111 protein-coding genes, 1 tRNA gene, 2 pseudogenes and 2 riboswitches (2 of these 116 only partly in view) are annotated in these 113,040 nt (G+C 62.9%); of the genes and pseudogenes, 56 read left to right on the top strand and 58 right to left on the bottom strand.

What is annotated here, in order from left to right; all coding sequences use genetic code 11:
- The 3 genes from alaS to IB267_RS02270 form a co-directional block, all read left to right on the top strand.
- Positions 1-1,157 carry the final stretch of an alanine--tRNA ligase gene (alaS, locus tag IB267_RS02280; protein WP_192446228.1) on the top strand. Its footprint begins 1,507 nt before the window's first position, so the window shows 1,157 of its 2,664 coding nt (coding positions 1,508-2,664); the start codon falls outside the window, past its left edge; its stop codon occupies positions 1,155-1,157.
- 198 nt (positions 1,158-1,355) lie between these two features.
- Positions 1,356-2,207, top strand: coding sequence for a GyrI-like domain-containing protein (locus tag IB267_RS02275; protein WP_192446227.1), 852 nt, complete (start codon positions 1,356-1,358; stop codon positions 2,205-2,207).
- A gap of 208 nt (positions 2,208-2,415) precedes the next feature.
- A complete protein-coding gene (locus tag IB267_RS02270) occupies positions 2,416-3,411 on the top strand; it encodes a carbon-nitrogen hydrolase family protein (protein ID WP_192446226.1) in 996 nt (331 codons plus the stop codon).
- Positions 3,412-3,444: 33 nt separating this feature from the next.
- On the opposite strand, the gene IB267_RS02265 is transcribed toward IB267_RS02270, so the two are convergent.
- Complete coding sequence (locus IB267_RS02265) at positions 3,445-4,041, bottom strand: demethoxyubiquinone hydroxylase family protein (RefSeq protein WP_192446225.1); 597 nt, start codon at positions 4,039-4,041, stop codon at positions 3,445-3,447.
- 23 nt (positions 4,042-4,064) lie between these two features.
- Positions 4,065-5,279, bottom strand: a complete 1,215-nt coding sequence (locus tag IB267_RS02260) for an NADP-dependent isocitrate dehydrogenase (RefSeq protein WP_043614565.1) — start codon at positions 5,277-5,279, stop codon at positions 4,065-4,067.
- Between the two features lie 278 nt (positions 5,280-5,557).
- On the opposite strand from IB267_RS02260, the gene IB267_RS02255 reads away from it, so the two are divergent.
- The 3 genes from IB267_RS02255 to murI all read left to right on the top strand — a co-directional run bounded on the left by IB267_RS02255 (position 5,558) and on the right by murI (position 9,264).
- Positions 5,558-7,534, top strand: coding sequence for an FUSC family protein (locus tag IB267_RS02255; RefSeq protein ID WP_192446224.1), 1,977 nt, complete (start codon positions 5,558-5,560; stop codon positions 7,532-7,534).
- Positions 7,535-7,598: 64 nt separating this feature from the next.
- Positions 7,599-8,429 (top strand): RNA methyltransferase, encoded by an 831-nt coding sequence (locus IB267_RS02250; RefSeq protein WP_043614559.1) that lies wholly within the window; start codon positions 7,599-7,601, stop codon positions 8,427-8,429.
- The gene (murI, locus tag IB267_RS02245; protein ID WP_192446223.1) at positions 8,416-9,264 is read left to right on the top strand and encodes a glutamate racemase; all 849 of its coding nucleotides are present in this window, start codon (positions 8,416-8,418) and stop codon (positions 9,262-9,264) included. The genes IB267_RS02250 and murI overlap by 14 nt, the downstream gene beginning before the upstream one ends.
- Here murI and IB267_RS02240 read toward each other — a convergent pair.
- A complete protein-coding gene (locus tag IB267_RS02240) occupies positions 9,254-9,442 on the bottom strand; it encodes a hypothetical protein (RefSeq protein WP_192446222.1) in 189 nt (62 codons plus the stop codon). The genes murI and IB267_RS02240 overlap by 11 nt on opposite strands.
- Positions 9,443-9,781: 339 nt before the next feature.
- Here IB267_RS02240 and IB267_RS02235 point away from each other — a divergent pair, with 339 nt between their 5' ends.
- The gene (locus IB267_RS02235) at positions 9,782-11,299 is read left to right on the top strand and encodes an ATP-binding protein (RefSeq protein ID WP_043614551.1); all 1,518 of its coding nucleotides are present in this window, start codon (positions 9,782-9,784) and stop codon (positions 11,297-11,299) included.
- 72 nt (positions 11,300-11,371) lie between these two features.
- On the opposite strand, the gene IB267_RS02230 is transcribed toward IB267_RS02235, so the two are convergent.
- Entirely contained in the window at positions 11,372-11,707 is a 336-nt protein-coding gene (locus tag IB267_RS02230) for a cupin domain-containing protein (protein WP_192447155.1), read from the bottom strand.
- 109 nt (positions 11,708-11,816) lie between these two features.
- Between IB267_RS02230 and IB267_RS02225 the strand changes: the two genes are divergently transcribed.
- The 5 genes from IB267_RS02225 (at position 11,817) to IB267_RS02205 (ending at position 16,124) form a co-directional block, all read left to right on the top strand.
- On the top strand, positions 11,817-12,344 hold the full coding sequence (locus tag IB267_RS02225; RefSeq protein ID WP_192446221.1) for a MarR family winged helix-turn-helix transcriptional regulator: 528 nt from the start codon (positions 11,817-11,819) through the stop codon (positions 12,342-12,344).
- A 227-nt stretch (positions 12,345-12,571) separates the two neighbouring features.
- Positions 12,572-13,189 (top strand): 30S ribosomal protein S4, encoded by a 618-nt coding sequence (gene rpsD / locus IB267_RS02220; protein ID WP_034794529.1) that lies wholly within the window; start codon positions 12,572-12,574, stop codon positions 13,187-13,189.
- 153 nt (positions 13,190-13,342) lie between these two features.
- Complete coding sequence (locus IB267_RS02215; protein ID WP_192446220.1) at positions 13,343-14,290, top strand: glutaminase; 948 nt, start codon at positions 13,343-13,345, stop codon at positions 14,288-14,290.
- Positions 14,291-14,418: 128 nt separating this feature from the next.
- Positions 14,419-15,303 (top strand): tRNA 2-thiocytidine(32) synthetase TtcA, encoded by an 885-nt coding sequence (gene ttcA / locus IB267_RS02210; RefSeq protein WP_192446219.1) that lies wholly within the window; start codon positions 14,419-14,421, stop codon positions 15,301-15,303.
- Positions 15,300-16,124, top strand: coding sequence for an inositol monophosphatase family protein (locus IB267_RS02205; protein ID WP_043614542.1), 825 nt, complete (start codon positions 15,300-15,302; stop codon positions 16,122-16,124). Before ttcA ends, IB267_RS02205 begins: the two co-directional genes overlap by 4 nt.
- A gap of 79 nt (positions 16,125-16,203) precedes the next feature.
- On the opposite strand, the gene IB267_RS02200 is transcribed toward IB267_RS02205, so the two are convergent.
- The 8 genes from IB267_RS02200 to IB267_RS02165 form a co-directional block, all read right to left on the bottom strand.
- Entirely contained in the window at positions 16,204-17,496 is a 1,293-nt protein-coding gene (locus IB267_RS02200; protein WP_192446218.1) for a multidrug effflux MFS transporter, read from the bottom strand.
- Positions 17,497-17,597: 101 nt separating this feature from the next.
- Positions 17,598-18,836 carry a multidrug effflux MFS transporter gene (locus IB267_RS02195; RefSeq protein ID WP_192446217.1) on the bottom strand — a complete coding sequence of 413 codons (1,239 nt, stop codon included), beginning with the start codon at positions 18,834-18,836 and terminating at the stop codon, positions 17,598-17,600.
- Positions 18,837-19,308: 472 nt separating this feature from the next.
- Entirely contained in the window at positions 19,309-19,647 is a 339-nt protein-coding gene (gene grxD / locus IB267_RS02190; RefSeq protein ID WP_043614534.1) for a Grx4 family monothiol glutaredoxin, read from the bottom strand.
- Positions 19,648-19,778: 131 nt separating this feature from the next.
- The gene (locus tag IB267_RS02185) at positions 19,779-20,027 is read right to left on the bottom strand and encodes a hypothetical protein (protein ID WP_192446216.1); all 249 of its coding nucleotides are present in this window, start codon (positions 20,025-20,027) and stop codon (positions 19,779-19,781) included.
- 6 nt (positions 20,028-20,033) lie between these two features.
- Positions 20,034-20,267: a BolA family protein gene (locus IB267_RS02180; protein ID WP_034794447.1), complete on the bottom strand. Its 234-nt coding sequence runs from the start codon at positions 20,265-20,267 to the stop codon at positions 20,034-20,036.
- 225 nt (positions 20,268-20,492) lie between these two features.
- Positions 20,493-22,724, bottom strand: coding sequence for a phosphoribosylformylglycinamidine synthase subunit PurL (purL, locus tag IB267_RS02175; protein ID WP_192446215.1), 2,232 nt, complete (start codon positions 22,722-22,724; stop codon positions 20,493-20,495).
- Between the two features lie 196 nt (positions 22,725-22,920).
- Positions 22,921-23,502, bottom strand: coding sequence for an acyloxyacyl hydrolase (locus tag IB267_RS02170; RefSeq protein WP_043614521.1), 582 nt, complete (start codon positions 23,500-23,502; stop codon positions 22,921-22,923).
- A 94-nt stretch (positions 23,503-23,596) separates the two neighbouring features.
- Complete coding sequence (locus IB267_RS02165) at positions 23,597-25,015, bottom strand: PLP-dependent aminotransferase family protein (RefSeq protein ID WP_192446214.1); 1,419 nt, start codon at positions 25,013-25,015, stop codon at positions 23,597-23,599.
- Between the two features lie 82 nt (positions 25,016-25,097).
- On the opposite strand from IB267_RS02165, the gene IB267_RS33195 reads away from it, so the two are divergent.
- A complete protein-coding gene (locus IB267_RS33195; RefSeq protein ID WP_246810533.1) occupies positions 25,098-25,352 on the top strand; it encodes a DUF1127 domain-containing protein in 255 nt (84 codons plus the stop codon).
- Positions 25,353-25,445: 93 nt separating this feature from the next.
- Here the strand turns inward: IB267_RS33195 and IB267_RS02155 are convergent, their stop codons facing one another.
- The 4 genes from IB267_RS02155 to purC form a co-directional block, all read right to left on the bottom strand.
- Complete coding sequence (locus tag IB267_RS02155) at positions 25,446-25,853, bottom strand: hypothetical protein (RefSeq protein WP_192446213.1); 408 nt, start codon at positions 25,851-25,853, stop codon at positions 25,446-25,448.
- 55 nt (positions 25,854-25,908) lie between these two features.
- A complete protein-coding gene (purQ, locus tag IB267_RS02150; RefSeq protein ID WP_043614510.1) occupies positions 25,909-26,580 on the bottom strand; it encodes a phosphoribosylformylglycinamidine synthase subunit PurQ in 672 nt (223 codons plus the stop codon).
- A gap of 169 nt (positions 26,581-26,749) precedes the next feature.
- Entirely contained in the window at positions 26,750-26,992 is a 243-nt protein-coding gene (purS, locus tag IB267_RS02145) for a phosphoribosylformylglycinamidine synthase subunit PurS (protein WP_192446212.1), read from the bottom strand.
- 17 nt (positions 26,993-27,009) lie between these two features.
- Positions 27,010-27,774, bottom strand: a complete 765-nt coding sequence (gene purC / locus IB267_RS02140; RefSeq protein WP_043614507.1) for a phosphoribosylaminoimidazolesuccinocarboxamide synthase — start codon at positions 27,772-27,774, stop codon at positions 27,010-27,012.
- Positions 27,775-28,106: 332 nt separating this feature from the next.
- Between purC and IB267_RS02135 the strand changes: the two genes are divergently transcribed.
- Positions 28,107-28,421 (top strand): ATPase inhibitor subunit zeta, encoded by a 315-nt coding sequence (locus tag IB267_RS02135; RefSeq protein WP_043614504.1) that lies wholly within the window; start codon positions 28,107-28,109, stop codon positions 28,419-28,421.
- 59 nt (positions 28,422-28,480) lie between these two features.
- Here IB267_RS02135 and IB267_RS02130 read toward each other — a convergent pair whose 3' ends face one another.
- Entirely contained in the window at positions 28,481-31,003 is a 2,523-nt protein-coding gene (locus IB267_RS02130; protein ID WP_192446211.1) for an EAL domain-containing protein, read from the bottom strand.
- A gap of 178 nt (positions 31,004-31,181) precedes the next feature.
- Complete coding sequence (locus IB267_RS02125) at positions 31,182-31,736, bottom strand: alpha/beta hydrolase (protein WP_043614501.1); 555 nt, start codon at positions 31,734-31,736, stop codon at positions 31,182-31,184.
- Between the two features lie 261 nt (positions 31,737-31,997).
- Here IB267_RS02125 and IB267_RS02120 point away from each other — a divergent pair, with 261 nt between their 5' ends.
- Positions 31,998-32,813, top strand: a complete 816-nt coding sequence (locus tag IB267_RS02120) for a DUF2189 domain-containing protein (protein WP_192446210.1) — start codon at positions 31,998-32,000, stop codon at positions 32,811-32,813.
- 97 nt (positions 32,814-32,910) lie between these two features.
- On the opposite strand, the gene IB267_RS02115 is transcribed toward IB267_RS02120, so the two are convergent.
- The 7 genes from IB267_RS02115 to IB267_RS02085 all read right to left on the bottom strand — a co-directional run bounded on the left by IB267_RS02115 (position 32,911) and on the right by IB267_RS02085 (position 38,881).
- Entirely contained in the window at positions 32,911-33,216 is a 306-nt protein-coding gene (locus IB267_RS02115) for a PilZ domain-containing protein (RefSeq protein ID WP_034794416.1), read from the bottom strand.
- 153 nt (positions 33,217-33,369) lie between these two features.
- Positions 33,370-34,671, bottom strand: coding sequence for an adenylosuccinate lyase (purB, locus tag IB267_RS02110; RefSeq protein ID WP_060585098.1), 1,302 nt, complete (start codon positions 34,669-34,671; stop codon positions 33,370-33,372).
- Between the two features lie 63 nt (positions 34,672-34,734).
- Complete coding sequence (locus IB267_RS02105) at positions 34,735-35,295, bottom strand: hypothetical protein (protein ID WP_192446209.1); 561 nt, start codon at positions 35,293-35,295, stop codon at positions 34,735-34,737.
- Positions 35,292-36,035 (bottom strand): DUF2259 domain-containing protein, encoded by a 744-nt coding sequence (locus tag IB267_RS02100; protein WP_192446208.1) that lies wholly within the window; start codon positions 36,033-36,035, stop codon positions 35,292-35,294. The genes IB267_RS02105 and IB267_RS02100 overlap by 4 nt, the downstream gene beginning before the upstream one ends.
- Positions 36,032-36,709, bottom strand: a complete 678-nt coding sequence (rpe, locus tag IB267_RS02095) for a ribulose-phosphate 3-epimerase (protein ID WP_043614490.1) — start codon at positions 36,707-36,709, stop codon at positions 36,032-36,034. The genes IB267_RS02100 and rpe overlap by 4 nt, the downstream gene beginning before the upstream one ends.
- A gap of 76 nt (positions 36,710-36,785) precedes the next feature.
- Positions 36,786-37,793: a P1 family peptidase gene (locus IB267_RS02090; protein ID WP_192446207.1), complete on the bottom strand. Its 1,008-nt coding sequence runs from the start codon at positions 37,791-37,793 to the stop codon at positions 36,786-36,788.
- Positions 37,790-38,881 (bottom strand): branched-chain amino acid ABC transporter substrate-binding protein, encoded by a 1,092-nt coding sequence (locus IB267_RS02085; RefSeq protein WP_192446206.1) that lies wholly within the window; start codon positions 38,879-38,881, stop codon positions 37,790-37,792. The genes IB267_RS02090 and IB267_RS02085 overlap by 4 nt, the downstream gene beginning before the upstream one ends.
- Positions 38,882-39,142: 261 nt before the next feature.
- On the opposite strand from IB267_RS02085, the pseudogene IB267_RS02080 reads away from it, so the two are divergent.
- The 8 genes and pseudogenes from IB267_RS02080 (at position 39,143) to IB267_RS02045 (ending at position 45,882) form a co-directional block, all read left to right on the top strand.
- A pseudogene (locus IB267_RS02080) lies at positions 39,143-39,669 on the top strand (flavin reductase family protein).
- Between the two features lie 124 nt (positions 39,670-39,793).
- Positions 39,794-40,723, top strand: a complete 930-nt coding sequence (locus IB267_RS02075; RefSeq protein WP_192446205.1) for a MoxR family ATPase — start codon at positions 39,794-39,796, stop codon at positions 40,721-40,723.
- Positions 40,723-41,979, top strand: a complete 1,257-nt coding sequence (locus tag IB267_RS02070) for a VWA domain-containing protein (protein ID WP_192446204.1) — start codon at positions 40,723-40,725, stop codon at positions 41,977-41,979. Before IB267_RS02075 ends, IB267_RS02070 begins: the two co-directional genes overlap by 1 nt.
- Before the next feature lie 25 nt (positions 41,980-42,004).
- Positions 42,005-42,337 (top strand): XdhC family protein, encoded by a 333-nt coding sequence (locus IB267_RS02065; protein WP_192446203.1) that lies wholly within the window; start codon positions 42,005-42,007, stop codon positions 42,335-42,337.
- A gap of 2 nt (positions 42,338-42,339) precedes the next feature.
- Positions 42,340-43,041, top strand: a complete 702-nt coding sequence (locus IB267_RS02060; protein WP_192446202.1) for an XdhC family protein — start codon at positions 42,340-42,342, stop codon at positions 43,039-43,041.
- Entirely contained in the window at positions 43,038-44,666 is a 1,629-nt protein-coding gene (locus tag IB267_RS02055; protein ID WP_192446201.1) for an NTP transferase domain-containing protein, read from the top strand. Before IB267_RS02060 ends, IB267_RS02055 begins: the two co-directional genes overlap by 4 nt.
- On the top strand, positions 44,659-44,976 hold the full coding sequence (locus tag IB267_RS02050) for a TfoX/Sxy family protein (RefSeq protein ID WP_192446200.1): 318 nt from the start codon (positions 44,659-44,661) through the stop codon (positions 44,974-44,976). Before IB267_RS02055 ends, IB267_RS02050 begins: the two co-directional genes overlap by 8 nt.
- A 90-nt stretch (positions 44,977-45,066) precedes the next feature.
- Positions 45,067-45,882, top strand: a complete 816-nt coding sequence (locus tag IB267_RS02045) for a S9 family peptidase (protein ID WP_192447153.1) — start codon at positions 45,067-45,069, stop codon at positions 45,880-45,882.
- A 47-nt stretch (positions 45,883-45,929) separates the two neighbouring features.
- Here the strand turns inward: IB267_RS02045 and IB267_RS02040 are convergent, their stop codons facing one another.
- The 3 genes from IB267_RS02040 to IB267_RS02030 all read right to left on the bottom strand — a co-directional run bounded on the left by IB267_RS02040 (position 45,930) and on the right by IB267_RS02030 (position 49,399).
- The gene (locus IB267_RS02040) at positions 45,930-46,361 is read right to left on the bottom strand and encodes an NUDIX domain-containing protein (RefSeq protein WP_192446199.1); all 432 of its coding nucleotides are present in this window, start codon (positions 46,359-46,361) and stop codon (positions 45,930-45,932) included.
- A 9-nt stretch (positions 46,362-46,370) separates the two neighbouring features.
- The gene (locus tag IB267_RS02035; RefSeq protein WP_192446198.1) at positions 46,371-47,879 is read right to left on the bottom strand and encodes a DEAD/DEAH box helicase; all 1,509 of its coding nucleotides are present in this window, start codon (positions 47,877-47,879) and stop codon (positions 46,371-46,373) included.
- Positions 47,880-48,064: 185 nt separating this feature from the next.
- The gene (locus IB267_RS02030) at positions 48,065-49,399 is read right to left on the bottom strand and encodes a M23 family metallopeptidase (protein ID WP_371742483.1); all 1,335 of its coding nucleotides are present in this window, start codon (positions 49,397-49,399) and stop codon (positions 48,065-48,067) included.
- A gap of 240 nt (positions 49,400-49,639) precedes the next feature.
- On the opposite strand from IB267_RS02030, the gene IB267_RS02025 reads away from it, so the two are divergent.
- Positions 49,640-50,005 carry a hypothetical protein gene (locus IB267_RS02025; protein ID WP_192446197.1) on the top strand — a complete coding sequence of 122 codons (366 nt, stop codon included), beginning with the start codon at positions 49,640-49,642 and terminating at the stop codon, positions 50,003-50,005.
- Between the two features lie 55 nt (positions 50,006-50,060).
- Here IB267_RS02025 and IB267_RS02020 read toward each other — a convergent pair whose 3' ends face one another.
- The 3 genes from IB267_RS02020 to IB267_RS02010 are packed head-to-tail and all read right to left on the bottom strand — an operon-like array spanning position 50,061 to position 51,647.
- The gene (locus tag IB267_RS02020; protein ID WP_043614454.1) at positions 50,061-50,888 is read right to left on the bottom strand and encodes a ferritin-like domain-containing protein; all 828 of its coding nucleotides are present in this window, start codon (positions 50,886-50,888) and stop codon (positions 50,061-50,063) included.
- A gap of 8 nt (positions 50,889-50,896) precedes the next feature.
- On the bottom strand, positions 50,897-51,364 hold the full coding sequence (locus IB267_RS02015) for a peroxiredoxin (protein WP_192446196.1): 468 nt from the start codon (positions 51,362-51,364) through the stop codon (positions 50,897-50,899).
- 55 nt (positions 51,365-51,419) lie between these two features.
- Positions 51,420-51,647: a hypothetical protein gene (locus IB267_RS02010; RefSeq protein WP_192446195.1), complete on the bottom strand. Its 228-nt coding sequence runs from the start codon at positions 51,645-51,647 to the stop codon at positions 51,420-51,422.
- 127 nt (positions 51,648-51,774) lie between these two features.
- Between IB267_RS02010 and IB267_RS02005 the strand changes: the two genes are divergently transcribed.
- Positions 51,775-55,167: a DUF3971 domain-containing protein gene (locus IB267_RS02005; RefSeq protein WP_192446194.1), complete on the top strand. Its 3,393-nt coding sequence runs from the start codon at positions 51,775-51,777 to the stop codon at positions 55,165-55,167.
- Between the two features lie 150 nt (positions 55,168-55,317).
- On the opposite strand, the gene tyrS is transcribed toward IB267_RS02005, so the two are convergent.
- Positions 55,318-56,571 (bottom strand): tyrosine--tRNA ligase, encoded by a 1,254-nt coding sequence (gene tyrS, locus IB267_RS02000; protein WP_192446193.1) that lies wholly within the window; start codon positions 56,569-56,571, stop codon positions 55,318-55,320.
- Positions 56,572-56,671: 100 nt separating this feature from the next.
- Between tyrS and IB267_RS01995 the strand changes: the two genes are divergently transcribed.
- Both IB267_RS01995 and IB267_RS01990 read left to right on the top strand, forming a co-directional pair.
- A complete protein-coding gene (locus IB267_RS01995) occupies positions 56,672-57,793 on the top strand; it encodes an anhydro-N-acetylmuramic acid kinase (RefSeq protein ID WP_192446192.1) in 1,122 nt (373 codons plus the stop codon).
- Positions 57,794-57,933: 140 nt separating this feature from the next.
- Positions 57,934-59,133 (top strand): diguanylate cyclase, encoded by a 1,200-nt coding sequence (locus IB267_RS01990; RefSeq protein WP_192446191.1) that lies wholly within the window; start codon positions 57,934-57,936, stop codon positions 59,131-59,133.
- An 11-nt stretch (positions 59,134-59,144) separates the two neighbouring features.
- On the opposite strand, the gene IB267_RS01985 is transcribed toward IB267_RS01990, so the two are convergent.
- Positions 59,145-59,963 carry an alpha/beta fold hydrolase gene (locus IB267_RS01985; RefSeq protein WP_192446190.1) on the bottom strand — a complete coding sequence of 273 codons (819 nt, stop codon included), beginning with the start codon at positions 59,961-59,963 and terminating at the stop codon, positions 59,145-59,147.
- A gap of 207 nt (positions 59,964-60,170) precedes the next feature.
- A complete protein-coding gene (locus IB267_RS01980; RefSeq protein ID WP_043614433.1) occupies positions 60,171-60,848 on the bottom strand; it encodes an alpha/beta hydrolase in 678 nt (225 codons plus the stop codon).
- Positions 60,849-61,072: 224 nt separating this feature from the next.
- Here IB267_RS01980 and IB267_RS01975 point away from each other — a divergent pair, with 224 nt between their 5' ends.
- The 9 genes from IB267_RS01975 (at position 61,073) to IB267_RS01935 (ending at position 70,349) form a co-directional block, all read left to right on the top strand.
- Positions 61,073-62,239 carry a cysteine desulfurase family protein gene (locus tag IB267_RS01975; protein ID WP_192446189.1) on the top strand — a complete coding sequence of 389 codons (1,167 nt, stop codon included), beginning with the start codon at positions 61,073-61,075 and terminating at the stop codon, positions 62,237-62,239.
- A gap of 151 nt (positions 62,240-62,390) precedes the next feature.
- Positions 62,391-63,860, top strand: coding sequence for a Fe-S cluster assembly protein SufB (gene sufB / locus IB267_RS01970; RefSeq protein WP_192446188.1), 1,470 nt, complete (start codon positions 62,391-62,393; stop codon positions 63,858-63,860).
- Between the two features lie 79 nt (positions 63,861-63,939).
- Positions 63,940-64,695 (top strand): Fe-S cluster assembly ATPase SufC, encoded by a 756-nt coding sequence (gene sufC, locus IB267_RS01965; protein ID WP_043614649.1) that lies wholly within the window; start codon positions 63,940-63,942, stop codon positions 64,693-64,695.
- A gap of 22 nt (positions 64,696-64,717) precedes the next feature.
- Positions 64,718-65,998: a Fe-S cluster assembly protein SufD gene (gene sufD, locus IB267_RS01960; RefSeq protein ID WP_192446187.1), complete on the top strand. Its 1,281-nt coding sequence runs from the start codon at positions 64,718-64,720 to the stop codon at positions 65,996-65,998.
- Between the two features lie 130 nt (positions 65,999-66,128).
- On the top strand, positions 66,129-67,370 hold the full coding sequence (locus IB267_RS01955; protein ID WP_192446186.1) for a cysteine desulfurase: 1,242 nt from the start codon (positions 66,129-66,131) through the stop codon (positions 67,368-67,370).
- A 73-nt stretch (positions 67,371-67,443) separates the two neighbouring features.
- Positions 67,444-67,824, top strand: a complete 381-nt coding sequence (locus tag IB267_RS01950) for an SUF system Fe-S cluster assembly protein (protein WP_043614418.1) — start codon at positions 67,444-67,446, stop codon at positions 67,822-67,824.
- 94 nt (positions 67,825-67,918) lie between these two features.
- Entirely contained in the window at positions 67,919-68,311 is a 393-nt protein-coding gene (gene sufA / locus IB267_RS01945) for a Fe-S cluster assembly scaffold SufA (RefSeq protein WP_034794319.1), read from the top strand.
- Between the two features lie 92 nt (positions 68,312-68,403).
- Positions 68,404-69,909, top strand: a complete 1,506-nt coding sequence (locus IB267_RS01940) for an ATP-binding protein (RefSeq protein ID WP_192446185.1) — start codon at positions 68,404-68,406, stop codon at positions 69,907-69,909.
- Between the two features lie 11 nt (positions 69,910-69,920).
- Positions 69,921-70,349 (top strand): response regulator, encoded by a 429-nt coding sequence (locus IB267_RS01935; RefSeq protein WP_192446184.1) that lies wholly within the window; start codon positions 69,921-69,923, stop codon positions 70,347-70,349.
- A gap of 139 nt (positions 70,350-70,488) precedes the next feature.
- Here IB267_RS01935 and gcvP read toward each other — a convergent pair whose 3' ends face one another.
- Genes gcvP through gcvT form a run of 3 tightly spaced genes read right to left on the bottom strand, consistent with a single transcriptional unit; the run spans position 70,489 to position 74,871 of the window.
- Entirely contained in the window at positions 70,489-73,353 is a 2,865-nt protein-coding gene (gene gcvP / locus IB267_RS01930) for an aminomethyl-transferring glycine dehydrogenase (protein ID WP_192446183.1), read from the bottom strand.
- On the bottom strand, positions 73,353-73,715 hold the full coding sequence (gcvH, locus tag IB267_RS01925) for a glycine cleavage system protein GcvH (RefSeq protein WP_025427112.1): 363 nt from the start codon (positions 73,713-73,715) through the stop codon (positions 73,353-73,355). The genes gcvP and gcvH overlap by 1 nt, the downstream gene beginning before the upstream one ends.
- A gap of 16 nt (positions 73,716-73,731) precedes the next feature.
- A complete protein-coding gene (gcvT, locus tag IB267_RS01920; protein ID WP_192446182.1) occupies positions 73,732-74,871 on the bottom strand; it encodes a glycine cleavage system aminomethyltransferase GcvT in 1,140 nt (379 codons plus the stop codon).
- A gap of 64 nt (positions 74,872-74,935) precedes the next feature.
- A riboswitch (glycine riboswitch) is annotated at positions 74,936-75,013 on the bottom strand.
- Positions 75,014-75,016: 3 nt separating this feature from the next.
- A riboswitch (glycine riboswitch) is annotated at positions 75,017-75,100 on the bottom strand.
- A 162-nt stretch (positions 75,101-75,262) separates the two neighbouring features.
- Here gcvT and IB267_RS01915 point away from each other — a divergent pair.
- Positions 75,263-75,652 carry a hypothetical protein gene (locus IB267_RS01915; protein ID WP_192446181.1) on the top strand — a complete coding sequence of 130 codons (390 nt, stop codon included), beginning with the start codon at positions 75,263-75,265 and terminating at the stop codon, positions 75,650-75,652.
- A 95-nt stretch (positions 75,653-75,747) separates the two neighbouring features.
- A complete protein-coding gene (locus tag IB267_RS01910) occupies positions 75,748-76,734 on the top strand; it encodes a copper chaperone PCu(A)C (protein ID WP_192446180.1) in 987 nt (328 codons plus the stop codon).
- 21 nt (positions 76,735-76,755) lie between these two features.
- On the opposite strand, the gene IB267_RS01905 is transcribed toward IB267_RS01910, so the two are convergent.
- Positions 76,756-77,112, bottom strand: a complete 357-nt coding sequence (locus IB267_RS01905; RefSeq protein ID WP_192446179.1) for a hypothetical protein — start codon at positions 77,110-77,112, stop codon at positions 76,756-76,758.
- 199 nt (positions 77,113-77,311) lie between these two features.
- On the opposite strand from IB267_RS01905, the gene IB267_RS01900 reads away from it, so the two are divergent.
- Entirely contained in the window at positions 77,312-77,740 is a 429-nt protein-coding gene (locus tag IB267_RS01900; protein WP_192446178.1) for a nuclear transport factor 2 family protein, read from the top strand.
- On the opposite strand, the gene IB267_RS01895 is transcribed toward IB267_RS01900, so the two are convergent.
- On the bottom strand, positions 77,737-78,051 hold the full coding sequence (locus IB267_RS01895) for a chaperone modulator CbpM (protein ID WP_043614393.1): 315 nt from the start codon (positions 78,049-78,051) through the stop codon (positions 77,737-77,739). The genes IB267_RS01900 and IB267_RS01895 overlap by 4 nt on opposite strands.
- A 3-nt stretch (positions 78,052-78,054) precedes the next feature.
- Positions 78,055-78,969 (bottom strand): DnaJ C-terminal domain-containing protein, encoded by a 915-nt coding sequence (locus tag IB267_RS01890; RefSeq protein WP_192446177.1) that lies wholly within the window; start codon positions 78,967-78,969, stop codon positions 78,055-78,057.
- A 227-nt stretch (positions 78,970-79,196) separates the two neighbouring features.
- Here IB267_RS01890 and IB267_RS01885 point away from each other — a divergent pair, with 227 nt between their 5' ends.
- A complete protein-coding gene (locus IB267_RS01885) occupies positions 79,197-79,439 on the top strand; it encodes a hypothetical protein (protein WP_043614390.1) in 243 nt (80 codons plus the stop codon).
- Positions 79,440-79,635: 196 nt separating this feature from the next.
- Positions 79,636-79,761, top strand: coding sequence for a hypothetical protein (locus tag IB267_RS33655; RefSeq protein WP_256364280.1), 126 nt, complete (start codon positions 79,636-79,638; stop codon positions 79,759-79,761).
- 284 nt (positions 79,762-80,045) lie between these two features.
- Here the strand turns inward: IB267_RS33655 and IB267_RS01880 are convergent.
- From IB267_RS01880 to IB267_RS01860, 5 genes and pseudogenes are all read right to left on the bottom strand, one after another.
- A pseudogene (locus IB267_RS01880) lies at positions 80,046-80,629 on the bottom strand (ABC transporter ATP-binding protein/permease); the annotation flags it as partial.
- A 25-nt stretch (positions 80,630-80,654) separates the two neighbouring features.
- Positions 80,655-81,974, bottom strand: coding sequence for a glucoamylase family protein (locus IB267_RS01875; RefSeq protein ID WP_192446176.1), 1,320 nt, complete (start codon positions 81,972-81,974; stop codon positions 80,655-80,657).
- 124 nt (positions 81,975-82,098) lie between these two features.
- Complete coding sequence (locus IB267_RS01870) at positions 82,099-84,555, bottom strand: phosphoketolase (protein WP_192446175.1); 2,457 nt, start codon at positions 84,553-84,555, stop codon at positions 82,099-82,101.
- A 203-nt stretch (positions 84,556-84,758) separates the two neighbouring features.
- Positions 84,759-85,424 (bottom strand): CBS domain-containing protein, encoded by a 666-nt coding sequence (locus IB267_RS01865; RefSeq protein ID WP_192446174.1) that lies wholly within the window; start codon positions 85,422-85,424, stop codon positions 84,759-84,761.
- Between the two features lie 99 nt (positions 85,425-85,523).
- A tRNA-Ser gene (locus IB267_RS01860) sits at positions 85,524-85,613 on the bottom strand.
- Positions 85,614-85,924: 311 nt separating this feature from the next.
- On the opposite strand from IB267_RS01860, the gene IB267_RS01855 reads away from it, so the two are divergent.
- From IB267_RS01855 to IB267_RS01840, 4 genes are all read left to right on the top strand, one after another.
- Positions 85,925-86,959, top strand: a complete 1,035-nt coding sequence (locus IB267_RS01855) for a septal ring lytic transglycosylase RlpA family protein (RefSeq protein WP_192446173.1) — start codon at positions 85,925-85,927, stop codon at positions 86,957-86,959.
- Positions 86,960-87,022: 63 nt separating this feature from the next.
- Positions 87,023-88,183: a D-alanyl-D-alanine carboxypeptidase family protein gene (locus IB267_RS01850; protein WP_192446172.1), complete on the top strand. Its 1,161-nt coding sequence runs from the start codon at positions 87,023-87,025 to the stop codon at positions 88,181-88,183.
- 116 nt (positions 88,184-88,299) lie between these two features.
- Entirely contained in the window at positions 88,300-88,980 is a 681-nt protein-coding gene (gene tmk, locus IB267_RS01845; protein ID WP_371742512.1) for a dTMP kinase, read from the top strand.
- Positions 88,977-90,005, top strand: a complete 1,029-nt coding sequence (locus IB267_RS01840; protein ID WP_192446170.1) for a DNA polymerase III subunit delta' — start codon at positions 88,977-88,979, stop codon at positions 90,003-90,005. The genes tmk and IB267_RS01840 overlap by 4 nt, the downstream gene beginning before the upstream one ends.
- Here the strand turns inward: IB267_RS01840 and IB267_RS01835 are convergent.
- Complete coding sequence (locus tag IB267_RS01835) at positions 90,000-90,305, bottom strand: pyrophosphatase (RefSeq protein WP_192446169.1); 306 nt, start codon at positions 90,303-90,305, stop codon at positions 90,000-90,002. The genes IB267_RS01840 and IB267_RS01835 overlap by 6 nt on opposite strands.
- Before the next feature lie 178 nt (positions 90,306-90,483).
- Between IB267_RS01835 and metG the strand changes: the two genes are divergently transcribed.
- The 3 genes from metG to IB267_RS01820 are packed head-to-tail and all read left to right on the top strand — an operon-like array spanning position 90,484 to position 93,664.
- Positions 90,484-92,037 carry a methionine--tRNA ligase gene (gene metG, locus IB267_RS01830; RefSeq protein ID WP_192446168.1) on the top strand — a complete coding sequence of 518 codons (1,554 nt, stop codon included), beginning with the start codon at positions 90,484-90,486 and terminating at the stop codon, positions 92,035-92,037.
- A gap of 12 nt (positions 92,038-92,049) precedes the next feature.
- Positions 92,050-92,829: a TatD family hydrolase gene (locus IB267_RS01825; RefSeq protein WP_192446167.1), complete on the top strand. Its 780-nt coding sequence runs from the start codon at positions 92,050-92,052 to the stop codon at positions 92,827-92,829.
- Position 92,830: 1 nt separating this feature from the next.
- Positions 92,831-93,664: an MBL fold metallo-hydrolase gene (locus IB267_RS01820; RefSeq protein WP_192446166.1), complete on the top strand. Its 834-nt coding sequence runs from the start codon at positions 92,831-92,833 to the stop codon at positions 93,662-93,664.
- A gap of 32 nt (positions 93,665-93,696) precedes the next feature.
- On the opposite strand, the gene IB267_RS01815 is transcribed toward IB267_RS01820, so the two are convergent.
- The 3 genes from IB267_RS01815 to IB267_RS01805 form a co-directional block, all read right to left on the bottom strand.
- Complete coding sequence (locus IB267_RS01815; RefSeq protein WP_192447151.1) at positions 93,697-94,644, bottom strand: phosphoribosylaminoimidazolesuccinocarboxamide synthase; 948 nt, start codon at positions 94,642-94,644, stop codon at positions 93,697-93,699.
- Between the two features lie 139 nt (positions 94,645-94,783).
- A complete protein-coding gene (locus IB267_RS01810; protein ID WP_192447222.1) occupies positions 94,784-95,254 on the bottom strand; it encodes a hypothetical protein in 471 nt (156 codons plus the stop codon).
- A gap of 126 nt (positions 95,255-95,380) precedes the next feature.
- Positions 95,381-95,842 (bottom strand): GNAT family N-acetyltransferase, encoded by a 462-nt coding sequence (locus tag IB267_RS01805; RefSeq protein WP_192446165.1) that lies wholly within the window; start codon positions 95,840-95,842, stop codon positions 95,381-95,383.
- Between the two features lie 149 nt (positions 95,843-95,991).
- Here IB267_RS01805 and IB267_RS01800 point away from each other — a divergent pair, with 149 nt between their 5' ends.
- The 3 genes from IB267_RS01800 (at position 95,992) to IB267_RS01790 (ending at position 98,108) form a co-directional block, all read left to right on the top strand.
- On the top strand, positions 95,992-96,612 hold the full coding sequence (locus tag IB267_RS01800) for a helix-turn-helix domain-containing protein (protein WP_192446164.1): 621 nt from the start codon (positions 95,992-95,994) through the stop codon (positions 96,610-96,612).
- An 11-nt stretch (positions 96,613-96,623) separates the two neighbouring features.
- A complete protein-coding gene (locus IB267_RS01795) occupies positions 96,624-97,421 on the top strand; it encodes an SRPBCC domain-containing protein (RefSeq protein ID WP_192446163.1) in 798 nt (265 codons plus the stop codon).
- Between the two features lie 264 nt (positions 97,422-97,685).
- Positions 97,686-98,108, top strand: coding sequence for a DUF4864 domain-containing protein (locus IB267_RS01790; RefSeq protein WP_192446162.1), 423 nt, complete (start codon positions 97,686-97,688; stop codon positions 98,106-98,108).
- Positions 98,109-98,130: 22 nt separating this feature from the next.
- Here the strand turns inward: IB267_RS01790 and tgt are convergent, their stop codons facing one another.
- From tgt to coaD, 5 genes are all read right to left on the bottom strand, one after another.
- The gene (gene tgt / locus IB267_RS01785) at positions 98,131-99,261 is read right to left on the bottom strand and encodes a tRNA guanosine(34) transglycosylase Tgt (protein ID WP_043614346.1); all 1,131 of its coding nucleotides are present in this window, start codon (positions 99,259-99,261) and stop codon (positions 98,131-98,133) included.
- Positions 99,262-100,344 carry a tRNA preQ1(34) S-adenosylmethionine ribosyltransferase-isomerase QueA gene (gene queA, locus IB267_RS01780; protein ID WP_192446161.1) on the bottom strand — a complete coding sequence of 361 codons (1,083 nt, stop codon included), beginning with the start codon at positions 100,342-100,344 and terminating at the stop codon, positions 99,262-99,264. It abuts the gene before it with no gap.
- A gap of 73 nt (positions 100,345-100,417) precedes the next feature.
- A complete protein-coding gene (locus tag IB267_RS01775; RefSeq protein ID WP_192446160.1) occupies positions 100,418-100,927 on the bottom strand; it encodes a peptidylprolyl isomerase in 510 nt (169 codons plus the stop codon).
- Positions 100,928-100,949: 22 nt separating this feature from the next.
- Positions 100,950-101,522, bottom strand: a complete 573-nt coding sequence (locus IB267_RS01770) for a peptidylprolyl isomerase (RefSeq protein WP_192446159.1) — start codon at positions 101,520-101,522, stop codon at positions 100,950-100,952.
- Positions 101,523-101,556: 34 nt separating this feature from the next.
- Complete coding sequence (gene coaD / locus IB267_RS01765; protein ID WP_192446158.1) at positions 101,557-102,051, bottom strand: pantetheine-phosphate adenylyltransferase; 495 nt, start codon at positions 102,049-102,051, stop codon at positions 101,557-101,559.
- Positions 102,052-102,277: 226 nt separating this feature from the next.
- Here coaD and IB267_RS33650 point away from each other — a divergent pair, with 226 nt between their 5' ends.
- Positions 102,278-102,400, top strand: a complete 123-nt coding sequence (locus IB267_RS33650; RefSeq protein WP_255380879.1) for a hypothetical protein — start codon at positions 102,278-102,280, stop codon at positions 102,398-102,400.
- Between the two features lie 11 nt (positions 102,401-102,411).
- Positions 102,412-102,540 carry a hypothetical protein gene (locus IB267_RS33645; protein WP_256364279.1) on the top strand — a complete coding sequence of 43 codons (129 nt, stop codon included), beginning with the start codon at positions 102,412-102,414 and terminating at the stop codon, positions 102,538-102,540.
- A 139-nt stretch (positions 102,541-102,679) separates the two neighbouring features.
- On the opposite strand, the gene IB267_RS01760 is transcribed toward IB267_RS33645, so the two are convergent.
- The 3 genes from IB267_RS01760 to IB267_RS01750 all read right to left on the bottom strand — a co-directional run bounded on the left by IB267_RS01760 (position 102,680) and on the right by IB267_RS01750 (position 106,626).
- On the bottom strand, positions 102,680-104,095 hold the full coding sequence (locus tag IB267_RS01760) for an MATE family efflux transporter (RefSeq protein WP_192446157.1): 1,416 nt from the start codon (positions 104,093-104,095) through the stop codon (positions 102,680-102,682).
- 142 nt (positions 104,096-104,237) lie between these two features.
- Positions 104,238-105,551, bottom strand: a complete 1,314-nt coding sequence (locus IB267_RS01755; protein WP_192446156.1) for a TCR/Tet family MFS transporter — start codon at positions 105,549-105,551, stop codon at positions 104,238-104,240.
- Between the two features lie 166 nt (positions 105,552-105,717).
- On the bottom strand, positions 105,718-106,626 hold the full coding sequence (locus IB267_RS01750) for a LysR family transcriptional regulator (RefSeq protein WP_192446155.1): 909 nt from the start codon (positions 106,624-106,626) through the stop codon (positions 105,718-105,720).
- Positions 106,627-106,747: 121 nt separating this feature from the next.
- On the opposite strand from IB267_RS01750, the gene IB267_RS01745 reads away from it, so the two are divergent.
- Positions 106,748-107,740 carry an aldo/keto reductase gene (locus IB267_RS01745; RefSeq protein WP_192446154.1) on the top strand — a complete coding sequence of 331 codons (993 nt, stop codon included), beginning with the start codon at positions 106,748-106,750 and terminating at the stop codon, positions 107,738-107,740.
- Between the two features lie 60 nt (positions 107,741-107,800).
- On the opposite strand, the gene IB267_RS01740 is transcribed toward IB267_RS01745, so the two are convergent.
- Positions 107,801-108,739: a neutral zinc metallopeptidase gene (locus tag IB267_RS01740; RefSeq protein WP_043614325.1), complete on the bottom strand. Its 939-nt coding sequence runs from the start codon at positions 108,737-108,739 to the stop codon at positions 107,801-107,803.
- A gap of 262 nt (positions 108,740-109,001) precedes the next feature.
- On the opposite strand from IB267_RS01740, the gene IB267_RS01735 reads away from it, so the two are divergent.
- Positions 109,002-110,030: a zinc-dependent alcohol dehydrogenase family protein gene (locus IB267_RS01735; RefSeq protein WP_192446153.1), complete on the top strand. Its 1,029-nt coding sequence runs from the start codon at positions 109,002-109,004 to the stop codon at positions 110,028-110,030.
- Positions 110,031-110,248: 218 nt separating this feature from the next.
- Positions 110,249-113,040: the 5' portion of a carbamoyl-phosphate synthase large subunit gene (gene carB, locus IB267_RS01730; protein ID WP_192446152.1), read on the top strand. The gene runs 700 nt beyond the window's last position; only the first 2,792 of its 3,492 coding nucleotides appear in the window; its start codon is at positions 110,249-110,251; the stop codon falls past the right edge of the window.

Here is a 113,040-nt window from a genome sequence, read left to right as displayed (position 1 = left end):
GCCAGATGGGCGATACCGGCACGATCACCGTCGAGGGCGGCAAGCTCACCGTGACCGATACGCAGAAGCGCGGCGAGGGGCTCTTTGTCCACTTCGCGACCGTCGCCGAAGGCACGGTCAAGACCGGCGACGCCGCCCAGCTCGACGTCGATCATGCGCGCCGCTCGCGCCTGCGCGCCAACCATTCGGCAACGCACCTCCTGCACGAGGCGCTGCGCGAAGTGCTCGGCACCCATGTGGCCCAGAAGGGCTCGCTGGTGGCGCCCGAGCGCCTGCGCTTCGACGTTTCCCACCCGAAGCCGATGACGGCCGACGAGCTGAAGATCGTCGAAGAAATGGCCAACGAGATCATCGTGCAGAACTCGCCGGTGACCACGCGCCTGATGAGCGTCGATGATGCGATTGCCGAAGGTGCTATGGCACTCTTCGGCGAGAAGTACGGCGATGAGGTTCGCGTTGTCTCGATGGGCCGCGGCATCCACGGCTCCAAGGCCAACCGCGCTTACTCCGTCGAACTCTGCGGCGGCACGCACGTGTCTGCCACCGGTGACATCGGCCTGGTGCGCGTCGTCTCGGAAAGCGCCGTCGGCGCCGGCGTTCGTCGCCTCGAGGCGCTGACCGGTGAAGCGGCACGCGCTTATCTGAACGAGCAGGACGAGCGTGTGAAGACGCTCGCCAACACGCTGAAGGTTCAGCCGGGCGACGTGCTCGGCCGCGTCGAAGCGCTGCTCGACGAACGCCGCAAGCTGGAACGCGAGCTGACCGAAGCCAAGAAGAAGCTGGCGCTTGGTGGCGGCGGCGAGGCAGGCTCTGCCGACGCGGCCCGCGACATTGCCGGCATCCGCTTCCTCGGCAAGGTCGTCTCGGGCGTCGAGCCCAAGGACCTGAAGAGCCTGGCCGACGACGGCAAGAAGAGCCTCGGCTCCGGCATCGTCGCTTTCGTCGGCGTTTCCGACGATGGCAAGGCCAGCGCCGTCGTTGCCGTGACCGACGACCTGACGTCGAAGCATAGCGCCGTCGACCTCGTCCGCATCGCGTCTGCTGCTCTCGGCGGCAAGGGCGGCGGCGGCCGTCCCGACATGGCCCAGGCCGGCGGCCCGGATGGTGACAAGGCCGCCGAAGCGATCGAAGCGGTGGCCGTCGCGCTCGCCGGCTGATTGCGGTCAAGCAAAGAATAGGTACAGGGCGTCCGTTGTGGCGCCCTTTTTCGTTTAGGGCGAGGACAGCACCCCGGTCTTCCTAAACCCGTCGTCAGAGCGCACAAATCCGCTGCGAAAGCTGCCGGACAACTCCGCAGGATTTGTCAAATTGATTTATGGTCTACCGATCCGTGAGCAAAGCGCGAAAGGGTGGACATGGAAGAGCGGGTAACGTGGGCGACCTATGAACGACGCCTGCACCGGGTCAGCGACTATATCTACGGCCATCTCGACGGCGATCTCGACCTCGATCGTCTCTCGGAGATTGCCTGCCTGTCGCCGCACCATTGGCATCGGATCTACCGGGCCGTTCACGGCGAGACGCTGGCCGGAACGGTCAAGCGGCTGAGGTTGCAGCGGGCCGCGGCCGATCTCGCCCAGACCGAACTTCGCATTGAGACGATCGCGCAGCGCTCTGGCTATCCCAATCTGCAATCCTTCAACCGCACGTTCAAGGCCGCCTACGGGCTGCCGCCGGCGCGATACCGCAAGGAGGGAAGCCATGTCGCCTTTGAAACCGCTTCAACGGAAGGAATTCCAGACATGTACGAAGTCACCCTCAAGGAGGTCGAAGCCTTCGACGTCGTCGGCGTCGCTCACACCGGCTCCTATATGGAGATCGGCAAGGCATTCGAGACGCTCTATGGCACTCTCTTTTCGCGGCAACTGTTCCGGCCGGACATGGAGATGATCGGCATTTATCTCGACGACCCGGAGCTGGTGCCGACCGAAAAGCTGCGCTCTTTCGCCTGCGTCAGCGCGCGCGAGGCAATGCCGGTGGAGGCGCCGTTGGCGCCACAGCATCTCGACGGCGGCCGGTATGCGGTGCTTCGCCACAAGGGCCCCTATGCGGACATGCCGAAAGCCTATCAATGGCTCTACGGAACCTGGCTGCCGCAGTCCGGCCGCGAGATCCGCGACAGCCTGATGTTCGAGAAATATCTCAACAATCCGCGGGAGGTCGCACCGACCGAGCTTCTGAGCGAGATCTACCTGCCTTTGAAGTGAAGGACACCTGAGCACTGCGCCACAATTGACGAATCAGCGGCCGGGCGGCACCTTTTGGTTCGGCGTGGCCTGCGCCGAACCTCCAAAGATCGTCCCCAGCACGATCCTTTCATGGAGGCAAAGGGACTTCAGTCTCGGGTCGCAATCCTGGTCCCACCGTTTCGGGTCCGGTTGCTGGGGAACTTGCCCGAGACGCGAAAGGCCCGTCATGACTGAAAACCGGAATTTCAAACGCCGCGTGCGCGCCCGTGCCGCCAAGACCGGCGAATCCTACACAACCGCCCGCATGCACCTTTGCGACGCGGAGGCGACCGGCGCGCTGCGGCAAGACAAATCGCTGCGCCTGGCCGTGGTGCAATCTGCCTATTTGGATGATCCCCGCGACACGGCAGCCCTTCGTCATGCCGGTGAAGGGATCCGCCACCTCATGAGGCAGGCGCATCGGGCAGGGGCACGCTTGGTGCATTTCCCGGAGGGAGCGACATGTTTTCCGAACAAACGGATCATGTCCTCAATCGGTCCCCGCGACATCGGCCCGTCCGATTGGCACCGGTTCGAATGGGCGGTTCTGCGCGAGGAGCTTCACGCAATACGAATGCTGGCGCGTGAGCTCGGCCTATGGACGGTACTCGGCTCCGTGCACAAGCTCACTGAACCGCACCGCCCGCACAACAGCCTCTATGTGATCTCGGACAAGGGAACGATTGCGACGCGCTATGACGAGCGCATGCTGTCCAACACCAAGATCTCTTTCATGTATACGCCCGGAACGATCCCGCTGACATTCGAGGTCGATGGCATCCGTTTCGGCTGCGCGCTCGGCATCGAGTGCCATTTTCCGGAGATTTTCCTCGAATACGAGCGGCTGAATGTCGATTGCGTCCTGTTTTCGACCTCCGGCGGCGCTCTGGCGAACGACCTTGCCTTTGCCGCCGAAGTACAGGGGCATGCGTCGAGCAACCGCTACTGGGCAAGTTTTGCCGTTCTCGCACAACCGGGCCTCATAGCCCCCTCAGGGATCGTGGCACCTGACGGACAATGGGCGACGCGATGTGTCGGAAACGTGCCTTCGCTGGCGATAGCCGATATCGGCAACGATCCCGACGATCCGGCCCGACCCTGGCGCCGACAGGCGAGAGGCGGGATCTACGACCCGCATGTCGTCAGCGACGACCCGCGCAGCAGCAGTCGCGATATGTTCTAGGCGTAGACAGCACCTCGGCCGAAGCGATCGCACCTAAAGTGAAGCAGCCTGCGGCGAGGCCTTCCGCAGGGCTGCCGCCATGCGCGTGGAATCGCCCCAGGTCGAAAGCCAGATCAGGACGGTGGTGGCAAGGGAGATGACGGCGCGCAGGGCGTCAGCGAGCCGGTGTTCGCTCGAAAGCTGCGCCTCCGCGTGATTGAGATGCGCCAGCTCCTCCTCGCGGATCGACAGGAGGAGGGCATGAAGCTCCGGATCCTTGTCGGCGAGGAAATGCAGTTGATCGTCGAGATGGTGATGCACGGCGGCTTCCACGGCGGCCGTGCAGGCCCATATGCCGCGACGCCCAAAGAGCGCGGTCACGAACCCGAGCAACCACCCGCCCAGGCTCCAGAACTGCATGATGCGGCAGGGTCGAGATTTTCGTGCAGGCATCGCCGCGCGAAACAGCGCGCAGTGCTCGATCTCGTGACCAAGCATTTCCGAGAGCATCGGCACGCAATCCGGATAGAGCCTGCGGGCGACCACGATCTGGGCTCCATAAATGCGGATCGCGCCGAATTCCCCGGCGTGATTGACCCTGACGATGCGAGCGATCGTCAGGGCGTTGCGCGGGGAAATCGGCGCGATCACTTTTCCAAGCTCGGTCGAGCCTATCAGGCAGCCATGGCCTTCTGCAGGTTCTCGTCGATCTTGTCGAGGAAGCCGGTGGTCGAGAGCCACGGCTGGTCGGGACCGATGAGGAGCGCCAGGTCCTTGGTCATGAAGCCGGCTTCGACGGTGTCGACGCAAACCTTCTCGAGGGTTTCGGAGAACTTTGCGAGTTCGGCATTGCCGTCGAGCTTGGCGCGGTGGGCAAGGCCACGGGTCCAGGCGAAGATCGAGGCGATCGAGTTGGTCGAGGTTTCCTCGCCCTTCTGGTGCTGGCGGTAGTGGCGGGTCACCGTGCCGTGGGCGGCTTCGGCTTCAACCGTCTTGCCGTCCGGCGTCATCAGAACCGAGGTCATCAGGCCGAGCGAGCCGAAGCCCTGGGCAACGATGTCGGACTGAACGTCACCGTCGTAGTTCTTGCACGCCCAGACGTAGCCGCCGGACCACTTCAGAGCCGAGGCGACCATGTCGTCGATCAGGCGGTGTTCGTACCAGATCTTCAGTTCCTTGAACTTGTCGGCGAATTCGGCGTCGAAGACCTGCTGGAAGATATCCTTGAAGCGGCCGTCATAGACCTTGAGGATCGTGTTCTTGGTCGACAGGTAGACCGGAACCTTGCGCTGGATACCGTAGTTGAACGACGCGCGCGCGAATTCGGTGATCGAATCGTCGAGGTTGTACATGCCCATGGCAACGCCGGCCGACGGTGCGTCGAACACGTCGTATTCGATTTCCTTGCCGTCTTCGCCGACGAACTTCATCGTCAGCTTGCCCTTGCCCGGGAACTTGAAGTCGGTGGCGCGGTACTGGTCGCCGAAAGCGTGACGGCCGACGATGATCGGCTTGGTCCAGCCTGGAACCAGGCGCGGAACGTTCTTGCAGATGATCGGCTCGCGGAAGATGACGCCGCCGAGGATGTTGCGGATCGTGCCGTTCGGCGACTTCCACATCTTCTTCAGCTTGAATTCCTCGACACGGGCTTCATCCGGCGTGATCGTGGCGCACTTGACGCCGACGCCGTGCTTCTTGATCGCGTTGGCGGCGTCGATCGTTACCTGGTCTTCGGTCGCATCGCGGTTTTCGACGCTGAGGTCGTAATATTCCAGATCGACGTCGAGGTAGGGATGGATCAGCTTGTCCTTGATGAACTGCCAGATGATGCGGGTCATCTCATCGCCGTCGAGTTCGACGACCGGATTGGCGACCTTAATCTTTGCCATGAATATGCCTCGTAGCTTATGCGGGACAGCGGGAGCGATGTCCCTTCCTCTCTGAAAAATCCTGTGCCCTATAGCACTCAGAACCGACAAGGCAAAGCATGCTTGGCTGAAACTTTGGATGGGGGTGGAGACGGACCTCGGACGGCTCTTCGCCACCGCTTTTCGACGCCTGCTTTCGTCACGCCGGCCTTGCAAAGATCGCGTCTGCCGCTATGCAGGAAGAACCGGCGAGAGCGGCGCGCCTCGACAGGCGGCCGCGGGACAGGCAAAGGCGACCGATGGCACTTCGTTCCCGTATGCGCGATTGGCTTCTTGCCAATGATCCGGCCTTCTCCCGCCTGCGGCAGGCCTCGCGCATCACCGCGACGATCGTCGTTTCCATCCTTTTGCTGATGGCGTTTCATTACCTGGTCGCACCGTTGCCGCCGGCCGCATTCGGGCTTGCGGCGTCGCTGTCCATCGAAGGGGGGCTGGCAGTGCGCGATCGCACCATCGCCGGCCAGCGGCTCACCCGCATCATCGCCGTCCTCGTCGGCGTTTCGATGGTCGGGCTTGCGTCGGTGCTCGAGAATCACCGCTACGTTTCCGACGTCGTCTTCCTGTTGATCATCTTCCTCGCGGTCTATGGCCGCTCCTTCGGCCCGCGCGGTTTTGCCGTCGGCATGTTCGCCTTCATGTCCTATTTCACCGGTGCCTATCTGAGGCCAACGCTCGACCAGCTGCCGGCGCTGTTCTTCGGGGCGGCCGTTTCGGCCACGGTCGCGCACCTCGTCCGCACGCGGCTGCTGCCGGACGATCGCTATCGCGACCTCCTGCGCGCCACGGCAAGCGTGCAGCGCCGCGTCGACCAGATGCTGCTGCAACTGGCCGAGATCGCCCGCAAGCCCGTCCTGTCGCCGGCCGATCGTCGTCAGTTGCATGCGGCCGAGGAGCGGCTGAAGGAAGCGGTGCTAATGGCCGAGAGCTTCATTCCGACGGAAAACCGGCGCCCGGAACCGCAGCCCGGCCTCACGACCTCCGACCTCGTCATCAACCTCTTCGACCTGCATCTTGCGGCCGAAAGCGTGATGGTTGTCAGCTTTCAGTCGATGCCGCCGCCGGCACTGGTGGAGGCGATGGTGGCGCGCGACGGCGGGCGGATCGACGCGGAGATCGCGCGGCTCGGCGATGCGGCTCCGCGCCGCGAAGAAACGGTGAAGGCGCTGCTGTGGCTGCGCAACGTCCGGCAAAGGCTCGCCCGCAGCCTTGCAAAGCTGACGCCGGCCGATCTGGAAGAACCGCCGCTGGACTTGAGTGGCGTTTCCACCCGCTGGAAGCCGTCGCTGGACGATCCCGCCTTGAAGGCGGCGATCCAGATCACGCTCGCTTCGGGTATCGCCATGGTTTTCGGGCTGATGCTGTCACGCGAGCGCTGGTTCTGGGCGGTGCTTGCGGCGTTTCTCGTCTTCACCAACACGCGCTCGCGCGGCGACACTGCGGTCAAGGCGCTGCAGCGCTCGGCCGGGACACTCTTTGGCATCGTGGTCGGCATCGTCGTCGGCACGCTGGTCGCCGGCAATATCTATCTGGTGCTGCCGCTCAGCGCCCTTTGCGTCTTTCTGGCGTTCTATTTCCTCGCCGTTTCCTATGCGACGATGACCTTCTTCATCTCCGTCGTGCTGTCGCTGGTCTACAGCCTGATGGGCGTGCTGAGCCCGCATCTGCTGCAACTGCGCCTGGAGGAAACCCTGATCGGTTCGATCGCCGGTGCTGCGGTCGCCTTCGTCGTCTTTCCGACGCGCACCCGCACGACGCTCGATGCCGCCGTCGCAACCTGGTGCGACGAGCTCAAGGGCCTGCTGCAGGCGGCGCGCGACGGGGCCTCGGGGCTGGTGCTCATCGCCCGGTCGCAGGCGCTCGACCGCGCCTATCGTGACCTGGCGGCGGCAGCAAAGCCGCTCGGGCTTCCCTGGCAGCTGGTGACGCGTCCCGGTCACGTGCGTCAGGCGCTGGCGATCTTCATGGCTTGCACCTATTGGGCCCGGGTCTTCGCCCGGCGTGTCGGGACGGATGCGGAGCTGGAAGGAAGCGATTTCAAGGCGGATATCGACGCCAATCTCGCGCTCGTCCAGACGGTGCGCGACAAGGCGTCCGCCTATTTCTACCAGGTCGGCCGGATCGGCGCGCCGGTCGATCGCCATCTGCCGATTTCGAAGGACGATGCCGAGCTTGGCCTGGAGATGATCGGGGTGTCTCTCAACCGGCTTCATTTGTAGTGGACTTTAATTTCGCCGGCATTTGTGCAAGGGAAACGCCGAACGAAAGGCGAAGGCACGGAAAATGGCAGGTACGAACAGCGAGCGCGAACTTCTTGCGGAAGGGCCGGCGATCATCCTCGCCTATCCGCAGCTCGGCGAAAACATCGGCATGGTCGCCCGCGCGATGGCCAATTTCGGCCTGGCGGAGCTTCGGCTCGTCAATCCGCGCGACGGCTGGCCGAGCGAAAAGGCACGATCGGCCGCAAGCCGCGCCGACCACGTGATCGACGCCGCCAAGCTCTATGGTTCGGTCGAAGAGGCGATTGCCGATCTCAACTTCGTCTATGCGACGACCGCCCGCGACCGCGACGGCTACAAGCCGGTGCGTTCGCCGATCGTCGCGGCGCGCACGCTACGCCAGCGCTTCCAGGGCGGTGAGAAGACGGGCATCCTGTTCGGGCGTGAGCGCACCGGCCTTACCAACGAGGAAGTGGCGCTTGCCGACGAGATCGTGACCTTTCCGGTCAACCCGGCCTTCGCCTCGCTCAATCTCGCCCAGGCCGTGCTTCTGATGTCCTACGAGTGGCTGAAGACCGGCATGGAGTCTGAGGACCAGACCTCGTTCCAGGCGATCGAGCAGCGGCCGGCGACCAAGGAACACCTGCAGGGTCTGTTCGAGCACGTGGAGGAAGCGCTTGAGGCGCGGAACTATTTCCGTTCGGCCGACAAAAAGCCGAAATTGGTCGAGAACCTGCGCGCGGTTCTGACCAGGCCGTCCTTTACCGAATCCGAAATCCAGGTGCTGCGCGGCGTCATTTCTTCGCTCGACCGGTTCACGCGGGAAAATCCGCGCGGCTCCGGCGCTCCGGGCGAACACAGCAGGAAAGCGCGAGACAAAGGTGACAGCGAGTGAACTGAAACCCATCCTCGTCTTCGACAGCGGCATCGGCGGCTTGACCGTGCTGCGCGAGGCGAGGGTGCTGATGCCCGAGCGGCACTTCATCTATGTCGCCGATGACGCCGGCTTTCCCTATGGCGGCTGGGAAGAGGCGGCGCTGAAAGAGCGGGTGATCGCGCTCTTCGGCCAGCTGCTTTCCGAGCATGATCCGGAAATCTGCGTCATCGCCTGCAACACCGCCTTCACGCTTGTCGGCGCCGATCTTCGCGCGGCCTTCCCTCAGATGACCTTCGTCGGCACGGTGCCGGCGATCAAGCCGGCGGCCGAGCGCACGCGCTCCGGGCTGGTTTCCGTGTTGGCGACGCCCGGCACGGTCAAGCGCGCCTATACCCGTGATCTCATCCAGTCCTTCGCCACGCAGTGTCACGTGCGCCTTGTCGGCTCGGAGAACCTTGCCAAGATGGCCGAGGCCTATATCCGCGGCGAAAAGCTTGACGATGCGGAGGTTCTGGCCGAGATCGCGCCGTGCTTTGTCGAGATGGACGGCCGGAAGACCGATATCGTCGTGCTTGCCTGCACGCACTATCCCTTCATGGCCAATGTCTTTCGCAGGCTCGCGCCCTGGCCGGTCGACTGGCTGGATCCGGCCGAAGCGATCGCCCGGCGGGCGCGCTCGCTGGTGCCGCTGCCGAACGGTTTTGAGCCGCTGAACGGCCAGGACCCGGCGATTTTCACGTCGGGAAAGCCGGATTTTGCGACACGTCGACTGATGCAGGGGTTTGGCTTGACGGTCGCGGCAAACACCATCGCCGGCGAACGGGCAGAGAAGGCTGACGCGATCAGCTCGTGAGGATCGCCAGCAGTATGGCGATCAAGGAGACCAGCGCGCAGGCAATCAGGAAGGTCTTGTGTCGGGCGGAGGCCGCCTGAGCCTTTGATATGACGGGTTGGCCGTCTTTATAGGCGTCACGTATCCGCTGATCGAGGTGGTTCATCTCGAAGTGGCGTTTCGTCTCGTTCTGCGTCATCGCTGCTCCCGCGAAAGCCGGATGTGTTCGATCGATATGGGGGCGCGCGATTGCTCGCAAAAGTCCGCAGGCCGAAAAATCTCAACTTTATCTTGCGACAGGCTGCGTGCGGCTTAAGCGTTCGTCGCTGTTGCGGCGCGTATTCCCTGTGGGTTTTCTTCGGCGATGGCAGGCTTTCCGGGAAATCCGTGTTAGGTGTCGCCCGATTGGCGGTCTCCGCATGATCGCGAATCATCTAAAGCATTCCGGAAATATGCGCCGCCGTCTGCGCGCGGAATTGCATGAAACCAACACATTGAGCGGTTCGACAAGCGGAACGCTCTCGCGCGAGAGGTGGACATGAAGGTCGGCATCGACATGGGAGCGACGTCCGAAGGGACATCGGCCTCGCTCGATATCGAGGAGCTTCTGGCCACCCGTCTCTTGGTGCAGGGCAATTCGGGTTCGGGCAAGTCGCATCTCCTGCGCCGCCTGCTGGAGCAATCCGCACCCTGGGTGCAGCAGTGCATCATCGACCCCGAGGGCGATTTCGTCACGCTTGCGGACAAGTTCGGCCATGTGGTCGTCGAGGGTGAGCGCACCGATGCCGAACTGATCGGCATTGCCAACCGCATTCGCCAGCATCGGGTTTCCTGCGTGCTCTCGCTCGAAGGGCTCGATATCGAGCAGCAGATGCGCAATGCCGGCGTGTTCCTGAACGCCATGTTCGATGCGGATCGCGAGTTCTGGTATCCGGTGCTGGTCGTCGTCGACGAGGCGCAGATGTTTGCGCCGTCGGTTGCAGGCGACGTCACCGAAGAGGTGCGCAAGATTTCGCTCGGCGCCATGACCAACCTCATGTGCCGCGGCCGTAAGCGCGGGCTTGCCGGTGTCATCGCGACGCAGCGCCTGGCGAAGCTCGCCAAGAACGTCGCGGCGGAAGCCTCGAACTTCCTGATGGGCCGCACCTTCCTCGACATCGACATGCTGCGCGCGGCTGATCTGCTTGGCATGGACCGGCGCACGGCGGAAATGTTCCGGGACCTGAAGCGCGGTTCGTTCGTCGCACTCGGTCCGGCCCTGTCGCGCCGCCCGCTCAAGGTAACGATCGGCACGGTGGAGACCTCGGCCCGGTCGACGAGCCCGAAGCTGATGCCGCTGCCGGAGGCGCCGCAGGACGTCGAGGACCTCATCTTCACGCCGGATCCGGACGAGTTGACCCGGCCGATCATGCGCCGCGCCGTTGCGCCGCCGCGCCCGACGACCGACATACTGGCCGAGCTTTCGCGCCCACGGCCCGAGCCGGTCGCGCCGATCGAGGCAAGGCCGACGCAGCCGGAGATGACCGCTGACGAGAAAGAGACCTTGCTCGACAGCGTCTTTGCGGAAATCCTCGCCAATCCGGAGGCAGCCTTCCGGCCGGACGCGGAACTGTTTCAGGACTTCCTGGTGCGCTGCCGCATTCGCCGCATGCCGTCCGGTACGGCCCTGTCACTTGGCGCGTTCCGCCGCAAGATGGCGGTCGCGCGCTCAGGCGTCGATCCGGAGACTGCTGCGAGCGAGACCTGGGCCCAGGCCCTGCAGCTTGCCGATCGCGTCACCGAAGATCTGCAGGCCGTGTTCCTGATGATGGCGCAGGCGGCCGTCCGTGGCCTGCCGTGTCCCTCCGACGCGATGATCGCGCGTGCCTACGGCACCCATTCCGCGAGGCGGGCCCGCCGTCTGCTCGGCTACTTCGAGGAGCATGGGCTGATCGTCATCCATGCGGATTTCGCCGGAAAGCGCATCGTTGCCTTCCCGGACCTCGGCAGCGAGACCGCTCCAGGCGACGCCAACGGGCCGGATGTTACCGGCGCGGCCGCCGCTGCGGCGGAGTGAGTCCGGTTACAGATCAAGCCTTCGTTTCTCGCGGGAACTCAAGGCGAGAGATGCCGACCGTGTCGGCATGGCTCAGATAAATTCTTGTATGACCCGGTCGGACGCGTGGATGCAGGTCATCTCGAGCCGCGCCGTACCATTGTTGACGAAACGGTGGGGCGTGCCGGCCTCGACAACGATGATGTCACCGGTCTTACCGATCAGCGTCTCATCTCCAACCGTGAACTCTGCCTCGCCGGAATGAATGAGCCAGGTCTCGGGATAGGGATGCACATGCAGCGCCGGCCCTTGGCCTGGCTCAGCATCCATCAGGAAGAGCGAAATCGGCGTGCCATATTGCCCACCTTCAAACAGGATGGTCCGCTTGGGGCTCGGTTTTTGCTCTGAGCGCGGAATGACATGAAACATGCTGGCCTTCATCGGGTTGGCTTGTCGGTTGCAATGAACTATCTTCTCGAGAAGATATTATTCGAAACTATCTTCTCGTCAAGATAGTTTCGAAGACCTGGAGCAAGCGATGCAAAACGAAAAGACCGAGAGCGATCACGTCGACCGGTTGCGGGCGCAATGGGACCGCGAACTGCCGGACCTCGACACGGAGCCGATGACCATCCTCGGTCGCGCCTACCGGCTTTCCAATCTGGTGCGCCCCTCGATCGAAGAGACCTTCGCATCCTTCGGCATCGACCGCGGCGAGTTCGACGTGATCTCGACGCTTCGGCGATCCGGCCCGCCTTACCGGCTGACGCCGACGGATCTCTATACGCTGCTGATGATTTCGTCGGGCGGACTGACGCATCGGCTCGACCGGCTGCAGAAAGGGGGATTGATCCTGAGGGAACGCTCGGCGTCCGATGGCCGCAGCAGCGTCGTCGGACTGACGGAAAAGGGAATAGCGCTTGCGGAAAACGCCTTTCGTGCCGACATGGCGAGCGAAGCGCGCTACCTCGACGCGCTGAGCAAGGAAGACCGCGTAGCGCTCTCGGCGCTCCTCAGGAAGCTGCTGATTTCGTTGGAGCAAGCGCCGTCGGGTGATCCGGCGTGATCAACGGCTGTTTGTCACGATTTCGTTTGACAATAGGGGCCGGACCCACTAAAGCCGCCCCAACGCCGGGCAGAAATGTCCGGTGTTTCATTTGACATGTCCCGTGGCTTCTCCGTCAGCTTGATCGTGAGAAACCTGTCAGAACCCCGAAAATGGGTTCAGAGGAGGGCGTGTTTCCTTGATCCGGTTTGGAAACAGGCCGGTGTAACCGTTTGAAAGGAAATGCGATGAGCAAGCGCGAATCGTCCAAGTACAAAATTGACCGCCGTATGGGCGAAAACATCTGGGGCCGTCCGAAGTCCCCGGTAAACCGTCGCGAATACGGCCCGGGCCAGCACGGCCAGCGCCGCAAGTCCAAGCTTTCGGACTTCGGTGTACAGCTGCGCGCCAAGCAGAAGCTCAAGGGCTACTACGGCGACATCCGCGAGAAGCAGTTCCGCGCGATCTTCGCTGAAGCTGACCGCCGCAAGGGTGACACCCCGGAAAACCTGATCGGCCTGCTCGAATCGCGCCTCGACGCGATCGTCTACCGCGCCAAGTTCGTTCCGACGGTCTTTGCTGCCCGTCAGTTCGTCAACCACGGCCACGTCAAGGTCAACGGCGTCCGCGTCAACATCGGTTCCTACCGTTGCAAGCCGGGCGACGTCATCGAAGTCAAGGAAAAGTCGAAGCAGCTCGTAACCGTTCTCGAATCGGTTTCGCTCGCTGAACGCGACGTTCCGGACTACATCGAAGCCGATCACAACAAGATGGTCGCGACCTTCGTCCGCGTTCCGGTTCTCTCCGACGTGCCTTACGCCGTCGTCATGGAACCGCACCTGGTCGTCGAATTCTACTCGCGTTAATCCGAGGCTCACGCCTTGTGACGTTTCGAAAGCCGCCCGGAAACGGGCGGCTTTTTTGTCAGTGCCGATCAGCATCCGCGCAACCGCGGACCCCAGCGAACAAGCGCCTTATCGTCGCCTCGATCCGAAGGCGATGACCAAGAGGGAAGCCCTGTGCCCGAAGAGCAAAAGCCGCAGGATCTGCAGGCGATCATCGACGACATTCATCGGGAGCTGAGCCCGCGGTTCGGCCAGGGCAAAGTCGCCGACTATATTCCGCAGCTCGCGCGCGTCGATGCCAAGCATTTCGGCATGGCGATCGTGACCACAGGCGGCCAGATCTACCGCGTCGGCGATGCCGAGGTACCGTTCTCGATCCAGAGCGTTTCCAAGGTCTTCACGCTGACGCTGGCGCTCGGCAAGCACGGCGAGAACATCTGGCACCGTGTCGGCCGCGAGCCGTCGGGCTCGGCCTTCAACTCGATCGTCCAGCTCGAGCAAGAGGGCGGCAAGCCGCGCAACCCTTTCATCAATGCCGGCGCGATCACCATCAGCGACCTGATCCTTGCCGGCCACACGCCGCGGGAGCTGATCGGCGAAATCGTGCAGTTCGTCCGCTACCTCGCCGACGACGACCAGATCGTTATCGACCATGAGGTCGCGCGCTCGGAGACGGCCACCGGCTACCGAAACTTTGCGCTTGCCAATTTCATGCGCTCCTTCGGCAAGCTCGACCATCCCGTCGACCACGTGCTCGGCGTCTATTTCCACCATTGCGCGCTTTCGATGACCTGCAGCCAGCTCGCCAAGGCCGGGCTGTTTCTGGCCGCCGGCGGCAGCAACCCGCTGAGCGGTCACAACGTCGTTTCGCGCCAGCGGGCGCGGCGCATCAACGCGCTGATGCTGACCTGCGGCCACTATGACGGTTCGGGCGACTTCGCCTATCGTGTCGGCTTGCCGGGAAAGAGCGGCGTCGGCGGCGGCATTCTGGCGGTGGCGCCCGGCAAGGCGTCGGTCGCCGTCTGGTCGCCGGGCCTCAACGAAAACGGCAATTCGCTGCTCGGATCTCTGGCGCTCGAAATGCTGGCGGCGCGCACCGGCTGGTCGGTCTTCGGCCCTTGAACCGCTCCGACGCGGGCGATCTACGCCTTCAGGCCGATTTCCCTTGATCTTGACGGCCGGAGCGGGCAAGTGCTGCCCAAGATGAGCCGGGCGCCGGTTGCGCCCGCCTGCCGCACAGGATCCCCGCCATGGACCTTTCATTGAGCCAGCCCCAAGATCCGGTTGAAGCCGCGTTCGATGACGCCGCTATCGACGCTGGCGCGCATCCGCTGTTCAGCCGCATGCCGTCCTCCGTCTCGTTCAACAAGCTGCGCAAGCGTCTGCTTCGACAGACCCGCCAGGCCCTCGACGACTTCGGCATGCTGAAGGGATCGAAGCGCTGGCTGATCGGCCTTTCCGGCGGCAAGGACAGCTATAGCCTGCTGGCGCTGCTCATGGACCTGCAATGGCGCGGGCTGCTGCCGGTGGAGCTCATTGCCTGCAACCTCGACCAGGGGCAGCCGAACTTCCCCAAGCACATCCTGCCGGAATACCTGGCATCGATCGGCGTCAAGCATCGCATCGAGTATCGCGACACCTATTCGATCGTGAAGGAAAAGGTTCCGACGGGGGCGACCTACTGTTCGCTCTGTTCGCGGCTGCGGCGCGGCAACCTCTATCGCATCGCGCGCGAAGAGGGCTGCGACGCGCTGGTGCTCGGCCACCACCGCGAGGATATCCTCGAAACCTTCTTCATGAACTTCTTCCATGGCGGCCGGCTGGCCTCGATGCCGGCAAAGCTCTTGAACGACGAAGGCGACCTGATGCTGCTTCGGCCGCTCGCCTATGCGGCCGAGGACGATCTCGCCAAGTTCGCCGCGGCCATGGAGTTTCCGATCATCCCCTGTGACCTCTGCGGCTCGCAGGACGGCCTGGAGCGCAATGCGATGAAGGCGATGCTTGCCGATATCGAGCGGCGCATGCCGGGCCGCAAGGACACGATGCTGCGTGCGCTCGGCCACGTGAACCCCTCGCACCTGCTCGATCCCAAGCTGTTCGATTTCCAGTCCCTCACACCGGAGCCCAAAGAATGAGCCATCCCGTCGACATTGCCGGCCTTGCCAACCTCCTGCAGGAAGCGGCGGTCAAAGAGATCCTGCCGCGGTTCCGCAATCTTGAAGCCGGCGACGTCAGGGTGAAATCGGAAGCCATCGACCTCGTGACCGAAGGCGACGAAGCGGCCGAACGGCTGATCAAGGCGCGCATCGAGGACGTCGCGCCAGGCGCACTGTTCGTCGGTGAAGAATCGGTTGCCGCCGACCCGGCGCTGCTCGAAAAGCTCGCCGATGCCGACCTCGCCGTCGTCGTCGACCCGATCGACGGCACCTTCAATTTCGCTGCCGGCGTGCCGCTCTTCGGCGTCATGGCAAGCGTCGTCGCCAAGGGCGAAACGGTTGCCGGCATCATCTACGATCCGCTCGGCAACGATTGGGTGATCGCCGAGAAGGGCTCCGGCGCCTGGATGTGCCGCGCCAACGGATCGCAGGAGCGCCTGTCGGTGACCGCCGGCGTGCCGCTCGAGGCCATGGTCGGCGGCGCTTCGACCGGTTTCTACCAGCAGGAAGCGCGCCGCGAAGTCATGGCCAACATGGCCAAGGTGCGCATCGCCACCAGCTACCGCTGCGCCGCGCATGAATATCGCATGCTTGCCGGCGGCCACATCCACTTCCTGATGTACCAGAAGCTGATGCCCTGGGACCACCTGGCCGGCACGTTGATTTCGCAGGAAGCCGGCGCCTATGCCGCCCGCTTCGACGGCTCGCCCTACCTGCCGTCCCATCTCAATGGCGGCCTGCTGCTGGCGACCGACAAGGAAAGCTGGGAGACGCTGCGCCGCGAGGTCTTCACGGTCTGAGCCGTTCGAAGCGGCCCGAAAATGCGAAAGCCCGCCCGGAGCGATCCGGGCGGGCTTTTTGTTTCCCTTATGGCGGCCGTTACATATGGCCGCCGCCGTGATCCATGGAGACGTCCTTGTCGCCGGGATGGGTGAAGAGCTTGCCCTTTTCAGCCCAGAGCGTTGCAAGGATCGTCACCGCGCCGAAGAGCGCGAAACCACCGAACAGCGGCTGCAACGTGCCATTGAAGAGCTGGCCGACAGCGCCGCCGATGAGTGCGCCACCGGTCGTCGAAACGAAGCCGGTGATCGCCGTTGCGGTACCGGCCAGGTGCCCCATCGGCTCCAAGCTGATCGCGGTGAAGTTCGTTGCGATCACCGCGAAGAACATCAAGAGCACCGAGAACATCAGGTAGCTGACGACGAAGGCCGGCGTGCCGGAGAGCGACATCACGAAGCCTGCGACCGAAATCAACGTGAACAGGATCATCGAGACGTGCGAGATGCGGCGCATGCCGAAGCTCCGGACGAAGAAGCCGTTGGCGAAGTTCGCAACCGCGATGCCGCCGGCCGTGCCGGCAAAGGCGATCGGCAGCCACTCGCCGAGGCCGTAGACCTCGCCGAAGATCTGCTGGACGGTAACGATATAGGCGCAGATGACGGCGGTGAACATCGTCATGCCGATCATGTAGCCGCAGGTGATGCGGTTGGTGAGCACGGTCTTGAAACCCGACGCCACCGCGCCGACGGAGAGCGGCATGCGCTCCTCTTGCGGCAGGGACTCCTTCATGCGGGAAAAGGCCCAGACGAAGAGGACCGCGCCGATGATGCCGATCAGGATGAAGATCCAGTGCCAATTGGCATAGAGGATCACGAGTTGGCCGATCGAAGGTGCGACGATCGGCACGATCATGAAGACGATCATCACATAGGACATGACGCGCGCCATTTCGCGGCCGCCGAAGCAGTCACGCACGATCGCCATGGTGGTGATGCGGATCGCCGCAGCCCCGATGCCCTGGATGAAGCGCAGGATCAGCAGCGTCTCGAAGCTCTGGGTGAGGGCGGCGGCAAACATCGACACGGTGAAGAAGGCGAGCCCGCCGAGCAGCACGCGGCGACGGCCGAAGGCGTCGGACAGGCTGCCGAAGAAGATTTGCGAGATGCCGAAGCCGAGGAAGAAGACGCCGATGACCAGCTGGCTGTCGTTGGTGTTGGCGACGTTCAGCGACTGGCCGATCGCCGGCAGCGCCGGCAACATGCTGTCGATGGCGATGGCGACGCTCGCCGTCATGACGGCGATGGTGATGATGAATTCGACGATGCCCATGTTCAGGCGCTCGGCCCCCGAGACCCCGTCGACATGTTCGGATTGATTGGTGATGGTGGACATTGGGATAACCCGTAAATTCAATCTTTGGAAAAAGCTGGCCAGCGGTTTGGAGCGCTACAGCGACCTTTACGCGTCTCCAGAGACGCGTGGCGCGGTAGAGATCAGCCGGCCGGCTGATGGTGCGGTTTGAACAGCTTGCCGCGTTCGGCAATCAGCACGAAAACGAGGCCGATCGCAGCGACAGTGAAGTAACCGGTGGCAAGCGGAGTGGCCGTTCCGTCGAAGGACTGGCCGATGAAGGCTCCGATCACGCTCCCGCCGATCGTCTGCATGAAGCCGAGGACCGAGGACGCCGTGCCGGCGACGTGGCCGAGCGGCTCCATGGCCATGGCGTTGAAGTTTGGCGCGATCAGCCCGAACTGGAACATCGTGGCGCAATAGAGGACCACGAAGACCGGGAAGGGCAGCGGCGCATAGAGGGAGGCCGACATCCAGATGAAGCTAGCGAGCGTAAAGCCGCAGAGTGCCGCATGGGACAACGGCCGCATGCCGAAGCGGCGGACGAGGCGGGAGTTGGTAAAGGAAGCGACCGCCATCATACTCGCGAAAGCCGCAAAGACAAGCGGAAACCACACGCCCAGATCGTAGACGCCGACGAGCACCTGCTGCGCCGAGTTGATGAAGCCGAACAGCGCGCCAAGGATGACCGAGGTGGCGAGCGTGTAGAGCAGCGACAGCCGGTTGGTCAGCACGATGCGGAAACCGCTGAGGATCACCGACGGCGTGAAGGCGCGGCGGTGCGCCGGATCAAGTGTTTCGCCGAGCTTCGTCAGCACGATCGCAATGTTCATCACCGCATAAAGCGCGACGATGACGAAGATCATGTGCCATTCGGCAAAGCTGATGATGAGCTGGCCGATCGACGGGGCGATCACCGGGACGATCATGAACACCATCATGACCAGCGACATCACCTCGGCCATCTGCCGGCCGCCATAGACGTCACGGACGATCGAGATGGTGATGACGCGCGTCGCGGCCGCACCGGCGCCCTGTATGAAGCGCAGGGCGAGCATGAGGCCGAAGGTCGGCACGACGGCGATTGCGACCGCGCAGACGGCATAAAGCGCAAGGCCGGCCAGAAGCGGCGGCTTGCGCCCGAAGCGGTCGGACAACGGACCGAAGAACAGCTGCGCCACGCCCATGCCGAGCAGGTAGGCGGTGATGATGTATTGCCGCTCGTTTTCCGACGCCACGCCGAGGCTCGCGCCGATTTCCTGAAGACCCGGCAGCATGATGTCGATCGAAATCGCGTTCGTCGCCATCAGGGTGGCCATCAGCGCGATGAACTGGAATTTCGTGAGGCCGGGCAGGGCGTCGTCGTTGGTCGTGCTTGTCATTTCAAAAGTCCTAGCGGCGCGGTCAGCGCCAAGCGAAACGGGTCTGGGTCCGGGAGGTGCCGGAAAAAAGGATGTCGGCTGGCTTAATGCCGGTCGGCACAGAGATGTCAGGCGGGGGCGACCGGGCAGCCGCACCAATTGGACCGGGCCTGCATGAAACGGCGGGAGCATCGATCGGCAGCGACGGGGTCTTTTCCGTGCCGGGAGGCCGGAGCGGGAACCGTTGCTGCTTATGCCGAACGATCGCGACTGCTTCATGACAGGCCGAAACTCGGCCCAGGCCTCGCTTCAGAACGCCGGAAACGTTACAGGAAGGAAGCCCGCTTTCACAAACATTCAAACGGTCATCGCGCGAACCAAGCGCGCAAAGCCTTTGGGAAAACAACGAAAATCGAAATCCGGACAGCGAGGTCCGAATCAAAAAAGGCGGTTACCCGCCTTCTCCGATGGATCGGGACAAGGCGTCCTTAGATCAGGCGGCAGCGCCCTTGACGGCGATACCCTGCTCGGAAAGGTGGGACTGAAGTTCGCCGGCCTGGAACATCTCGCGCACGATGTCGCAACCGCCGACGAATTCGCCCTTGACGTAGAGCTGCGGGATCGTCGGCCAGCTGGAATAGTCCTTGATGCCCTGGCGCAGGTCCGCGTCGGCGAGCACGTTGATGCCCTTGTAGTCGACGCCGATGTAGTCGAGAATCTGGACCACCTGACCGGAGAAGCCACACTGCGGGAACTGCGGCGTACCCTTCATGAAGAGCACCACATCGTTCGTCTTGACTTCGTTGTCGATGAATTCGTGAATTCCGCTCATCCTGTCATCCTTCCTGCGCCGGCTTCAAGGGCCGGATATCGATTGGGTCTTAGATAGCATGCATATTGGTGATTTTCACCACCCAATCGCAACAAATATTGATGGTCCTCAAGATGTGGTTTTAATACCACTCAGGCCGTGCGGCGCCGCGTCTTGCTGCGCGCCGCCGACGTTTTCCGCCGACTGACCTGCTTCTTTGCCGGCTTGCGGAGGGCCGCCTCTAGAATGTCGCCAAGAAGACCGCCGCCACCGGAAGAGGTCGGCCGTGTCCGGCGCTTGGTCCGCTTGGTGGTGGTTCGCTTGACGCCGGTCTTCTTGAGGATTTCCTTCAGCGCACTGTCAACGACGCCGCTGACGAGTTCCTTGATCAGGTCAGCCACGCCAGCTTACTCCGGCGCGCTCGTCTGAAGTGCAAGGGCATGCAGCACGCCGCCCATATTGCCCTTCAGTGCATTGTAGACCATCTGGTGCTGCTGCACGCGGCTCTTGCCACGAAACGCCTCCGCCACGACTTCGGCGGCATAGTGGTCGCCGTCACCGGCCAGATCGCGGATCGTGACCTTGGCTCCGGGAATCCCTGCCTTGATCATGTCTTCGATGTCGCCTGGTGTCATGGGCATGATACGCCAACTCCCTTTTTATTCTGCAACGTCAGCAACCTGCCGACGTTGTCCATGAAACAAGGGAACCACGATTCAGGGGCGGAACGCAATTGCTGAATTGGGTGAGGCAGGGCTGTTGCCAGCGTGAACACGATCAAATGGTCGCTCCCGGCAGCGCCTGCAAGCAGGCACCGCAAAAGAGATATGGGAGCCGCAGAAACCGCAGCTCCCGTCCTCGATCTCTTAGTTTTCAGGCGCGACGTCGCCCTGCATGAAGTCCGGGAACCAGCCTTCATGGGCGGCGCGGAGATCCGCGACCGACACGGCCTTGGCATCGCCAAGCTTGACGGCGTCGCCGCCGGTCTTGCCGATGACGGGGAGCGAGACGCCGGCAGCCTTCGCACGGGCGGCAACCGCATCGAGCGCACCGGCGGCAACCGTCACGACGTAGCGACCCTGGTCTTCGCCGTAGAAGGTGGCGATCGGATCATGGCCGGCCACGGCGTCGACCGAGGCGCCGATGCCCGAAGCCATCGCCATTTCGGCAACGGCAAGCGCCAGGCCGCCCGACGAGCAATCGTGCACGGCGGTGACAAGACCGTCGACGATCAGGCCGCGGACGAAGTCGCCAACCTTGCGCTCGTGCGCGAGGTCGACATGCGGTGCCGGGCCGTCGGTGCGGCCGTGAACGTCGCGCATGTAGACAGACTGAGCGATGTGCGAGCCGAGACCGGCAGGGGCGCCGGCGACGAGGATCGTTTCGCCTTCAGCGGCAAAGCGGATGCGCGCCATCTTCGACCAGTCCTTGATCAGGCCAACGCCGCCGATCGTCGGGGTCGGCAGGATCGCCTGGCCGTTGGTCTCGTTGTAGAGCGAGACGTTGCCGGACACGATCGGGAAGTCGAGCGCGGTGCAGGCCTCGCCGATACCCTTGATGGCATGAACCAGCTGGCTCATGATCTCAGGGCGTTCCGGGTTGCCGAAGTTGAGGTTGTCGGTGGCTGCCAGCGGCAGCGATCCGGTTGCCGTCAGGTTGCGCCAGCATTCGGCGACCGCCTGCTTGCCGCCTTCGTAAGGGTCGGCTTCGACATAGCGCGGCGTCACGTCGGACGAGAAAGCGAGCGCCTTGGAGGCGTGGCCTTCGACGCGCACGACGCCGGCGTCGCCGCCCGGCAGTTGCAGCGAGTTGCCCTGGATCAGCGTGTCATACTGTTCGTAGACCCAACGGCGCGACGAGTTGTTGGCCGAGCCGACGAGCTTGACGAGCGCGTCTGCGACATCGGCCTGCGGGATATCGTTGGATGCGAGCGGCGCAGCGGACTTTGCGGGGGTCCAGGGACGATCATATTCCGGGGCTTCGTCGCCCAGTTCCTTGATCGGCAGGTTCGCGACTTCTTCGCCCTGGTGCAGGATGCGGAAGCGCAGGTCGTCAGTGGTCTTGCCGACGATCGCAAAATCGAGGCCCCACTTGACGAAGATCGCCTTGGCGACTTCTTCCTTTGCCGGTTCAAGAACCATGAGCATGCGCTCCTGGCTCTCCGACAGCATCATTTCGTAAGCGGTCATGCGCTCTTCGCGCACCGGAACGGTGTCGAGGTCGAGCTCGATGCCGAGGTCGCCCTTGGCGCCCATTTCGACGGCAGAGCAGGTGAGGCCGGCTGCACCCATGTCCTGGATGGCGATGACGGCGCCCGTCGTCATCAGCTCGAGGCAGGCTTCGAGCAGGCACTTTTCGGTGAAGGGGTCGCCGACCTGAACGGTCGGGCGCTTCTCTTCGATCGACTCGTCGAATTCGGCGGACGCCATGGTGGCGCCACCGACGCCGTCACGGCCGGTCTTGGCACCGAGATAGACGACCGGGAGGCCCACACCTTCTGCCTTGGAGTAGAAGATGGCGTCGCTCTTGGCGAGGCCGGCAGCAAAGGCGTTGACCAGAATGTTGCCGTTGTAGCGGGCGTCGAACTCGACTTCGCCGCCGACGGTCGGAACACCGAAGGAGTTGCCATAGCCGCCGACGCCGGCAACGACGCCGGAAACGAGGTGGCGGGTCTTCGGATGATCAGGCGAACCGAAGCGCAGCGCGTTCATCGCCGCGACGGGACGGGCGCCCATGGTGAAGACGTCGCGCAGGATGCCGCCGACGCCGGTCGCCGCCCCCTGGTAGGGCTCGATATAGGACGGGTGGTTGTGGCTCTCCATCTTGAAGACGACGCAGTCGCCATCGTCGATGTCAACGACGCCGGCGTTTTCACCCGGGCCCTGAATGACGCGCGGCCCCTTGGTCGGCAGCGTGCGCAGCCACTTCTTGGAGGACTTGTAGGAGCAGTGCTCGTTCCACATGGCCGAGAAGATGCCGAGCTCGGTAAAGGTGGGCTCGCGCCCGATCAGGCCAAGGATGCGCTCGTATTCGTCAGGCTTCAGCCCGTGCGATGCGATGAGGTCCGGGGTGATGGGGCGGGTGTTGGAAATCGTCATCGTCGACCGTCAAATCCTTCGGGCGGCGCGCAATCCACTAGCGAGGAATATGGCGCGTGCGAACCGCAACAGAAACAGGGGGCGCTTTGCGGCTTCTTTAACCTATGCTGCGACGCGGCGCGACAGAAAAATACGGGCGATCAACAGCGGTTGACGGCCGTACAAGGCATTGCAGAGGCCAATACGGCGGTCAGCGTCAGAACTTGTAGCCGAGCGCAAGGCCGGCGCGTGTCAGGCCGTTGTTGGGACCGTCGCAGAGATTGGCATGCGACGCATGCTCCACGGTCGCCGAGACGTTCCAGTGTTCGTCGAGGCGCACGCCGGCGGCGGCGTATTCGCGGAAGAGGAAGCGGCAGCCGAGTTGCGGACCGGAACCGTTGGGATCGTCGAGATCGCCGTCGTGAACCGTGCCGCCCGCGCCGAACTCCACGAAGAGCCGCTGCGTCATGTCGAAGGTCCAGCTCAAGCCGGCATAGGCCTGGTTGACGCCGTTCGACGCGGTGGCCACGGCTGCACCGGTATAGACACGCGGCCGCAACAGCTTCTCGCCGAAATCTGCCGCGCCATCCGCATTGAACGGATCGAAGTAGAGCGTGAACGACGGAAACACGCCGTCTTCCTGCTTGCCGCCGCTGGCGATCGATGTCGTCACGCCGAAGCGCATTTCGTCGAAGACGCCGTCCTGAGCCAGCGCCGGCGCGGCGATGACGGAGGTGGTCGTGACGAAAAGGAGGGGTGCGATCAGCCGGGACGAGACCGGGCGAAACGGTAGCGGCATGCGAAATCCTTAGGGGGGCGAATCATCTACGCGATACTGCTAAAATAGTATCTTGCGTAAGCTTGCGCGAAAGTCACGCCGTGGATTTCGATCGTCACTCGAAACTGTCGTAGCCGGCTCGGCCGCTGTCGAGCAGCCGCTTCAGTGTCTGGAAGCCAGCCCTGACTTCGGCGCGCTGGGGTGGCGAGGAGAAGCCGATGCGGATCCGATGGAAGACGCGATCGGTGCGACCGGCCTTGAACTCGTCCTCGTCGTCGACGAGCACCCCTTCCTGCAGCGCCGCTTGCTTGAAGGTGCCGGACAGCCAGGGGTCCGGCAGCTTCATCCAGAGGAACGGAATGCAGGGATGCGAGGCGAACTCGATGCCCTCGAAGACTTCGCGCGCCATGGCCTCACGGGCACGAACCTCCTCGATGCCCTGGCTGCGCAAGGCCGCAGCCGAGCCGGAGAGCACCAGGCGCGCGCACAGTTCCGCAAGGATGAACGGCAGGCCGCCGCTAACCATCTTGTGGGCGATGCGGATGCGCTGGCCGAAATGCGGAGGGCAGGCGACCCAACCACCGCGAACACCCGCGGCAACGGACTTCGAAAGACCGCCGACGAGGAAGGTGCGTTCGGGCGCAAGCTCGGCGAGCAGCGGCGTCTGGTCGCCGGTCATGGCGCCATAGAGATCATCCTCGACCAGCCAGACACCGTATTTGCGGGCGATATCGGCGATCGCCTGGCGGCGGGCGAGCGGCATGACGGCCACCGTCGGGTTCTGCGCGCTCGGCATCAGGAAGGCGAGCTTGGGATGCTGCTGCGCACAGACGCGCTCGAAGTCGTCGGGGATCATGCCGAAGGCGTCGGATTCGACCAGCGTCGTGCGGCGACCGATCAGGCCGGCGCTGCGGCTGACCTGCGAATAGGTGAGGGTCTCGAAGGCGATGCGATCGCCGGGGGCGGTCACCGCCGCGATCACCGCCACGACGGCCGCATGGGCGCCGAGCGTCGGCACGATGTTTTCAGGCTTGGGACGAAAACTGCCGCGCGCCAGCCATTGGCACCCGGCTTCGAACCAATGATCCGGGAAGTTCCGCGCGTAGCTGGCGATGTCGGCGTGATGCTCGTGGCTGATCTCACCCAACACTTCGCTCAGCACCGTTCCCTGGCCGATGTCCGGCGCCGCTGTGCTGTCGAACCTGAGCTTGCCGACGGGCGCGACCAGGGGGCGGGTGCCGGCAAGCGACGTCGTCAGCGGATCCGATTGCTCCGGCGGCCGGCTTTCGGGATGGTCGAGCACATAGGTGCCGCGTCCGACCTCGCCACTCACCAGCCCGCGCTCGCGGACGATATTGTAAGCGCGCCCGATCGTGCCGATTGTCACCCCGATGTCGTAGGCGAGGTTGCGTTGCGGTGGCAATTTGGCGCCGACGGGCAGGGCGCCATTGCCAATTGCCTGTTCGATCTGGTCGGCGATCCGCGCGTAGAGCGGGCCATGACCTTGCTGAATGTCCGGGAGCCAATTTGTCATAGTGACAATTCTTTAGATTACAGCGCGAAATATGTCAATTATCACCGACACAACGATAGCAATCGCTGCATTGGGGTTATCAATGAGTACAATCGATACAATTTGTTTGTCCCGCTCGGAGGCGAAGTCCGCAGGCTGCACCGGCGCATTGCTGGGTGGCGACTATTCGGAAGAGCGCGAAAGCCTGCTGACGCGTCTTTGGAGACTCTATTGCACGCTGGCTGCAAAGCGGCGCGGCCGGCTGGCGCTCGGGGAATTGAGTGAGTGGCAGCTCAAGGATATCGGCGTTTGCGAGAAAGACGCGCGCCAGGAATCGTCTGTCCCGTTCTGGCGCTAGCCGATCGGGTCGGAACGACCGTCCGAAATGCAAAGGGACCGGCAACCTTGAGGTCAACCGGCCCTTGGATCAATTCGACACGTTCAGCTTGGGCTATTTGCAGCCCTGTCCGCCAGCAGCCCAGCGCTTGATGTCGGCGGCCATGCGCGTTCCCGTCGGTTCGCTCATCAGCGGCCCGAAGGCCTGCAGGCGGGCCGGATTGCCCTCGGCCTGAACGACGGCGAGGGGGCGTGCCTCGGGCGACTTGCGCGGGACAATCAGGATGCGCGGACGGCCGGAGAAGGAGTTGAGCTCGGGCGCCAGGCGATAGGACTTGAATTCGGCGTCACCCGACTTGAACCAGCAGCTGCTGGCACCGAGCGCCACGCGTTCCATGGTCGGCAGCGCCGCCGTGTTCGGGCTTGGTGCCGGCGGCTTCGGCGACTGGCACGAAGCCAGAAGCACAAGACCGAAGGCCGTGCAGGCAAGGCCGGTCAGGCGTGCAGGGGCAAATGAAGGCATCGACGGTCTCGCTCGCAAATGGGGATGGGTCGAATGCCTTCTACCAGCCGGATGGTTAAGCGGCGATTACTTCGAGGGCAGACGCAAACAGGCCGCGACCGTCGGAACCGCCGTGGGCTGCTTCGATCAGGTTTTCCGGATGCGGCATCATGCCGAGCACGTTACCTTCAGCGTTCATGACGCCGGCGATATCGTTCATCGAACCGTTCGGGTTGGTGCCTTCAGCATAACGGAACACCACCTGGCCATTGCCTTCGATCGTCTTCAACGTCTCGGCATCGGCGAAGTAGTTGCCGTCGTGGTGGGCGACCGGCGAACGGATGATCTGGCCCTTGGAGTAGGCGCGGGTGAAGTCGGTATCGGCGTTGACAACTTCGAGCTTGATCTCGCGGCAGACGAATTTCAGCGAGGCATTGCGCATCAGCGCGCCGGGCAGGAGCCCCGCCTCGACGAGGATCTGGAAGCCGTTGCAGACGCCGAGAACCTTGACGCCCTTTTCCGCCTTGGCCTTGATCGCCTGCATGACCGGCATGCGCGCAGCGATCGCGCCGCAGCGCAGGTAATCGCCATAGGAGAAGCCGCCGGGAATGACGATCAGATCGACATCCGGAATATCGGTTTCGGTCTGCCAGACGGTGACAGGCGCCTTGCCGGAGATCTTGGTGAGGGCCGCGATCATGTCGCGGTCGCGGTTGAGGCCCGGAAGCTGGACGACGGCTGACTTCATATCTCTGTCTCCGATACGGCAAGATCAATCTTGATGCCGCACTCCGACGAGCCAGGCATCTGCTGCGACGATGGCAGCGGCGTTTCCCATGGGACCAGCGGCTGCTCCGGCATTTCGTAACGTCTGGTTCCGCGCCCGAAGGCGCGGAACGCCCCCTTCGCCTGTAGGATCAGCCGAAGGAGATGCTGTAGTTCTCGATCACCGTGTTGGCGAGCAGCTTTTCGCACATGGCCTTGAGGTCTTCCTCGGCCTTGGCCTTGTCTGCGGATTCGATCTGCAGGTCGAAGACCTTGCCCTGGCGAACCTGGCCGATGCCGTCGAAGCCGAGCGCACCGAGCGCGCCTTCGATTGCCTTGCCCTGCGGATCGAGAACGCCGTTCTTCAGCGTCACGGTTACACGTGCCTTGATCACTTTGATTTTCCCCGAAGTTACTTCACGAGAACCGGACCGGTGCCGCGCACGGGTTCGTTCTCATTCATGATGCCGAGACGGCGGGCGACTTCCTGATAGGCCTCGACGAGGCCGCCGAGGTCGCGGCGGAAACGGTCCTTGTCGAGCTTCTCGCGGGTCTCGATGTCCCAGAGACGGCAGCTGTCCGGCGAGATCTCGTCAGCAAGCACGATGCGCATCATGTCGCCTTCGAACAGGCGGCCGCACTCGATCTTGAAATCGACGAGCTGGATGCCGACGCCGAGGAACAGGCCCGTGAGGAAGTCGTTGATGCGGATGGCGAGCGCCATGACGTCGTCGAGTTCCTGCGGGCTTGCCCAGCCGAACGCGGTGATGTGCTCTTCGGAGACCATCGGGTCTTCGAGCGCATCGGCCTTGTAGTAGAACTCGATGATCGAGCGGGGGAGGACCGTGCCTTCCTCGATGCCCAGACGCTTGGCCAGCGAGCCGGCGGCGACGTTGCGCACGACGATCTCAAGCGGGATGATCTCGACTTCCTTGATCAACTGCTCGCGCATGTTGAGGCGGCGGATGAAGTGCGTGGGGATGCCGATCTTGTTGAGGTGCGTGAAGATGTACTCGGAAATCCGGTTGTTCAGCACACCCTTGCCGTCAATGACGTCGTGCTTTTTCTTGTTGAAGGCGGTCGCGTCGTCCTTGAAGAACTGGATGAGCGTGCCCGGCTCTGGACCCTCATAGAGGATCTTGGCCTTGCCCTCGTAGATACGGCGGCGACGATTCATGGATTTTGTCTCTGTAGTTGTTGGCGCTCTCGGGACGCGCGTGGAACATCTCTCGGGGTCCATAGCCGAAAAGAACCGATTTCACAATCGGCGTATCTGCCCGTTCCCCTGATTTGCATGGGGCGCCGCGCGCCTTCTCAAAGTGCGCCAAGGTTGCTGCCGCCTCACGAAGCGGCGATGTCCTGATCCTTGATCAAATGCGATCTGAGGAACCGCACAAAGGGTAACATGAAAGTCATCAAACCGGAAAAGTTCACATTGCAGTTTGACCCGCGTTTTGATTTATGGCGATAAACTGATTTCAGACATGGAATTCTCAGGGAGATTGAGTGATGACGTCGATGCAGGATCGCGAAAAGGCCTTCGAAGCAAAGTTTGCGATGGACGAAGAGCTGAGGTTCAAGGCTGAAGCGCGTCGCAACAAGCTGCTCGGCCTGTGGGCCGCCGGCCTGCTCGGCAAGGCCGACGCCGACGCCTATGCCAGCGAAGTGGTGGCTGCCGATTTCGAAGAAGCCGGCCATGAAGACGTCGTTCGCAAGATCAAGGCGGATTTCGACGCGGCAGGCGTTGCCCAGAGCGAGGAGCAGATCCGCGTGCGGATGCTCGAACTGCTCGGCGAAGCTGTCCAGCAGCTGCAGAGCAAGTAAGCCGAAAGGCTGTTGCCAGATCGATTGAAGCGCCGCCCGTCCTTCTGGCCGGGCGGTTTTTATTTGTCCGGACCGCCGAACACCGGCTTCCACCCGCGGCGCAAACGCTGCTCCAGCTCCAGCCGGTCCATCGGCCGCGCAAGCGCGTAGCCCTGCAGCACGTCGCAGCCGAGATCCCGCAGCATCGCCGCATGCTCCCAGGTCTCCACGCCTTCACCGACGACCGCGATGTTGAGCGAGTGGCCGATGTCGATGATCGCCCGCACCAGCTTTGCCTGCTTGGCGCTTTCGGTCATCGGGCCGACGAGCGCCCTGTCGATCTTGAGCCGGGCCGGATTGAGGTTGAGCAGGCCGATGATCGAAGCATGGCCGGTGCCGAAATCGTCGATTTCGATTTCGATGCCGAGGTCGCCGAGCGCCGAAATGGTTTCGGCGATTTCGTCTTCCGGATCATCGAGGAAGATGGACTCGAGCAGCTCGAAAGAAAGGATACCTGGCGGGATCCGCATGTCGCGCAGATCAGCGATCAACCCCGGATCGCGCAGCCGCGGCGACGACATGTTGACCGAGATCTTGGGAACCCCGAGCCCTTCCTTCTGCCAGGACTGAAAGTCGCGAAAGGCGAGCTCGACCACCTTCCTGTCGATCGCCGGCAGGACGTTGATCTCCTCGGCCACCTTCAGGAAATGGAAGGGGGCGAGAATGCCTCGCTCCGGGTGGTTCCACCGCACCAGTGCCTCGACGCCGGATATCTCCAGCGAGCGCGCATGGAACTGGGGTTGGTAGTAAACCGTGAACTGCCCTTCCTCGATCGCCTGGCGAATGTCGTCACCGATGCGCTTGGCATTGAGGATCTGGGTTTGAATGAGTTCGGAAAACACCTCGACGCGATCACGTCCGACGCTCTTTGCCCGATAGAGGGCGATGTCGGCATTCATCAGCAGCTGTTTGGCTTCGAAGTCTTCGCCGCCTCTAAAAGCGATGCCGATGCTTGCACCCAGGCGGCAGAGTTGACCGTCATAGGGGATGGGGCGGCGGAAGGCATGGACGATGCGCTCGGCAAGCTCGGTCAGTTGCGGCAGGTCGCGGTCGCGGCGGCAGAGGATGACGAACTCGTCACCGCCGATGCGGGCGATGAAATCGTCGTGGCGGGCGTGCGCGCGCAGGATCGCGGCCGCATGCGTCAGCATGGCGTCGCCGGCCTGGTGGCCGAGCGTGTCGTTGATCTGCTTGAAGCGGTCGAGATCGATATGCAGGATCGCGTTGACGGCGACATTCTCCGTCAGCATCTGATCCAGGTAACGACGGTTGGGCAGGTCGGTCAGGTAGTCGTGCAGCGCGTTGTACTCGATCCGGATCCGGGCCTGCTCGAGTTCACGGTTGCGCGCTTCGGCCGATGCCTTCGCCTGGCGCAACTCTTCCTGCAGCGCAATGTCTTCCGTGACGTCCCAGTTGGCGCCGATAAGCTTGCGTGTGCCGAGATGATCGACATAGGTCGCCGCATTCGAACGGATGTGGCGGACCGCCCCATCCGGACGCATGATGCGGAAGGCGTTGGCGTAGGGCTTTCCCGAGGCGATGCCTTCATTGGTTCTGGCAATGACGGCGTCGCGGTCGTCAGGGTGCAGGCAGTTTTCCCAGGCCTCCGAGGTCGGCGCGCCATCAGCGGGGTCGAGACCATAGATCTCGAACATGCGCTCGTCCCAGTCGTCGCGCAGCACATCGAGATTGAAATCGAACACGCCGATCTTCGACACGCCGAGCGCCAGCCTCAGGCGGCGGGAGACTTCCTCTAGCCGCGCCTCGGCCTCCTTGCGGGCGGTGATGTCGGTATCCGTCCCGATGATGCGGCTCGGCCTGCCGTCCGGCCAGTAGGCAACGGAGGCGCCGCGGCTTTCGATCCAGATCCAGTGACCGTCGGCGTGGCGCTCCCGATACTCGAAGGTGTTGAAGATCGCTTCGCCGGAATCCTGCCGCTCGATGGCCGCACGCACATGCGCATGGTCGTCGGGGTGAACGTTCTGGATCCAGTTTTCGAGCGTACCGTCGACCTGGGCATCTTCGGGCAGGCCGCGAAGCCGCCTCCAGGTGGCCGAATAAAACAGGTCTCCGGTTTCGAAGTCGTGATCCCATACGCCCTCAAGCGCGCCGTCGAGGGCATATTTCCAGCGGGTCTCGTCGTTGCGCAACCCGGCGATCTCGTTGACGAAATCGTCGGCCGGCAACATCAGCAGCAGCGAGGCGGCTTCATCGCCAAACAGCACCGGCGAACAGGCAACGAGCATCGGCGCGGAGCGGCTGGAGCCGAGGAAATGGATCGTCTCGGCGACCGCCGACGTTGCGCGCGGCGGCACACGCGGCCGATCCTCGTCCGCCACGAAGTCGCTCAGAAAGGCGTGTCGCAACTGTGAAAGCGTGCGGCCGAACACGTCGCAGGCGCGGGCGTTGGCAGCCAGTATCCGTCCGTGCGCATCGACAATGACGGCGCCTGCCGGCAACCGTTCCAGGGTGGCCTGCGTCAGAGCATCCGGATGCGCCGGTGCGTTTTGCGCACCTTTGGTGAGACGTTCGTCTACGGCCACTTCCCATGTCCAGTATCTGCGGCCGGGCAACCAAACGGAAGGATCCGGTCAATGCGGGCACAGATCAAGGTTCGACAGCGCTCGGCTCCATCATGAGACGAGTCGCATCATGCCGGCGATGATGACCGCGGACAATGAACGTCGGATTAATATGGCCGCAATAGGCCGCCGCGGCGCGTCAGGGTTTAAGCCGGCTCAGGAACTGGGCAAACACCATCGTGCCCTCCGGCCACGGCCCATGGCCGGACTCGGTGTTGATGTGGCCGGATTCTCCGGCATCGACGAGCAGCGAACCCCAGGCGTTGGCGATGTCGTCCGCATGCTCGTAGGAACCGAAGGGATCGTTGCGGCTGGCGACCATCAACGACGGGAAGGGAAGCGGATCGCGCGGATAGGGGCCGAAGGTCATCAGATGCTTCGGACGGATCGCCGGGTTGGCAACATCGGGCGGGGCCACCAGGAAAGCCCCGGCAATCGGCTTCTTGAAATGGGGCAGGGCATGGATGGCCGTCGCAACGCCCAGCGAATGGGCGACGATGACAACAGGCTTTTCCGAAGCATTGACCTCGTCGACCATGCGCGCCACCCAATCGTCGCGGACAGGCTTTGCCCACTCCGCCTGTTCGACGCGGCGTGCGGTCGACATCTTGCGCTCCCAGCGCGTCTGCCAGTGCTCCGGTCCGGAGTTGGTGTAGCCTGGAACGATGAGGATATGGGCGTCGGAAACTTTCATGGTGGCCGCGATGTGGCGCTGAAAGGCGCGGAAGTCAAGGCCTGCGGCCCAACCCGTTCGTCACGGCCTGGACGTCGCCCTTGGGAGCCTGGCTGACAGGCTCGATGTTTCGCGCTCCTGACGACCGCTTAACGTGGCGAGAGGCGGCAGGCGACAGCCGTCGCATTTTCTGTATAATCGAACGGACGGTCGCGGATGGTGCGGCTTGGTTCGCCGTATCTCTGTTCCGTGGCCGCTCTGGTTCGTTGAGGAGTGTGAGCCATGACAACATTCCATGTCCTGTCGGGAGCGGACGCGAGTGTCGCCCATCCCGGAATAAAAAAGATCGGCGTCGCGGATGTATTCGACGCCTTACGCTTGGGCTTTGACGATTTTCGCGAGAAACCATCGCACTACGTCTTTCTTTGCCTGATCTATCCGATAGCCGGTGTCGTTCTGATCACCTGGAGCGCCGGCGCCAACATGCTGCCGCTGCTTTATCCTCTTGTCTCCGGCTTCGCGCTGATCGGCCCGGTCGCCGCGATCGGCCTTTACGAGATCAGCCGACGGCGAGAACTCGGCATGGACTACTCTTGGCCACACGCGCTTCGCCTGCACCGCTCTCCGGCGCTGCCGTCGATCATGGCCGTCGCCGCCATGCTGTTCGTTGTCTTCATCATCTGGCTGCTGGTCGCCCAGGCGCTCTATGTGCAGATCTTCGGGGCAGAACCACCGGTTTCGATCGCGGCCTTCTGGAACGGTATCGTCGGCACTGACCAGGGCTGGAACCTGATCCTCGTCGGCAACGCCGTCGGCTTCGTCTTCGCCGTCATCGTTCTGTCAACATCCGTCGTGTCGTTCCCGTTGCTGATCGATCGTGACGTCGGCGCCGTGTCGGCGGTCGAGACGTCCATCCGCGCAACGCTCGTCAACCCGGTGCCCGTCGCCGTCTGGGGTTTCATCATCGCTGCCGGTCTGGTCATCGGCTCGATCCCGGTCTTCGTCGGCCTCGCCGTCATCATGCCGATCTTCGGACACGCCACCTGGCACCTCTATCGCAAGATGGTGGAACCCGGTCCGCGCGCGCGGTCACACTGATCGCTGACAACCGAAGGCAGGATAACCGCTCAACGGAAAAAGCGCCGCATGTCGATCGACTTGCGGCGCCTTTGGCGTGCTTGCCGAGATGCCCGGCCTAGCGAAAGTGCTTGTAATAGGATGAGATCTGCGCCGCCGTGTTGGACGACAGGTTGAGCTTGATGCCGATCTTGTCACCGCGATACCAGCGGACCATGCCGGTCAGGAAGCCGAGCTCCTCGCTTCTGATCGTCACTTCCTGTCCCGTCTTGGCGCCGATGTCGAAGAGCAGCTGAAAGCAGATGCCCTCGGCTGAGAGGTCCTTGACGATGCCGCTGCTGGAGCCGGACTTGACGGTCACCGTACCTGTAATTTTCGTTTGCGTGCGCTGCGTCGCCCGCTCGACACTGTCCTTGTAGGCCATGCGATCCTCAGAACCTGGATTGACAGACCCTGAGCTTTGCACGCAATGCGTGAATTTCCTGCTAACGCAAATGCCCGCATTCGAGCGATGTGCTCCAAATGCGGGCATGGCAACAAAACCAAAGGCCTACCGCCGTCCGCTCAGCGCGGACCCTTAGCCGAAGACGCGCTTGAAGATCGTGTCGACGTGCTTGGTGTGGTAGCCGAGATCAAACTTCTCGCGGATGTCCTCTTCGGAAAGCGCCGCGCGGACTTCCGCATCGGCCAGCAGTTCCTCAAGGAAGTCCTTGCCCTGTTCCCAGACCTTCATGGCGTTGCGCTGCACGAGGCGATAGGCATCCTCACGCGACACACCCGCCTGCGTCAGCGCCAAAAGCACGCGCTGCGAATGCACGAGCCCGCGGAACTTGTTCATGTTGTTGATCATGTTCTCGGGGTAGACGAGCAGCTTGTCGATCACGCTGGTCAGACGAGCGAGCGCGAAGTCGAGCGTCACCGTCGCATCCGGGCCGATCATGCGCTCGACCGAGGAGTGCGAGATGTCGCGCTCATGCCAGAGCGCAACGTTTTCCATCGCCGGGATCGAGAAGGCGCGAACCATGCGGGCAAGGCCCGTGAGGTTTTCGGTCAGGACCGGGTTACGCTTGTGCGGCATTGCCGACGAGCCCTTCTGGCCCGGCGAGAAATACTCCTCCGCTTCAAGCACTTCGGTGCGCTGCAGGTGACGGACTTCCGTCGCCAGGCGCTCGATCGACGAAGCGATGACGCCGAGGGTTGCGAAGTACATGGCGTGGCGGTCGCGCGGGATGACCTGGGTCGAAACCGGTTCCGGCTTCAGGCCAAGCGCCTCGGCGACGTGTTCTTCAACGCGCGGGTCGATGTTGGCGAAGGTGCCGACGGCGCCCGAGATCGCGCAGGTGGCGACCTCTTCGCGTGCGGCCAGCAGGCGCTGCTTGCAACGGTCGAACTCGGCATAGGCGAGCGCCAGCTTGACACCGAAGGTGGTCGGCTCGGCGTGGATGCCGTGCGAACGGCCGATCGTCACCGTGTCCTTGTGCTCGAAGGCGCGGCGCTTCAAGGCTTCGAGCAGCTTGTCGAGATCGGCGAGAAGCAGGTCGGTTGCGCGCACCAGCTGGACGTTGAAGCAGGTGTCCAGCACGTCGGACGAGGTCATGCCCTGATGGATGAAGCGACTGTCGGGGCCGACGAATTCGGCGAGATGCGTCAGGAACGCAATCACGTCATGCTTGGTGACGGCCTCGATCTCGTCGATGCGAGCGACGTCGAAAGTGGCAGCGCCGCCCTTTTCCCAGATCGTGCGCGCGGCATCCTTCGGGATCACGCCGATTTCGGCAAGCGCATCGCAGGCGTGAGCCTCGATCTCGAACCAGATGCGGAATTTCGTTTCCGGCGACCAGATGGCCACCATTTCCGGTCGGGAGTAACGGGGGATCATGGGCTTAAGCTTTCGTCGTCAGTGGAGGGATGGCCGTGGCTCTAGCAAAGATAGCCGCGAAGCTCAACGCCGTTGCTCATGGCGTGCGCTTGCCAGCCACAGGCAGACGGCGAACAGTATAACACCGCCGACGGGCAAATAGAGGCGAAGGCCCATGACCAGAAACTGGTAGAAGGCGATCAGCGTCGTAAAGGCGAACTGGAAGAGCCACGTCGTGGTTCCGATCGGGGCGTGCCACTGCGCATAGAATTCGCGGTAGTCGAGCGCGAAAAGCAGTGCCGTCATCCCGATCGTGCCGAGCGAGAGGAAGAAGAGATAGGCAGCGAAGCGCGTTTCCACGCGGCGTCCGATCGCCGCGAAGCGGGCGAGAAACAGCGCCGGCGGCCAGGCAAACAGAGCGCCGGCCCCGAAGACCCAGAGCAGTTCGGCCAGATGGAAGGTCGCGTCCCGTTCCCGCAGCCACAGCGCAAACCACGCCGACAGCGTCATCGACGCGCTCCACAAGGGCGCGCCGAAGAGCAATAGCGGAAGGCTCGGCACGGACCGGGCGAGGCGGGCCCGTTTCCGGGCACCGGCCGCCGCACGCCCCGCTTTCGCTTCGACGCTGGCGGCCGCCTCGTTCATTTGGCGATCCGCGTCGGGATCGCGATCCAGCGCCCGTCCGTCGTGCCTTCAAAGCCGAGCGACTTGACGAGCACCATGATCACATGCGTTTCCGAACCGTCGTCGTTGCGGTGGGTGATGGCGCCGCCGACCTGATAGCCGGTGGGGCAACGGCGGCTTTCCGGTATGCGACTGTCATCCTGAAGCACGTCGCTTGCCGGCGCGCCCGCCTTCATCGTCATCGACAGACGGAAACCTTTGGTTTCCTTCAGGAAGTCCTTGCAGATTCCGTCCGGCTCGAAGGTCTTTTCCTCGAGCGTAACCGTATAGGTCTCGCGGAAGGCTTGATCGGCTGCAAAGGCATCGTAGGTCAGCGAGAGCGGCTTGGCGTTGGCTTCCGTGATCGGGTTGAAGGCCGCGAGCAGCCCGGGCGCATCGGCCAGGCGATAGGCATCGATCAAGGGTGCTGCCCGACGCCGGGCTTCATGGCGCGCCTTCGACAGCGGGCTGCCGTCTTCGCGGCTGACGGCGCGCACCGGCGCGCCCGGCAGGAAGCTGTCATTGCGCGTGTCGATCACATAGATGGTCGAATAGGGAAAGCCGGAGCCGTCCTGGACGCCATACTCCTCGAAGGCAAAGACATTGCCGTCGGCCGAGAAGCCGATCGGCTGCAGTGCGGCATAGTCGCCAGCAAGGGCCGGCGATGCAGCGGCGGCCGCAGCCAGGCAACAAAGACCGGAAATTGCCGCGCGTGCTGTCATCGATAGGCCTTCTCGGCCGGCGCACGGATCGCTTCGATCGCCGAGCGATAGGCCTCGACCGAGCCGCCCTTGAAGATCGCCGAGCCGGCAACGAGAACATTGGCACCGGCGCCGGTGGCAATGGCTGCCGTTTCAGGCGCAATGCCGCCATCGACTTCGATCTCGATCGGACGATCGCCGATCATCGCCTTGATACGACGGATCTTTTCCGCGGTGGCGTCGATGAACTTCTGCCCGCCGAAGCCCGGATTGACGGTCATGACGAGGATCAGGTCAAGCTCATCGAGCACGTATTCGATGGCGCTTTCGGGCGTTGCCGGATTGAGCGACACGCCCGCCTTCTTGCCGAGCGAACGGACCGTCTGCAGCGAGCGATGCAGGTGCGGACCGGCTTCGGCGTGCACCGTCAGGATATCGCAGCCGGCCTTGGCGAAGGCTTCAAGAAACGGGTCGGCGGGCGAAATCATCAGGTGGCAGTCGAACGTCGCATCGGTATAGCGGCGCAGCGACTTGATGACATCGGGGCCGAAGGTGATGTTCGGCACGAAATGACCGTCCATGACATCGAGATGGATCCAGTCTGCGCCGGCATCGACGACATCGCGAACCTCCTGGCCGAGCTTGGAGAAATCGGCCGCCAGGATCGACGGGGCAATGCGGATAGGGTGGGTCATGGCGCACTCCAGCGTGTTTTCCGCGGGAATAGCACCGCCGAGCCCCGCAAACAACATGCCTGCGATCAAAGCTGCGTCAGCGACGCTCTGACCAGCAGGGCATGAGATCGTTTTCCGCCGGCGTCGCGTCGTGGACCCCGCGGGCGATCGCGCGCGCCATGGTCGAGGCGGCAACCGCGCCGAGATCGATGAAATCCTCTGTTGTCGGCGTCTTACCGCTGGCGCCGGTCGCAAGCGCGAAGATCAGGTCGCCGTCGAGCGGCGTGTGCGCCGGCCAGAGCCCGCGGGCAAAGCCGTCATGGGCGGCAATCGCCAGGCGCTTCGCTTCGGCCTTCGTCAGCACCGCATCCGTCGCGATCACCGCGATCGTCGTGTTGGCGACGGCCGCCTGGCGGTCGCGGAACTTAATGCGGATGTCGGCCGCGTCGGCCGGCATCGGGTGGGGCAGGCCAAGCCCACCGAACTCGTCATCCAGTTCGAAGGGCGCGGACCAGAAATGCCCGGTGTCGCCGACTGTAGCGGATCCGAGCGCATTGACGGCGACAAGCGCGCCGATGGTGACGCCGTTCGGCAGAACCGTGGACGCTGAACCGAGCCCACCCTTCAGGCCCGCGGTCAGCGCACCGGTGCCGGCGCCTGCCGAACCGGTCGAAAATGTCGCGCCAGCCCGCCCGACGGCCTCGAAGCCGAGTTCGCGGTAGGGCGGAAAGCGGCCCCAATCCTTGTCGCCACCATTGATGAGGTCGAAGAGGATCGCCGTCGGGACAATCGGGATCCGGTGCGGGCCGACGGCGAAGCCGCGGCCCATTTCCCTGAGGGCGGCCTGCGCACCGGACGCAGCGTCAAGCCCGAAGGCCGAACCGCCGGAAAGAACGAGCGCATCGACCGTCTGTACCGTGTTGTGCGGGTCGAGAAGGTCGGTTTCCCGGGTACCTGGCGCACCGCCCAGAACCTGGACAGCGGCCGTTGCCGGCGGGTCGCAGACAATCGCGGTGACGCCCGATTTCAGGCGATGGTCCTCGGCGTTGCCGACCGTCAGACCTTTGACATCGGTGATCAGGTTCAGCGGCCCGGGACGCATCATGGCGTGGCTCCTTCAGCGGCCGCAGGCACGAAATGGCCGCCTTGCCACTGCATTAAACGGTAGGGATTGTCGGCGCGCTCGTGCGCAGCGTTGAAGGCGGTGAGGCCGAGAACGGTCGGGTAGGGCCCCTTGCCTGCGATCGCTTCGATCAGTGACTTGTCGTCCTGTGCTGCTCTATCCTTGGCTTCCTCCAGCAACGCCATCACCGCGAAGGCCGGCATCACATAACCTTCCGGCTCGATGCCGGCGGCGCGCATTTCGTCGGCAAAGGGCTTGCCTTCCGGCGATTGCGCCGCATCCGGCAGCGTTACTGCAAGCACGCCATCGGCAAGCGGAACCGTGAGATCGGCCGCGTTCAAGGCATCGCCGCCAAGCAAGGTGAGGTTCGCGCCTTCGCCAAGGGCATCGCGGGCGATAACGGCGGTATCCTGCCGGTCGCCGCCGGTGAAGACGTGGGTTGCGCCGCTTTTCACCAGGCGTCGCACCAGGTTGATCTGCTGCTCCTGCGCCGGTCGGTAGGTGTCGCTGAAGACCGGTGTCATGCCGATTTCGGCAAGCGCTGCGCGCACCGCCTCGACCAGCTCCCGGCTGTGGATCGTACCGTCGTCGACGAGCGCGATGGGCTTGTCCTTCCAGCGGTTGACGATGGCATCGACGATGGCCACGGCCTCGGCATTGCCGCTCGGCGCGAGGCGGAAGAGCGGCCATTTGTTCTTGAGCGCGTCTTCCATCAGGATATCGGAGCGCACGCTCAGGGTGATTGCCGGCAAGCCCGCTTCTGTCAGGGCCGGAAGCGTCGCATCCAGGCTTTCGGTGCAGAGAAAGCCGACGGCGGCCTCGGCACCCGCCGCAAGCAATGCCTTGGTCAGCGCCTCGTTGCCGGCGGTATCGCAGGTCTCGGGAATGACGACGATCTCGCTGCCGCGATCACCGGCCTTGAAGCCTGCGCCGTCTATAATCTGCTTGCCGAGCGGCGCGAACGGGCCTTCCACCGGCGCCACGACCGCCACCTTGATACCGGCCGCCCAAGCCGGCGTTGCCTGCACCAGTCCGGCAAGGATGAGGCTGGTGACAATGGATCGACGCATTCACTTACTCCGCCGCCGCAAGCTTCCCCGTCCGAACCGATCCGGGGCAAAATCCTACGGCGAGCCACCACAGCTTCCTCTTCCGTTGCCGCTCGCGTCTGACGCGAGGCACGGTCGTTGCTGCATGTTTTAAGGAAGTGCCCCGCGGCGTCAAAGGAAAAGATGTCGCTCCTGGTGAAGAAGGTTCAATCTGCGTCACGGCCACGTCGCAGATGTGCAAGAATCTCCTTCCCGCGGGTTTCATATTTTCTGACAGCGTCTATGTATGTGCCTGACATCGCCCGGAGAAAGATGTGTTGGAGAAGACCCGGCTGGACCCTATCAGTTATCGCGACGCGATGAGCCGCCTGGCCGGTCACGTGCAGATCATTACCGCCGCTGACGGCAGCGAGCGGCGCGGCGTCACCGTGACTGCGGCCTGCTCGGTTTCCGATAGCCCGCCGACGGTTCTCGTCTGCCTGAATGGTGCCAATCCGCGCAACGAGATCTTCACCCGCAGCGACAGCTTTGCGCTCAACCTGCTCGGCGACGAGCACCGGGCGCTGGCCCATGGTTTCTCCGGCCGCGACCAGCTCGACATGGATCTGCGCTTTGCGCTCGGACAGTGGACGCGGCTTACGACCGGTGCGCCGATCCTCGTCAACGCCACCGCCGCTTTCGATTGCCGTCTGGTCGAGGTGAAGACGATCGCCACGCATCTGGTGCTCTTTGGCGAGGTCGTCGACGTCTCGATCGGGTCGTCCCGCCCGCCGCTCATTTATGTGGACCGCGGATACCACTCGCTATAAGTTTTTATTCAGCGATCGACTGCTCATCGCAACATGAGAAGATCGCTCTAAGTCGTTGAGCTCGCCGGTGGATCTTGTCCCCTTCCAGCTTCCAGCGATCGATTCGGGCCGTGGTGGAGGAGACATGGCGATAAAGGCGGCAACGGGCCTGCCACAGTCCATCGAAGAGACGATGGCATTGCTGGAGGCGCATGATTATCTCGCCGGCACGGCGCTGGCGACGGTGCTGTTTCTTGCGCTCAGGATGAAGCGCCCGCTTTTTCTCGAAGGCGAAGCCGGCGTCGGCAAGACCGAGATCGCCAAGGTACTGGCCAAGGCGCTCGACCGGCCATTGATCCGGCTGCAATGCTATGAAGGTCTCGACGTCGCCTCGGCCGTCTACGAATGGAACTATCCAGCGCAGATGCTCGAAATCCGCCTGTCGGAAGCATCCGGCAAGGTCGATCGCAAGCGAGTCGAAAGCGACATATTCTCCGAACGTTTCCTGATCCGCCGCCCGGTCTTGCAGGCGATTTCGTCGAACGGAGGACGTGCGCCCGTTTTCCTGATCGACGAGCTTGACCGGACAGATGAAGCCTTCGAGGCGTTCCTGCTGGAAGTTTTGTCCGATTTCCAGGTGACGATTCCGGAACTTGGTACGATCCGGGCGGACGAACCGCCTGTCGTCATCATCACCACCAATCGCACCCGCGAGATCCATGACGCGCTGAAGCGGCGCTGCCTCTATCATTGGGTCGATTATCCCAAGGCGGCGCAGGAGCTGGAGATCATTCGCCGCAAGGTTCCCGGCTGCAACGCCACCCTGTCACGCGAAGTCATCGCCTACGTGCAGCGGCTGCGCACGATCGACCTCTTCAAGAACCCGGGCGTTGCCGAAACCATCGACTGGGCAACGGCGCTGACGGAGCTTGACCGGCTGGCGCTCGATCCGGAGACGATTGCCGACACGCTCGGAACGCTGCTGAAATACCAGGACGACATCGCCAGGATAGAGGGAGCAGAGGGGCGAAAGCTGCTCTCCGAGGTCAAGGCGGAATTGCTGGCGGCAAACTGATGACGGAGGCGCGGGAGCAGTACAGGAACGATGTTCCCCCGCCAATCGCGGTAGGCGACGGACGGCTTGCCGACAATATCGTCTTCTTCGCGCGCGCGCTCCGGCGCGCCGGCATCAAGATCGGGCCAGGCGCCATCGCCGACGCCATCGATGCAGTGGCGTTGATCGGGATCGGCGGACGGGACGCGTTCTACGCCGCGCTGCAATGCGTCTTCGTCAAGCGTCACGAGGACCAGCCGGTCTTCGACGAGGCGTTTCGCCTATTCTGGCGGTCGCGCGGTCTCGTCGAAAAGATGATCGCGATGATGTCGCCGCTGGCGCCGGAACGCGAGAGCGAACGGCAACAGCGCCGGGCAGGCGAAACCCGCGTCAGCGACGCGCTGCTTTCCGGGCACGAGGCTGATCGACCGCCACGCGACGAGCCGGAGATCGAGGTCGATGCCCGTTTCACGGTCTCCGGTCGCGAGCTTCTGCGCCGTGCCGATTTCGCGCAGATGAACGCTGCCGAGCTTGCCGAAGCCAAGCGTGCGCTCTCGGCCCTGACGCTGCCGATGGACCGCGTCGTCACGCGGCGCTTCCGCGCCTCGAAGCGTCAGATCCGCATCGACCCGCGCGCAACCATGCGCGATGCCATGCGCTTTGGCGGCCAACTGATCCTTCCGCGGTTTCGGGAGCGGCGCGTCGTCCATCCGCCGCTCGTCGTGCTCGCCGACATCTCCGGCTCGATGAGCCAGTACACCCGCATCTTTCTGCACTTTCTGCATGCGCTGACCGAGGAGCGGCGGCGTGTGCATACCTTCCTCTTCGGAACCCGGCTGACCAATGTCTCGCGCCAATTGCGCAATCGCGATCCGGACGCGGCGATCGATGACTGCGTCGCTGCGGTCAAGGACTGGTCCGGCGGCACGCGCATCGGCGAGACCTTGCACGAGTTCAACCGGCGCTGGTCGCGGCGCGTGCTCGGGCAGGGTGCGATCGTGCTTCTGATTACCGACGGTCTGGAGCGCGACGACGTGGCCGATCTCGAAATCGAGATCGATCGCCTGCACCGATCCTGCCGGCGGCTGATCTGGCTCAACCCGCTGCTGCGCTTCGACGGCTTCGAAGCGCGCGCGCGCGGTGTGCGGGCGATGCTGCCGCATGTTGACGAATTCCGGGCCGTGCACAATCTTGAATCGATTGGCGAACTGGTGAAGGCGCTTTCCGGGCAGGGCTCCCGCCAGGCGGATCCGAGGCGGTTCATCGAACCAAGATGAACGGCACTGATGGGAGGTGGCAAGCATGGGGCAGGCAGTCAATGTTCTCGATCCGCTCGACATCGCCGAGGCCTGGCTGAAGGAGGGACGCCGGGTGGCGATCGCAACGGTGATCGAGACCTGGGGCTCGGCACCACGGCCGGTCGGCAGCCATCTGGTGATCGATGGCGACGGCAATTTTCAGGGCTCGGTTTCGGGTGGGTGCGTCGAGGGCGCCGTCATCACCGAGGCAACCGACGTAATCGTCTCGGGTGCTGCGAAAATACTCGAATTCGGCGTCGCGGATGAGACCGCCTGGCGCGTCGGTCTTTCCTGCGGCGGCAGGATCCGGATCCTGCTGGAGCGAGTAAACGGCTGACAATGGAACGGGCGATCCTGGAAAAACTCAACCTTGCGCGCGCGGCCCGCCGCGCCGCCGTCACCGTCAGCGACCTTGCCGGCGACGTCCGCGTCCACCTCGAAGGCGACGACTGTCCCGAACCCTGGCGCGAGGCCGTTGCCCGTGCCTTGCGATCCGGCCGGGCCGGCATCGTCGAGACCGGGCAGGGTGCCTTCTTCCTCAATGCCTATCTGCCGCCGCCGCGCATCCTCGTCATCGGCGCAGTGCACATTTCACAGGCCCTGGCGCAGCTTGCGCCCGTTGCCGGTTTCGACATGACCATCATCGATCCGCGCACGGCTTTCGCCACGCCGGAACGTTTTGCCGGTGTCGACCTCATCGCCGAATGGCCAGAGGACGCCCTGAAACTCAGACCGCTCGACCGCTTCACAGCCCTTGTCGCCGTGACGCACGACCCGAAGATCGACGACGGACCGATCCGGGCGGCATTGTCGGCCGGTTGCTTCTATGTCGGCGCGCTCGGCAGCCGCAAGACCCACGCCACGCGGATCGAAAGGCTGCGGCATGCGGGGGTCGCCGATGCCGACCTGGCCCGCATCAGTGCACCGATCGGCCTCGATATCGGCGCGGCAAGTCCGGCCGAAATCGCGGTTGCGATCCTCGCCGAAATCATCGAGGCGCTGCGACGGCGTGACGTTGGCGCCGCGGGGAGTGGAGCATGAGGTTCGGGCCGCTCAAGGTCGCGGAAGCAGAGGGCGCCATGCTCGCGCATGCGGTGAAGGCCGGCGACCTCAGGCTTCCGAAGGGGCATCGGCTCACGGCCGCCGACATCGCCGCTTTGATCGCCGCCGGCGTCGATGCGGTTGTGGTTGCGCGGCTTGATGCCGGCGATTTCCCGGAAGACGAGGCGGCCACGCGCATTGCCACGGCCATCGCCCCCGACCATCTCCGGTTCTCGCGGGCTGCGACCGGCCGCGTCAATGTCTATTCCGAGGTCGCCGGTCTCTTCGTTGCGAGCCGCGAAATCGTCGATCGGTTGAACCGCATAGATCCGTCCATCACTTTCGCCTGTCTCGCCGACCATGTGCCGGTGCAGCCCGGCGATATGGTCGCGACGATCAAGATCATCCCGCTTGCGGTCGCCGGGGCCTTCGTCGAGCAGGCGGAAAGGCTGCTGCGCGACCATCGCCCCTTCGAGCTCAAGCCGTTTGCGGCGCGGCGCACGGCATTGATAGCAACGGAGTTGCCAAACCTCAAGCCGCAGGTGATGGACAAGACACATGCCATCCTGGCGGCGCGGTTGCGACAGGCCGGAAGCGAACTCCTCACAGAACGGCGCGTCGCGCACAGAGAGTACGCCGTTGCGACGGCGATCGCCGAAATGCGAGAAACGCACGACCTGATTGTCGTCTTCGGCGCGTCAGCGGTTGCCGATCCCGACGACGTCGTTCCCGCGGCAATCCGGCGAGCCGGCGGCGTGGTCGATCACGTCGGAATGCCTGTTGATCCCGGCAATCTTCTCGTTCTCGGCCGGGTCGGCGAGACACCGGTGATCGGTGCGCCCGGCTGCGCCCGCAGTCCGCGCGAGAACGGCTTCGACTGGATCCTCGACCGTATCCTTGCCGGCGAGTGGCCGAGCTTCGATGACATTACCGGCCTTGGGGTCGGCGGTCTCCTGAGCGAAATCCCGACGCGGCCGCAGCCGCGCGATACTGCAACGGAGTTGTCTTTGCCCTTGGTTTCTGTCGTCGTTCTGGCCGCCGGCCGGGCCAGCCGGATGGGCGCGGACGGCGGACACAAACTTCTCGCCACCTTCGACGGCGTGCCGCTCGTGCGCCGCAGCGTCGAAGCTGCGCTCAAGGCCGCGCCGGGCAGGGTCAGCGTTGTGACCGGCCACCGCGAGGCCGACATCCGCCACGCGCTACAAGGGCTGCCGGTGACGTTCGTCGCCAACCCCGACTACATCTCGGGCATGGCCTCTTCGCTGACGGCGGGGCTTTCGGCAATTGGGACGCGGGCGGCCGGCATGCTGGTCATGTTGGCGGACATGCCCGGGATTACCGGCGACGACCTGCGGCGGCTCATCGAGCGTTTCGTCGCCGAGGGCGGCCGCTCGATCATCCGGGCGACCGCCGGCGGGCAGCGCGGCAATCCGGTGATCCTGCCGCGCCAGACATTTTCGGCGATCCGGCAGTTGCTCGGAGACGTTGGCGCAAGGCACATCATCGAAAAGAGCGGCCTGCCGGTCATCGATGTCGAACTCGGTGCCGCGGCGCGCCTCGATCTCGATACGCCGGAACAGATCGTCGCCGCTGGCGGTATCTTGGAGGAACAGACGCGTGGATAATGCCGCAATCGAAGAGATGTTCGAAGTCCTCGGGCCGGTGACCATCAAGCGGATGTTCGGCGGAAAGGGCATCTATTGCCAAGGCGTGATCTTCGCGCTTGAGGTCGACGGCGAAATCCTGCTCAAGGGCGACGAGCAAACAGCGCCGGCGCTTGAGGCGGCCGGTTCGCGGCAATGGGCCTATGACGGCAAGGGCAAGCCGGTGAAGATGCCCTATTGGAGCATTCCGGACGACGCATTCGACGATCCGGACGAGATGGCTCGCTGGGTGCGGCTTGCCTATGAGGCAGCGCGGCGCTCCCGGAAGTAGGCCGCCCAACATATGCGCGGCGCCTCAGATGAAATATAGATCACCGCGCCGCCTATCTGCGCGTCCAGGTGACGTCGAGTGGGTTCAGGCATGCCAGTCACACGACACATGATCCCGCAAGGTGACGGAACGGCCGTTGAGCTGTTCCAGGCGTCTGCCATCGGAACCGCGCCAACGGGTGCAATTCTGCTTATCCACGGCAACCAGGGCGGACGTCGTCTCGGCGCAAGCGAATTTGTCGACAGCGGCGCTCTCACGCGGATTTCGTCCCGACTGAACATTGTGACGGCGGCGGTTTCCCAGCCAGGCTTCGGCGCCTCGGACGGGCCCGCGGATTTCTGTGGCCCCCGAACGCAGCAAGCCATCATTGCTGCCGTCGCCTTTCTGAGAGAGCACCCCGCAATCGATCCGGACCGGATTGTTCTCTATGGAAACAGCCGCGGCGCGGTCGCTGCGGCTATGGTCGCAGCTCAGCTATCCGACCTTCGTGCCGTCGTTCTGGCAAGTGGCGTCTATGATCTCGAGAGCGTTTTCGACAACGCTCCTATGGGCATCCGGAAGGCGATAGAACTTGAGGCCGGGCTTTTCAGTGAAGCCTTTAAGGCTCGCTCCGCCTTGCATCATGTTGGTAATATCAGGTCGGAGATCCTGCTTTTGCACGGACGGCATGATGACCGCGCGCCCGTTTCCCAGGCAGAGGCGTTTTACGAAGCCTTGTCCGACGCCGGCGTGCCCGTCGACCTAAAGGTATTCGACTGCGGGCACCGTATCCCGCGTGACGAATCACAAGGGGTGCTCGGCGAGTTTTTGGAGAGGATTTTCGCTTCCGGCGTCACACGCCACCAGGCATTGCGCTCGGAAGACGGTTATTCCTCCAACAGCGGCACCCGAAAAATTGCGGAATGAAACGCGCCCGATGAACGCCGGCAGCGATTTGACCAATCGCCGCCAAGCTATGCGGCGACACCGTGTTCCTGCTTGCGCAAGGCTTCAGCAGCGTCGGCGGTAAAACGGGATAGCGGTTGGGGCAGGGCGTCGAGGCTGAACCAGCCGAATTCGGAAAGCTTGTCCGGCTCGACGAGTTGCGGCTCGCCGGAGAAATCCCGGGTCACATAGATCATCGAGATCCAGTGCTGGCGATCGGCTTCGATTACCTGTTCGCTCAGGCAGAGGAATTCGCTCGACCGGATCTTGAGGCCGCTTTCTTCTTCGGCCTCGCGTCGGGCCGCAGCTTCCGAGCGTTCCATATGATCGACCTTGCCGCCGACGATGTTCCAGTAACCGGCCTCAGGCGCCTTCAAGCGCCTGTAAAGCAGGATCTTGCCATCGCGCACAATGACAAGTCCGCAGCCGAAGCCCGGAAAATCGACGCCTGGCTGGCCCATCCGTTTGGATCAGGCCTTGCCGGCGATCAGCATGAATGCGGGGATTTCGTCGCCGAAACCGACCGGCGTCGGGCCGTCGTCATAGTCGCGGCGGTGGCGGTTGCGGCGGTCGCGATTGTCATCGTTGGCAGGGTTCGATGCACGCACCGGACGATCGCCACGATTGTTCTGTGCCTGCTTGTTCTCTGCGCTGCGTGCCGGTTTCACCGATTCCGCCCTTTCCACGACTGTTTCAATTTCGGCCTCACTATCGGCACGCACGGTATCGGATTTATGATCGGAACGGCCCCTCGAGCCACGATCCCCATCTTTTTTCCGGTCCTTGCGGCCATCACGACCGCGTTCACGGCGGCCGGTGTCGTGGCTTTCCATCGGCTCAGGCAGATTGGAAAGGTCGCCGTTCAGCCATTCGACGTTCTGGCCGATCAGCTTTTCAATGGCGTCGGAGAATTTCGTGTCGCGCTTGGTGACCAGCGTGAAGGAGGCGCCCGAGCGGCCGGCACGGCCGGTGCGTCCGATGCGGTGGACGTAGTCTTCCGCATGGATCGGAACGTCGAAGTTGAAGACGTGGCTGACATCAGGGATATCGAGGCCGCGGGCCGCAACGTCGGAGGCGACGAGCAGCTTGATGTTGCCGTCCTTGAAGTTGGCCAGCATCGTCATGCGCGACCGCTGGTCCATGTCGCCATGCAGCGCACCGACGGAGAAGCCGTGGCGGTCGAGCGAACGGAAGAGGTCGGCGACATCCTTCTTGCGATTGCAGAAGATGATCGCGTTCTTCAGTTCGTCCTGGGCGCGAATCAGATCACGCAGTACCGCGCGCTTCTCGTAATCCTTGGCATGCGCCGCAACGAAGCGCTGCGTCACCGTCTGAGCCGTGGAAGCCGGGCGGGCGACTTCGACGCGCTCCGGGTTCTGCAGGAAGCGGTCGGCAAGCTTCTGGATTTCCGGCGGCATCGTCGCCGAGAAGAACAGCGTCTGGCGCGTGAACGGGATCAGCTTGGCGATGCGCTCGATATCGGGAATGAAGCCCATGTCGAGCATACGGTCGGCTTCGTCGATGACCAGGATTTCCACGCCGCTCATCAAGAGCTTGCCGCGCTCGAAGTGGTCGAGCAGGCGGCCGGGCGTGCAGATCAGCACGTCAGCGCCACGCTCAAGCTTGCGGTCCTGCTCGTCGAAGGACACGCCGCCGATCAGAAGCGCGATGTTGAGTTTGTGGTTCTTGCCGTACTTGTCGAAGTTCTCTGCGACCTGTGCGGCGAGTTCGCGCGTCGGCTCCAGAATGAGCGTACGCGGCATGCGCGCGCGGGCGCGGCCCTTTTCGAGCAGCGTCAGCATCGGCAGCACGAACGAAGCGGTCTTGCCCGTGCCCGTCTGGGCGATGCCCAGAATATCACGACGCTGCAGCGCCGGCGGGATAGCGCCTGTCTGGATCGGGGTCGGGATTGTGTAGCCCGCATCGGTGACAGCGGAGAGAACTTTTTGGCTCAGGCCAAGGTCAGCAAAATTGGTCAAAGGGAAATCTGTTTCCGTTCCGGTTCAATAGAACACTGATCGATCGATGGAAAACGCACGAGCACGTGGCCGCGCTCTTAAGCTGAACGCCGCCGAAAGTCAAGAAATCCAGCACGTTGAAGCAGTAAAAGGTAAATAGTGGCGAATCTGTCGCATTTCTTGTCAAGCGGAACCGCGCGGTAGCGTCAGTTCATATAGCTTGCAAGCTTGGTGCTCGCATCCAGAAACCGCATGGGATCCACGGCATTGCCATTCAGCCGGATTTCATAGTGCAGGTGCGGTCCGGTGGAGCGCCCGGTGTTGCCGGACTTGGCAATGACTTCGCCAGCCTTCACCCGGTCGCCGGCTTTCACCAGCACCGTCGAAAGATGGGCGTAGCGCGTCGCGACACCATTGCCGTGGTCGATCTCGACCATGTTTCCATAGCCGCCGGTCAGCCCCGCATTGGTCACCGTTCCAGGGGCCGCCGAGCGGATGCGGGTGCCGACTGTTGCGCGAAAGTCGATGCCGGCATGCAGCGCCAGACGCCCGAGAAACGGATCAAGCCGGTTGCCGAAATCGCTGGTGATGTCGCTGGCCGGCGAGGGGTTGCCGAAGGGCAGCTTGCGGACCTCGGCGCGCGTGCGGTCGAGCTCCAGGAGTGCGGTATCGAGTGCGGCAAGCGAACGGCCGAAATCGTCATCGTTCACAGGCTCGACGAAGGGGCCGCCGATCGCTGCCTCGGCGGAGCCGGATATGTCGTTGGCCGGAATCAACTCGGCGACATCATCGACGGGCAGGTCGACACCGGTGCGCCCGACGATCGAGCGAATCGCACCCGACGTTTTCGCCGCGCCGTCCGTCAGCTGCTGGACCCGCGTCATCTGCTCGCGCTCGACATCCTTCAGCGAGAGCGTCACTTTTGAGAAAATCCGGTCGGCGCGGTCGGAACTTGATTCGCCGGCATCGGGTGCTGCATAGGCGAGGGCGGGGACAGCCGCAGCACTGACCGGCGCAACGTTCAGTCCCATCAGCTTCTCGATTGCCTTCACACTACCGCTGCCGCTCGCGTCGGCGCGTTTGTCATAGGCAAGCGGCTCAACGGTCGCGGGCTTGTCGGTTGCGGTCGTCACGCCGGAATTCTCGGCCCTTTCGACCAGCGCGCCGAGTTTTCCGTTGCGCGATGTCAGCGCCATCTGCTGGCGCAAGAGCTTCTCGACCTTTTCCTCGACCACCTGCTGGTCGAGCAGTTGCCGACTGGTGACCCGGTCGACCTGCGCCCGCAGCGCCGTGATCCGATCCTCATATTCATGCTGCATGCGGGCCTGGCGGGCAATCGTACCGCCGATCAGGTCGTCGCGCAGAACGAGATAGGAGGTGGCCGCGAGATAGCCGATGCTGCAGACGCCGGCAAAGGAGACGGCGATTGCCGCCATCCAGGGGCGCACGGTCATGTGCCGGACCTTGTCGCCGCTGGCCAGGATCAGGACGTGATTCTGCTTGCGTTTTCCAAAGGTACGATTTGCCTGATGTCCAGACACCCGTTCTCTCCCGCCATGTGCGCGTTGCCTCGCATCACCTGGGGATCATTACACTTTGTTAGGGTTAACAATTGATTGACCAGGATTGCGGAGCCGTGATGCCGGATGCTCCGACGGGCCTTGAACATCCTCGTTGTTGCCCCCGGCGGCACGCCCTGCTAACCGCTTACTCGAGCCCAAAGCCCTTCTTCCCATCTGCGGAAGTGCGGGCCCGGCAGGTGAGGCGAAGGGGACTATCCGGTGGAAAGGCTACTCGGTGAGGGTTGGGAACTGAGCGTCTTTCAAGAGGATGGCCGCCTGTCCATGGGAATACCCGTAGACTGCGGCCACTGGAGCAAGAGCTTCGATTTCGACGTTTCCGAAAGGGACTACGAGGTCCTTCTCCGGGACAGGCGCCGTCGGAAGACGTTGGAGTTTGTCCTGCACGAACGCCTTCAGGACCGCATGGCCAAGAATGACTATGAAAATCTGGAAAACGAGATGCACGGCGTCATTCGAACCGTCCTTCATGGTTCTGCTGTCGATGTCGAGCGGGAAATCTCCGCTTCTCGCAGCGCCGGGCTCATAAGAATCCGGCTGCGGGACGCTGGCTTCGAACAGACATAACGGCGGCATTGTCCGCTGTGGGCCGTTCGGCAGCCAAACCCAGCGGCGGCCGCACTCATCGATTGGTCGAAGCGGTCATCGACCTGTAGAACGACGGCGTCAGGCCGGCCTCGGCGCGGGCGATATCGTTGAACGGCGCCTTCAGGGGACCGCGGAAATTGGCGCGCACCAGCGCCTGGAAGGTCGCCGCCGGGTCCTTCTTCTCGCGGGCGCAGAGAAAACGGAACCATTTGGCGCCAACGGCGACGTGGCCCTTCTCGTCCTCATAGATGACGTCGAGCACGGCCGCGCTCTCGAAGTCGCCGGTTTCGCGCATCTTGGCCTGCAGCGCCGGCGTCACATCGAGACCGCGCGCTTCGAGAATGAGCGGCACCACGGCGAGCCGCGCCGTCAGGTCGTTGCGCGTATCATGCGCCGCCTGCCAGAGGCCGTCATGGGCGGGCAAGTCGCCATAGTCTGCGCCGAGGTCGTTCAGCCTCTGGCGGACCATGCGGAAGTGTTTCGCCTCTTCGAAGGCGACACGCATCCAGCCGTCGAAGAAGGAATTGGGCACCGGCTCGGTCGCAAAGCGGGCAACGATATCAAGGGCGAGATCGACGGCGTTCAACTCGATATGGGCGATCGAATGGAGGAGGGCGATTCGGCCCTTCAGCGAGCCGAGAGACCGTCGCTTGACCTGGGTCGGTGGCGTCAGCACCGGTTTGTCGGGCCGGCCCGGGCGTACCGGCACCGGCCGGTCGAGCGGCGAGCGCAGCGACAGCGTGCGGCGCTGCCAGCGACGCGCCGCTTCCTGCGCAAGCGCCGTCTTGACCTCGAGGTCCGCGGCGCGGATCGCTTCGACGGCACCGCCCCGCAGGCTGTGAAACACGGGCAACTCGCTCATCGGCGTCCTCAGATCGCCTTTGCAGCGTCAAGAACCTCGCGGGCGTGGCCGTCCACCTTCACCTTCTCCCAGACCCTGACGACGACACCGTCAGCGCCGATCAGGAAGGTGCTGCGCTCGACGCCCATATATTTGCGCCCGTACATCATCTTCTCGACCCAGACGCCATAGGCTTCGACCACTGCCTTCTCCTCGTCGGCGGCAAGCGGCACCGTCAGGTTGTGCTTCTTGGCGAAACGGTCGTGCTTCTTCACCGAATCGGGCGAAAGCCCGATCAGGGCGATACCGGCTGCGGCGAATTCGCCGGCCAGCTCCGAAAACGAGATCGCCTCGAGCGTGCAGGCCTGCGTGTCGTCCTTCGGATAGAAGAACAGAACGACCGGACGGCCGCGCAGGGCCGAGAGCGAAACCGTACCGCCGCCGTCACGCGGCAGGGTGAAGTCGGGAGCGACATCTCCGGGAGCGGGTCTTGCCATGATTAAACCTTCCTTCCGCCAAGTTTTGCAGACAATCACGCACTACTGCATGTTTTCATTGGTCTTTGCCGACCAAAGGGCAAAACGTGCAGTGCTCAAGGTAGTCGAGCGATATTTGCGCGCCACAGGGCACGCGATGCTCTTGGGCATAGCGAAAATCGTCGACCGCCGTCCAGCGCATTTGTGCTAGATTCGACAGGTTTCGGACGGCATGGGCCGCTACGAAACGTTGCAATCGCCTGCGCGCGCGAATTCCATCGCAGGTGGTCGCTGTCCACAGCATGGTCCCGCGTCCCTTGGTGACTCGGCACGATGACATGTGGTCTACAGAAGCGAGAAGTAGTCGCCCCGTACCGTGAGAGACGAAGGGCGGCGACGAAGCTCGTATCGAACGGAGGACGTCCGCGCTGATGAGTGAGATCCGCGGCGAAAAAGTCGGCTTTCGCAAGAAAGACATCGTCGCGTTGCATGCGTTGCCTTCAGCGCAGGCGCACGAACCCATGATCGTGCACGCGCCGCGCAAGAACAGAGCCGCGCGCTTCTGCGCCAAGATCGCACTGCTGATATCGCTGCTCGCGCTTTCCATCGCGGCAATCCTCATCGTCGTCATCGAAAGCGGAATGATGGACAGCACGCTCAATGCGCGCGCCCGCACCGCACTCAATGCAGCACTCGGCGACACCTATCGCGCCGAGGTCGGCAGCACCGTCGTGCGCATGACCGCAGGCGGCGCGATTGCGCTGAGGGCCCGCGAAGTGGCGCTCAGCGAAGCCTCCTCCGGCCAGCCGGTTGCCAAGCTACGTGCGATCTCGATCGCGCTCGACCCTCTGGCGCTGATGACCGGCCGCATCGCCGTCTCCAATCTCGAGGCGGAAGGCGGCGACTTCGATACAGGGTTGCTGCCGCGCGGCGAGCCGCTCGATCTGACCAAGATCCGCATTGCCGACGTCGGCGATGCGCTCGAAGCAATCTTCTCGCACGTCGATCGCATGTCGCAGATGGCAGCCGGCCGCGGCAGCCAGAAGGTCACGCTCTCGGATTTCAGTTTCTCCGTCATCGGCTCCCGCGATCGCGTCGTGCCCGTCGTCGCCAAGGCGCTCGAGTTCAACCGAAATTCTGGCGGGTCGATGAGCGTCAAGGGCAGCGTCACCGTTGATGGGGTGGAGGTCGATCTCAGCGCCGACGCCCTCGGCGACAAGGGACACATGACCGGCTTCGAAGCGTCGATCACCAATCTGCCGCTCGCGCCCTTCTTCTACCATGGCAAGGTTGGTTCGGAGCCGCCCTTCGGAGTCGTCGCGTCGGCCGGGCTGTCGCTGAAGGCGACGCGGGCCGCCAGCAACGCGAAACCGGATCTGCGCGTGACGGTGCGCACGTCCAAGGGCGAGTTCCACGCAGGCAACCTCATCTCGACCCTCAATGCCTCGCAAATGGACGTCGCCTATGACTTCGAGCGCTCGTCCGTCGAGATCCTGCCGTCGTCGGTCAAGATCGGCCGTTCGACCTTTCCGTTCACCGGGGCGATCATCGACCTCGACAAGATTGCCGGCGCAACGGAGACCGGGTTTGCCATTGACCTCCTGCTCAAGAATGCAAGCTCCGCCCCGGAAGACGTCGCTGATGCGCCGCTGATCTTCGATGCCAAGGCAAATGGCCGCTTCGTGTCGGACAAGCGCCAACTGATCTTCGACCAGCTTGCGGTGTCGACCCCGCTCGGTTCGATGTTTGGCTCGCTTTCCGTCGCCTTCGGCAAGACCTCGCCACAGATCAGCTTCGCTTCTGTCAGCGATCGCATGGAGGCGACCGCCGTCAAACAATTGTGGCCGTGGTGGCTCGCCAAGGGCGCGCGCCGCTGGGCGATCGCCAACCTCTTCGGCGGCACGGTTACCAATGCCCGCATTGAGGTGTCGGTCGCAGAGGGCCGGATCGCCACCAATGAAGGCGAGCTCAAGCTCGACGAGCAGGAACTCAATATCAATTTCGACATCGACGACACCCGCATCAACATTACCGGCGAGATACCGCCGCTGCGCGACACATCCGGCAAGTTCAAGCTGAGCGGCCAGCGCATGACGGCCGAGATCGAGAAGGGGACCGCCTTCTTCCCGTCGGGACGCTCGGTCGCGCTCAACGGCGGCGACTTCATCCTTCCCGACGTCTATACGAAACCGCTGATGGCGGAGATGAAGATCGAGGTTGGCGGCAATGCCGATGCGATCGCCGAGCTCGTCAGCTACAAGCCGATCCAGGCGCTGCAAAAGACCCCCCTGCTACCGGAAGATTTCAGCGGCCCCCTGACGGCTGTCGTCGGTGCCCGATTCGGCCTCATCTCGGATCAGAAGCCGCCGAAGCCGCTCTATCAGGTGGAAATGCAGCTCGATAAGGTCAGCGTGAATAAGGCCCTCGAAGGGCGCCCCGTGACGGACCTCGTCGGGACGTTCCGCGTCGACAATCAGCAGGCGGTTCTGGAGGCTGATGCAAGGATTGAAGGCGCCAAGGTCAAGGTCAAGCTCACTGAGCCGGTGGATGTGAATTCGACGGTGAAGCGTTCGCGCCATATTTCGGGCACGCTTGAAGACGGCGTCTGGCAGAAGATCGCATCGGGCCCTTCGAGCATAATCTCCGGTCCGATTACGATTGATGTCACCATCGACGAGAACCGCAAGCAAAAGGTGAAGATCGGACTTGCCAAGGCGGCGCTGTCGCTTCCCTGGATTGGGTGGAGCAAGGGTGTCGGCATACCGGCTGAAGCACAATTCACGTCGAGCACGGACGACGACTTGTCGACAATCAGCGACTTTGCGCTTGCCGGCGACGGTTTCGGCGCGCGTGGCACTTTTCAGGTCGACGATCGCGGCCTCGTCTCTGCCGACCTGGACAATGTCCGCCTCGCGCAAGGTGACGACTTCAAGGTTGCCATCGATCGCACCAAGAGCGGTTACACGGCGTCACTGAGCGGCGCCGCGGCCGACATAAGGCCGATCCTTGCGCAATTGAAATCGGGAAGCGACCAGGGCCAGGGCGGTGGCGACGACATCACCGTCAAGGCTCAGCTTGGCCGTGTCACCGGCTTCAACGGCGAATCGCTGTCGAACGTCAATCTCGTCTACGGCGAACGCGGACGCCAGATCGAGGACGTCAACCTCTCGGCTGTCACGAGCAGCGGCCAGGCGCTGGTTGCCCGGCTCGCCAAGGCCGGCGCCGACAACACGCTGGAACTGACCACGGGCGATGCCGGCGCGCTGGCGCGGTTTGCCGACATCTACCAGAACATGCGCGGCGGCCTGCTCAATCTCAAGCTACGCGATCGCGGCGGCCGTTCGTGGCGCGGCAGCGTCGATATCCGCAAGTTCCAGCTTGTCGGCGAGCAGCGCCTGCAATCGATGGTGTCGACGCCAACCGGTGCCGACGGCCGAAGCCTCAACCAGGCCGTGCGGCGCGACATCGACGTGAGCTCGGCCCGCTTCGAACGCGGCTTCGCGCAACTGGCGCTCGACCGCGGCGCGATCCGCGTCGATGGCGGCGTGCTGCGCGGGACGGATGTCGGCGCGACCTTCCAGGGAACGGTGCGCGACAACAACGGCATCATGGACATGACCGGCACCTTCATGCCGGCCTACGGGCTCAACCGCATCTTCGGCGAACTGCCGCTGATCGGCGTGCTGCTCGGCAACGGCCGCGACCGCGGCCTGCTCGGCATCACCTTCAAGCTCAACGGCCCGTTCAACCAGCCGAAGCTGACGATCAACCCCTTGTCGATCATCGCGCCAGGCGTCTTCCGCAGCATCTTCGAATTCCAATAAAAAAGCCGGCGCACTGCATGTTCCTTAAATCGTCGCCGATTTAAGGACAAAACATGCAGCACTTCAAAGTTCTACAGCGACCTTTGCGCGTCTTAACAGACGCGCGGCGCTGTCGGGCCGGCCTTTCTAATCCTTGAGTGGTGCTCCGCTTCAGGCCGGGCGCACCAGAATGTGCTTCTTCTTGCCGAGCGACAGCTTGACGACATTGTCGGCGGTCACGTCGCCGGTGCCGATGACCCGGCGCTCGTCACTGACCGCATCGTCGTTGATCCTGACGGCACCGCCCTGGACATGACGACGGGCTTCGCCGTTGGAGGCGGCAAGGCCTGCGCGCACGATCAGCGTCAGCAGGCCGAGGCCGGCTTCGAGTTCGGCGGTCGGGATTTCGACCGACGGCAGGTCGGCGGCAAGCGCGCCTTCCTCGAAGGTCTTGCGGGCGGTCTCCGCCGCCTGCTCGGCGGCCGGGCGGCCGTGCAGCATGGCGGTGATTTCCGTCGCCAGGATCTTCTTGACCTCGTTGATCTCCGAGCCGCCAAGCTTGGAGAGGCGGTCGATTTCAGCCATCGGCAGGGTCGTGTAGAGCTTCATGAAGCGGGTGACGTCGGCATCCTCGGTGTTACGCCAGTACTGCCAGAAGTCGTAGGCCGACAGCATATCCGGGTTTAGCCAGATGGCGCCGTTGACCGACTTGCCCATCTTGGCGCCCGACGAAGTCGTCAGAAGCGGCGAGGTCAGCGCGTAAAGCTGCTCGGTGCCCATACGGTGGCCGAGGTCGATGCCGTTGATGATGTTGCCCCACTGGTCCGAGCCGCCCATCTGCAGACGGCAGCCGGTACGCTTATGCAGCTCGACGAAGTCGTAGGCCTGCAGAATCATGTAGTTGAATTCGAGGAACGACAGCGACTGCTCGCGATCAAGCCGCGTCTTGACGCTGTCGAAGGACAGCATGCGGTTGACCGAGAAGTGACGGCCGACATCGCGCAGGAATTCGAGGTAGTTGATACCGAGCAGCCAGTCGGCGTTGTTGATCATCAACGCGTCCTTCGGACCCTCGCCGTAGTTGAGGTAATTGGAGAACACCGTCTTGATGCTGGCAATGTTGGCGTCGATCGTCGCCGGCGTCATCAACTGGCGCGCCTCGTCCTTGAAGGACGGGTCGCCGACCATGCCGGTGCCGCCGCCCATCAGCGAGATCGGCCGGTGACCGGTCGCCTGCATCCAGTGCAGCATCATGATCTGGATCAGGCCGCCGGCATGCAGGCTCGGCGCCGTCGGGTCGAAGCCGATATAGGCCGTCACGGTTTCCTTGCGGAACAGTTCGTCCAGGCCAGTCTCGTCGGAGATCTGGTGGATGAAGCCACGCTCGCTGAGGGTGTGAAGGAAATCGGACTTGAAACCGGACATGATCTGTCTCTCTTGCGGGGGGAGTTTTTGAACGAACGGGCGTTTAGCACTGTTTTTGCGCATAATCACTTCAAAAGTGATTCTGGAAATATTGACCCGCATGACACAGACAAGAACCGCGATCGGCCTGATGAGTGGCACAAGCATGGACGGCATCGACGTCGCCCTGCTTCGAACCGATGGGGAGACCGTCGTCGAGCGCGGCCCATCCGCCGGCTTTCCCTACGATGCGCGTTTTCGGGATCGCTTGAAACAGGGACTTGTCGACGCGAAGGCGATTACGCAACGTGACCAAAGGCCGGGCGCCCTTGACGAGCTTGAGCGCGACCTGACTCTGCGACACGCAGAAGCGGTCAAGACCTTCCTCAAGCAGAACAGCCTGTCTGCGGCGGATATCGACGTGCTCGGCTTTCACGGGCAGACCGTGCTGCATCGCCCCGACGAGGCTCTGACGGTACAGATCGGCGACGGTGTGCTGCTTGCCGGAGAAACGGGCATCGATGTCGTCTACGACATGCGCGCCAACGACATGGAACATGGCGGGCAGGGCGCGCCGCTGATCCCCGCCTACCACGCGGCACTGGCGCGTGGCGCGGCCGGCCTTGCAGCCCCGGTTGTCTTCGTCAACATCGGGGGCATTTCCAACCTGACCTTCATCGGCGAAGGCGAGACGCTCATCGCCTATGACAGCGGCCCCGGCAACACGCTGATCGACCAGTGGGTCGAGGCGCATGCGGGCATTCCCTTCGACCAGGGCGGCATGATCGCCAGCGAGGGAACGGTGCTGCCGGCGCTTGCCGAGCGCTATCTCTCCAATGCCTTCTTCACCGCGACCACGCGCCGCTCGCTGGACCGGAACGATTTTGCACCGCCGGCTGGAAGCGACGCTGGCCTCGCCGACGGTGCCCGCACGCTAGCCCATGTCACGGCGGCAGCGATCATCAAGTCGGCCGGGCACCTGCCGCAGCGGCCGGCCACCTATGTCGTCTGCGGCGGCGGGCGGCTCAATCCGGTGATCATGCGCGACCTTGCTTTACTTGCCGAGGAAGAGGCCGCGACGGTGCTTGCGGCGGAAACCGTGGGCTTCAACGGCGATTCAATGGAGGCCGAGGCCTGGGCGTATCTCGCCGTTCGCTCCTTGCGCGGTTTGCCGCTCACCTATCCGGGAACGACGGGCGTGCGGCAGCCAGTCAGCGGCGGCCGGCGCGCGGCGAAAACTTAAAGTTGATCTCGCGTTTCGCCATGAGTTCGTCACCCGGACGGATTAATCAAATTTTCGCAACAGCGAATTAGGATCTCAGCCGCTGCCACAGGAGGTGGCGAGGAGCGGCTTGGTGCCGCACGAGGGTTTCGGGTTCTTCGATGGGTGGTGTGATTTCTCTGCTGGCCGTGAATTTCATCATCGCGCAGATCTTCACAGCCGCATTTCTCATCATTGCTGCAAAGAGCCGGCAGCGGCGTACAGCGCTCTGGTGCGCCGCCGGATTTGCCGTCGCCTCGCTTGCAGCCGTGTGCGAAGCCATCGTTCCTTTTTCCTCGACCCCGCGGCTTTTTGCCATCAGCGCCTTTGCCTGCGTACTCGGCGGCTTCTGTCTCCTGCGGTTTGGCCTCGGCCTTTTCTATCAGGTGCCGGTGCGCCTGCCGTTGCTCGGCGCCTTCTTCGTTGCCGGCGTTTGCCTGGACCTGGCGATCTACGACCTGCCGAGAGGCACCTGGCAGCATGCCATCCCGTACCAGGCGCCTTTTGTCGTGATCCAGGCCTGGACGGCATCGGTCGTCCTGCGTTCCGGCCGCCGCACCTTCTTTGACTGGCTGCTGTTCGGCCTGCTGGCGCTCTCGGCCGCCTATTACTTCGTGAAGATCTATGCCGCGGTCGTCGCCGGCTCGGGCGCAACGGCCCAGGACTACGTTTCCAGCCCCTTCGCGCTCATCTCGCAGGCGTTCGGTGCGATCCTCATTGTCGGCGCCGGCCTTGCCATGCTCGGCGTGATGGTCAAGGAGATCGTCGACGACGCGCAGGCGCGCTCGGAAATCGACCTGCTCTCCGGCCTCTACAACCGCCGTGGCTTCATCGAGCGGGTCATGCCGCTGCTGCACGCCCGCGCCACCCAGACGCCCGGCACACTCATCCTTGCCGACCTCGACCGCTTCAAGCTGGTCAACGACACCTACGGCCACCTCACGGGCGACGAAGTCATTCGCCGATTCGCCCGGGTGCTGATGGACGTCATGCCGAATCGCGCCGTTGCCGGCCGTCTCGGCGGTGAAGAGTTCGCGGTGTATCTGCCCTGCACGGATCTGTCGGAAGCGCGCGTCGTCGCCCATGGCATGCGTGCAGCGATCATGTCCCAGCAGATCGGCGGCCTGCCGGAAGCCGCACGGGTGACGGCAAGCTTCGGCGTCACGGCCGTCGGTACCGGTGAGGCGCTGGAGCCCGTGATACAGCGCGCTGACGAGGCGCTCTACACGGCGAAAGCCAACGGTCGCAACCGCGTCGAATGCGCCGAAGCACCGACCACGGTCGTCAATCCCAGCGTTCCGCACTGGATCGGGCGATCGTAGGCCACTGGCGTCTAGGCGATGCATTTTTCTCGGAGAAACCGGAGGATATCTTCGGTGAACTGGTGCGGGTTCTGTAGTATCGAAAAATGGCTGACCTCAGGCTGGATCAACAGGCCGGCACCCGGAATGTTGTCGGCGATGAACAGCGTGTCGTCGCGTTTGATGGCTTCCTCATGGTCCCCGTCCACCACCCAGACAGGGATCCGGATTTTCTGAAGATCGATGGCGGTGATGTTCGGCTGCGAAGTCCACATCGCATTCATCTCGCGGAAGAAGCACTCAAATCCCGCTGGGGTCGACGACCGCAGAGCATACTCTTCGCCCGTTCGCGCGATATAGGCGTTGAAGACTGCACTCTTGGACAGATCGTGTGTTCCGGACGGATTGCTGTTCGCCCCGAAGGAAAAGACACCGGCTATGAGGTCCGGGTGTCGAATCGCCAGCAGGAGCCCGATAATCGCGCCGTCACTCCAGCCGACAATGCACGCCTTCGGCAAGGTCAGGTGCGCCATTAGTGCCATGACATCACCTGCCATCAGATCATAGCTCATGCTCCCGCTACCCCGGGAGCTGCGTCCGTGGCCGCGGCTGTCCATCACGATGACCTGATAGCTCTTGGCAAGCTCGGCGACCTGAAGCCCCCAATAGTCGGAGTTGCCGAGCCCGCCATGGAGCAGAATGACGGGAGCGCCCGAACCGTAGACCGCATACCAGATCCTGGCGTCCGCGACCTCGACAACACCCTCTTGACCGCCGGCCGGAAGCTTTGGCGTGGCGGGCAAGGTTAGCCACCTCGGTGAGGACGCCGACCCATTCGACACCTGCGACATGGCTCCCCTCCTGCGAACACTGCTCGGCTCTGCCCCACCCAAACAGCCTAGACTTGCACTATACGCCGATCGCACGGCGCTGAAACTCACCCTGTCGGGTGAGCCCTATCGTGGCCCTCAGGCGCACGACCACTGGGCGCATTTGTCCATAAAAAATGCCGCGCACCCGAAGGGATACGCGGCGTTTCTGTACTTTGGTCAGGGTCTTTAGCGGATGCGCTTTGCGGCCGGCTCCGGCGTCAGTTCGCCGTTGAGGCGACGGTCGAGATAGTCCTCGCATTCGCCCATCAGGCCCTCGACCTGGCCATTGAAGAAGTGGTTGGCGCCCGGCACGGTCTTGTGGGTGATGAGAATGCCCTTCTGGGCCTTCAGCTTTTCGACGAGACCGTTGACGTCCTTTTCCGGCGCGACCTTGTCGGAATCGCCGTTGATGATCAGGCCAGAGGACGGGCAGGGCGCGAGGAACGAGAAGTCGTAGATGTTCGGCTGCGGCGCGACGGCCATGAAGCCTTCGATCTCCGGGCGGCGCATCAGGAGCTGCATGCCGATCCAGGCGCCGAAGGAGTAGCCGGCGACCCAGCAGCTCTTGGAATCGGGATGCAGGCTCTGCACCCAGTCGAGCGCCGAGGCTGCGTCGGAAAGCTCGCCGGCGCCATGGTCGAATTCGCCCTGGCTCCGGCCGATGCCGCGGAAATTGAACCGGAGCGTGGTGAAGCCGCGCTTCTGGAACATGTAGAAGAGCTGGTAGACGATCTGGTTGTTCATCGTGCCACCGAACTGCGGGTGCGGGTGCAGGATGATGGCGATCGGCGCGCTCTTCTGCTTCGAAGGCTGATAACGGCCTTCGAGGCGGCCGGCGGGTCCGTTGAAGATGATTTCGGGCATTGGCTCTCCGGGAGTGTTCCTGGTTCGAATCTTGGGTTCAGATCGCGATGAGTCTTGACGAAAGCAGTCAGCTTTTCTAAAACCTAGTTTAGAACCGTTCAAAACTTCTGTGCGGGCATTCCGCCTTGTGCTTCGTCTCATAAGGCAAGCGGCGCGGAAAATTCAAGGAAAATGCATCGCCAGAGGTTGCGGGCTTGTGACCTGTTGATCTAGCGAAGGAAATCATGTCGAGTTCGCGCATCTATATGGACTGGAACGCCACGGCGCCGCTTCTACCGGAAGCGCGCGAGGCTTGCCTGTCGGCGCTCGACCTTCTCGGTAACCCTTCTTCCGTTCACGGCGAGGGCCGCGCGCTGCGCACGCTCGTCGAAAATGCCCGTCGCGACGTGGCGTTGCTCTGCGGCGCCAAGCCCGGCAGCGTCATCTTTACCAGCGGCGCCACGGAAGCGGCCAACCTGGTGCTGACGCCCGATTTTCGCATGGGCCGCACGCCGCTGAAGATCGGCCGGCTCTATGCCTCGTCGATCGAACATCCGGCGGTGCGCGAAGGCGGGCGCTTCCCGCGTGAAGCGCTCAGCGAAATCCCGGTGACATCGAATGGCGTCGTCGATCTCCAGGCGTTGCGGGACCTGTTGACGGCGCATGACCGCCAGCTCGGCTTACCGATGGTTGCGGTCATGCTGGTCAACAACGAAACGGGCATCATCCAGCCGGTCGCCGAGATCGCAGAGATCGTCCGCCCTCATGGCGGCATTCTCGTCGTCGATGCGGTGCAGGCTGCCGGCAGACTGCCGCTTTCCATCGAAGACCTCGGCGCCGATTTCCTGATCATCTCCTCGCACAAGATCGGTGGCCCAAAGGGCGCCGGCGCTCTGGTGGCGCGCGGCGAGGTCATGATGCCCGCGCCGCTGATCCGCGGCGGCGGACAGGAGAAGGGACACCGCTCCGGCACGGAAAATACGGTCTCGATTGCAGGCTTTGCCACAGCCGCCAGGAAGGCAGGCGAAGGTGTCGGCCAGCGCATGAGCCATGTCGGCGCGCTGCGCGACAAGCTCGAAGCCGACATGCTTGCGGCCGCGGCGGACGTCGTCATTCACGGCCGCGACGTTTCGCGCGTTTGCAACACGACCTTCTTCACGCTTCCTGGCCTCAAGGCCGAAACCGGACAGATCGCCTTCGATCTCGAAGGCGTGGCGTTGTCGGCGGGTTCGGCCTGCTCCTCGGGCAAGGTCGGGCAGAGCCACGTGCTGACGGCGATGGGTTACGATCCGCGCCAGGGCGCACTTCGGATCTCGATCGGCGAGGGCACGACACAGGCTGATATCGACCGTTGCGCCGCGGTCTTTGCAAAGGTAGCAGCAAGACGACGGATGCCCGGGCAAGCGGCCTGAGCGGAACGACCGGACGAAATTGCGGAAAAGCAATTTTCCGCTTGGCAAACAGGGTGAAAAGCGCCTTTTAGCCATTACATAAGCGGTGCGCCAAGTTCGCATCGTGTTGACAAGCTGCCGGACCTTGGATCCGGCAAGATTGGAGAACGACATGCCTGCCGTGCAGGAGACCATTGATCAGGTCCGTCAGATCGACGTGGACCAGTACAAGTACGGTTTCGAGACGACCATCGAAGTCGAAAAGGCCCCCAAGGGCCTTTCCGAAGACATCATCCGTTTCATCTCTGAAAAAAAGAGCGAGCCGGAATGGATGCTCAAGTGGCGCCTTGAGGCCTATCGCCGCTGGCTGACGCTCGAAGAGCCCACCTGGGCGCGCGTCAACTATCCGAAGATCGACTTCAACGAGATCTACTATTACGCCGCTCCCAAGGGCGTAACGGGTCCGAAGTCGCTCGACGAGGTCGACCCGGAAATCCTCAAGGTCTACGAGAAGCTCGGCATTCCGCTGAAGGAACAGGAAATCCTCGCCGGCGTGCAGAAGTCCAAGATCGCCGTCGATGCCGTTTTCGACAGCGTCTCGGTCGTTACCACCTTCAAGGAAGAGCTGAAGAAGGCCGGCGTGATCTTCATGTCGATCTCCGAGGCGATCCGCGAGCATCCGGATCTGGTGAAGAAGTATCTCGGTTCGGTCGTTCCGACGACCGACAACTATTATGCGACGCTGAACTCGGCTGTCTTTACCGACGGCTCCTTCGTCTACGTGCCGAAGGGTGTGCGTTGCCCGATGGAACTGTCGACCTACTTCCGCATCAACGAGAAGAACACCGGCCAGTTCGAGCGCACGCTGATCATCTGCGAAGAGGGCGCCTACGTGTCCTATCTCGAGGGCTGCACGGCGCCTCAGCGCGACGAGAACCAGCTTCACGCTGCCGTCGTCGAACTCGTTGCGCTCGATGACGCCGAAATCAAGTACTCGACGGTGCAGAACTGGTATCCGGGCGACAAGGAAGGCAAGGGCGGCATCTACAACTTCGTCACCAAGCGTGGCGATTGCCGTGGCAAGAACTCCAAGATCTCCTGGACGCAGGTCGAAACCGGCTCGGCGATCACCTGGAAGTATCCGTCCTGCATCCTGCGCGGCGACGGTTCGCGCGGCGAGTTCTACTCGATCGCCGTTTCGAACGGTCACCAGCAGATCGACAGCGGCACCAAGATGATCCACCTCGGCAAGAATACGTCGAGCCGCATTGTCTCGAAGGGTATTGCCGCCGGTGTTTCGGAAAACACCTATCGCGGCCAGGTTTCGGCCCACCGCAAGGCCGAGAACGCCCGCAACTTCACCCAGTGCGATTCTCTCCTCATCGGCGACAAGTGCGGCGCGCACACCGTGCCCTACATCGAGGCGAAGAACTCGACGGCACAGTTCGAGCACGAAGCCACGACGTCGAAGATTTCCGAGGACCAGCTGTTCTACTGCCTGCAGCGCGGCATCCCGACGGAAGCGGCGATCGCACTCATCGTCAACGGCTTCGTCAAGGAAGTCATCCAGGAACTGCCGATGGAATTCGCCGTCGAAGCGCAGAAGCTGATCGGCATCTCGCTCGAAGGCTCGGTGGGCTAAGGCCTTGAACTGAAAATTGAATGGCGCGCACAAGAGTTTGCGCGCGAACGAACGTTCGTTTCCCAAGAGGACGATAGAAATGCTTGAAATCAAGAACCTGCACGCCCGCATCGCCGAAGACGGCACTGAAATCATCCGTGGCCTGAACCTGACCGTGAAGGCCGGCGAAGTCGCCGCCATCATGGGCCCGAACGGCTCCGGCAAGTCGACGCTGTCCTACATTCTGTCGGGCCGCGAAGACTACGAAGTCACCGAAGGCGACATCCTCTACAACGGCGAGAGCATTCTTGAGCTCGACGCCGCCGAGCGCGCCGCCAAAGGCATCTTCCTGGCCTTCCAATACCCGGTCGAAATCCCGGGCGTTGCCACCATGCAGTTCCTGAAGGTGGCGATGAACGAGCAGCGCAAGTATCGCGGCGAAGACGAACTGACGACGCCGGAATTCATGCGCCGCGTCAAGGAAGCGGCAGCCGAGCTGAAGATCGCTCCGGAAATGTTGCGCCGTCCGCTCAACGTCGGCTTCTCCGGCGGTGAGAAGAAGCGCGCCGAAATCCTGCAGATGTCGCTGCTTGAGCCGAAGCTTTGCGTGCTCGACGAGACGGACTCGGGCCTCGACATCGACGCGCTGAAGATCGTCGCCGACGGCGTCAACGCGCTGCGTTCGCCGGATCGCGCCGTCGTCGTCATCACCCACTACCAGCGCCTGCTCGACTACATCGTGCCGGACACGGTTCACGTGCTCTACAAGGGCCAGGTGATCAAGTCGGGCGACAAGACGCTGGCACACGAACTCGAAGCCAACGGCTACGCGGAAATCATCGAGGCCGCGGCCTGACGCCTGTCGAAGGAGTGTTCGAATGAATATGCAACAGGCAATCAAGATGACGGCGGCCGAAACGGCGCTCGTCGATGCCTATACCGCGCAGATCGGTGATCTGCCGGGCGACGGCTCGGTCCTCTCGGTGCGTGACACGCTGGTGCACGAACTGCGCACCGCCGGCCTTCCGACCCGCCGCGTCGAATCCTGGCACTATACCGATCTGCGCACGCTACTGCGCGCGGTGCCGGCTGCCGACCCGACGGCTTTTGCCGATCGCGTCGACGCGTTGGTTCCGGGCTCGACGGTGTTTTCCGTCCGCAATGGCCAGGCAGAGGCCAAGGGCAGCCTTCCCGAGGGCGTGACGGTCCGTTCCTATGTCGACAGTCTGCTCGACGGTTCGGCCGCAGCCGGCCTCGCCGTGCTCGGCTTTGACGACGCGATCGGCCGCATCAACGGCGGTCTCGTTCGCGGCGGTCTCGAAATCGCTGTCGCCGACGATGCGACGCTCGAAAACCCGCTGGAAATCCAGCTGGTTCAGAGCCTCGGCCAGGCGCACACCCGCTTCCCGGTCACCTTCGGCGCCAACGCCAAGGCAACCGTGATCGAGCGGCATCTGTCGACCAAGGACGCCGAAAGCTTCGTTTCCTCCGTCAGCGACGTGACGGTCGGCGAAGGCGCCGATATCATCTGGATCATCCTGCAGCAGCAGGGCGCAGCCGATACCCATCTCGGCCAGATCCGCTTCGACATCGGCACCAATGCCAAGCTGCACCTCTTCGTGATCAACGCCGGCGGCAAGCTGGTGCGCCAGGAGATCCACGGCAAGACGAGCGGCGAGGGCGCCGACTTCAAACTGCGCGGAATCAACCTGCTCGGCGGCGAGACCCACACGGACGTGACCTTCACGCTCGGCCACAACGTGCCGCACACGACCTCGACGGAAATCATCCGCAACGTCGTGTTCGACCGCGCCAAGGGCGTGTTCCAGGGCAAGATCCTGGTTGCCAAGGACGCACAGAAGACCGACGCGAAGATGGCGTGCAACACGCTGCTTCTGTCCGACGACGCCGATCTCTCGGCGAAGCCGGAACTGGAGATCTTTGCTGACGACGTGCAGTGCGGCCACGGTGCGACGGTTGCCGATATCGACCACACGCAGCTCTTCTACCTGATGGCGCGCGGCGTTCCGGAAAACAAGGCGCGGGCTATGCTCGTCAATGCCTTCGTTGCCGAGATCGTCGAAGAGCTTGAAGACCACGAAGCGCTGGTCGAGGCACTGGAAGACGTCATCTCGACCTGGCTCGACAAGCACGCCTGACGGGCTCCTTGCGTAATTCCTTAAATCGGCAGCGATTTGAGGGTAAATTATGCAGCGGCTCAACATGTTGCAGCGCGCTTAGCGCGTCTTAAGGGACGCGCGGCGCTCCAGGGCAATTGGATTAAGAGACATGGAACACACTGTACCGGTGCCTGCCTACGACGTCGAAGCGATCCGCAAGGATTTCCCGATCCTGTCGAAAACCGTCTACGGCAAGCCGCTTGTCTATCTCGACAACGGCGCATCGGCACAGAAGCCGCAGGTCGTGATCGATGCCATCTCCCATGCCTATTCCAAGGAATACGCCAACGTCCATCGCGGCCTGCATTTCCTGTCGAATGCCGCGACGGAAGCCTATGAGGCGGCGCGCGAAAAGGTGCGCCGTTTCCTCAACGCCCCATCCGTCGACAACGTCATCTTCACCAAGTCCTCGACCGAGGCGATCAACACGGTCGCCTATGGCTACGGCATGCCTGTCCTTGGCGAGGGCGACGAGATCGTGCTCTCCATCATGGAGCACCACTCCAACATCGTTCCCTGGCACTTCATCCGCGAGCGTCAGGGCGCCAAGCTCGTCTGGATCCCGGTGGATGACAACGGCGCGCTTCATGTCGAAGATTTCGTCAAGTGCCTGACCGACAAGACCAAGCTCATCGCCATCACCCATATGTCGAATGCGCTCGGAACCGTCGTTCCGGTCAAGGAAATCTGCCGCATCGCCCGTGAGCGCGGCATTCCGGTGCTCGTCGATGGCAGCCAGGGCGCCGTGCACATGCCGGTCGATGTCCAGGACATCGACTGCGACTGGTACGTGATGACCGGCCACAAGCTCTACGGTCCCTCGGGCATCGGCGTGCTCTACGGCAAGACCGATCGTCTGAAAGAGATGCGGCCCTTCCTTGGTGGCGGCGAGATGATCGAAGTGGTCACGGAAGACACTGTCACCTACAACGATCCGCCGCATCGCTTCGAAGCCGGCACGCCGCCGATCGTGCAAGCGATCGGTCTTGGCTACGCACTCGACTATATGGAAAAGCTCGGACGGGCAGCCATACAGGCGCACGAGGCGGACCTGACGGCCTATGCGCGCGAGCGCCTGTCGGCGGTCAACTCGCTCAGGGTCTTCGGCAATACGCCCGACAAGGGCAGCATCTTTGCCTTCGAGCTTGCCGGCATCCATTCGCACGATGTGTCGATGGTGATCGACCGCGCAGGTGTCGCCGTTCGCGCCGGCACGCATTGCGCCCAGCCGCTCTTGAAACGCTTTGGCGTCACCTCCACGTGCCGTGCATCCTTCGGCCTTTATAATACCCGGGCGGAAGTCGATGCTCTGGTCGAGGCGCTGGAACACGCTCGCAAGTTTTTCGCTTGAGGAATAATATATAGAAGGTTCAAAGACTTCTCATAAATCTTTGAACCAGAAGAGAAAGTTCAGGAGGCCTGACATGAGCCTTGATGCTACGGAAGAAAAGATCGACGTTCGTGAAGGCATCGTCCATTCGGCGATTCCGGCCGAAGAAATTGCACGCCTCAGCGACGATATCATTGCCGCGCTGAAGACCGTCTACGACCCGGAAATCCCGGCCGACATCTTCGAACTGGGCCTGATCTACAAGATCGACATCGAAGACGACCGCATGGTCAAGATCGACATGACGCTGACCGCACCCGGTTGCCCGGTGGCGGGCGAGATGCCGGGCTGGGTCGAGAATGCCGTCGGCGCCGTCGAGGGTGTCTCGGGTGTCGAGGTCAAGATGACTTTCGATCCGCCGTGGACGCCGGACCGCATGTCCGAGGAAGCACAGGTCGCCGTCGGCTGGTACTGAGCCCTGCGATATTGATCCGTTAAGGCACGGATACTACATTTGATTCTGTAAGGCGCCGGGCCTTTACCCCGGTGACGACAAGGAGAATGAGCCCATGGGCTTTGCCGTGATGAGCCTGACCGACGCTGCTGCTGGCCGCGTGCGCGCGATCGTCGAGAATTCCGGCGCCGATGCCAAGGGCATTCGCGTCGGCATCAAGAAGGGTGGCTGCGCCGGCATGGAATATGCCGTTGATCTCGTGACCGAACCCAATCCCAAGGACGATCTGATCGAGCATCAGGGCGCCAAGGTCTGGATTGCGCCGGAAGCGGTGCTCTATCTGCTCGGCACGCAGATGGATTTCGAAGTGACGACGCTGCGTTCCGGCTTCACCTTCCACAATCCCAACCAGACATCCGCCTGCGGGTGCGGTGAATCGGTCGAGTTGAAGCCGGCCGATCTGGCGGCACTTGCCGCGCAGGGCGACGCCGTCGTGCGCGCCAACTAAGTTTTACCATTCCTTCAATTGGATAGGTCGGCCCGGTTTTCGCCGGGCCTTTTTTCTGCTGAGATACACATCTATGGAATAGGGAGAGGGACATGGCGGCGTTGAACGAAGATCTCGTCTTCAAGGCGCTCTACGAAACGTTTCCCGATCCCGTGATTATCATCGACGCCGAGCGGATCATCCGTTCCGCGAACAATGCAGCGCTCCGCCAGTTCGGCTATCCGGTTGCGGAGTTCATCGACAAGTCCGTACGCCTGATCTACGCGACCGACGCGGAATACGCCAAGCGCCTGCGGAACCGGGCGGCGCGCGTGGACGAAACCGCGCCCCGATCCTCGAACTATCTTTATGTCCGGCGCGACGGCTCGACGTTTTCGGGGCATCTGCGCACGACGCCGCTGATCAACGACGCCGGCGAAGAACTGGCGCTCATCGGCATCATCAGAGACATTTCGGACCTGACCGAAGCCGTGAGCGAACGGCAGAAGGCTTCCGAGATGCTGAATGCGGCGCTCGAAGCGATGCCCGAAGGCTTTGCCATCTTCGACCGGGAGGAACGGCTGGTCGTCTATAACCGGGCTTATCAGGCGATCTGCGGGCCTGCCGGCCAGGCACTCAAGCCCGGCATCACCGCCGAGGAAATCCTGCTCTTGGCGCGCCAGGGCGGTCATTACCCGGACGCCTTGCCGGGCACGCGCGAAGGCGACGAGTGGATCGCCTCGCGGCTGCGCGATTTCCGCTATCCGGACGGAAAGCCGAAAATCCACCGCTATGCCGACGACCGCTGGCTGCGGGTTGAAAACATCAAGGCCAAGGACGGCAACACGGTCGTCGCGCGTGTCGATGTCACGGACCTGAAGCGCGCCGAACTCGCGCTCGAGCGGCAACGACAGGAACTGGAGCACAAGAACGAAGCGCTCGATCAGTTCACCGCCACTGTCTCCCACGACCTCAAGGCTCCGCTTCGGCACATCTCGATGTTCTCCGAGATGATCGAAGACGACCTCAAGGCAGGCAATCAGACCGAACTTGCCGAAAATGCCCGGCACTTGCGCGACAGCGTCCGGCGCATGAACCGCGTGGTCGACAGCCTGCTCGACTATGCGCAGATCGCGCATCGCATCACCGACTGGACCGAGGTGAAGCTGAGCGACGTCGTCTCGGAGACGCTGGCTATCCTTGCCGCTGACGCCAGCGACGCCAACGCTACCTTCGAGGTCGGCCCGCTGCCGGAACTGGAGGGGGATCCCGAGTTGCTGCGCCGCCTGGTCCAGAACCTCGTCGGCAATGCGATCAAGTACCGGCACGCCGACCGTCGCCCGCTCATCCGCATTCACGGCAACAATTTGCACCAGACGGTGGAACTGGTGGTGGAGGACAACGGCATCGGCATCGATCCGCGGTTTGCGACCCGAATCTTCGAAGTGTTCCAGCGGCTGCACAAGGATGAGACGGTCTATGGCGGTACCGGAATCGGCCTGTCGCTCGCCAAACGCATCGCCGAAAGCCATGGCGGTTCGATCTGCCTTGACACGAGCTTCCGAGAAGGCGCACGTTTCATCGTGTTGCTTCCGAGGTGGCTGAGGAAGGCGAAGTAGGGCGGAACAAGGTGACCTCGACGCCAAAGCGATTGCTCTTGGTGGAAGACGACGCGCACGATGCGCGTTTCGTGATGCGCGCCTTTGCCCAGGTCGATAAATCGATCGAACTCGTTCTGGCGACCGATGCGGATGAGGCCCTAGGGCAGCTCGCCAGCGGGCATTTCGACTACATGCTGATGGATATCAAGCTGCCCGGCAGCGACGGCATCGAGCTTCTAAGGCGTGTGCGCAAGAGCCGCGCCACTGCGCTGATCCCGATCATCGTGCTGACGTCTTCGATCAATCCGGCCGACGCGCTTCAGTGCTACGGTGCCGGCGCCAATGCCTATGCGGCAAAACCCTCCTCGGTCATCGAGTATCGCCGCTTTGCCGAGGCCTTCATCCGCTTCTGGGTCGAAAGCACGATCCTGCCACCGGGCATGAGCGCGCGCCGATAGCTGCGGCCCGCACGCTACGGGCGTGACACGTCAAGATCTCCAGGGAATCAGGCGGAGCGCAGATGCGGCGCATCCATCAGGGCGCAGGCGCGCCGGAAAGACAACCGGCGGAACATTGCTGCTCCGCCGGTCGATGTCGTTACTCTGCGGCTTCCGCGTAGCTTTCCAGCGGCGGGCAGGTGCAGACGAGGTTGCGGTCACCGAAGACATTGTCGACGCGATTGACCGGCGACCAGTACTTGTCGACCCGGAAGGCGCCCGGCGGGTAGCAGGCCTGCTCGCGCGAATAGGGACGATCCCATTCGCCCACCAGATCTTCGACCGTGTGCGGAGCGTTCTTCAGCGGGTTGTTGGTCTTGTCCATGCGGCCTTCTTCGATCGCACGGGCTTCCTCGCGGATCGCCAGCATCGCCTCGCAGAAGCGGTCGATTTCGGCCTTGGTCTCCGATTCCGTCGGCTCGATCATCAGCGTGCCGGCAACCGGCCAGCTCATGGTCGGAGCGTGGAAACCGCAGTCGATCAGGCGCTTGGCGACGTCGTCGACGGTGACGCCGGCGCTTTCGACCAGCGGACGGGTGTCGATGATGCACTCATGCGCAACACGGCCCTTGGACGACTTGTAGAGCACCTCATAGGCGCCCTTGAGCCGGGCAGCGATGTAGTTGGCGTTGAGGATCGCCACCTTCGTCGCCTGGGTCAGGCCTTCGCCGCCCATCATCAGGCAGTAGCTCCAGGAGATCGGCAGGATCGAGGCCGAGCCGAAGGGAGCTGCCGAAACTGCACCGTCCTGGCCGTCCGTTTCCGGGTGGCCGGGCAGGTAGGGTGCCAGGTGCGCCTTGACGCCGATCGGGCCCATGCCGGGACCGCCGCCGCCGTGCGGGATGCAGAAAGTCTTGTGCAGGTTCAGGTGGCTGACGTCGGAGCCGATGTCGCCGGGGCGGGCAAGGCCGACCATGGCGTTCATGTTGGCGCCGTCCATGTAGACCTGGCCGCCGTGCTTGTGCACGATCTCGCAGACTTCACGCACGTTCTCCTCGAACACGCCGTGCGTCGAGGGGTAGGTGATCATGCAGCACGAGAGGTTTTCGGCGTACTGCTCAGCTTTCGCACGGAAATCGTCCATGTCGATGTCGCCGTTTTCGCTGACCTTGATGACGACGACCTTCATGCCGGCCATCTGGGCGGAGGCAGGGTTGGTGCCGTGCGCCGAGGTCGGGATCAGGCAGACGTCGCGATGGGCGTTGCCCTGCGCGAGGTGATAGGCACGGATCGTCAGGAGACCGGCATATTCACCTTGAGCACCGGAGTTCGGCTGCATCGAGATCGCATCATAGCCGGTGACCGCGCAGAGCTTTTCCGACAGGTCCTCGATCATGTGCTGGTAACCAGCCGCCTGATCCTTCGGCACGAACGGATGGATCTCCGCAAATTCCGGCCAGGTGATCGGAAGCATTTCCGCCGTCGCGTTCAGCTTCATCGTGCAGGAGCCGAGCGGGATCATCGCCCGGTCGAGCGCGAGGTCGCGGTCGGACAGCCGGCGGATGTAGCGCGTCATCTCGCTTTCGGCGCGGTTCATGTGGAAGATCGGGTGCGTCAGGTACTCGCTGGTGCGCAGCAGCGCCTCCGGCAGACGGTAACCCGGCTCGAACTCTTCCACCTTGAAGTCGCCACCGAAGGCGCGCCAGACGGCTTCGAGCGTGACGGGGCGCGAGCGCTCGTCCAGGCTGATGCCGATCTTGGTTTCGCCGATCTTGCGCAGGTTCACTTCCTCGGCGACCGCGGTCTTGAGGATGATGCCCTGCAGCTTACCGACTTCGACGGTGATCGTGTCGAAGAAGACATCCGGCTCAACGGTGTAGCCGAGCTTTTCGAGGCCCATGGCGAGACGAACGGTCTTCTGGTGAACGCTCTGGGCGATCGCCTTGATGCCCTTCGGGCCATGGAAGACGGCGTACATCGAGGCCATGACGGCGAGCAGCACCTGCGCGGTGCAGATGTTCGACGTCGCCTTTTCGCGGCGGATGTGCTGTTCGCGGGTCTGCAGCGACAGGCGATAGGCGCGGTTGCCGCGGGCATCGACCGAAACGCCGACCAGACGACCGGGCATCGAACGCTTGTGCGCGTCCTTGACGGCCATATAGGCCGCATGCGGGCCACCATAGCCGACCGGAACGCCGAAGCGCTGGGTGCAGCCGATGGCGATATCGGCGCCCATTTCGCCAGGCGACTTCAAAAGCGCCAGCGCCAGCGGATCGGCGGCAACAGTTGCGATCGCACCGGTCTGGTGCAGACGCGCGATCAGGCCGGTGAAATCGTTCACCTGGCCGTAGGTGCCCGGATACTGGAAGATCGCTCCGAAGACGTCGACCGGATCGAGATCGGTGAAGGGATTGCCGATGACGATCTGCCAGCCGAGCGGCTCGGCGCGGGTCTTCAGCAGTGCGATCGTCTGCGGGTGGCAGTTTTCGTCGACGAAGAACGACTTGGCCTTCGACTTCGAAACGCGCTCGGCCATGGCCATGGCTTCAGCGGCTGCCGTCGCTTCATCGAGAAGCGAGGCGTTGGCAACGTCGAGGCCGGTCAGGTCGCAGACCATCGTCTGGTAGTTGAGCAGCGCCTCGAGGCGGCCCTGGCTGATTTCCGGCTGGTAGGGCGTGTAGGCCGTGTACCAGGCCGGGTTTTCCAGGATGTTGCGCTGGATAACAGGCGGCGTGATCGTGCCGTAGTAGCCCTGGCCGATCAGCGACACGAGCTTCTGGTTGCGGTTGGCCGTCTCGCGCATCTTGTCGAGCGCCTCGCGTTCGGTCATCGGCGCGCCCCAGGCAAGCGGCGTCTTCTGGCGGATCGACGGCGGCACGGTGTCGTCGATCAGCGCGTCGAGCGTCGGATAACCGACGACCTTCAGCATCTCGTCCATTTCGGCCGGCGACGGGCCGATATGACGCCGATTGGCAAAGTCATACGGCTTGTAGTCCGTAAAGGTGAAATCCTTGGGCATGCTCATCAGGCGACGAGCTCCTTGTAGGCCGCTTCGTCGAGAAGGGCGTCGGCTGCGTTCGGATCGGCAAGCTTGAGCTTGAAGAACCAGGCGGCGCCCTGCGGGTCGCTGTTGACCAGCGACGGGTCGTCGACGATCGCCTGGTTGACTTCGACGATTTCGCCGTCAAGTGGACAATAGACGTCGGACGCCGCCTTGACGGACTCGACCGTTGCCGCCGTGTCGCCCTTGGCGAAGGTGGAGCCGGTTTCCGGCAATTCCACGAAGACCAGGTCGCCGAGCTGGCCGGCTGCGTGCTCGGTGATGCCGACCGTTGCAACGCCAGCTTCGACCTTCAGCCACTCGTGTTCGTCGGTGAACTTCAACATTATCGCTCTCTCCTGATCAGCGTTTGTAGGTTTGTTTGACGAAGGGAAGGGCAGCGACCGCCAGGGGCAGGTACTTGCCGCGCACTTCCGCAAAAAGGGTGGTGCCGACGTCCGTGTGGCCGGCATCGACATAGCCCATCGCGACGGGGCCATCGACGGAGGGGCCGAAACCGCCCGAGGTCACCTGACCGACCGGGGTCTTGCCCTCGGCATCGGCAAAGAGATGGGCGCCGCCGCGAACCGGCGCGCGTCCCTCAGGTTTCAGGCCGACGCGGCGACGCGAGGCGCCGTCAGCGAGCTGCGAGAGGATGCGGTCGGCACCGGGGAAGCCGCCCGCCCGGGCGCCGCCGGCGCGTCGCGCCTTCTGCATCGCCCATTCGATGGCGCCCTCGACCGGCGTGGTCGTGGTGTCGATGTCGTTGCCATAGAGACAAAGGCCCGCTTCCAGACGCAGCGAATCGCGCGCGCCAAGACCGATCGGCTTGACATCGGGATGTTCCAGCAGCCGTTGTGTCACATCGACGGCGGAAGCTGCGGGAATGGAAATCTCGAAACCGTCCTCGCCGGTATAGCCCGAGCGCGAAATGATGCAGGTGACGTCGTGAAGGTCCGCTTCGGCGACATCCATGAAGCGCATGCCGGAAACATCGGCCCAGAGTTCGCCAAGAACGGCTTCGGCATGCGGCCCCTGCAGCGCGATCAGCGCGCGGTCGTCGAGCATGGTGACGTCGCAGGTGTCGGCAAGGCCGGACTTCAGATGCTCGAAATCCTGATCCTTGCAGGCGGCGTTGACAACGAGGAACAGGTGATCGCCGCGGTTGGCGATCATCAGGTCGTCGAGGATGCCGCCTTCGGCATTGGTGAAGATCGCATAGCGCTGCCGGCCTTCGCCAAGACCGAGAACGTCCACCGGCACCAGCTTTTCAAGCGCAAGCGCTGCGTCCTCGACCTTGCCGGACTTCGGACGCACGATGACCTGGCCCATATGCGAGACGTCGAAGAGACCGGCGGCAACACGGGTGTGCTGGTGTTCCTTCATCACGCCATCGGGGTACTGCACCGGCATGTCGTAACCGGCAAAGGGTACCATGCGCGCGCCCAGCGAAAGGTGCAGCGCATGCAGCGGCGTCTGTTTCAAATGAGGATTGTTTTCCAAATCCGGCCTCCAGGTCTGGCGCTCCCGCGCCGGCTCACACTTCCGGCGTCAATCGCCGTCGATTCGAGCCCCCTCTGTCCCTTTGCCTGAGATTGTTATCCCTTCGGCGAGCGTAAAAACGCTTCTCTCCAGAGTCCTGCCGGCACCTTGCTGGTCCTTTGGCCTGAGAGTTTCCGGGGCGGTTGCTCCTTCGGCACCGGTTTGAGCCGGCTTCTCCCAACAAGATCGTCTCCAGATAACGGCGAAGGCGGGATGTTGGCAAGGGGGCGGTGTCGCGCTGAAACACATTTTTGTCGCACGACCAAAAGACGCAGCCGAGCCGGGTGCGGCAATTCTGCCTTTGCATTCTTCTCCGGTTGAGGATAACCCAAGACAGATACCGGGGATAACCATGACAGGGCGCGACGGAAAATTCGGGATAGCAGTGCGGCTGATCGCCGTCTTTGCGCTCGTTTTCCTGACCTTCGCCCACAAGCCGCTCAGCGCCAAGACACTGAGCCCGGCTGAAATTTCCGCCTATCAGCTGCCTGACGGAACGATCGGCGAAATCTGCTTCGGCATGGATGGCGTCGACCATGAAAGCGGCAAGGGCCAGGCGATGGCCCCGATCTGCGAGGCCTGCCGTCTTTCGGGCTCCATTCTGCTGCCGGCTCCGCCAACCGAGAGCCTTCGCGCCGAAGCGGGCGCGTGGCAGGTTTCTCCGATCGCCGCTGTAAACGCGGCACCCAATCAGCATCTGCGGCTGCTGCCGCCTTCGCGCGGGCCTCCAGCGCGCTCGTAATTCTCCTCTCGCATCCCAATACAATTTGCCGCGTTCAAGCGGCTTGGACCACCGGACATCGGGCAAAGCCCGGCGCGTGGTCAGGAGATTACGACATGACAAAGACCAGGATCGCTTCGCTTTCGCTCGGCCTTACCCTTGCCGCAAGCGGCATCGCCCACGCCCACGCCACCTTCGAGAAGGACACGGCGCCGGTGGAGAGCACCTTCAAGGCGGTGCTGCAGGTTCCCCATGGCTGCGACGGCAAGCCGACGACGGAAGTACAGATCAAGCTGCCGGAAGGTTTCGTCTTCGCCCAGCCGCAGCCGAAGCCCGGCTGGGAGATCGAGATCATCAAGGGCGACTACCAGAAAACCTACGACAATCACGGCAAGAAGGTCACATCCGGCCCGCTGGAGATCCGCTGGAAGGGCGGCAATCTTCCCGACGAATATTACGACACCTTCGTCGTGCGCGGCAAAGTCTCGGGCTTCGACAAGGAGACGGTGCTCGCCTTCCCGACCACGCAGCTTTGCGGCACCGAAGGCAAGGTCGTCTGGGACCTGGTGGCGGCCGAGGGCCAAAATGCGCATGACCTGAAAAGCCCGGCGCCGACCGTCACGGTAACGATGGCCGATGCCGCCGATCCACATGCCGGCCATGGCGGGCATATGGCTGCAGCCGGCGGCTCGGCGAAGGTCGGCGATCTCGATATCACCGGCGGCACGGTGAAGGCCATGCTGCCCGGTGCCAAGGTCGGTGGCGGCTTCCTGACGATCAAGAACGGTGGGGCAGGTGAAGACCGGCTCGTTGCTGTCGAGAGCCCCGCGGCCGCACGGGTCGAGATCCATGAGATGAAAATGGAAAACGACGTGATGCGGATGCGCAAGCTCGACGACGGCGTGGCATTGCCGGCCGGCGAAACGGTCGAGCTCAAGGCCGGCGGCCTGCACCTGATGTTCATGGACGTGAAGACGCCCTTCAAGGAAGGCGAAACGGTCCCCGTCACGCTCGTCTTCGAAAAGGCCGGCAAGGTCGATGCGACATTCCCGGTCGGCTCGGCCAAGGGCGGCGAGGCAGCCGGCGGCCAGAAGCATCATTGACCCGAGAAATCGCGATGCCGCTCAAGCGGGGTCGCTCTCATCCTCCTGGCCGGCGGGTTCATCCTGCCGGCCTTCGTTTTCCTGGTTCTCGGAACCACCGTCGTCGTCGCGCATGAATTCGAGATAGCGGCGCAGGGCTTCGGCTTCCGAGCGCTCCGGCAGACGGCCGTCGGCCGTGGCCAGCATGAAAGAGAGGGGCAGGGCGCCTTTGGTCTTGGGGATCGAGACCGGCGTCAGCTTGGGCTCTTCGGTGCGACGCGCCGAGAGCAACGTGATCGCTTCGTCGGTCGGACCGTCGCCACGCACGCGTGCGGACGGCTTCAGCGCTTCCGCCGCATAGGCCGCCGTCGTTGCGGATACTGTGACGATCTGAGTCACGTCTTTCCTGCCTTCCCGTTAGCAATCCATTCTTGTCGCTCAGTTTCACCTGAAGGCGGGTAAAAACTGGTGGTTGCATTTTAGGAAAACTCTAACGATGGTCGCCGCGCCCCGTGCGGAGCGAGCCGGCACATCACTAATACTTGCGCGATCTCTAAAGTTAAAACACACTCGTTCTAATAGAAACGGGGAGGTTGTGATGACCGAGCGAAGCATGCTGGAATTCAGGGTGCGGGCCCTTTATCTCGCCCGCAATGTCAACGACCTCGACACGATGATGGCGCAACTCGATCCGGACTTCAGCTTCCGCATCGTCGGAAGCGGCAGGCTCGGCACGATGGCGCTTGCCGTCAACACGCCGGAAACGGTGCGCGACAGTTTCGCGACGCTCGTCAACAATTGGGACCTGAGCGAGATGGAGATGGTCGGCTGCTATGCCGATGGTGATACCGTCGTCGTCCACCGCGCCGGCTTTGTTCGCTTCATCCCGTCGCAGACCCGCGAGCGAACCGAGATCATCGACAAGTTCACGTTCCGCGACGATCGGATCGTCGACCTGACGGAGTTCGTCGATACCCTGTTTGTCGCCGAAACGATCGGGCTGCTGAAAGAGCCGGCCGTCGCCTAGTCCTCTTCGGCGCGCGACAGGATGAGCTTTTGAACCGCCGGCTCCTGGGAGCGAATGGCGTTCATCAACACGGTCAGGCGGCCACGCAGGCTGTGGACCTGGTCGAGCAGCCGCATAGCCACGTCGACGCCGTCGTCATTGACGCCCATGGGGCCCGTCAGATCCTGGATCAGCCGCGCGCGCGCAAGGTCGGCATCCTCGAACAGCCAGCCGGCGTCGGCCTCCTGGGGCATCAACCAGCGCTGCTCGACCCAGATGCGCAAAACCTTGACCTCGATATCCAGATGTTCGCAGAATTCACGGTCGTTCATAGGTCATCCTCCCATGCCCTTGCGCGGATCTTCCGTCTTGCCGGCGGCCCAGCCTTCGACGAAAGCGGAAAGCGCCGGGTCCGGGGTCTGCGGCAGCACGATCTTCAGGCTGACATAGGCATCGCCATGGCCGCCGCCCGGCTTGTGCAGTCCCTTGCCCTTCAGTCGCAGCGTCTTGCCGCTGTTGGTGTGCGGATTAATCGACACGTTGACGGCGCCATCGATCGTCGGAACGCGGATCTTGCCGCCGAGCACCGCCTCGCTCAGCGATATCGGTACCTCGTAGCGCACGTCGTCGCCATCGGTGGCAAAGAGCGGATGCGGGCGGACGCGAATGTCGATCAGCGCGTCGCCGGCCGGTGCGCCATCGCGACCCGGCTCGCCCTTGCCGCGCAGCCTCAGCGTCTGGCCGTCACGCGTGCCGGGCGGAATGGTCAGGTCGAGCGCCGGTCCGCCGCCGGGCAGGGTGATCTGGGTCTTGGTGCCGTTCGCCGCGTCGAGAAATGCGATCTCCATGGAGAAATGGGTATCGCGACCGCGCTGGCGCTGCTGCTGTCCGCCCGCACGCCGCGAAAAGAAGCTCGAAAAGATATCGTCGGCCTCGGCAAAATCCGAAAAGCCATGCGCACTTTCGTAGCGTGCCCCCGTATCTCCGGATTGGGCATAGTCGCGGTAATAGTGCCGGGGCGGCGTTTCCGCTCCGGTTTCGTCGATCTCTCCGCGATCGTATTTTCCGCGTTTGTCCTCGTCGCCAAGCAGGGCATAGGCCGCTGAAACCGCCTTGAAGCGGTCTTCTGCGCTCTTGTCTCCCGGGTTGAGATCCGGGTGCAGCTTCTTGGCAAGCTTGCGATAAGCGCTCTGGATGTCCTTTTGCGTCGCGTCGCGGCTGACACCGAGCGTTTCGTATGGGCTCGTCATGCGATCTCCTTTGGGCGAGCGCGGATCGACCACGTTTGCCGTGCCTTGCCGGGCTGGCGGGTGCGTCTTCAATCGCTCGTCTAACAGCATAGAGCAGATTTGCGCCCGCGACAGGGGCGAAGACGCCGCGCAACTCCACCATTTCGCGAAAGAGGGCGGTCTGCTACAATCGGTCGCGCAAATGAGCGCTTAAGGGGCGGTACGCCCCGAATCTTCGGGAGGTCGATATGTCCGTCCGGCTGCAACTCGCGATCATGGTCGGCCTGATGGTCAACGCCATCCTGTTCGCCATCGGGATCCTCATCGTTCTTTCGGTGCCGGCCCTCACGGCCAACGCCAAATATGCGATCCCGGTCGTGGTCGTCAGCTGTTTCCTGATCACCCCCTTCATCGCCTGGATCATGGCGCCGCGACTTCGGCTGCAATACTGGAGAGAACGCGAACAGACGAACCGGCAGCATCCGATCTAGCGGCCCATTCATCCATTGTTGACCGTGTCCGGATTGTCGCCCCTTGGCGGGCGGCGGTCGACGCAGATTGCATCTTCAACGATCATACATTTTGTTATACCACCATTTTAGTACTTGTTTTCTAACCGGCTCCGCCGCAGATTCTCTCAAGTCTCAAGGACATAGCCGGAACGCAGGCCAGAAGGGGACCGACTTCATGAGAACGATCGTATTGCTGCTCACGCTCGCCACGCTGGCCGCCTGTTCGCAAACCGCCGGTGGCCCGCCGCGCGTCGTCGGCGGCGACGGAGACTACTACCAGGGCATCGTTGCGCCGCGGTGAGTTCGATCGTTCCAATCGATCATTTGGGGTACCGCTCCCCTGAGCGCGCGTCCGTCAGACGGCGCCCTTAAAAAGGCGCCGCGTTCCGTGACCTCGGCTTGGGTCAAGTCCGCTCGTCGGTCCACGTCCAACTGCCATCCTCCCGGCAATCCAGCAGGGCACGGTAGAGGTCGCGCGTATCGCCTTCCTCGCCGTTGTTGATGCAGGTGATGGAACGCTCACAGAGAAGCCTCAGCGTATTGCGGAAGGTCTCACGTCCAAGCGTAGCCTCGATCCGGTCGAGAAAGAGGGCGCCCCAGCACGATCGTCATGTATGAGCCGCAGGCGGCATAGAGCACGGCAACGGCAAACAGCAGCGGACTGATGGACCAGAGCACGCCCGAGAACGTCACCACCGTCAGCGTGCTGCTGAACAGCATGATGATGTAGGAGAGCGTGGTGACCGTAAGGCCTGGATGTCCTCGGATATCCGCTGGTCCGGATGGCTCAGCGTGCCCGAGACCTCGAGCCGGTAGTAAGCCTCGTCTTCCAGATAGATGTCGACGGCGCGGCGGGTCAGGAATTCGCGCGAGAGCAACGCCAGCCGTTCCTCCACGAAGCGCGCAGTGACGCCGACGACGGTCAGCACCGCAAAGACGCAGACATAGAAGACGGCTTGCCGGATGAATTCGTTCATCTGGAGCTCGGCGATCGCCGTCATGAAATTGCGGCCGACAAGGTTTTTGACGACGTTGAGGCCGAAGAGCAGCAGCATGAGCCCGAAGAACATCAACCAAGCGCGGCCGCCAACTTCGGAGGTCAGGAAAATTCGGACAGCCCGTGCGAAGCGAAGTGCGGTTGTTCTGATCGGCACTGGCTGGCTGTCCATTAGAGTACCTTTGTTGCGTTGGCCGTCAGAGCCAGCCGCCGGAAAAGCCCGCCCGCCTCAAGCCCACCACCAGCGGCCCGCACCGGCGCATGATGTTCCAGAGCAGGCCGGTCCTGTAGTTCTCGATCATCAGCACCACCGGCCCCTGGTCGACGCCGAAGTGATAGGGGCTGACCCACCAACCGGTTTCGCTTCCCTCCACCGGAAAGCTTCTGTTAAAGGAGGGCTTGAAGCCGTAGAGCTTGGTCATGCCGAGGTTCATGCGGGCGCAGTTCCAGACCGTCGGGATGACGATCTCCGGCGCGAAGGGCAGGGAGGCGACCACCGCCCAGGGCGACACAGTGCCGTCATCCGGACCAAAGGGTGCGCAGCGGGCGATGTAGTCGAAGAACTCCCGCTCGACGCCGTTCACCATGCCCTTTGTCCAGCCCGGACCATCGCTTGCGGTGAAGCCCCAGCAATGTTCGCCGTAGCCGACGAAATTCAGCGGGTTTCGGATGGCATATTCCTGCTGGACGAAGGTGGCATGGCGACTGTTCTGGAAATAGTCGCTGTTGTGCTCGCGCATGAACTCGTCGCGGATGCGGCGGAAGTCGATCCACATGTGCGAGAGCTGGTGGGTGAAGAGCGGTCCCGAATAGAGCAGCTCGCGCCCGTAAAGGTTCCGCCAGTCGTAGCTTGCGGTGTAGGCGGTGTAGGCTTCCGGTGGCAGTGGATGGGTCGGCGAGCCGAGGCCGAGGATGTAGAGCAGCAACCCTTCGTCGTAACCGCGCCAGCGGTAGGGGATGAAGCCGTTTTCTGGCCGCCAGCCATGGGTCAGCGTCAGCCCGTGGTCGCACGCCCAGTTCCAGTCGGCCCGTTCATAGAGCGCGTTGGCCAGCCGGCGAACCTCGGCTTCCTCAGCGCTGTCGCCGTCGAAATAGGCGGCGACCGTCAATGCGCCCGCAAAGAGGAAGGCAGAATCGATCGTCGACAGCTCGCACTCCCACACCCGCCGGCCGGTCTCGATGTCGAGGAAGTGGTAGAAGAAGCCCTTGTAGCCGGAAGCGTCGGGTTCCGGCCCTTGCGGGCATTCAAAGAGGAACTGCAGCCGTCGACGCGCGATCTTGGCGGCGAACTTGCGAATGACGATGCCGCGCTCGACCAGCACCGGGATCGTCGCGAGCGCCATGCCGACTGCGGCGATGCTTGCGGGTGCGTCTTCCTGAGTCTTGTCACGAACCAGGCCGTTGTCCGGGTTGGTGCAGTGGAGATAGTAGAGCAGCGTCGTGAACTGCAACCGGGCAAGATCCTGCTCGGTCGGCATCCGGTTCAGTTCGGGATCTGTCGACAGCAATTCCGACATGGCAGCCAGCCGCAATGACGATGAGGGTTCATTCGTATCGGATGCGCGAGACGCCCCTTGCGGAGCGGCTCGCAAGCCCAGGCAAGCCGGGGAGGGCGACCGTCAATCCAGCCGTGCGCGGGCCTCAGACATTGTCCCCTTCGGTCGATGTCCCGGCCTTGAAAGGCTGCGCGCCTTTAACGCCCCATTTCCAGCCGCTGATCGAGGGCATGTCGTCGCCATGTTTCTCGATGTATTCGCGGTGCTCGATCAGCTTGGCCTGGATCGCCTGCTTGAAATAGGCCGCCCGCGCGCCGAGCTGCGGCAGGCGGTCGATGACGTCGCCAGCCAGATGGAAACGATCGAGCTCGTTCAACACCACCATGTCGAACGGTGTCGTGGTCGTGCCTTCTTCCTTGTAGCCCCGCACATGCAGGTTGCCGTGGTTGGTGCGGCGGTAGGTGAGGCGGTGGATCAGCCAGGGGTAGCCGTGGAAGGCAAAGATGATCGGCTTGTCCCTGGTGAAGATGCCGTCGAAGTCGCGGTCCGAAAGGCCGTGCGGATGTTCTTCCGCCGGCTGCAGCTTCATCAGATTGACGACGTTGACGACCCGGACCTTGACCTCCGGCAGGTGCTCGCGCAGCAGTTGGACGGCAGCAAGCGTTTCCAGCGTCGGAATGTCGCCGCAGCAGGCCATGACCACATCCGGCTCGCTGTTGGCGTCGTTGCTCGCCCAATCCCAGATGCTCACACCCATGCTGCAATGGCGCACGGCCTGCTCCATCGTCAGCCACTGCGGCCCCGGCTGTTTGCCGGCGACGACGACGTTGATGTAGTTGCGACTGCGCAGGCAATGATCGGTGACCGACAGCAGCGTGTTGGCATCCGGCGGCAGATAGACGCGGACGACCTCTGCCTTCTTGTTGACGACATGGTCGATGAAGCCCGGATCCTGATGGCTGAAGCCGTTGTGATCCTGCCGCCAGACATGGGAGCTCAGGAAATAATTGAGCGAGGCGACCGGCCGACGCCAGGGGATCTCGTTACAGACCTTCAGCCACTTGGCATGCTGGTTGAACATGGAATCGATGATGTGGATGAAGGCTTCGTAGCAGGAGAAGAAGCCATGGCGGCCAGTCAGCAGATAGCCTTCGAGCCAGCCCTGGCATTGATGCTCGCTCAAGACCTCCATGATGCGGCCATCCGGTGAGAGGTGATCGTCCTCGGGATAGATCTCGGCCATGTAGCAGCGGTCGGTGACCTCGAGCACATCCTGCCAGCGGTTGGAGTTGTTTTCGTCCGGGCTGAACAGCCGGAAGTTTTTCGCATCCATGTTGTTCTTCATCACGTCGCGCAGGAACTTGCCCATCACGCGTGCCGCTTCCACGGTCGTGGCGCCCGGGCTCGGAACGTCGACGGCATAGTCCCGGAATGCCGGCATCTTCAGGTCGCGCAAGAGCAGGCCGCCGTTTGCATGCGGGTTGTCGCTCATGCGGCGATGTCCCGATGGCGCGAGCGCCGCAATCTCCGGCTTCAGCCGGCCCTCGTCGCTGAAGAGTTCTTCCGGGCGGTAGCTCTTCATCCATTGTTCGAGGACGCGGATGTGCTCGGGCTTGTCCATCTCGCCCATCGGCACCTGGTGCGAGCGCCAGTAGTCCTCGCATTTCTTGCCGTCGATTTCCGGCGGGCAGGTCCAGCCCTTGGGCGTGCGGAAGATAATCATCGGCCAGGCCGGGCGCTTCAGATTGCCCCTGATGCGGGCATCGTCCCAGATCTGCCGGATTTCGGCCATCGCCGTATCGAGCACGTCCGCCAGTTGCTGGTGAACCTTTGCCGGATCATGTCCTTCCACGAAATAGGGCTTGTAGCCCATGCCCTCGAAGAACTTCTTCAGTTCGTCGTGCGGGATGCGGGCGAGGAAGCAGGGATTGGCGATCTTGTAGCCGTTCAGATGCAGGATCGGCAGCACGCAGCCATCGCGGGCAGGGTTGAGGAACTTGTTGCTCTGCCAGCCGGTCGCAAGCGGCCCGGTCTCCGCCTCGCCATCGCCGACGATGCAGGCAACAACGAGATTGGGGTTGTCGAAAGCGGCGCCATAGGCGTGGCTGAGTGCATAGCCGAGTTCGCCACCTTCATGGATGCTGCCGGGCGTTTCCGGCGCCACATGGCTCGGGATGCCGCCGGGAAAGCTGAACTGCTTGAACAGCCGCTGCATGCCTTCGGCGTCTTCGGCGATATTCGGATAAAACTCCGTGTAAGTCCCTTCCAGGTAGGCATGCGCCATCAGAGACGGCCCGCCGTGTCCCGGACCGATGATGTAGATCATGTCGAGATCGTCGCGCTTGATCACCCTGTTGAGGTGAACATAGAGCATGTTGAGGCCCGGCGACGTGCCCCAATGGCCGAGCAGACGCGGCTTGATGTGCTCGCGCTTCAGCGGTTCGCGCAGAAGCGGATTGTCGAGCAGGTAGATCTGACCGACCGACAGGTAGTTCGAAGCACGCCAATAGGCGTCCATCAGGCGGAGTTCGTCTGATGACAACGGTGCTGCTGATTTTCCGGATGCCGTCTCTTTCATCGATGCTGTTTCAGGCGAAACCATCTGAGCCTCCCGGTCAAAAGGACATATGCTGAAATTCCCTCCGGCTTGCCGTCGCGCAAGCCATCGCAGTCTCTCGAATTCGCTACGGTCGTTGCTGTTTTTCTGCGGCGGGCAGGTGGTGGAACGCTTGAAGTTTGAACGACAGCAGCAGGAACACGCTTGCAGCGCCGCGAACTCAGGCCGCGGCGGTCTCGACGCACATGTTATTGCGGATAGGGCTCGGCGTAGTGCTCGACCACACCGCGGACACCACGCACGTTTTCGGCGAGGATGCGCGCCGCCTTGCGGCAATCGGCAGTCTCCACATTGCCCCAGAGATGCACGATGCCGTCGGTGACGGCGACCTTGATATCCAGGCCCTCAAGGCCGGTGTTTTCGCCGATGCGCACCAGGATGCTGCGCCGGATGGCTTCATCGCCCGCCGCCGTCTCGTCCTGCTTTGCGGACAAGATCGCCTGCAGCAGGTCGGCGCGGCTGACGATACCGACGACAAGGCCGTTCCGCAGAACCGGTATGCGCTTGATCCCGCGCTCCTGCATCACCGCCGCGACCCGCGCGACGGAGGCGTCCTCGTCGATGGTCACGGGATTGGCCGTCATGGCGTCACCGACCCTCCAGGAGGACCGGCGCACATAGGCGCTCGCCCGCTCGTCCGCCGCCCCGGCAGGGTCGGCGACCGGAATGCCGCCGCCAAGCTCGCTCCGGCGAATGAGATCGCCTTCGCTGATGACGCCCACCAGGGCTCCATCACCATCGACCACGGGAAGGCCGCTTACATGATTGTCGAGCATGATCCGGGCTGCCTGCCTGACGCTGTTGTCAGGGGACAGCTTGACGACCGAGGTCGTCATTACATCTTTAACGCGCATGTCGATCCCGCTCCCCAAAGGACTTGGCACCGTCATTACGCTGCGTAAGTTAGTCCCATCTCGTCGGCTCGACAACTAGTGGGTGGCAGAAAAGGGAAATGGCGGACAGGGTGGGATTCGAACCCACGGTACGGTTTCCCGTACGCTGGTTTTCAAGACCAGAGCCTTAAACCACTCGGCCACCTGTCCTTGCCTGAAGCACCGCGAGACTGCGTGCCGGGCACGGCGTTATTGCGCGAAGCCTCGGCGCTTTGCAAGAATTAACATGCGTCGCTGCAAGATTTTCTCGACCGCTTTAAAGAGCAGGCGCCGGGCCCGATCGCGTTAACCAGCCATAAACCATAACTCGCGAAATGCGGCGCCGGCCTGTGGATGAGTTCGCATTTTTGCCTTGATGATGTCATGAATACACACCTGTTCCGTTTCGGGACGTCGAGATTTCCGCTGGGGGTAAGCGGAAGGTTTCGAGTACGGCTTTATCGATCGATGTTGTGGGACAGATGACCTCCAGTAAAAATGCGGCATTTCTGGTCAAGGGATTGCGCCTTGCGGCTATTCCGGCGCTGTGCGTAGCGCTTACCGCCTGCGGCTCCACGTCGAACGTCAAGAAAACTGCGCGCAGCAAGGAGTACTTTCCTGAATCCGTCTATGGCGTGAAGGCGAGCCCTCGCGTTGCCACCGGCAACAACATCCCGAAGGGCGGCGGACGCTTTCAGGTTGGCAAGGCCTATCAGGTCAAAGGCAAGTGGTACCAGCCCAAGGAAGACTTCGGCTATAACAAGACGGGTATGGCATCCTGGTACGGCTCGGCCTTCCACGGGCGCCTGACCGCCAACGGCGAAGTCTACGACAAGGCGCATCTGTCGGCCGCCCATCCGACCTTTCCGCTGCCGAGCTACGCCCGCGTCACCAACATGGAAAACGGCACCTCGGTCATCGTGCGCGTCAACGATCGCGGCCCCTACGAATACGGCCGCATCATCGACGTTTCCTCGAAGACGGCAGACCTGCTCGACATCAAGCGCAAGGGCAGCGCGCAGGTGAAGGTGCAATATGTCGGCCGTGCGCCGCTCGAAGGCAACGACATGCCTTACCTGATGGCATCCTATGTCGAGAAGGGCCAGCGCGGCCCGAGCATCATGCCGGAAGGGCAGATCGCGACCGGCGTGATGGTTGCCTCGAACGAGCCGTTCCGCAAGCAAAGCCTCGGCACGATCACCGTTCCGGCCAAGGCGTCGCTCGATGTCAGCGAACCGGTGACGGCGATGGCCGCACCCGTGCCGCAGTTTGCCCAGCAGCCGGCGTCGTTCAACGAATTCGTCATGCTGCCGGAAATCGGCCCGATCCCGCGCGAGCGGCCGGAGTACATTCCAACGCCCAACGGCAACATGGCCTATGCGGCGGCCTATTACGAAGTTCGCGTCAGCGACGCCGAATCGCCCTTCGAAGCGATCATGGTCGACAAGAAGCAGCTGACCCCGCAGGTCATCGTCGACTACGCCAAGCGCCAGAAAACAAACGGTTCGGCCCGTTAACAGTTCTCGGCGTTGTGCCAAAATGACCACGCTGCTATGCCCGAAGGGAAACCGGAGTTTCCCATGCGCATGAAGATGCTTTCGGCCGCATTCCTGGGCCTTGCGTTGTTTGCCGGCGCCGCATTCGCGCAAACGCCGGCACCCGCCTTCGACACCAAGGCAAAACAGATCCTGCTGGTCGATGCCGAAACCGGCACGGTGCTTTTCTCGCGTGCCGAAAACGACCCAATCCCGCCCGCTTCGCTTGCCAAGCTGATGACCATGGAAGTCGTCGCGGAGGCGCTCGGCAAGGGCGAGATCTCGCCCGAGACCCTCTACGACGTGTCGGAGCATGCCTGGCGGACCGGCGGCGCACCGGCCGGCACTTCCACGATGTTTGCCGCGCTGAAATCGCGCATCCGGGTCGCTGATCTGCTGCAGGGCGTCGCAGTTCAGCTTGCCAACGATGCCTGCATCATTCTCGCCGAGGGCATGACCGGGAGCGAAGGTGCGTTCGCCGAACGCATGACAGCGCGCGCACGCGAACTCGGCATGCCGGTTGCGACCTTCCGCAACGCGACCGGGCTGCCCGATCCCGGCAACAAGATCACGATGAGCGAACTGGTGACGCTCGTCCGCCATCTGCACGAGGCGCATCCCGATCTCTACCGGCTCTATGCGCAGCCGGAATTCGAATGGAACAAGATCATCCAGCGCAACAAGAACCCGCTGATTTCGGCCAATATCGGCGTGGATGGCCTGGCGACGGGCTTTGCAGAGGGTTTCGGCTTTTCGCTCGCCGCATCGCTGCAGCGCGGCGACCGCCGTGTCTACCTTGCGATGGGCGGCCTTGAAACCGACAAGGAGCGCATCGAGGAGAGCCGCAAGGTTCTCGACTGGGCGATGACCGCCTTCGAGAAGAAGCGGATCTTCGCCGATGGAGAGGCGATCGGTGAGGCGGCTGTCTATGGCGGCGATGCATCTCACGTCGCGCTGGTGGCCGGCGGCCCGGTCGACGTGCTGCTACCGGTCAATAACCCCGAGCGGCTGACGGCCCGCATCGTCTACAGGTGGCCCCTGCAGGCGCCGGTGTCGGCCGGCACGGAAGTCGGCGTCGTCAAACTGTGGAACGGCGAGAAGCTGTTGCGCGAAGTCCCGGTCAAGACGGCCGGCGCGGTGGGGCAGGGAACCCTGACGAGCCGCGCGGTCGACGCCCTGCAGGAACTGCTTTTCTTCTGGCTTTAGGCCGTGGGCGCAAGGCCGGCGCAGCAATGCATCTGCCAAATCGTCAACTGACGGTTTCGCCCGGAGAACCAATCGGCTAAACAGGGCCAAATCGCATGCCGATACGGGAAAGCATGGTGTCGCTGAAAAAAGGTCTGTTCGTTACATTCGAAGGTGGGGAAGGTGCCGGCAAGTCGACGCAGCTCCGCCTCCTGGCCGAATCCCTGGGTGCGCGCGGCTACGAGGTGCTGACGACACGCGAGCCCGGGGGCTCTCCCGGCGCCGAGGCTGTGCGTCACGTGCTGCTTTCGGGGGCTGCGGAAGCCTTCGGGGTGCGGATGGAAGCGATTCTCTTTGCCGCAGCCCGCAGCGACCATGTCGAAGAGGTCATCCGGCCGGCGCTCGACAAGGGTACGATCGTGCTTTGCGACCGCTTCATGGATTCCTCGCGCGTCTATCAGGGAATTTCCGGCAATCTCGAACAAAGCTTCGTCGAGAGCCTCGAGCGCGTGGCGATCAACGGTGTCGTGCCGGACCGCACGGTGATCTTCGACCTGCCCGCCAGTGTCGGCCTCGAGCGGGCGCAACGCCGCGCCGGCGACGACAACCCAGATCGTTTCGAAAAGGAACAGCTGGAGACCCACGAGAAGCGGCGCGACGCCTTTCTCGACATTGCCAGCCGCGACTCCGAGCGGTGCCGGGTGGTGGACGCGACGCAGCCGGTCGAGGCGATCGCCGCCGAGGTGCTTTCGCTTGTCGAAGCGCTTCTGCCGCACGGCGACGGCACGGACGCGTCCGCCGAGGAAGTCGTGTCATGAGCGAAAGAGCCGGCGTCCTTGATGGTGCCATTGCGTCCGCGGAGAACAATCGCCTGTTCGGCCATGAGCAGGCGGAAGCCTTCCTGGCGCAGAGCTACCGCTCCGGCAAGGGGCACCACGCGATCCTGATCGAAGGACCGGAAGGGATCGGCAAGGCCACGCTTGCCTTCCGCTTTGCCTACCACATCCTGAAACACCCCGAGCCGGCCGATGCGCCAGAAGCACTTGCCGACCCGGACCCGAGCTCGGCGATCGGCAGGCAGCTCGCCTCCGGCGCCTCGCACAATCTCCTGCATCTGACCCGCCCGATCGATGAAAAGACGGGCAGGGCGAAGGGGGCGATCACGGTCGACGAGGTTCGGCGCGCCGGCAAGTTCTTCAGCCAGACCTCCGGCACGGGCAATTGGCGCATCGTCATCATCGATCCGGCCGACGATCTCAATCGCAATGCGGCCAACGCCATCCTGAAGATCCTCGAGGAACCGCCGCGCCGCTCGTTGTTCCTGGTGCTGACGCATGCACCCGGGAAACTGCTGCCGACGATCCGCTCGCGCTGCCTGCCGCTGCGGTTGAAGCCGCTCGACGCAGCACCGCTCGGCCAGGCATTGGCGCATCTCGGTTTCGATCTCGAGGGCGAGAATGCCGGCCGCATCATCGCTGCCGCCAGCGGCAGCGTCGCCGAGGCGCTGAAGCTGATCAATTATGGCGGCCTGGAAATCGCCGCGACCTTCGAGGGCATCCTTGCGGGGCAGGGACCGGCTGTCCGAAAGGACATGCACAAGCTCGCCGACGCCCTCGCCGGCAAGGACAGCGAAACGATCTTCGATTTCTTCCAGGCCCTTGCCAGCGACCGCATCATGCGCGAGGCGCGCGAGGCGGCCGTTTCCGGCGATATCATGCGCGCCGAGCGCTTCGCCCGGCTGTCAGCCACCGTGACCGAGCGGCTGACCGTCAGCGACGCCTATAATCTCGACCGGAAGCAAACCATCCTGTCTTTACTCGACGATATGAAAGCGGCGCTATAGCGTCGGCTGAAAACGCCATTTGCGCTCGATCGCTGCGTGAAGGTCGAGCTTGTGGTGCTGCGCGAAGAGCAGCACATGCCCGAGAAGGTCGGCGGTCTCGTCGGCCATCTGTGTCCGGAGATCGTCCGGCGATTTCCCCTCGGATCGGCCGCGACCGCTGAGCTTGTTCCACGCCTGGGTCAGTTCACCCATTTCCTCCTGCATCTTCAAGATGAACCAGTCGAGATCGCGCTCGATCCCGTGCGCGGCGGCATAGCCGGCCGACGCGGCTTCAAATTGGCTGCCAAGTTGATCCAGCACGACTCATCCCCCCTAGATTGTTTCCGTTTTGTTCTACGTCCTGCACGCGAAGCCCGCAAGAAGGAGGGCGGTGTCAGCGGTTGTTCCGGCGGGGCTTTTCATGGATCGCATGTTTCTTCCTTCAAGCGTATGCGCTAAGAGCGTGCGTAGCTTAATCCGAGATAGATCGAATCCGCCTATGAGAGACACGTCCCCCTTCTACATCACGACAGCGATTTCCTACCCGAACGGCAAGCCGCACATCGGCCATGCCTATGAACTGATCGCGACGGATGCCATGGCGCGCTACCAGCGCCTCGACGGACGTGAGGTTTTCTTCCTGACCGGCACGGACGAGCATGGGCAGAAGATGCAGCAGACGGCGCGCAAGGAAGGCGTGACGCCGCAGGAGCTTGCCGACCGTAACTCGGCGGAGTTCCAGAAGATGGCGGTCGCCCTGAACGCGTCCAACGACGATTTCATCCGCACGACCGAGAAGCGCCACCACAAGGCGTCGCAGGACATCTGGATCCGCATGGGCGAGGCCGGCGACCTCTATAAGGACTCCTACGCCGGCTGGTATTCGGTGCGCGACGAAGCCTACTACCAGGAAAACGAGACCGAGCTGCGCGCCGACGGCGTGCGCTACGGCCCGCAGGGAACGCCGGTCGAGTGGGTCGAAGAGCAGAGCTACTTCTTCAAGCTGTCGGAGTACCAGGACAAGCTGCTGAAGCATTACGAAGAGAACCCGGACTTCATCGGTCCGGCCGAGCGCCGCAACGAAGTGATTTCCTTCGTGAAATCCGGCCTCAAGGATCTCTCGGTTTCGCGCACCACGTTTGACTGGGGCATCAAGGTGCCGAACGATCCGGCGCACGTCATGTATGTCTGGGTCGACGCGCTGACGAACTACATCACCGCGACAGGTTATCTCGACGATCCGAAGGGTCCGCGCGCCAAGTTCTGGCCGGCGAATATCCACGTCATCGGCAAGGACATCATCCGCTTCCACGCGGTCTACTGGCCGGCGTTCCTGATGTCGGCCGGCCTGCCGCTGCCCAAGCGCGTCTTTGCGCACGGCTTCCTTCTCAACAAGGGCGAGAAGATGTCGAAGTCGCTCGGCAACGTTGTCGATCCTTTCAACCTCGTCGAGCATTTCGGTCTCGACCAGATCCGCTACTTCTTCCTGCGCGAAGTCTCCTTCGGGCAGGACGGCAGCTACAGCGAGGAGGGGATCGCAACCCGCATCAACTCCGACCTCGCCAACGGCATCGGCAACCTGGCGAGCCGCTCGCTGTCGATGATCGTCAAGAACTGCGACGGCCAGGTGCCGGTTTGCGGCCCCTTGACCAACGAGGACAAGGCGATGTTGGCCGCTGCCGACGCGCTGCACGAAATCACGCGCGACGAAATGGGCAAGCAGATGATCCACCGGGCGCTGGCGGCGATCATTGCCGTCGTTTCCGAGACGGACCGCTACTTCGCAGGCCAAGAGCCTTGGGCGCTGAAGAAGACCGATCCGGCCCGCATGGGCACCGTGCTTTACGTGACGGCCGAAGTCGTGCGCCAGATTGCCATCCTGCTGCAGCCGTTCATGCCGGAATCTTCGGCCAAGCTGCTCGATCTGGTGGCTGCCCCCGCCGACAAGCGTGACTTCGCGGCACTCGGTGAGGCGGGACGCCTCGTCTCGGGCACGCCGCTCGAGGCGCCGAAGCCGGTCTTCCCGCGCTACGTGCCACCGGAAGCGCAGTAAGGCATTTTGAGCATGCTGATCGATACCCATTGCCATCTGGACTTCCCCGACTTCGAAGCGGAGCGTGATGCCATCGTCGCGCGGGCGCACGAGGCCGGTGTCGAGCAGATGATCACGATCTCGACCCGCGTGAAGCGGTTCGAGACGATCCTCGCGATCGCCGAAAGCTATCCGAATGTCTTCTGCTCCGTCGGCACCCATCCGCACAATGCGGACGAGGAGCTGGATATCAGAACCGAGGATCTCGTCAGGCTTTCGGCCCATCCGAAGGTGGTGGCGATCGGCGAGGCGGGTCTCGACTATTTCTATGACAACGCACCGCGTGAGGCTCAGGTCGAAGGCCTGCGACGTCACATAGCGGCTGCCCGCGAGACCGGGCTGCCGCTCGTCATTCACAGCCGCTCGGCCGATGACGACATGGCGGCGATCCTGACCGAGGAGACCGGGAAGGGGGCCTTCCCTTTCCTTCTGCACTGCTTCTCTTCCGGTCCGGAGCTTGCCCGTATTGGCGTCGCGCTCGGCGGTTACGTGTCGTTCTCGGGCATTCTGACCTTCCCGAAATCCGAGGAACTGCGCGAGATCGCCAAGACCGTGCCGCATGACCGGATGATCGTCGAGACCGACGCGCCGTATCTCGCGCCGAAACCGTTCCGCGGCAAGCGTAACGAGCCGGCTTACGTCGCCCATACGGCAGCCGTGCTTGCCGAGACGATCGGCGTGACCACTGAGGAGATTGCAAGGATCACCACGGAGAATGCTTTCCGCGTCTTCTCCAAGATGCCGAGGCTCTGACGTGGCGTTCCGGCGCGCCTTCACCATTCTCGGCTGCGGCTCGTCACCAGGCGTGCCGCGTATCACCGGTGACTGGGGCGCCTGCAATCCTGAAAACCCGAAAAACCGGCGCATGCGCGCGGCCTTGCTCGTCGAGCAGATCGCGCCCGACGGTGGCAAGACGAGCGTCGTCATCGACACCGGACCGGATTTTCGCGCGCAGATGGTCGCAACGAATGTGCGCCACATCGATGCTGTGATCTATACCCATGCCCATGCCGACCATCTGCATGGGATCGACGACCTGCGCGGTTACGTCATCGAAAACCGGAGGCGGGTGCCGATCTGGGCAGACGTATATACGATGGGCCGCATTCGCGAAGGGTTTGGCTATTGCCTGGAATCGCCTCCGGGAAGCGGCTATCCGCCGATCGTCGAGCCGCATATCATTCCTGATGACCTGCCGCCCGTGGTGATATCAGGCGCCGGCGGGCCGATCGCTTTCCGGCCGCTGATGCAGTTTCACGGCAATATTCACTCTCTGGGATTCCGCATCGGCGATTTTGCCTATTGCAGCGACGTCAGCGATTTTCCCGCAGAAACCGTCGCCAAGCTCGGCGGCCTTGATCTGCTGGTGATCGACACGCTGCAGTACAAGTTCCACCCGAGCCACCTGTCGCTTGTGCAATCGCTCGGTTGGATCGAGCGCCTGAACCCGAAACGGGCGGTGCTGACGCACATGCACGTGCCGCTCGATTACGACACTGTACAAGGCGAAACGCCTGACCATATCGAGCCGGCATACGACCTGATGCGGCTCGAATTCGATGTCGATGATCCTACGCTCAACGCCTAAATCAGATTAAGATAAATACATAATATACTGATTTATTTCGAGAAATACGGCGTCAAGTTGGCGCGGATTCGCTCCAGCACCGTCGCGCCCGAAAGATCCGGAACGAAGCGCTGGCCGGTGATCTGCTCGAAGGCCTCGATGTAGACCGCCGAGGTCTGCACGACGAGATCAACCGGGATCTCCGGAATCGGATCCTTGTAGGGATCGCAGCGCGCGGTAACCCAGGCGCGCACGAAATCCTTGTCGAAACTCCTGGGGCGTTCGCCGCGCTCGAAGCTCTGCTGGTAGCTGTCGGCGATCCAGTAGCGGCTGCTGTCGGGCGTATGGATCTCGTCGGCGAGAATGATCGTGCCGTTTTCGTCGGTTCCGAACTCGTACTTGGTGTCGACGAGGATCAGGCCGCGCTCGGCGGCGCGCTGCTGGCCGCGGGCGAAGAGAGCCAACGCATATTGCCAGACGGTATCGAGCTGTTCCTTCGTCAACAGCCCTTGCTCGAGGATCGCTTCAGCCGAAAGCGGCTCGTCGTGGCCGCCGTCGAACGCCTTGCTGGTGGGCGTGATGATCGCCTTGGGCAGTTTCTCGTTGTCGCGCATGCCGTCCGGCAAGGTGATGCCGTACATCTCGCGCTCGCCGTTGCGGTACTTGGTCAGGATCGAGGTGCTGGTGGTTCCGGCGAGATAGCCGCGCACGACGACCTCGACCGGCAGAATGTCGAGCCGCTTGCCGATAACGACATTGGGGTCCGGATAGCTGACCACATGGTTCGGGCAGATGTCGGCCGTTTCCTCGAACCAGTAGCGCGCCGTCTGGGTCAGCACATGACCTTTGTTCGGGATCGACGTCAGGATGACGTCGAAGGCGCTGAGGCGGTCCGTCGCGATAATGATGCGGTTGCCATCGGGCAGGTCGTAGTTTTCGCGAACTTTGCCTTTGTAGCGGTTTGGCAGTTCCGGAATGAAAGCATCTGAAAGAACGCGCAATTCGCTCATCACATCTGGCCTTGAAAAATGAGGTGTTCGGTTCGGGAACGCTAAGCAGGCTGGAAAGGCCGGGTCAAGCTCGCCAAGGCAACGTTCAGCCGCAATCCATGCTTTCCGGCATACACGTTAGTTCCATAATCTATCTTATGTGATTTTTGTATGTAGCTTGGGTGGATTCTATTTCCAAGTGCGACATGCTCCCAGCGCTTGCCCAAAGCGCGCCCTCGTCACTTGCGTCACGTCCCTGTCTCTCAGGCCGCTTCGAAAGCGGCACGCTCTTCCATGTCGTCGGCTCAGAAGCCGAATAGAGCTTGCGATAATTGTGCTGACACAGGACCGAGCCCTGTATCCACCAGTGCGCAGAGATGGAGATACCGAGGCTGCCGGCATGGATGATGACAAAGCCGAGGCCGTTGCTGTCGCCCTCAGCCGCCACGCGCGAAATCACGTCCTGTCGGACGAATGACTGAGCGAACACCACCATCGCATCATCGACGTGCCTGCCAACGGCTGCAAGGCCATAGGCTTTGAGCTTGAGACCGCCGATGTCCCAATCGCCCAGGACGGAAACATCACGTGGACGGTAAACCTCGATCGTTCCGGCATTCATCGGCACGCTCCCATGGATACATTTGCCACCCACCACCTTGGGTGGCAACATTCAGGGAAAACGACGAACTGCCAAGCGGTCGGCAATAGTGGCGGTGCATCGCGTGGAGACGCTCAACCGGGCAACCTACCCCGGCTCAGCTCGTTTCAGTTCCTTGACCAAGCGTTCCGCCGGACCAAAGGCGGTTATCTCCATCCCGGCGGATTGGAACCCCAAGGACCGATAGAAGGAAGTCGCATAGACGCCGGATGTCACCCACATCTTGAGCGCGCCCGCACTGGACGCACGCTGCTCCGCTTCTGCCAACAGCATCTTGCCGATGCCGCGTCGCCATGCACTCGGATCGACAAAGATAGCGTCCAGCTCTGCAGATTCGCTGGATATGGGCAGCACAGTACAGAAGCCGATGACCTCACCGTTCGCTTCGGCAACCAGCGAATTCGGGAGGTGTTCCTCGGCGACCCCGAAGACATCAGGATTGTCGAGGAGTTCCTTGTGGTGATCGCCGGTTGCGAGCGAAGCAAGGCGTTGCAACTCTTCGAGGCGATCGTGATCGGCTTTGGTTGCCTGGCGAAGTGTCGTCCGCATGACTGGCTCCATTGAAGTGAGCCTGAATGGCTGGAAGGCTCTGCATAGCTGAAATCGTGCATGCTACGCGGGCACTCAGCGCACCCCCTACCCGCATTAGCTGCCATGATCGCCTTGACAAAAAAAATTGTCAAGGCGATCATGGCAGCATGCTCGATCTCGACGTCATAGATGCGCCGGCCGCTGCCGCGCTTGCCCTGGAGCCGATCAAGGCCCGTTTGCTGGCGGAACTTGCCGCGCCGGCATCGGCGGCCGCGCTGGCTGTGCGGGTGGGCCTGACGCGCCAGAAGGTCAACTACCACCTGCGTGCGCTCGAAGAGCACAAGCTGATAGAACCGGCTGAGGAACGCCGCTGGGGCGGGCTGACCGAGCGCCTGATGGTTGCAACCGCCACATCCTATGTGGTTTCGCCGGCGGCGCTGGGGCCGATTGCCGCCGATCCCGGGCGCAGCAACGATCGCCTGTCTGCGAGTTATCTGGTCGCACTGGCGGCCCGCATGGTCCGCGAGGTCGGCGGGTTATTGCGCAGTGCCCGGGCGCAGGACAAACGGCTGGCGACGCTGTCGATCGACACCGTCATCAATTTTCGCTCGCCCGCGGAGCGCGCCGCCTTTACCGCCGATCTCGCCCAGGCGGTGAGCACGCTTGCTGCGCGCTACCACGACGAAAGCGCGCCGGGAGCCCGGCCTCACCGGCTCATCATCGCCTCCTACCCTGCGCCAAGCGACGACGGCGCAGCCAACGGCGGCCCCAACGACACCAACTCCTGAAAGGATATCCCATGCCTATCAAGAAGGATGGCAGCGGAAAGCGCTGGGTTGAAATGGAACTGATCGTGCCCGGCTCACCTGAAAAGGTTTGGCAGGCGATCGCAACCGGCAGCGGCAACAATGCCTGGTTCACCAAGACCGAAATCGACGAGCACGTCAGAGGCAAGATCGCCTTCGACTTCGGTCCGAACGGCGCCTCGACCGGCGAGGTGACGCATTGGGAGCCACCTGCCCGCTTTGCCTATGTGGAGCGCGAGTGGAGCGAAGGCGCGCCGCCGGTCGCAACCGAAATCACCGTCACGGCGCGCTCCGGCGATCGCTGCGTGCTGCGCATGGTGCATTCGCTGTTCACATCGAGCGACGACTGGGACGACCAGCTGGAAGGCTTCGAGGGCGGATGGCCGGCGTTCTTCGAGATCCTGAAAATCTATCTCGCGCATTTCGCCGGCGAGACGGCGGTCAGCAGCTTCGCCATGGTTTCCAGCGGGAAACCGGAGGCCACGGTCTGGGCACGCCTGACCGAAGCACTGGGGCTTCTCGGCGCCAATGTCGGCGAAGAGCGCAGCACGCCACCAAAGCCCGAACGCCTTGCCGGCATCGTCGAACGGGTGCAGCAGGACGCCAAGCAACGCTATCTGCTGCTGCGCCTGAAGGAACCCGGCGCTGGCATCGCGCTCATCGGGACCTATTCGACCGGCGATGGCACAAACGCCAGCATCGCGCTCTATCACTATGGAGACGATGCCAAGGCGCGAGCGAAAGACAGCGAGCCGAAATGGCAGGAATGGATGACGACGACTTTCAGCTAGATCGACTTCCCCGGCGGTTGGCGTTCCGCTCGTTTGCACATCGGCAACGGGCGCCTCGCCGCCGCCGGCCCTATGCAAGCCATTTTGCAGACATCACTAACTTATGATGCCTGATACAAGACTTTCATACATAGCAATAAGACATTGATTTAAAACTGTTTATATAAACCAATCGGATGCGTTATTCGAAGCGGCAACCAACGCTCCTGTTTCCAAAAGCCGTGACTGTCCTAAGGTCTTCCATTGCAGCTATGGAGATCGGCGATGTTCAGGAGCTTTGCAATTGCCCTCGGCATGATGGCGCAACTGGCAGCCGTGACCGCGGCGCGCGCGGACGAACCCGTCGATACGGCGCGGACAATCATACGGGAACAGATCGCAGCCTTTCTGCAGGATGATGCGGAAACCGCCTACTCCTTCACCTCACCCGCGGTCCGCGGCAAATTTCCCGACAAGGCAAGCTTCTTCGAGATGGTGAAGCGCGGCTACCAGCCCGTCTATCGGCCTGGCAACTTCGCTTTCGGCCGATCGAAGGTGATTGGCGACCAGGTGCTGCAGGAAGTTCTGATCTCGGCACCCGACGGCAAGGATTGGACAGCCGTCTACGAACTCGTGAAGCAGCCGGATGGTAGCTACAAGATCAACGGCGTGATGATTTTGCAGTCGGCTTCGGGACCGGCGATCTGAGGCACCGGTCCGCAGGCGGCCATCAGACGGGGGGAAGGTCCCCTCGCCGCCATGTCTCCTGGGTTTCGGCCATGAAGTCGGCGAAGCGACCTTCGTCGATCGCCAGACGGATGCCGGCCATCAGTTCCTGATAGTAGGCCAGATTGTTCCAGCTGAGCAGCATGCCGCCGAGCGATTCGTTCGAGCGGATGAGATGGTGCAGATAGGCACGCGAATAGTCGCGCGTTGCCGGGCACGAGGACTGCTCGTCGAGCGGGCGCATGTCTTCGGCGTGGCGCGCGTTGCGCAGGTTGATGCGGCCGTGGCGCGTGAATGCAAGGCCGTGGCGTCCCGAGCGGGTCGGCATCACGCAGTCGAACATGTCGATGCCCTCACCGACCGAGCGCAGGATGTCGTCAGGCGTACCGACGCCCATCAAATAGCGGGGCTTGTCCACCGGCATGATCGGGCAGGTAATGTCGAGCATGCGCAGCATCACCTCCTGCGGCTCGCCGACGGCGAGCCCGCCAACCGCATAGCCCTTGAGGTCGAGGCCCTTCAGGGCTTCGGCCGAACGCTCGCGCAGCTTCGGGATATCGCCGCCCTGGACGATGCCGAACATCGCCTTGCCCGGCTGGTCGCCGAAGGCAACCTTGCAGCGCTCGGCCCAGCGCAACGACATTTCCATCGCGCGCTCGATTTCCTTTGGCTCTGCCGGCAGCGCCACGCATTCGTCGAGCTGCATCTGGATATCGCTGTCGAGCAAGCCCTGGATCTCGATCGAGCGCTCCGGCGACATGTGGAAGAGCGCGCCATCGACGTGACTCTTGAAGGTGACGCCCTGCTCGTCGAGCTTGCGAAGGCCGGCAAGCGACATGACCTGGAAGCCGCCACTATCGGTCAGGATCGGGCCCTGCCAGCGGATCAGCCCATGCAGGCCGCCAAGCCGGGCGACGCGTTCCGCGCCTGGACGCAGCATCAGATGGTAGGTGTTGCCGAGAATGATGTCGGCGCCGAGATCCTTGACCTGGTCGAGATACATCGCCTTGACCGTGCCGACGGTGCCAACCGGCATGAAGGCCGGCGTGCGGATCGTGCCGCGCGGCATGGACACTTCGCCGCGACGGGCCTTGCCATCGGTCTTGAGAAGCTTGAACTGGAAGGTCTCGGTCATCTAGTCTTTCCGGAAAAGCAGGCTGGCGTCGCCATAGGAATAGAAGCGGTAGCCGGTTTCGATCGCATGCGTGTAGGCCGCGCGCATCGTGTCCAGGCCACTGAAGGCCGAAACCAGCATGAACAGCGTCGATTTCGGCAGATGGAAATTGGTCATCAACATGTCGACCGCGCGGAAGCGGTAGCCGGGCGTGATGAAGATCCCCGTCGGACCGGACCAGGACTTGACAGTGCCGTCTTCCGAGGTGGCGCTTTCGATCAACCGCAGTGAGGTCGTGCCGACGCAGACGATGCGGCCGCCCCTCGCCTTGACGGCATTAAGCATTTCGGCCGTGCGGGCATCGACGTGGCCGATCTCCTGGTGCATCACATGGTCGTCGGTATCGTCGGCCTTGACCGGCAGGAACGTGCCCGCGCCCACATGCAACGTCACGAAATGCCGTTCGATGCCGGCCTCGTCGAGCTTGGCGAACAGGCGGTCGGTGAAATGCAGACCGGCGGTCGGCGCCGCAACGGCGCCCTCCTCGCGGGCATACATGGTCTGGTAGTCGGCGCGGTCCTGGGCATCCTCGGCGCGCTTGGAGGCGATGTAGGGCGGCAAGGGAATGTGGCCGACCGCCATGATCGCTTCGTCGAGCGAGGGACCGGAGAGATCGAAGCGCAGCGTCACTTCGCCGGCATCGCCCTTCTCCTCGACGGTCGCGTCGAGCGTTCCGAGAAAGCAGCTCGAGCCACCGTGGCCGAAGGCAATGCGGTCGCCGACCTTGAGCCGCCGCGCCGGGCGGGCGAAAGCCTTCCAGCGATCGGGTGCGACCCGCATGTGCAACGTCAGCGAGACCTGCGTCGCTATCTCTTCGCCGCGCCGGCGGATGCCTTCGAGCTGGGCCGGGATCACCTTGGTGTCGTTGAAGACAAGCGCGTCGCCTTCCCTCAGGAACGACGGCAGGTCGAGCACGCCCTTGTCCGCCAGAACGTCGGCGCTATCGGGACGCACCACGAGCATGCGGGCGCTGTCGCGCGGGCTTGCGGGCCGAAGCGCAATCGAGGTTTCCGGGAGATCGAAGTCGAACAGGTCTACGCGCATCGTTATCTTCAGACAAAGAAAAACCCGCCCCGGCGCAGTTGGCGACCGGGGCGGGTTCGTGCATTAGCGCAAATCAGGCGTCTGCGGCAACCCGCATCGTCACGATCGAGTCTGGATCACGCACCGGCTCGCCGCGCTTGATCTTGTCGATCGTCTCCATGCCTTCGATAACCTGGCCCCAAACGGAGTACTGCTTGTTGAGCCACGGCGCATCAGTGAAGCAGATGAAGAACTGCGAGTTGGCCGAGTTCGGCATCTGGCTGCGGGCCATCGAGCAGGTGCCGCGAATGTGGCTGACGTTCGAGAATTCGGCCTTCAGGTCCGGCTTCGAAGAGCCGCCCATGCCGGCACGTGCCGGGTTGAAGTGTTCGCCGCCGGTCTTGCCGTACTGGACGTCGCCGGTCTGAGCCATGAAGTCCTCGATCACGCGGTGGAACACCACGCCGTCATAGGCGCCTTCGCGGGCCAGTTCCTTGATGCGGGCGACGTGCCCCGGAGCGACATCAGGCAGAAGCTCGATGATGACCTGGCCCTTGGTGGTCTCCAGGATGATCGTGTTTTCCGGATCCTTGATCTCGGCCATGGGTTTTCTCCTTCTGTTGATTTTACTTGCCGACCTTGACGCTGATCATGCGGTCGGGATCGGTGACGGAGCCGTTGCTGGCGTCGTCGCCGAGCTTGATCTTGTCGACGTTCTCCATACCGGAGACGACCTTGCCGACGACCGTGTACTGGCCGTTGAGGAAGTCGCCCGGGGCGAACATGATGAAGAACTGCGAATTGGCGCTGTTCGGGTCCTGCGAGCGGGCCATGCCGACCGTGCCGCGCTCGAACGGAACGTCCGAGAACTCGGCCGGAATATCAGGACGCGACGAACCGCCGGTACCGGCAGCCTGCGGCTGGTAGCCGTTTTCCATGTCGCCATACTGCACGTCGCCGGTCTGGGCCATGAAGCCCTTGATCACGCGGTGGAACGCGACGTTGTCGTATTCACCGGCGGCGGCCAGCGCCTTGATCTGCTCGACATGCTTCGGTGCGATGTCGGGGCGCAGCTCGACGACGACCGGGCCGTCCTTGAGCGTGATCGTCAGGAAGTTGTCTGCCGATTGTGCAAACGCCGTTCCCGTAAAGGAAGCAAGCGCGATGGCGCCGGCGAAAGCGAGGTGGAGGATTTTCATAATTTCTCCCTGCGTGGTGAATTGGGGCCGCCCGTCAGGGGCGGCGTTTGGCCTGCAGTGCTTCGTAAACGGACTTGGGCACGAAGGCACTGACGTCGCCGCCCATGGCCGCGATCTGGCGGACCAATGTGGCCGTAATGGGCCGTGATGCCGTGCCTGCGGGCAAGAACAAGGTCTGGATATCCGGCGCCATCTGCCGGTTCATCCCGGCCATCTGCATCTCGTAGTCGAGGTCGGTGCCGTCGCGAAGGCCGCGCACCAAAAGCTTCGCGCCGCGCTCGCGCGCCGCATCGACGACCAGATTGTCGAAGGAGATGACGTCGATGTCGCCTGCCCTGTCCGGCAGAAATTCTTGGAGCGAACGGCGGATGAGCTCGGCGCGTTCGTCGAAGGAAAACAGCGGCGCCTTGCCCGGATGGATGCCGATTGCAACGATGACTTTCGCCGCCACGTTCAGCGCCTGCACGAGCACGTCGAGATGCCCGTTCGTCATCGGATCGAAGGAGCCGGGATAAAATGCCGTGGTCATCGCACCTGTTTCCGTTTGGTGAAGCCTTTTGTCACGGACGGCGACGGATCGCAAGAGTTGTACGGCGCTTGGCCCTGTTCCCTGGGAAACAGCGGGCCAGAAAGAATGAATGCTAGATGAATGCCATGTTCAACGGTGCTTCACACCAAAGACGTTAAGTGTAGCGCCAGTAACAACGGAACTTTTTTGAACGTACCGCCGTTTAGGATGCGAAAGGATTACGGCTATGGGACTTGCTCTGTTTTCGATGGCGATGTTTTTCGCGATGATCTTTGCGACGATACATGGACTGCGCAACGAGTCCCGTGACCGGCGCGAGCGCTACGCGACCCAGAAGATCTTCCGTTGATGGAGGGCACTATGGCCACCCTGTTCATGATCGCGGCAGCGGTCACCAGTCTCGTATTCTTGATCGACTTTGCCCGGACGATACGCGACCTCCAGCGCGATCGCCAGGGCTCGGAACGGCTCGACGGCTTCAACGTCTAGCGGTTCCAAAGCTTCGTAAACGAAGCGTGGTAGTAAGCGGCCGTCGTTCCCTTCCCTGAGGCGACCGCCATTGTAAGCCGGACGGCATCCCCTGCCCGTCCGGCTTTTTCTTTGCGTTCGGCAGCCCCCGCTCGCCTCGTTACTCTGCCGCCTGCTTGGCGGCGGCCTTGGCCTCCAACGTGCCCAGCATCCGGAAAAAGCGCCAGTTCAGCAGCACCGCGGCGGCGGCAAGGCCGAGCACGAAGCCGAACCAGACGCCGATCCCACCGAAATTGAACAGGAAAGCGAAGGCCCAGGCGCAGACGAAGCCGATCGGCCAATAGGAAATCAAGGCCAGCAGCATCGGCACCTTGGTATCCTTGAGGCCGCGCAACATGCCGGCGGCAATCGCCTGCATGCCGTCGACGAGCTGGAATGCGCCGGCGATCACGATGAGCGGCGCTGCGAAGGCAAGCACGGCCGCAGCATCAGGGCGGGCGGTGTCGAGATAAAGGGCGGCCAGCTGGCTCGGGAAGAATGCGAAGATGGCGCTGCCGACCATGGCAAAGCCAGCGCCGAGCACCAGCGAAGCGATCGCCGCGCGCCTGACGCCCAGGAGGTCACCACGGCCATAGGAAAGACCTACGCGCACCGTGGCCGCCTGCGCCAGCCCCAACGGGATCATGAAGGCGATCGAGGCGAATTGCAGGGCGATGCCGTGGGCCGCAAGTTCGACCGTACCGATCGTGCCCATCAGCAGCGAGGCGACGGTGAAGAGGCTGACCTCGGCAAGGATCGTCAGCGAAATCGGAATTCCGAGAAAAACGACTTCACGGAAAGCAACCCAGTCGGGCCGCCAGAAGCGGACGAAGAGCTCGTACTGGTTGAGCTCCGGTTTGCTCTTGATATAGGCGATCGTCAGCGCCGCGCCAAGCACGGCGACGCCAAGCGCCGCAACCGCCGCACCGAAGATGCAGAGTTGCGGGAAGCCGAAGTGGCCGAAGATCAGCACGTAGCAGAGCGCGGCATTGAGCACGAGCGTCGCCAGCGTGACGTAGAGAATGATCCCTGCCCTCTCCAGGCCGCTCAGGAACGCCCTCAGCACCATGAAGATGAGGCCGGGGAAGATCGCCCATTGCGCGATGCGGACATATTCTCCCGCGAGCGCTGCGACCTTGGGCTGCTGGCCGGCAAATAGCAGGATCGGCTCGGCCATCCAGAGAATCGGCGCGGTCAGAAGGCCGTAAAGCATCACCACCCACATGCCCATGCGCACCGAGCGGCGCACCGAAACCTTGTCGCCGCGACCGACCGCCTGTGCCGCCATCGGCACCACCGCATTGGCAAATCCGTTGCCGAAAACATAGACGGTGAAATACATCTGGGTCGCCAGGATGATGGCCGCGAGCTCGGTGGCGCCGAGCTTGCCGACCATCAGGACGTCCGTCGTGTTAATGGCGAGCTGCGCCAGCTGCGCACCGATGAACGGCACGCCCAGATAGAAGCTCGCGCGATAGTGCGTCCGCCAGGAATTGTCGGTCGTCAACGATATCGGGCTCGCATTCGCGGTCAGCATGGCAGATTCCTGGCAGTCAATACGGCCCCGGGCCGCAACCGAAGATCGGGGGGAGGAATCCGGAAATAGAATACCGTCGGGCAAAGAGCCAGCCGCAAGGGCGAGGTTGCTCAAACTTTCATCGATAGATCACGGAAATTGATCAATTTCCGTGCAGTCGGTGCCGCGCCATCGCCTCTGGTTCTTCCGGCGCGGCGGCGGCGGCCGGCCCGACAGTCTCCGCGTCTTGAGGTCCGACCGCCTTGCTTCTCGGTATCTTCAGGAAGAACACGACAAGCGCGCCGACGAGGAAGCAACTGGCGAGTGCATAGGGCGCGCCGGCAAAGGCGACGGGCGCGGCAGGGCTGGTGAAATAGCCGAAGGCCTGGGTGAAGATCAGCGGGCCGATGATCGTGGTGATGCTGCCGATGCTGGTCAGCGCGCCCTGAAGCTCCCCTTGCGCCGACGGCGGCACGTGGGCCGCGGCGATGCTGCGCAGCGGTGGATCGGCGAGGCTTTCGAGTGCGGTGGCGATGATCACCGCATAGATCATCCACCCCTGCCAGGCGCCGGCATAGCCGATGGCACCGAGCGTGGTGAAGGTCAGGCCGAGCATGGCCGTGCGCCACTCGCCAAGCCGCGGCACGACGCGCGGCAGGATGACAGCCATGACGAAGGCGCCACCGATGCCGAAGATCCCGAGCGAAAACCCGATCTGCCCTTCGCTCCAGCCGTAGCGGTAGCTGGACACGAAGGACCAGACGGCCGGATAAACGGAGTGGGCGAGCCAGAAGAGGAAGAAGACCAGCCCTACCCAGCCGATGCCGGGATAATTGCGCATCTGCTTGAGAGCGCCGAGCGGGTTGGCACGCTTCCACTCGAACCGGCGGCGGTTGGCGCTGTCGAGCGTCTCCGGCAGCAGGAATATGCCAAGGATGAAGTTGACGAAGGAGAGCGCCGCCGCCCCGTAAAACGGGACCCGTGGCCCGAGTTCGCCGAGCAGACCGCCAAGCACCGGCCCGAGCGCGAAGCCCGTGCCAAAGGCGATGCCGATCAGCCCGAAATTCTTGGCGCGATTTCCGTCATGGCTGATATCGGCAATGTAGGCCGACGCCGTGCCGAAGCTCGCGCCGCTGATGCCGGCGAGCACGCGGCCGATAAACAGCATCCAGTAGCTGGTGGCGAGCGCGCAGATGAGATTGTCGAGCGCGAAGGTGAAGACCGATGCGAGCAGCACCGGGCGGCGGCCGAAGCGGTCGCTGAGATTGCCGATCAGCGGCGCGAAGAGAAACTGCATGGCCGCATAGACGAGCAGCAGCCATCCGCCGTCGATCGCCGCCTCGCTGACATTGGCGCCGGTCAATTCTTCGAGATAGGCCGGCAGCACCGGCACGATGATCGCGATGCCGATGATATCGAGAAACAGGATGAGGAAGACGAGGAACAGGCCGCGTCGCACAAATTTCTCGTCGCGCATGCGATCCCTCCCCGGCGGCCTGCCCCGGGAAAAGAGACAGAACGTGAACAACGCTACCAATTTAGGTGTAACGGATCATTTCGCACGAAACAATCCGTGAACGTCTCAAATTATCTGATGGGACTATCGCAATAGTTGATACATCAGGCAGCGTACAGCCTGTGCCTCAGCGATGGTCCCGTCGCTGTTCGCGCTTCAGAAAGTCGACGAAGGCGCGCAACGGCGCCGGCATGTGCTTGCGGCTTGCATAATAGAGAAGCGGGCCGGAGAAGCTCGTCGTCCACGCCTGAAGGATCGGCACCAGGCGCCCTGCGGCAACCGCAGGCGCGATGAACTCCTCGAAGGTCCGGATCACGCCAAGACCGTCGATGGCCGCCCCGAGTTCGAGATCGATCGTGTTGGCAGTGACGACGGCCGGCGGCGCGATCGTCAGCGCCGCCTCGCCCTCGCCGAACTCCCAGGGAAGCGAGAAGCCGCTGGCGAAGCGGTGGCGAATGCAGGCGTGTTCAAGCAGGTCGTGCGGATGGGCTGGCACACCGCACCTGGCGAGATAGTCCGGTGCCGCGGCCGTAACGTAACGCTGGCGGCTCGGCCCGATCGGGATGGCGATCATGTCACGCTCGACGCGTTCCTCGTAGCGGACGCCGGCGTCAAAGCCCGCGGCGAGGACATCGACGAAGCCGTCCTCCGCCGTCACCTCCAGCGAAATTGCCGGGTGCTCGAGCAAGAACCGGCCGATGATCGGTGGTAGTATTTCGCGGGCGACGATGGTCGGAACGTTCAGTTTCAGCGTTCCTGCCGGACTGTCGCGCATCTCGTTGACCTGATCGAGCGCGCCGGCGATCTCGCCGAGCGCCGGCGTCAACCGATCGAGCAACCGCGTGCCCGCCTCCGTCAGGGTCACGCTGCGGGTCGTGCGGTTGAGCAGGCGCACCTGCAGCTTCGCTTCAAGACGGCGAAGGGCCTCGCTCAGCGCCGACGCGGAGACCCCGCGCTTCTTCGCAGCCGCGCGGAAGCTCCGCGCCGCGGCAACAGCAGTGAAGGCATCGAGGTCGGCAAGCGGCAAATCGTTCATTGTGCGGAATTTCGTACAAGTCGTTCGGTTGAGATCGAATTATCGCACGGATCCGAACGAAGTAAACAGAACACAGGGCAAGCTGCCGGCTGTTTTTCGGCCTTGTAGAAGGAGAACGAAGATGGATTACGTTTCACTCGGAAAGACCGGTCCCTCGGTTTCGGCGCTCGGCCTCGGCTGCATGGGCATGTCCGGCATGTACGGCCCCGCGGACCGGGCCGAAAGCATTGCCACGATCCATGCCGCGCTGGAGGCCGGCATCACGCTGCTCGACACCGGCGATTTCTACGGCATGGGTCACAACGAGATGCTGATCGGCGAGGCGCTGAAAGGTGGCAAGCGCGACAAGGCGCTGCTGAGCGTAAAGTTCGGGGCGTTGCGCGATGCCGCCGGCAACTGGTCCGGCTACGATTGCCGGCCCAAGGCCGTTCGCAACTTCCTCGCCTACACGCTGCAGCGGCTCGGCGTTGACCATATCGATGTCTACCGCCCTGCCCGCCTCGACCCGGATGTGCCGATCGAGGACACCATTGGCGCAATCGCCGATCTGGTGAAGGCCGGTTACGTCAAGCACATCGGCCTCTCGGAAGTTGGGTCCGAGACCATCCGGCGTGCGGCGGCCGTGCATCCGATCGTCGATCTGCAGATCGAGTATTCGCTGATTTCACGCGGGATCGAGGACCAGATCCTGCCGACCTGCCGCGAACTCGGCCTCAGCATCACCGCCTACGGCGTGCTTTCACGCGGGCTGATCAGCGGCCACTGGCAGAAAGGTGCGGCCGCCAAGGGCGACTTCCGCGCCATGAGCCCACGGTTTCAGGAAGGCAATATCGACCGGAACCTCGCCCTCGTCGATGCTTTGAGACAGATCGCCGACGGCAAGGGCGTGTCGGTGGCGCAGATCGCGATCGCCTGGGTGGCGGCCAAGGGCAAGGACATCATACCGCTCGTCGGCGCACGGCGGCGCGATCGGCTGGCGGAGGCGCTGGCGTCACGCGATGTGTATCTTAGCGCAGATGATCTGGCGGTGATCGAACAGGCGGTACCGAAGAATGCGGCAGCCGGGGCGCGCTATCCGCAGGCCCAGCTCGCCCATATGGACAGCGAGCGCTAAGCCACAAACGAAAGGGCCGGCTGTCGAGCCGGCCCTTTCGTTGATTCCGGTTGAAAGAAATCAGACCGCGCCCGAGAACGTGTCGCAAGCCGTCATCTTGCCGCTGTCGAAGCCGCGCTTGAACCAGCGCATGCGCTGTTCGGACGTGCCGTGGTTGAAGCTTTCGGGAACGACATAGCCCTGCATGCGCTTTTGCAGCGTGTCGTCGCCGATCTGCGTGGCGGCATTCAGCGCTTCCTCAAGGTCGCCCTGTTCAAGCAGGCCCTTCTGCTGGGTGTATTTGCCCCAGACGCCGGCGAAGCAATCCGCCTGCAGCTCGACGCGCACCGACATCTGGTTGGCTTCGGTCTCGCTCATCGACTGGCGCATCTGGTTGAACTTCGGCAGAACGCCGATCAGGTTCTGGACATGGTGGCCAACCTCGTGTGCGACCACATAGGCCTGGGCGAAATCGCCGGCCGCATCGAACTTCTGCGCGAGTTCGTCGAAGAAGCTCATATCGAGATAGACCTTGCGGTCGCCAGGGCAATAGAACGGCCCGGAGGCGGCCGAAGCAAAGCCGCAAGCAGAGCGCACCTGGCCACGGAAGAGCACCATCTTCGGCTCTTCATACTGCTGGCCGTTCGCCTGGAAGATGCCGTTCCAGGTGTCTTCGGTCTCGGCAAGCACCGTCGCCATGAACTGCTTCATTTCTTCTTCCTGAGCCGTACCCTGCGGCGCTGGCGAGCCGTCGCTCTGCTCGAAGCCCGGCATCTGCACTTGGCCACCGCCGCCTTCCAGCACCTGCAGCATGTCGATGCCCATGGCCTTGAGGATGAAGTAGAGGACGACGAGGAAGATGATCGTGCCGAAGCTCATACCGCCGCCGGCGCGCCGCATGCCGCCGCCCCCGGTCGGCATGCGAAAGCCGCCACCACGCCCAAACGGATTTCCGCCGCCGGGGCTCGCGCCGCGCTGGTCTTCGATATTATCGGATTGGCGGCGGCCCTTCCATTCCATGATCTGTCCTCCCGGCCTCTGAAAGGCGTTGTCGGTTTGCTCTTTTATAAGACGGCCCTAACGTCGTTGTAAAACGCAATCGCGACCCGTAAGTTCGCGATCTCACCAATCTTTCTGCTGCGACGGGCAGATCGCGAAAGCGCTGACGGCAAGCGGGCAGCTGGACTCATCAGCCGCCCGCTTTGAGCAACCGCGACCACCTTGACGCAAACCCGCTTTGCCGGTCCTATTCGCAATCGTGCAAAGGCGAGGAGGCACGGTCATGAAGGCATTGCGGCTCGAAGGCATCGGTCAGTTGCGGGTCGCAGAAGTGCCAAAGCCCCTGCCCGGCCCGGACGATCTGCTGGTACGCGTCGAGGCCTGCGGCATCTGCGGTACGGACAGGCATCTGCTGCACGGCGAATTCCCCTCCAGCCCGCCGGTCACGCTCGGCCACGAATTCTGCGGCATCGTCGAGGCCGTCGGAAGCGGTGTTTCCGATATCGCAATCGGCGCCAGAATCACCGGCGATCCCAACATCGCCTGCGGCACCTGTCCGCAATGCAGTGCCGGGCGCATCAATCTCTGCCGCAATCTCCGGGCGATCGGCATCCATCGTGACGGTGGTTTTGCCGAATATGTGGTGATGCCGCGCAAGCAGGCACATGAAATACCGTTGAGCCTCGATCCCGTGCACGGCGCCTTCTGCGAGCCGCTCGCCTGCTGCCTGCATGGCGTGGATATGGCGGGCATCCGCGCCGGCTACTCCGTCGTCGTTCTCGGCGGCGGCGTGATCGGCCTGTTGGTGGTGCAGCTCGTCCGCCTCGCGGGCGCGACAACGGTTATCCTGTCGACAAGGCAGGCGGCCAAGCGCCGCCTTGCCGAAGAGGTCGGCGCGACGGCGACGGTCGATCCTTCCTCTGCCAATATCGTCGAGCAGATCGCCGGCGACACCGGGCTCGTTCCCGGCGGGGTCGATGTCGTCATCGAATGCGCCGGCGTTGCCGAAACCGTCTGGCAGTCGACACGGCTTGCCAGGGCCGGTGGAACCGTCGTGATTCTCGGCGTCATGCCGAAGGGCGAGACCGTGGAAATCGAACCGTTCGACATTCTCTTTCGCGAACTGCGGGTGCTCGGATCCTTCATCAACCCCTTCGTCCACCGCCGTGCGGCAGACCTTGTCGCCACGGGCGCCATCGAGATCGACAAGCTGATTTCGCGGCGGGTAACGCTCGGCGAAGCGGCCGACGTCATTGCGCATCCGCCGGCCGCCGGAGAAGTCAAGGTTCTCGTCATCCCAGGCCGCGCTTGACATTCGCAGCACTGTTTCGCCGCGCGCAGAGCGCACTGCGTGGCCAGAGGCGCGCAAATATGGCTGGTTCCTGTCGATTCCGGAATTTTCGGGGTTTCGCTTGCAGAAACATTTGCCTATAAGCCGCTTCTAGCCTGAAAAGACCCATCAATGCGTGCCCGGCCGGTGACCTCCCACCTCGGCCGGTTTTTCGCGCAGCTAGAAACGGATGATCGACCATGCCGAAGCGCCAAGATATCAAGTCCATTCTTATCATCGGCGCGGGGCCGATCGTTATCGGTCAGGCTTGCGAATTCGACTATTCCGGCACCCAGGCCTGTAAGGCGCTGAAGGAGGAAGGCTACCGCGTCATCCTCGTCAACTCCAACCCGGCGACGATCATGACCGATCCGGGCCTTGCCGACGCAACCTATGTCGAGCCGATCACCCCTGAAGTCGTCGCCAAGATCATCGCCAAGGAGCGCCCGGACGCGCTCTTGCCGACCATGGGTGGCCAGACCGCGCTCAACACGGCGCTCTCGCTGCGCCGCATGGGCGTTCTCGACCGCTACAATGTCGAGATGATCGGTGCCAAGCCGGATGCCATCGACAAGGCCGAAGACCGCGCCCTCTTCCGCGAAGCCATGGCGAAGATCGGCCTGGAGACGCCGAAGTCGCGTCTCGCCAACGCCACCGACATCAAGGACCATGACCGCAAGACGCACGAGGCCGAGCGCGCCGAACTGAAGAGCCGGCTTTCGGGCGCAGAGCTCGACAAGGCGCTCGACGACCTCGAGAACCAGTGGAACCTTGGCGAAGGCGACCGCAAGCAGCGCTACATGAACCACGCGATGGCGATTGCCGCGCAGGCGCTCGACGATGTCGGCCTTCCCGCCATCATCCGTCCGTCGTTTACGCTCGGCGGAACCGGCGGCGGCATTGCCTATAACCGCACGGAATTCTTCGACATCGTCGGCAGCGGCCTCGATGCGTCGCCGACCACCGAAGTGCTGATCGAAGAATCGGTGCTCGGCTGGAAGGAATACGAGATGGAAGTGGTCCGCGACACCGCGGACAACTGCATCATCATCTGCTCGATCGAAAACATCGACCCGATGGGCGTGCACACCGGTGATTCGATCACCGTTGCCCCTGCGTTGACGCTGACCGACAAAGAATACCAGATCATGCGCAACGCCTCGATCGCGGTTCTGCGCGAGATCGGCGTCGAGACTGGCGGCTCGAACGTTCAGTTCGCCGTCAACCCGAAGGACGGCCGTCTCGTGGTCATCGAAATGAACCCGCGCGTTTCACGCTCTTCAGCTCTGGCGTCGAAGGCGACGGGCTTCCCGATCGCCAAGATCGCCGCGAAGCTCGCCATCGGTTACACGCTGGACGAACTGGACAACGACATCACCGGCGGCGCGACCCCGGCCTCGTTCGAACCGTCGATCGACTACGTGGTCACCAAGATCCCGCGCTTTGCCTTCGAGAAGTTCCCCGGCGCATCGCCGGTTCTGACCACCGCGATGAAGTCGGTCGGCGAAGTCATGGCGATCGGCCGTACCTTTGCCGAATCGCTGCAGAAGGCGCTGCGTGGCCTCGAGACCGGCCTTACCGGCCTCGACGAAATCGAAATCCCCGACATGGACGAGAACGGCGATGGCCGTAACGCCATTCGTGCCGCGATCGGCACGCCGACCCCGGACCGCCTGCGCATGGTCGCCCAGGCGCTGCGCTTTGGGATGAGCGAAGAGGAAGTCCACGAGGCGAGCAAGATCGATCCGTGGTTCATCGCCCAGTTCAAGGCGATCGTCGACATGGAAGCGCGCATCCGCGGGCATGGCCTGCCTGTCGATGCCGAGAACCTGCGCATGCTGAAGGCCATGGGCTTCTCCGACGCCCGCCTCGCTACGCTCGGTGGCAAGCGCCCGAAGGAAGTGGCGGAACTGCGCAATGCGCTTAATGTCCGCCCGGTCTATAAGCGCATCGACACCTGTGCTGCCGAGTTCGCCTCGCCGACCGCCTACATGTACTCGACCTACGAGACCCCCTTCGTCGGCGCCGCTCGCTCGGAAGCCGAAGTTTCCGACCGCAAGAAGGTCGTCATCCTCGGCGGCGGTCCCAACCGCATCGGCCAGGGCATCGAGTTCGACTATTGCTGCTGCCACGCCGCCTTCGCGCTGAAGGATGCCGGCTATGAAGCGATCATGATCAACTGCAATCCGGAGACGGTTTCGACCGACTACGACACCTCCGATCGCCTCTACTTCGAGCCGCTGACGGCCGAAGACGTGATCGAGATCATGCGCGCCGAGCAGGAAAAGGGCGAACTCGTCGGCGTCATCGTCCAGTTCGGTGGCCAGACCCCGCTGAAGCTCGCCGAAGCACTCGAAAAGAACGGCATCCCGATCCTTGGCACCGCACCTGACGCGATCGACCTTGCCGAAGACCGCGACCGCTTCCAGAAGCTCCTGATGAAGCTCGACCTCAACCAACCGAACAACGGCATCGCCTACTCGGTCGAGCAGGCCCGCCTCGTCGCTGCCGAGATCGGCTTCCCGCTGGTCGTGCGCCCGTCCTACGTTCTCGGCGGCCGCGCCATGCAGATCATCCATTCGGAAAGCATGCTGCAGAGCTACCTGCTCGACACGGTTCCGGGCCTCGTTCCCGAGGACATCAAGCAGCGCTACCCGAACGACAAGACCGGTCAGATCAACACCCTGCTCGGCAAGAACCCGCTGCTGTTCGACAGCTACCTGACGAACGCAACGGAAGTGGACGTCGACTGCCTTTGCGACGGCAAGGACGTCTTCGTCTCGGGCATCATGGAGCATATCGAGGAAGCCGGCATCCATTCGGGTGACAGCGCCTGCTCGCTGCCGGTGCACACACTCGACAAGGAGATGGTCGACGAGCTCGAGCGCCAGACGGCAGCCCTTGCCAAGGCGCTCAATGTCGGCGGCCTGATGAACGTACAGTTCGCGATCAAGGACGGCACCATCTACGTGCTTGAAGTGAACCCGCGCGC

Source organism: Ensifer sp. ENS09, assembly GCF_014852425.1.
In the GTDB taxonomy this organism is placed as follows: domain Bacteria; phylum Pseudomonadota; class Alphaproteobacteria; order Rhizobiales; family Rhizobiaceae; genus Ensifer.
This window is presented reverse-complemented; position numbering and strand designations above follow the sequence as displayed.

Coding starts and splice junctions, on each gene's coding strand:
- IB267_RS02275 (WP_192446227.1), top strand. CDS start 1,356: ATGGAAGAGCGGGTAACGTGGGCGACCTATGAACGACGCCTGCACCGG.
- IB267_RS02270 (WP_192446226.1), top strand. CDS start 2,416: ATGACTGAAAACCGGAATTTCAAACGCCGCGTGCGCGCCCGTGCCGCC.
- IB267_RS02260 (WP_043614565.1), bottom strand. CDS start 5,279: ATGGCAAAGATTAAGGTCGCCAATCCGGTCGTCGAACTCGACGGCGAT.
- IB267_RS02255 (WP_192446224.1), top strand. CDS start 5,558: ATGGCACTTCGTTCCCGTATGCGCGATTGGCTTCTTGCCAATGATCCG.
- IB267_RS02250 (WP_043614559.1), top strand. CDS start 7,599: ATGGCAGGTACGAACAGCGAGCGCGAACTTCTTGCGGAAGGGCCGGCG.
- IB267_RS02240 (WP_192446222.1), bottom strand. CDS start 9,442: ATGACGCAGAACGAGACGAAACGCCACTTCGAGATGAACCACCTCGAT.
- IB267_RS02235 (WP_043614551.1), top strand. CDS start 9,782: ATGAAGGTCGGCATCGACATGGGAGCGACGTCCGAAGGGACATCGGCC.
- IB267_RS02230 (WP_192447155.1), bottom strand. CDS start 11,707: ATGTTTCATGTCATTCCGCGCTCAGAGCAAAAACCGAGCCCCAAGCGG.
- IB267_RS02225 (WP_192446221.1), top strand. CDS start 11,817: ATGCAAAACGAAAAGACCGAGAGCGATCACGTCGACCGGTTGCGGGCG.
- rpsD (WP_034794529.1), top strand. CDS start 12,572: ATGAGCAAGCGCGAATCGTCCAAGTACAAAATTGACCGCCGTATGGGC.
- ttcA (WP_192446219.1), top strand. CDS start 14,419: ATGGACCTTTCATTGAGCCAGCCCCAAGATCCGGTTGAAGCCGCGTTC.
- IB267_RS02205 (WP_043614542.1), top strand. CDS start 15,300: ATGAGCCATCCCGTCGACATTGCCGGCCTTGCCAACCTCCTGCAGGAA.
- IB267_RS02200 (WP_192446218.1), bottom strand. CDS start 17,496: ATGTCCACCATCACCAATCAATCCGAACATGTCGACGGGGTCTCGGGG.
- IB267_RS02195 (WP_192446217.1), bottom strand. CDS start 18,836: ATGACAAGCACGACCAACGACGACGCCCTGCCCGGCCTCACGAAATTC.
- grxD (WP_043614534.1), bottom strand. CDS start 19,647: ATGAGCGGAATTCACGAATTCATCGACAACGAAGTCAAGACGAACGAT.
- IB267_RS02180 (WP_034794447.1), bottom strand. CDS start 20,267: ATGCCCATGACACCAGGCGACATCGAAGACATGATCAAGGCAGGGATT.
- purL (WP_192446215.1), bottom strand. CDS start 22,724: ATGACGATTTCCAACACCCGCCCCATCACCCCGGACCTCATCGCATCG.
- IB267_RS02170 (WP_043614521.1), bottom strand. CDS start 23,502: ATGCCGCTACCGTTTCGCCCGGTCTCGTCCCGGCTGATCGCACCCCTC.
- IB267_RS02165 (WP_192446214.1), bottom strand. CDS start 25,015: ATGACAAATTGGCTCCCGGACATTCAGCAAGGTCATGGCCCGCTCTAC.
- IB267_RS33195 (WP_246810533.1), top strand. CDS start 25,098: ATGAGTACAATCGATACAATTTGTTTGTCCCGCTCGGAGGCGAAGTCC.
- IB267_RS02155 (WP_192446213.1), bottom strand. CDS start 25,853: ATGCCTTCATTTGCCCCTGCACGCCTGACCGGCCTTGCCTGCACGGCC.
- purQ (WP_043614510.1), bottom strand. CDS start 26,580: ATGAAGTCAGCCGTCGTCCAGCTTCCGGGCCTCAACCGCGACCGCGAC.
- purC (WP_043614507.1), bottom strand. CDS start 27,774: ATGAATCGTCGCCGCCGTATCTACGAGGGCAAGGCCAAGATCCTCTAT.
- IB267_RS02135 (WP_043614504.1), top strand. CDS start 28,107: ATGACGTCGATGCAGGATCGCGAAAAGGCCTTCGAAGCAAAGTTTGCG.
- IB267_RS02125 (WP_043614501.1), bottom strand. CDS start 31,736: ATGAAAGTTTCCGACGCCCATATCCTCATCGTTCCAGGCTACACCAAC.
- IB267_RS02120 (WP_192446210.1), top strand. CDS start 31,998: ATGACAACATTCCATGTCCTGTCGGGAGCGGACGCGAGTGTCGCCCAT.
- IB267_RS02115 (WP_034794416.1), bottom strand. CDS start 33,216: ATGGCCTACAAGGACAGTGTCGAGCGGGCGACGCAGCGCACGCAAACG.
- purB (WP_060585098.1), bottom strand. CDS start 34,671: ATGATCCCCCGTTACTCCCGACCGGAAATGGTGGCCATCTGGTCGCCG.
- IB267_RS02105 (WP_192446209.1), bottom strand. CDS start 35,295: ATGAACGAGGCGGCCGCCAGCGTCGAAGCGAAAGCGGGGCGTGCGGCG.
- IB267_RS02100 (WP_192446208.1), bottom strand. CDS start 36,035: ATGACAGCACGCGCGGCAATTTCCGGTCTTTGTTGCCTGGCTGCGGCC.
- rpe (WP_043614490.1), bottom strand. CDS start 36,709: ATGACCCACCCTATCCGCATTGCCCCGTCGATCCTGGCGGCCGATTTC.
- IB267_RS02090 (WP_192446207.1), bottom strand. CDS start 37,793: ATGATGCGTCCCGGGCCGCTGAACCTGATCACCGATGTCAAAGGTCTG.
- IB267_RS02085 (WP_192446206.1), bottom strand. CDS start 38,881: ATGCGTCGATCCATTGTCACCAGCCTCATCCTTGCCGGACTGGTGCAG.
- IB267_RS02075 (WP_192446205.1), top strand. CDS start 39,794: ATGGCGATAAAGGCGGCAACGGGCCTGCCACAGTCCATCGAAGAGACG.
- IB267_RS02070 (WP_192446204.1), top strand. CDS start 40,723: ATGACGGAGGCGCGGGAGCAGTACAGGAACGATGTTCCCCCGCCAATC.
- IB267_RS02065 (WP_192446203.1), top strand. CDS start 42,005: ATGGGGCAGGCAGTCAATGTTCTCGATCCGCTCGACATCGCCGAGGCC.
- IB267_RS02060 (WP_192446202.1), top strand. CDS start 42,340: ATGGAACGGGCGATCCTGGAAAAACTCAACCTTGCGCGCGCGGCCCGC.
- IB267_RS02055 (WP_192446201.1), top strand. CDS start 43,038: ATGAGGTTCGGGCCGCTCAAGGTCGCGGAAGCAGAGGGCGCCATGCTC.
- IB267_RS02045 (WP_192447153.1), top strand. CDS start 45,067: ATGCCAGTCACACGACACATGATCCCGCAAGGTGACGGAACGGCCGTT.
- IB267_RS02040 (WP_192446199.1), bottom strand. CDS start 46,361: ATGGGCCAGCCAGGCGTCGATTTTCCGGGCTTCGGCTGCGGACTTGTC.
- IB267_RS02020 (WP_043614454.1), bottom strand. CDS start 50,888: ATGAGCGAGTTGCCCGTGTTTCACAGCCTGCGGGGCGGTGCCGTCGAA.
- IB267_RS02015 (WP_192446196.1), bottom strand. CDS start 51,364: ATGGCAAGACCCGCTCCCGGAGATGTCGCTCCCGACTTCACCCTGCCG.
- IB267_RS02010 (WP_192446195.1), bottom strand. CDS start 51,647: ATGCTGTGGACAGCGACCACCTGCGATGGAATTCGCGCGCGCAGGCGA.
- IB267_RS02005 (WP_192446194.1), top strand. CDS start 51,775: ATGAGTGAGATCCGCGGCGAAAAAGTCGGCTTTCGCAAGAAAGACATC.
- tyrS (WP_192446193.1), bottom strand. CDS start 56,571: ATGTCCGGTTTCAAGTCCGATTTCCTTCACACCCTCAGCGAGCGTGGC.
- IB267_RS01995 (WP_192446192.1), top strand. CDS start 56,672: ATGACACAGACAAGAACCGCGATCGGCCTGATGAGTGGCACAAGCATG.
- IB267_RS01990 (WP_192446191.1), top strand. CDS start 57,934: ATGGGTGGTGTGATTTCTCTGCTGGCCGTGAATTTCATCATCGCGCAG.
- IB267_RS01985 (WP_192446190.1), bottom strand. CDS start 59,963: ATGTCGCAGGTGTCGAATGGGTCGGCGTCCTCACCGAGGTGGCTAACC.
- IB267_RS01980 (WP_043614433.1), bottom strand. CDS start 60,848: ATGCCCGAAATCATCTTCAACGGACCCGCCGGCCGCCTCGAAGGCCGT.
- IB267_RS01975 (WP_192446189.1), top strand. CDS start 61,073: ATGTCGAGTTCGCGCATCTATATGGACTGGAACGCCACGGCGCCGCTT.
- sufB (WP_192446188.1), top strand. CDS start 62,391: ATGCCTGCCGTGCAGGAGACCATTGATCAGGTCCGTCAGATCGACGTG.
- sufC (WP_043614649.1), top strand. CDS start 63,940: ATGCTTGAAATCAAGAACCTGCACGCCCGCATCGCCGAAGACGGCACT.
- sufD (WP_192446187.1), top strand. CDS start 64,718: ATGAATATGCAACAGGCAATCAAGATGACGGCGGCCGAAACGGCGCTC.
- IB267_RS01955 (WP_192446186.1), top strand. CDS start 66,129: ATGGAACACACTGTACCGGTGCCTGCCTACGACGTCGAAGCGATCCGC.
- IB267_RS01950 (WP_043614418.1), top strand. CDS start 67,444: ATGAGCCTTGATGCTACGGAAGAAAAGATCGACGTTCGTGAAGGCATC.
- sufA (WP_034794319.1), top strand. CDS start 67,919: ATGGGCTTTGCCGTGATGAGCCTGACCGACGCTGCTGCTGGCCGCGTG.
- IB267_RS01940 (WP_192446185.1), top strand. CDS start 68,404: ATGGCGGCGTTGAACGAAGATCTCGTCTTCAAGGCGCTCTACGAAACG.
- gcvP (WP_192446183.1), bottom strand. CDS start 73,353: ATGAGCATGCCCAAGGATTTCACCTTTACGGACTACAAGCCGTATGAC.
- gcvH (WP_025427112.1), bottom strand. CDS start 73,715: ATGTTGAAGTTCACCGACGAACACGAGTGGCTGAAGGTCGAAGCTGGC.
- IB267_RS01915 (WP_192446181.1), top strand. CDS start 75,263: ATGACAGGGCGCGACGGAAAATTCGGGATAGCAGTGCGGCTGATCGCC.
- IB267_RS01910 (WP_192446180.1), top strand. CDS start 75,748: ATGACAAAGACCAGGATCGCTTCGCTTTCGCTCGGCCTTACCCTTGCC.
- IB267_RS01900 (WP_192446178.1), top strand. CDS start 77,312: ATGACCGAGCGAAGCATGCTGGAATTCAGGGTGCGGGCCCTTTATCTC.
- IB267_RS01895 (WP_043614393.1), bottom strand. CDS start 78,051: ATGAACGACCGTGAATTCTGCGAACATCTGGATATCGAGGTCAAGGTT.
- IB267_RS01890 (WP_192446177.1), bottom strand. CDS start 78,969: ATGACGAGCCCATACGAAACGCTCGGTGTCAGCCGCGACGCGACGCAA.
- IB267_RS01885 (WP_043614390.1), top strand. CDS start 79,197: ATGTCCGTCCGGCTGCAACTCGCGATCATGGTCGGCCTGATGGTCAAC.
- IB267_RS33655 (WP_256364280.1), top strand. CDS start 79,636: ATGAGAACGATCGTATTGCTGCTCACGCTCGCCACGCTGGCCGCCTGT.
- IB267_RS01875 (WP_192446176.1), bottom strand. CDS start 81,974: ATGTCGGAATTGCTGTCGACAGATCCCGAACTGAACCGGATGCCGACC.
- IB267_RS01870 (WP_192446175.1), bottom strand. CDS start 84,555: ATGGTTTCGCCTGAAACAGCATCGATGAAAGAGACGGCATCCGGAAAA.
- IB267_RS01865 (WP_192446174.1), bottom strand. CDS start 85,424: ATGCGCGTTAAAGATGTAATGACGACCTCGGTCGTCAAGCTGTCCCCT.
- IB267_RS01855 (WP_192446173.1), top strand. CDS start 85,925: ATGACCTCCAGTAAAAATGCGGCATTTCTGGTCAAGGGATTGCGCCTT.
- IB267_RS01850 (WP_192446172.1), top strand. CDS start 87,023: ATGCGCATGAAGATGCTTTCGGCCGCATTCCTGGGCCTTGCGTTGTTT.
- IB267_RS01840 (WP_192446170.1), top strand. CDS start 88,977: ATGAGCGAAAGAGCCGGCGTCCTTGATGGTGCCATTGCGTCCGCGGAG.
- metG (WP_192446168.1), top strand. CDS start 90,484: ATGAGAGACACGTCCCCCTTCTACATCACGACAGCGATTTCCTACCCG.
- IB267_RS01825 (WP_192446167.1), top strand. CDS start 92,050: ATGCTGATCGATACCCATTGCCATCTGGACTTCCCCGACTTCGAAGCG.
- IB267_RS01810 (WP_192447222.1), bottom strand. CDS start 95,254: ATGAATGCCGGAACGATCGAGGTTTACCGTCCACGTGATGTTTCCGTC.
- IB267_RS01805 (WP_192446165.1), bottom strand. CDS start 95,842: ATGCGGACGACACTTCGCCAGGCAACCAAAGCCGATCACGATCGCCTC.
- IB267_RS01800 (WP_192446164.1), top strand. CDS start 95,992: ATGCTCGATCTCGACGTCATAGATGCGCCGGCCGCTGCCGCGCTTGCC.
- IB267_RS01795 (WP_192446163.1), top strand. CDS start 96,624: ATGCCTATCAAGAAGGATGGCAGCGGAAAGCGCTGGGTTGAAATGGAA.
- IB267_RS01790 (WP_192446162.1), top strand. CDS start 97,686: ATGTTCAGGAGCTTTGCAATTGCCCTCGGCATGATGGCGCAACTGGCA.
- tgt (WP_043614346.1), bottom strand. CDS start 99,261: ATGACCGAGACCTTCCAGTTCAAGCTTCTCAAGACCGATGGCAAGGCC.
- queA (WP_192446161.1), bottom strand. CDS start 100,344: ATGCGCGTAGACCTGTTCGACTTCGATCTCCCGGAAACCTCGATTGCG.
- IB267_RS01775 (WP_192446160.1), bottom strand. CDS start 100,927: ATGGCCGAGATCAAGGATCCGGAAAACACGATCATCCTGGAGACCACC.
- IB267_RS01770 (WP_192446159.1), bottom strand. CDS start 101,522: ATGAAAATCCTCCACCTCGCTTTCGCCGGCGCCATCGCGCTTGCTTCC.
- coaD (WP_192446158.1), bottom strand. CDS start 102,051: ATGACCACGGCATTTTATCCCGGCTCCTTCGATCCGATGACGAACGGG.
- IB267_RS33650 (WP_255380879.1), top strand. CDS start 102,278: ATGGGACTTGCTCTGTTTTCGATGGCGATGTTTTTCGCGATGATCTTT.
- IB267_RS33645 (WP_256364279.1), top strand. CDS start 102,412: ATGGCCACCCTGTTCATGATCGCGGCAGCGGTCACCAGTCTCGTATTC.
- IB267_RS01760 (WP_192446157.1), bottom strand. CDS start 104,095: ATGCTGACCGCGAATGCGAGCCCGATATCGTTGACGACCGACAATTCC.
- IB267_RS01755 (WP_192446156.1), bottom strand. CDS start 105,551: ATGCGCGACGAGAAATTTGTGCGACGCGGCCTGTTCCTCGTCTTCCTC.
- IB267_RS01750 (WP_192446155.1), bottom strand. CDS start 106,626: ATGAACGATTTGCCGCTTGCCGACCTCGATGCCTTCACTGCTGTTGCC.
- IB267_RS01745 (WP_192446154.1), top strand. CDS start 106,748: ATGGATTACGTTTCACTCGGAAAGACCGGTCCCTCGGTTTCGGCGCTC.
- IB267_RS01740 (WP_043614325.1), bottom strand. CDS start 108,739: ATGGAATGGAAGGGCCGCCGCCAATCCGATAATATCGAAGACCAGCGC.
- IB267_RS01735 (WP_192446153.1), top strand. CDS start 109,002: ATGAAGGCATTGCGGCTCGAAGGCATCGGTCAGTTGCGGGTCGCAGAA.